The organism is Actinomadura sp. DC4, assembly GCF_030406325.1.
Lineage (GTDB): Bacteria > Actinomycetota > Actinomycetes > Streptosporangiales > Streptosporangiaceae > Actinoallomurus.
The window spans coordinates 57,672-173,014 of the sequence record NZ_JAUEQY010000001.1; the positions used below are offsets into that span (position 1 = coordinate 57,672).

Here is a 115,343-nt window from a genome sequence, read left to right on the forward strand (position 1 = left end):
ACCTCGCCCTCGACGTCCTCGCCCGTCTCGTACGGATGGGGCGGCTGGAGGCGGCGCCCCCGTTGCGCCGCTACGCCCGCGAGGGCTGGAACTGGTACGCGGCGCTGGCCGAGCTCGTCGAACTCGACGATCCGGCCCTCGCCGAGGGGCTGGACGAGGTGGCGGCGGCCCGCTGTGACGACCACGAGCTGGCCTGGCTGTGCGGCGTCGACGGCGTGGTCACCCGCTCCTGGGCCCAGCGCCACCCGCGCATCGCCGCCGCCCGCCGGCCCGACGTACGGCCGCACGAACCGAGGGCCGCGCTCGCCGGCCGAACCGACGACGACCTCGCCTCTCTCGCCCGCGGGCACGGCGAGGAGGTGACGGCGGCCATCCTCGAACTCGGCCGCCGCCGCAGCCCGGTCGTCCTCGACCTGGCCGAGGAGCTCCTGCCGGGAGGCGCCCACGACGGCCCGCTGTGCCGGGCCGTACGCGACCTGGGGGCCGGCGCGCTCGGCCGCGCCCGGGTGTGGACCGCCGAGCGGCGCTCGTACCACGACGTGGGCATCGACGTCCTGGCCGCGCACGGCACGGCCGAGGACACGCCGCCCCTGCTGGACGCCTTCGGCACGGCACTGGCCGAGGAGGACTGGGACCTGGCCGCCGTACCGGCCGGCGGCCTGGGCCGGCTGCGCTCCCGCCGGGCGATCCCCATGCTGCTGCACGCCTGGGAACAGAGCGCCAGCTCCCAGTTGCGCGTCAACCTGCTGGGCGCGCTCACCACGACCGACCGCCATGTGGCGGAGCCGTACCTCGTCGAAGCCCTGTGGGACTGCGAGGACGGCGCACGCCGGATCGCGGCCGGATCCGTGCCTCTCGAGGGCGAGGCGCGGACCCGGCTGCGACGGCTGAGACACGACCCCGCCGAGGACGCCGAGGTGCGCTCCGCCGCGGCCGAGTCCCTCCTCAACGGCCCCCACTGAGCCCGGTCCGGGATCAGCGGTCCACGCTGAGCTCGGACAGGCGCATGGCCACCTTGTGGCGGACCGCGGCGTTGTGGCCCGCGACCGCCAGGACCGCGTTGCGGACGGCCCGTGCCGCCGGGTTGCCGGTCGTCGCGGCGCGGGTCATCCGGTCGGTCATCGCGACCACGTCGACCGCGACCGGCCGGCGGACCGCCTCATAGCCGTCCTCGGTGCCAGCGAGGACGCGGCGGGCCAGCTCGGCGGCGTCCTGGATGCCCGTGTTCATGCCCTGCCCGCCGGCGGGGCTGTGCACGTGGGCGGCGTCGCCGGCGAGGAAGATCCGGCCCTCCCGGTAGCGGTCGGCGATCCGGTGGTGCACGCGGAACCGTGAGCTCCACAGCACCTCACGTACCTCCGCCGGCGTCCGTTCCGGGCCCCGCTCGGCGAGCAGGGCGCGGACGTCGGCCAGATCCGGGTGCTCGGGCGGGTCCTCGGCGGTCGCGACGACGCGGTGCCGCCCGCCGGGCAGCGGCGCGACGACGACCAGCCCGCCGGTGGCCAGGAAGAGCTGTACCTCGTCGGCGGGCAGTGACCAGTTTAGGCGGACGTCGGCCAGGACGAACGACTCGGCGTAGGTGTCGCCGGTGAAGCCGATCCCGGACCGCTCCCGTACGACGCTGTGCATCCCGTCGGCGCCCACGACGTACCGCGCCCGGATCTCCCCGCCGGCGGTCGTCACGGTCACCCCGTCGGTGTCCTGGGCCACGCCGGTCACCTCGCAGGGCCGGTGGACGTCGCCGCCGAGCGCGCGCAGCCGGGCGAGCAGCACCTGCTCGGTGACGTCCTGCGGGATCATCAGCGTGTACGGGTGGGGGGTGGGCAGGCCGCCGAACGGCACGGTCAGCAGCACGCGGTCCCGGTCGCGGACGGTGAAGGACGGCGTGACGATGCCGCGCCCGACCATCTCCTCGCCGACCCCGAGCCCGTCAAGGACCTCCAGCGTGCGGGCGTGCACGACGGCGGCACGCGAGGTGTTCGCGCCCTCGGCGGCCCGGTCGAGCAGGACCACGTCGGCGCCTCCGGCGGTGAGGAACGCGGCGAGCGTGAGACCCGTCGGACCGGCGCCGACGATCACGACATCCGCAGTGGTGGGCAAGTGGGACATCACGACCTCCTCGGCTGTGGCCAACATTTGATGGCCAACGTCTGTTGGCATCAAGTTACCTCCGTCCGGATGAAATGCCAACACGTGTTGGCCTACACTCGTGTCATGGCCTTCACCCACCGCTCGGAGGAGACGCGGAACGCGATCCTCGCCGCGGCCCGCCGCCGTTTCGCCGACGACGGGTACGAACGCGCCACGATCCGCGCGATCGCGGCCGACGCGGGCATCGACCCGTCGATGGTGATGCGCTACTACGGCTCGAAGGACGGCCTGTTCGCCGCGGCCGTCGACGTCGCGCTGCACCTGCCGGCCCTGGACGACCTGCCGCGTGAGGGCCGCGGGGAGATCCTCGTGGATCACTTCCTACGGCTCTGGGAGGGCGAGGGGGCGGACGACGTGCTGACCGTCCTGCTCCGCTCGGCCGTCACCAACGAGGCCGCGGCCGACCGCATGCGCACGATCTTCGCCACGCAGGTCGGCTCGGTGCTCTCCCGCTCGGCCGACGGCCCCGCGCGGGCCGCGCTCATCTCCACCCAGCTGCTGGGCCTCGCGCTGTGCCGCTACATCCTGCGCATCCCCGAGGCCGTCGCGCTGGACACCGAGACCCTCGTACGGTCCCTGGGGCCCACCGTGGAGCGGTACCTCAGCGACCCGCTCTGAGGCCCGCTACAGGCGCCAGCGGGCCTGGGAGAGCACGTTCACGGCCTCGGCCTCGCCGGTCAGCTCCACCCGGGCGGCGTCCTTGCGGCCCACCGCCCACAGGGTCAGCTCGCTGGGCAGGCCGTGCACGCGAGCCTGGCGGCCGCCCTTGGTGAGGCGCTGCGTACGCCCGTCGGGATCGGCCATGGTGACCTCCACAGGGAGCCGCCGCAGCGTGAAGCGGGCCGTCTTGAGCCGCCGCCAGAGATCGTCCTCCAGGGCCGACGGCAGCGAGCGCGGCGTCCAGCCCTCCTGCGCGCGGCGTACGTCCTCGTGGTGGACGAAGAACTCCACCGTGTTCGCGGCGCCCTCCACGCCCGGCCAGGCGAGTGGCGACCAGCCGGGCGGCCCCTGCCGCAGCAGCTCGATCTGGCGCGCGAACGGCGTCGCGGTCCCGAGCCGCCGCTGCACCCGCTCGGTGTAGCCGGCCAGCAGCGGCACCATGATGCCCGGCGCCGCGTCGAGGCGGCGCTCCCTGACCAGCAGGTGGGCGGTCAGATCACCGGTGGTCCAGCCCTGGCACAGCGTCGGGGCGTCCGGGCCGGTCTCGGCGAGCAGGTCGCACAGCGCGTGGCGCTCGGAGCGCGCCCAGTTCTGGTTCACCACCCTCATGATCGTAGGTCGCCGTCCCCGGCAGCGGAATAACCCGGTGGTTCTGTTTGATAAGGATTAGCGGCCCCTGAATCTGCCACGAAAGGGGACTTGATGCCGCCAAAGGTGACATCCGACATCCTGCGTAAGGGGATGCGGGTCCTGGGAGTCGCCGTCCGGGCCGAACCGCTGCTGTTCACCCTCGCCGTCGTCTTCAGCGGCCTGTACGCGGCCGCGACCGTGGGCAGCGCCTGGGTCCTCGGCCGCGTGACGCAGGACGTCGTGCTGCCCGCCTTCCGCGACGGGCACACCACCGCCGGCGCCCTCACGGCCGGCGGGCTGGTCATCGTCGGGGTGGCCGCGCTCAAGGCCCTGGGCGTGGCCGGACGCCGCCTGTACGCCGGGATGATGCAGTACAACATGCAGGCGACCTACCGCCGGGCCGTCACCCGGCAGTACCTCCGCCTGCCGCTCGCCTGGCACCACCGCCACCCCACCGGGCAGCTGCTGTCCAACGCCAACGCCGACGTCGAGGCCGCCTGGGCGCCGATCGCGCCGTTGCCGATGGCCACCGGCGTCGTCCTGATGCTCCTCATCGCCGCGGTCGAGATCCTCGCGACCGACGTCATGGTGGCCATCGTGGGCTTCCTCGTCTTCCCGGCGATCGCCGGGCTCAACGTCGTCTACCAGCGGCGTCTCGCGCCGATCGCGGCCCGCGCGCAGCAGCTGCGCGCCGAGGTCAGCGAGGTCGCGCACGAGAGCTTCGACGGCGCCCTGGTCGTCAAGACCCTCGGCAGAGAGGCCGCCGAGACCGAGCGCTTCGGCGTCGTCGCCGGGGAGCTGCGCGACGCCAACGTCGCCGTCGGCCGCGTGCGCGGGCTGTTCGACCCGGCCCTGGAGGCCCTGCCCAACCTCGGCGTGCTCGCCGTCCTGCTCGTCGGGTCGATACGCCTGCGGTCCGGGGCGATCTCCGCCGGCGACCTCGTCCACGTCGCGTACCTGTTCACGCTGCTCGCCTTCCCGATCCGCGCGCTCGGCTGGGTCCTCGCCGAGGTGCCGCGCAGCGTCGTGGGCTGGGACCGCGTCCGCGGTGTCCTGGACGCCAAGGGTTCCCTCCCGTACGGGGAGGAGTCTCTCACCGGCGAGGGCCCGGCCCGGCTGGAGGTGCGCGGCGTCCGGTTCGGCTACACCGAGGGCGACGTGCTGCACGACATCGCCTTCGGCGTCCGGCCGGGCCACACCATCGCCCTCGTCGGCCCCACGGGTTCGGGCAAGTCGAGCCTGACGAACCTCCTCGTACGGCTGGTCGACCCCGCGACCGGCGACGTCCTCCTGGACGGCGTCGACGTACGCGACGTCGAACGCGGCGGCCTGGCCCGTACGACGGCCATGGTCCCGCAGCAGACCTACCTGTTCGACGACACCGTGCGCGGCAACGTGACCCTCGGCCTGGACGCCCTCGACGAGGACGTGTGGGAGGCGCTGCGGCTGGCCCAGGCCGACGGCTTCGTCTCCGCCCTCGAGGAGGGGCTGGACACCCGGGTGGGGGAGCGCGGGGCGACTCTGTCCGGCGGCCAGCGCCAGCGCCTGGCCCTGGCCCGCGCCCTCGTACGGCGGCCGCGCCTGCTCATCCTCGACGACGCCACCTCCAGCGTGGACACGCAGGTGGAATCCCGGATCCTCAGCGGCCTGCGGAACTCCTCGGCGACCGTGGTCGTCGTGGCCTACCGCAAGGCCACGATCGAGCTGGCCGACGACGTGATCTACATCGAACGCGGCCGGGTGATCGGCCAGGGCCCGCACGAGGAACTCCTGGAGAAGTCCGTGGGCTACCGCAACCTCGTCACCGCCTACGAGCGGAACGAGGACGACGAGAACGAGGGAGTGCCGGCGTGACCGTCGCGGACCCAGACGTCGAACAGGCCGCGCCGGCGCGCCGCGAGGCCGACGCCGGTATCGGCTCCGGCCGGGCGACCGGCCTGGCCACACTCCGCACCGGCCTCCGGATGACGCCGGAGTTCCACCAGGGGCTGTGGGTGACCCTGCTGCTCGCGCTGGTCGCCACCGTCGGCCGCATCGTGGTGCCGGTGGCCGTCCAGCAGACCCTCGACCGCGGGCTCGACACGGCGGGCGGCCCGGACATCGGCTTCATCCGTACCGCCGTCCTGCTCTCGGCCGGCGCCGTGATCATCACCGCCGTCGCGGCGTACCGGATGAACGTGCGTCTCTACCGGACCAGCGAGAGCGGCCTCGCGGCCTTGCGCGTACGGGCGTTCCGGCACGTCCACGACCTGTCCATGCTCACCCAGAGCACGGAGCGGCGCGGTGGCCTGGTCTCGCGGGTCACCACGGACGTCGACCAGATCAGCCAGTTCATGCAGTACGGCGGCCTGATGATCCTCATCGCCGGCGGCCAGCTCGTGGTGGCCAGCGTGCTGATGCTGATCTACTCCTGGCCGCTGGCGCTGCTGGTGTGGGCGGTGTTCGCGCCCCTGGCGTTCGCGCTGCGCTACTTCCAGCGCTGGCTGTCGGGCGCGTACGGCGCGGCGCGCGAGCGGGTCGGCGACATGCTGTCCGCGGTCGGCGAGTCGGTCGTCGGCGCGGCGGTCATCCGCGCGTACGGCGCAGAGGAGCGCACCGCGCGCCGCATCGACGAGTCCGTCGACGCCTACCGCGACGCCCAGACCCGCGCCCAGAAGCTCGTCGCGGCGACCTTCCCCTCGACCGAGCTCGCCGCCGCCGTCGCGACGGCGGCCGTCGTCGTCGCGGGCACCGCGATGGGCATCGGCGGGCACCTGACCGCCGGGCGGCTCGTGGCGTTCCTGTTCCTGGTCACGCTGTTCGTGAGCCCGATGCAGGTGGCCACCGAGGTGCTCAACGACGCCCAGAACGCCATCGCGGGCTGGCGGCGCGTGCTCGGCGTCCTGGAGACCACGCCGGACGTCGCCGACCCGGGGCCGGAGGGCGTCGAACTGCCGCGCGGGGCGATCGAGGTGGCCTTCGAGGACGTGTCCTTCGCCTACCCGGGCGGCCCGACCGTGCTGCACGGCGTGTCCGCGGAGATCGCGCCGCGCGCCCGGGTGGCGATCGTCGGGGAGACCGGCTCGGGCAAGACGACCTTCGCCAAGCTGCTGACGCGCCTGATGGACCCGGTGTCGGGGAGGGTGCTCATCGACGGAGTGCCGCTGACCGACGTGCGGTTCTCCTCGCTGCGCGAGCGGATCGTGATGGTGCCGCAGGACGGGTATCTGTTCGACGCCACGCTCGGGGAGAACATCCGGTACGGCCGGCCGGGCGCGACGGATCAGGAGATCACGCTGGCGCTGACCGAGCTGGGCCTGGGCGACTGGCTGGAGGGCATGCCCGCGGGCCTTTCGAGCGCGGTCGGGCAGCGCGGCGAGTCGCTGTCGGCGGGCGAGCGCCAGCTCGTCGCGCTGGCCCGCGCGTACCTCGCGGCCCCCGACCTCCTGGTCCTCGACGAGGCCACCTCGGCCGTCGACCCGGCGACGGAGGTACGGATCGCGCGGGCGCTGGAGGGCATCACACGCGGCCGTACGGCCATCTCGATCGCACACCGCCTGTCCACCGCGGAGGCCGCCGACGAGGTGATCGTCTTCGACCAGGGGCGCATCGTGCAGCGGGGTCCGCACGCCGTTTTGGTGGAACAACCCGGTCGTTACGCGGATCTGTACGCCTCGTGGGCGGCTCAGCTTCGGGCTTGACCAGAGGCGTAAAACGTTTGCGTTGTATTGGCCGCCTCGTGGGAACGACCGGCCAGACAGAGGGGATCTGAAGGTCAAAAGCGATCTTTCGCTGGGGGGAGTGTGAGATAGCACTGATGTTGGTAAGCTCACAGCGGTTGTAGTCGTAGTTCCACGTTCGTTTGCCAGACGCCCGCGGACCGATGACTAGCGGGCGTGTTCTGCTTCTCCGGGACTTTGCACGCTTCGCAAGCAGCCGTTAATCGGCCCATGAAGTGTGGGTCTGTTTGTCCCGCAAGGAGTTAGGCATGGCCCAGGGCACCGTGAAGTGGTTCAACGCCGACAAGGGGTTCGGCTTCATCGCCATTGATGGCGGTGGTCCGGATGTCTTCGTACACTACTCGGCGATCGCCACCTCCGGCTTCCGTTCGCTCGAGGACAATCAGCGTGTGGAGTTCGAGGTCGTTCAAGGCGACCGCGGCCCGCAGGCGGACCAGGTCCGTCCGCTGTAGTTCGCCGACATCCACCCGTTGGGGTCCGTGCCGTTCTCGGTACGGGCCTCTTCATTTTGCCGAACGGATTGCTATTTGCCCGGAAAGTGGCGACTAGCGGTTTTCGTGAGGTGCCCGTGCCCGGCCGGCGTCGTGTTCCCGCACCCCATCGACGTTCTGCCCCGGTCAACCCGGCACAATGGATGCCATGTCCTTGGACCCTAAGATCGCCGATCGCCTCAAACGGAACTCCGACGGTCTCGTCGCCGCCATCGCGCAGCAGTACGACACCGGTGAGGTCCTCATGCTCGCCTGGATGGACGACGAGGCCCTCCACCGCACCCTGACCACCGGCCGCGCCACTTACTGGTCGCGCAGCCGCCAGGAATACTGGGTGAAGGGCGAGTCCTCCGGCCACCAGCAGTGGATCAAGGAGGTCGCGCTCGACTGCGACGGCGACGCCCTCCTGCTGAAGGTCGACCAGGTCGGCGCCGCGTGCCACACCGGCGACCGCACGTGCTGGGACGCCGACGTCCTCGAGCCGGTCGTGGGAGAGCGACCCCTGTGACGAACCGCCGCGAGCTCACCACGGCCGTGCTCCTGGGCGGCGTGGGCGCGGCGATGATCGCCGGCTTCGCCGGCCGCACGTGGGCGACGGTCACCGAACACGCCGGAGCGGGCCTGGAGACGCTGGACCAGCACCTGACCGGCCGGTCCCTGAGCGGTGTCATCGTCGCCCTGGGCTGGGCCGGCCTGGCGGCCATCGCCGCCCTGCTGGCCACCCGCGGCTGGGCACGCGTCCTCATCGGCGTGCTGCTGACGGCCTTCGGCGTGATCGTCGCCATCATGTCCCCGGTCGCCGTCGGTCATGCGCATGTGATCGCCGCGGCGGGGGAGAAGAGCAATCTGTCCCGGCTGGGCGGCGCCGCGAGCGTGGACGTTCACGCCTGGTGGGTCCTGTCGCTGGCCGGGGGAGTGCTGCTCGCCGCGGCGGGCGTGCTGACGGCGGTACGGGGCCGCCGCTGGCCGGGAATGTCGGCCCGCTACGACCGCCCGGGTGCCGCACGGCCGGTGGGGGATGATCCCGCGTCGGTGTGGAAGGCACTGGATCGGGGCGACGACCCGACCTGATCGGGTTCGCCTGGACCTCGGGTCGCCGGGCTGCGGTGTCGAGCACAGGCCGGGGGGTCGTTGGTGCCGACCGACTCGCGGAGCCCGGCGACCTCTCAGCCGGGGTGGAGCGACTGTTCGGCGGGGTCGGGGAACACGTGGCGAAGGCGGTCGCCGGCCCTGTCGTTCGGCATCCGTGCGTTGGTGACGGTCGTGCGTTAGGCGGCTGGCGGCCATCCCGACGTCGGCGAGTCGCGCCGCTGCCGCCTACGACCGCGACCCGGCCTTGCACCGAATCTCGCGGGCGGCGGATCCGTACCGGCCGCCACCCCGCGAGGCCGGCCGACGGTTACCGCCGAGCGTCGCTTGTGCCCTGGGTATTGAAGTTCGGTCGGGCATCGGCCGTTGGCTGTGGGCGGGAGCCGCGGGGCGTCGGCCGGCTGTCGGCGTCGCGGCGATTTCTGTGCCTCAGGCATCGTTCCCCTGCCGGCCGCCGACGGCGTTGAACTGCGGTGACGAGCGAGCCGAACCTCGTGGGGTGGGCGTTGGCCCGCATGGCCGCAGCGGCGCGTAGTCGGAGCCCAGCGCGTCGCGCGTCCAGAGCCCGCCTGGGGCGAGCTGGCTCCGCAGCGTCCTCCCCAGGCGAGGACGCCGGCTTCGGCAGGTTCCGCAGCCGCCGGTCAACCCTCCAGGGCTCGTGCTCGGTGGGGCGGCGGCGGGGTGACGGTGGCGGGCCGCCGCGGGCCGGAGGGGTGCCGGTCGCGGTGATGGGCCTTTTCCCGTTCGTGTGAACGTCGTTGACCGGGGATGTCGGACGGTACGATCGCGGCCGGGTATTCCGCTGTGGCCGGGCGATGATCCCGCGCCACCGGGTGTTCGCCCGGGGCGCACGATGGTCGGCATTCCCGGCGCCGTGGGTGCCCGGACGGGAGGGCCGGCATGGCTGCCGACGTGACTCAGGCATCGGAGACCGACCGCGACGGCACGGTGCTCGTCGTGGAGCACGACCCCGGCGTCGCCGACCTCGCCCGGCTCTACCTCGCACGCGAGGGCTTCGACGTCCAGCTGGTGACCGAACCCGAACGCGCGGCGTCCGCCGTACGGAGACTGAAACCCGACGTGGTCGTCCTCGACGTCTCCTCGGGCGTCCACCAGGCGGTCGCCGACGCGGCCGGCGCCATCCCGATCGTCTGTGTCGTCCCGGACGGCGCGCCCGGACCGGGCCCGTACACCGTCCCGAGGCCGTTCAGCCCACGCGTCCTCGTCTCGACGGTCGCCCGAGCGCTGCGCCGCCAGGAGCCCGAACCCCAGCCGGAAGGCCTCCTGCGCGCCGGCCAGGTCGTCCTGGACGCGGGCGCGCGTACCGTCGCCGCGGCCGGTACGGCGAAGTCCCTGACCGCCACGGAGTTCGACCTGCTCGCCTTCCTGATGGGGCGCCCGGGCCGTGTCTTCACCCGGGAACAACTGTTGTCCGCGGTCTGGGGCTCGGCCGAATCCGCCGGCACGCGTACGGTCGACGTCCACATCGCCCAGCTACGCGCCAAGCTCGGCGCCCTCAGCCCCCTCCGCACGGTCCGCGGCATCGGCTACGCCGCCGACCCGTGATCCACCTCCGCCCACACGAGCCCGGCGGCCAGACGAGGAACCGGAGACGGACCCATGGCGCGAGCCCGTGGTGTTGACGTGTCTCGGCGTCTTCAACTGCCGGTATGCGGCATCGGCCATGTCGTCGACCTGCGATCCGCCGCGGACCTGCAGGAGCGCGACGCCCGGACGATAGGCCCGCGGCGCGGAAGCGCTGGGCGAGCATGCCGCCTCGCGTGGTTCGGTGTCCTCGGGCTCGTTCACATCTGGCATCGGCCATGCGGCCGGACCGTCGTCCGCGGCCGGGCCTGCGGAGTGCGGTGGTCGGGCGCGTGGCCTGGCGTGTCTCGATCGCCTCAGCCTCCTCACGCGGTTCGCCGCCGCCCCGGTTGCCGGGGCGGCGGTCGGTGACGCGCCCGCGAACCGGCCGCGTCGCGCGAGCCTGGCCGACACCACCAGAAGGAGCGGCAAACCCACCAGGTGGGCCGGCCGCAGCCCCCGGATCCACCGAGAACGGCGTCTCGGTCCGATCGTTTCGCCCAGATCCGGCATGGCCGAAATGACGTCCCGTCGCCCCCGTCTCGCGCACGGTTTCAAGACGGCACGCGAGCCGGCACCCCCACCCCCCGAGCCCGACGCCGGAAGACGCCCCCGCTCCCGGTCTAACCTGAAGGCGTGACGACCGTACGGACCCGGCGAGGGACTCGTGGCCGATGGGCGCCGTACGCCGTGCTCGGGGTCGTCGCCGCCTCGGCCGGCTACGTCGCGCTCATCGATCCCAACGAGCCCGGCCACTATCCGACCTGCCCGTTCTACGCCATCACCGGCTATTACTGCCCCGGCTGCGGCTCGCTGCGCATGGTGCACGCCCTCACCCACGGGCACGTCGCCGAGGCGTTCGGGCGCAACGCGCTCGCCTTCCTCACACTGCCCGTCCTCGGCTACTTCTGGGTTCGCTGGGCGGTCGCCGCGAGGCGCGGGCGGCCACTGCAGGCCAATCTCGCGAAGCCGCGGGCGATCATCGTCTTCACCGTGGTCAGCATCGTTTTCTGGGTGGTCCGTAACCTCCCCATCGGGCACGCTCTCGCTCCCTGACCCCGCACCCGGCGCGGGGACATCGGTCCGACCGGGCTACGATCGGGAGACACGAACTCACGAGCACAGGGGGATCGATCACGTTGAGCGGAGCGGACCGAAGGGCCATTCGGGGTCGCTCATGGGCCGGCGAGGAGGACAGGTGACCGTTCTCGACGAGATCCTCGACGGGGTGCGTGCCGACCTCGAAGAGCGGCAGCAGGCGGTCTCCCTGGACGCCCTGAAGGAGATGGCGGTCCACGCCCCTTCTCCGAAGGACGGCTACGGCGCCCTCAAGAGCCAGGGTGTGTCCGTCATCGCCGAGGTGAAGCGCAGCAGCCCCTCCAAGGGCGCGCTCGCCGCGATCGCCGACCCCGCCGGGCTCGCCGAGGACTACGAGTCCGGCGGCGCCGCGGTGATCAGCGTGCTGACCGAAAAGCGCCGCTTCGGCGGTGACATCGACGACTTGGCCCAGGTGCGCAACCGGGTCGAGGTCCCCGTGCTCCGCAAGGACTTCATCGTCACCTCCTACCAGCTGTGGGAGGCACGCGCGTACGGTGCCGACCTCGCGCTGCTCATCGTGGCGGCGCTGGAGCAGCAGGCGCTGATCTCGCTGATCGAGCGGGCCGAGTCGATCGGCCTGACCCCTCTCGTCGAGGTGCACACCGAGGACGAGATGGCGCGGGCGCTCGACGCGGGCGCGCGGGTGATCGGCGTCAACGCGCGCGACCTGACCACGCTTCAGGTCGACCGCAACACCTTCGCGCGCATCGCGCCGAAGATCCCCTCGAACATCGTGAAGATCGCCGAGTCCGGGGTGCGCGGACCGCACGACCTGCTCGCCTACGCGTCCTCGGGCGCCGACGCCGTCCTCGTCGGGGAGAGCCTCGTGACGGGCAAGGACCCGCGGTCGGCGGTCGCCGACCTCGTCGCCGCCGGAACCCACCCGGCGTTGCGGCAGGGCAAGTAGGGTATGTCCATGAGCCTGCGCGAACGATGGTGCCGATCCGCATCACAACCGACCGGATAAGGCCCTTTTTTTCCTTAATACGCGACAGGACTTCTGATGACCACCGATGCCGTCAGCGGTGTTCCCGCTGCCATGCCCGACGCCCTGCCCGACCCTGATGGCCACTTCGGCCGCTTCGGCGGGCGGTTCGCCCCCGAGGCACTCATGGCCGCGCTCGACGAGCTGACCACCGCCCACGCCGAGGCCATGCGCGACGAAGGCTTCCGCGGCGAGCTCGACCACCTCCTCGCCACCTACGCCGGCCGGCCCAGCCTGCTCACTGAGGCCAAGCGGTTCGGCGAGAAGGCGGGCGTACGGGTCCTGCTCAAGCGCGAGGACCTCAACCACACCGGCTCGCACAAGATCAACAACGTGCTCGGGCAGGCGCTGCTCACCAAGCGGATGGGCAAGAGCCGGGTGATCGCCGAGACCGGCGCCGGCCAGCACGGCGTCGCGACCGCCACGGCCGCGGCCCTGCTCGGCCTCGAGTGCACGGTCTACATGGGCGAGGTCGACACCGTACGGCAGGCGCTCAACGTCGCCCGCATGCGCATGCTCGGCGCCGAGGTGATCCCGGTCAAGACCGGCAGCCGCACGCTCAAGGACGCCTGCAACGAGGCGTTCCGCGACTGGGTCGCCAGCGTCGACCACACCCACTACTGCATCGGCTCCACGATGGGCCCGCACCCGTTCCCGATGATGGTCCGCGACTTCCAGCGCGTCATCGGCGTGGAGGCGCGCCGTCAGACCATCGAGCTGATCGGCCGGCTGCCCGACGCGGTCATCGCGTGCGTGGGCGGCGGATCCAACGCCATCGGAGCGTTCCACGCGTTCGTGCCCGACGAGGGCGTACGCCTGTTCGGCTTCGAGGCGGGCGGCGACGGCCTGGACAGCGGGCGGCACGCCGCCACGCTCGCCGGCGGCTCCGTCGGTGTGATCCACGGCATGCGCACCTACCTGCTGCAGGACGAGGACGGGCAGACGCTCGACACGCACTCGGTCTCGGCCGGGCTCGACTACCCGGGTGTCGGCCCGGAGCACTCCTGGCTGCGCGACAGCGGCCGGGCCACCTATCAGGCCGTGACCGACGCCGAGGCCATGGAGGCGTTCGCGCTCCTGTGCCGTACGGAGGGCATCATCCCGGCCATCGAGTCCGCGCACGCCCTCGCCGGCGCGCTGCGGATCGGCCCGGAGCTGGCCGCCGGCGCGGGCGAGGAGATCCCCACCGTGGTGGTCTGCCTGTCGGGCCGCGGTGACAAGGACATGCACACGGCCGCCGAGTGGTTCGGGCTCGTCGACGAGGACGGAAGTGCCAAGTGAGCGCGGGAGACAGCGTCGCGACGGCGTTCGAGAAGGCGGCCTCGGAAGGGCGCGGCACCCTGGTCGGCTACCTGCCGGCCGGGTTCCCCACCCGTGAAGGCTCCATCGCGGCGGCCACGGCCATGGTCGAGGCCGGCTGCGACGTCATCGAGGTGGGCCTGCCCTACACCGACCCGCTCATGGACGGCCCGACCATCCAGGACGCCGTGCACCAGGCCCTGGTCGGGGGCGTCCGCGTCGCCGACGTGTTCCGCACCGTCGAGGCGATCGCCGCGACCGGCGTGCCCACGCTCGTGATGACCTACTGGAATCCCGTGGACCGGTACGGCGTGGACGCCTTCGCCCGCGACCTGGCCTCGGCCGGCGGCTCCGGGCTGATCACGCCGGACCTCACCCCGGAGGAGGGCGGCGACTGGCTCGCCGCCGCCGACGAGCACGACCTCGACAAGGTCTTCCTCGCCGCGCTCAGCTCCACCGACGAGCGCCTCGCCACGATCACCGAGGCCTGCCGCGGATTCGTGTACGCGGCCTCCCTGATGGGCGTCACCGGGGCGCGCTCGGCCATCGACACCGGCGCCGCCCGTCTCGTCGAGCGCACGCGCAAGGCGCTGCCGGCGGGCTCGCGCCTTCCGGTCGGCCTCGGGCTGGGCGTCGGCACCGGCGCCCAGGCCGCCGAGGTGGCCGCCTTCGCCGACGGAGTGATCGTCGGCTCGGCGTTCATCCGCCGGCTGCTCGACGCCCCCTCGCCCGAGGAGGGCCTGGCCTCTTTGCGCGAGCTCACCGCCGAACTCGCGGCCGGCGTACGACGTTAGGACCTGTCTGGTCCTGCCGCGGCTCATATCGGCCAAGACCCACGGACACCCCCCCTCGGTCACTCGCCGTGGGTGTGAATAGTGACAGGATGTGGCCGCGTGCTTCACGGCGGCCTTATGGCCCACCGCCTAAGCTGGCGCGCGCCGGATCGCGAGACCGTTAGGAAACGATTGTGGCTGGAGAGATGGCGGCCGCCAGAGGCGGAGACGGATTCCTGCGCGCCGTGTGGCGGCAGCAAGAATGGATCACCCTGGTCGTACGCGTCGCGCTCGCGACGATTCTGGCCACTGCGGGATACGCCAAATTCAGCGAGGCTGAGGGCCTGCAGAAGGTCGCCGTCTCGTCCTATCGAATCCTGCCGCAGGGAATGGTCACGCCGGTCGCGCTCGGCCTGCCGGTGCTGGAGATGGCGCTCGCCGCGCTGATCCTGCTCGGCTTCGCCACGCGGGTCATGGCGGTCTGCGTCGGTCTGTTGTTCATCGTGTTCATCGCCGGGATCATCTCGGTATGGGCGCGCGGACTGTCCATCGACTGCGGCTGCTTCGGGGGCGGTGGGGCGGTCACCAAGGGCCAGACCCACTACCTTAGGGAGATCTTCCGAGATCTCGGCTTCCTCGTCCTGGCGGCCTGGCTCATGGTGTTCCCGCGCGGCAAGCTCGCGCTCGATCGGTTGCTCGGGCTGTAGCCCGCCCGGGTGTTCAACGGAAAATGTCAGAGGAGACCAGATGAGTAAGGCCGCTCGACAGCGGTCGGCCCGCGAGCGGCTGGCGGAAGAACGCAGGCGTCAGGCGCAGAAGCAGCAGCGGACGCGGAGACTGATGATCAGCCTCAGCGGGCTCGTCGTCGTGGCGCTGGCCGTGGTCATCACGGTGTACTTCGTCAACAAGAAGGACCCGAGCGCCTACTCGGGGGCGCTCGCGCCCACGAGCCGTCAGTCCGACGGGGCGATCCTCGCCGCCAAGCCGGGCGTCAAGGCCCCCAAGCTGGAGCTCTTCGAGGACTTCCAGTGCCCGATCTGCCATGAGTTCGAGAACGCCAGCGGCAGCACGATCAAGCGCCTCGCGGCCGAGGGCAAGGTCAACGTGCTGTACTACCCGTTCTGGCTGTTCAAGCAGCAGCCCGAGCCGATCCGGGGCAACTCCCAGCGCGCCGCCAACGCCGCCCTGTGCGCCCCCGCGGACAAGTGGATCCAGTACCACGACGCGATCTACAAGCACCAGCCGGCGGAGGGTTCCAAGGGTTTCTCCAACAAGGACCTCATCGGCTGGGCCAAGGACCTCGGGTTCGCCACTCCGCAGTTCCAGCAGTGCGTGAACGGCAACCAGAAGCAGAGCCAGATCGACCAGATGACGAACTACGCCGAGCAGACCCGCAAGGTCACCGGCACCCCGACCGTCTTCTTGAACGGTCAGTCGCTGGACCTCAACAGCACCCTGCTCAACGCCAAGAACCTGGAGAAGGCGATCCTCGCCGCCACGCCGGCCGACGTCACGCCCAGCGCGTCGCCGACCGCCCCGGCGAGCCCGTCCGCCACACCCAAGAAGTGACGAGAAGGTGAAGGTGCCCGCGGCCCGCCGGGCGAACCGGCGGCCGCGGGCACTTCGCCACCTGATCGTCATCGACCCGTCTCTCACAGCCGGTAATGTCACTTCTCATGCAGCAGCCGCTCGCCTCAATACCCAGCCCCTCGCAAGGGGTCGTCCACCTCGGGCCCCTGCCCCTCCGCGGATACGCCCTGATGATCATCCTCGGGGTCATCGTCGCCGTCTGGCTCGGCGAGCGGCGCTGGACCGCACGGGGCGGCGCCGCCGGCACCGTCGTGGACGTCGCCGTCTGGGCGGTCCCGTTCGGCCTGGTGGGCGGCCGTCTCTACCACGTCATCACCGACTACCAGCTCTACTTCGGCAAGAACTGGCATCCCGTCGGCGCCCTCGAGGTCTGGAACGGCGGCCTCGGCATCTGGGGAGCGATCGCCGCCGGCGCGCTCGGCGCCTACATCGGCTGCGCACGCCGGGGCGTGTCCCTGCGCACCTTCGCCGACGCGGCGGCGCCCGGCATCGCGCTGGCGCAGGCGCTCGGCCGCTGGGGCAACTGGTTCAACCAGGAGCTGTACGGCCGCCCGACCAAGCTCCCGTGGGCGGTCAAGATCGATCCGGCGCACCGCCCGCCGAACACCCCCGACATCGGCACCTACCACCCGACGTTCCTGTACGAGTCGCTGTGGTGCGTGGGCGTGGCCCTGCTGGTCATCTGGGCGGAGAAGCGGTTCCGGCTCGCGTACGGCCGCACGTTCGCGCTGTACGTCGCGGCATACACCGTCGGCCGCGCCTGGATCGAGTGGCTGCGCGTCGACTCGGCCCACCACATCCTCGGCCTGCGCCTCAACGACTGGACCTCATTGATCGTCTTCCTCGGCGCGGTGGCCTACCTCTACGTCTACCGCGACCGTACGACCATCCCCGAGGGGGCGACGGGACCGGTCGCCGACACCGGTGACGCGCCCGCCGCCGAGACCGACGGAGACGAGACCCCCGGCACGGAGCCGGAGAAGGCCGCCGAGACGGCCCCCGCGGCCGGGGCGGACGACGCACAGGAGCCGCCCGGCGACGCGCCGGACGACGAGACCGACGGCGAGCCGGAGGAGAAGGCCGAGACCGAGCCGGAGACCGTGGCCGAGGACAAGGACGAGGACAAGGACGAGGAAGACGGCGATGGACGGGCGAAGGCCTCGACGGGTGTCGAGCCCGGCGAGGGAAAGTCCTGATCGCGTGAGCACGATCGAGGGCGCCGCCGCGAGCGGCCGCCCGGCGGAGATCCACCACGAGCACCGCGACGTGACCGGCGGGTGGCTGCGCCCGGCCGTGTTCGGCGCGATGGACGGACTGGTCTCCAACTTCGCGTTGATCGCAGGCGTGGCCGGCGGGCGCGTCCACCACCAGGTGGTCGTGCTCACCGGCCTCGCCGGGCTGGCGGCCGGGGCGTTCTCGATGGCGGCGGGGGAATACATCTCCGTCGCCTCCCAGTCGGAGCTCGCCCAGGCCGAGATCGAGGTCGAGCGGCGCGAGCTGGAGCGCCGGCCCGAGGCCGAGGAGCTCGAGCTCGCCCAGTTGTACGAGGCGCGCGGCCTGGAGCCCGCGCTGGCCCGCGAGGTCGCCCGGCAGCTGTCGCGCGACCCCGAGGAGGCGCTCGGCATCCACGCCCGCGAGGAGCTCGGCGTCGACCCGGGCGACCTGCCCTCGCCGGTCCTGGCCGCCGGATCCTCGTTCCTGTCCTTCGCTGTCGGCGCGTGCCTGCCCGTGCTCCCGTATCTCCTCGGCGCGACGAACATCTGGCCCGCGGCGGCGCTCGCGGCGGTCGGGCTGTTCACCGCCGGCGCCCTGGTGTCCCGGGTCACGGCGCGGTCGTGGTGGTACGGCGGGCTGCGGCAGCTCGCCCTCGGCGGTCTGGCCGCCGTCATCACTTTCGCGGTCGGATCACTGATCGGTACGAACAGCGTCTGACGTGCGTGAACGACACCGCCGTCCATCCGGTGCCCGCGGGCGGCATGGCGATATGGCCTTGCCAGGGTCGGACGTTCGCTAAGCTCACCGCTCGTGAGTGAGACTGGTTACGACGACGGTGCCGAGGAGCGGCCGACCTCGCGCAGGCGCCGCCCGACGCGACGCAAGTCCAACCGCGGTCTTCTGATCATCGCTGGTGCGGCGCTGGCCGTCGTTCTCGTGGTGGTCGTCGTCGCGGTGGTGGCCTTGGGCGGTGGCGACGGTAAGAAGAGCCAGGCGGCGGCCGCCGCACGAGTGTCGCCGAAGGTGTACGTCAACACCCCGGCCAACTCACTGGTCGACAAGCTCAACCAGCGCAGCAAGGACAAGCGCCCGCTCAACAAGAGCGAGGTCTTCGGCGGCGACGCCAAGGCCGTCAGCCACGGCGCCTACCACTTCACGCTGGTGGGCTCGGAGCTGTCGGACTGCGCCTCGGCCACCTGGGGCGAGGAGCTCCAGAACGACCTGCGCAAGTTCGGCTGCACCCAGGTCGCGCGCGGCGCGTACGTCACCCAGGACAAGAAGTACCTCGGCCAGTTCGTCGCGATGAACCTCGACCAGCTCCAGGGCGCCGAGCAGATCGTCCGCGACCTCGACCCGAACAGCAGCGCCGGCTTCGTCTCCCCGCTGAGCGCCGCGGGCACCGAGAACTTCGGCAGCGGCTTCAGCGCGGCCTACAGCCAGTCGTTCGGCCACTACGTGGTCATCAGCTGGGTCGAGCGTGCCGGCGGCGCGCCGCCGCAGACCATGAACGAGCTGCTGGACGCCAGCATCGCGATCGAGCGGGCCGACGACTTCGTCTGGGAGCGCCTCGTCCTCGTCGGAGGGTGACGTAGTGGCCGGCCGATCCAGGTCGCGCAGGCGCCGCGGCCCCACCGAGCATCCGGAGGCCGCCAGGGGACCGGAAGGTCCCCCGGGCTACGACGGCGGCTACGGAAACGGCTACGACAACGGGTACGGCTACAACGGCGGCCATGACGCCGGCTACAACGGCGGCTACCAGGTCCCTCAGGGGTACGAAGAGCCCCAGGGGTACGAAGAGCCGCAGAGGTATGAGGAGTACGAAGAGGCTCCCGGGCACGACGGCCCAGAAGGACCCCCACGCGGCCGGCGCGGTCGAAACCGGCGGCCCGGCCGTCAGCGTGACCGGCAGCCCGGCCGCGAGTCCAACGGCCCGCCCGACAGGCAGCCTGGCCGGCAGCCCAGCGGACGGCCTGGCCAACGAATGGGGTCACTCCCGCCGATCGCCTACTTCGCCGCCGCCGGCGTGCTCGTTCTCATCGCCGTCGTGGCCGCGGCGGCCGTGATGGTCCTCGGCAAGAGCGGCGGGGGCGGCGGGCACGCGTCGGCGCCGGACGTGAAGGACGTCCGCAGCGAAGGGCCGGGCGCGTCCGCGTACTCCCAGGCGGGCTCCACGGCCGCCTTCGCCCCGATCGCCGATCGTGCCAAGGACGCCAAGCCCCTGACGCCGGCGCAGGTGTTCGGTACCAAAAAGATCACAGATGCCGACGCCAAGGCGGCCCTGAGGCTGACCGCCTCCCGCCTCGACTCCCACTGCACGGAGGCCGTCTGGGGCACGCGGCTCGCCGGCCGGCTGGCGGAGGGCGGCTGCACCCAGGCCGCCCGTGCCGTCTACACCGACAAGCACTTCGCGGCCCTCGTGACGATCTTCAACCTGGCGAACGCCCAGGCGGCCGACCGGGTCGTCGCGGAGGCCGACCCCAGGTCAGGCAATGGTTTCCCCCTCGCCCCGCCCCGTTCACCGGCCTTCGGCCTGGCCTTCAGCACGGCGCGCGGCGTCGCGATGGGCCACTACGCGGTGATCACCTGGGTGCAGCGCACCGACGGCGGCGGCGACGAGAGCGACGCCGCTCTGCTGTCGCTTCTGGTGACGACGGGACGGCCGAACGCCGTTCTCGTACGGGCGACCGGATCGTCCTCGCACTGACGGCGCAGGGATCGTCCGCACGGATCCCGGCAAAGGTCGCGAACCTCGTTCTAAGCTTTACCTGTTCACCGATGAGCGGTGTCCCCCCGAGGAGATCGAGATGAGCTACCCGTACCCACCTATGCCCGGGCAGCCGCCCTCCGGAGGCCAGCCCGGTGGCTGGGGCGCCCCCCAGCCGGACGGGTACGGCCAGCCGGGAGGGTACGGCCAGCCGGACGCCTACGGACAGCCGGGCGCGTACGGCCAGCCCAGCCCCTACGGTCAGCCCGGCGCATACCCGCAGCCGCCCGCGCAGGCCTGGCAGCCGGAGATGCCGGGCGGCCCGATGGGACCGCCGCCGATGGGGCCGCCCCCGAAGAAGAGCAGCGCCGGGCTGATCATCGCCGTGATCATCGGTGCGCTGGTCCTGGTCGGCGGCTCGCTCGGCGGCGCGTACTTCCTGGCCGCGAGCGGGGGCAGCGACGACGATCCCTCGGCGAGCAGCACGCCCTCGTCCGGGTCCTCCTCGACGTCACGCCCGCCGGTCGCCTCCGGCGGCGGCCAGAACAAGCCGGTGACCTACAACTCGATGAAGTCCTGGTCGCTGTGGAACTCCCTGAACACCGCGAGCGGTGACAGCAAGCCGCTGACCCTGGATGAGGTCTTCGCCGACGACGAGGCCAAGGCGTACAAGGACACCTCGGACAGCACCGTCTTCAACGTCCAGGGCAACGGCCGGCTCGACTCCGACTGCGGAAGCACGGTCTCGGGCCCGGCGCTGAAGACCGCGCTGCAGGGCTACGGGTGCACCCAGGTCGTACGCGCCGCCTACGTCTCGGCCGACCAGCGCTGGGTCGGCCAGCTCGCGATCTTCAACCTCAGGGACGTGACCTCGGCGAACGCCTTCCTGGACGACCTGGACCCCAAGTCCGGCAAGGGCTTCTTCGTCCCGGTGACCGGGCCCGCGCCGGTCGAGAAGTTCGGCTCCGCGACGACCGGCGCCGAGAGCGGCGCGTACGGCCACTTCGTCGTCGTGGGCTGGGCCGGACGCGTCGACGGCGGCGAGACCAGCTCGTACGGGATCGACACGATCAGCCCGAGCAGCTCGGTCCAGCAGGCCGGCAAGCAGTTCCTGTTTCACCGGAATTAAAAGGGATAACTACGTATTGAGACTAGATGGGCACCGCTGGGTAAGTTTCGCGATCATGTCGCGTCGGGGATGAAACAGACAGTGCTGTAACCTCTAGTCACCGCAGCAGGGCCAACGTCGTCCCGGACTGCACTGATGAAGGAGCAGAACGAGACGACGGGAGGGTTGATGGTGACTGCTGCCATGACTCCGGGCCAGCGACGCGTCGAGCGTCAGGGCTTGTACGACCCCGCCAACGAGCACGATGCCTGTGGTGTGGGCATGGTCGCTGATCTAGCCGGGCGAAAGAGCCACGACATCGTGGTGAAGGCCTTGACCGTCCTGCGCAACCTCGATCACCGCGGCGCCAAGGGCGCCGAACCCGACGACGGTGACGGGGCGGGGATCCTCACGCAGATCCCCGACGAGCTCTTCCGCGAGGCCACGGGCTTCGCGCTTCCCGAGGCCGGCGCGTACGCCGCCGGGATCGCCTTCCTGCCGGCCGACCAGGCCGAGCGCGCCGAGACGGTCGCGACGATCGAGCGGATCGCCGCAGAGGAGGGCCTGAACGTCCTGGGCTGGCGGCACCTGCCCTATGACCCGGACTTCTGCGGGCCGACCGCACGCCGCGTCATGCCGCACTTCGCCCAGCTCTTCCTGAGCGCCGAGAGCGGCGCCCGCGAGCTCGAGCTGGACCGCATCGTGTTCTGCGCGCGCGAGCGCATCGAGCAGGACGCCAAGGTGTACTTCCCGAGCCTGTCCAGCCGCACGATCGTCTACAAGGGAATGCTGACGACGCCGCAGCTGGAGCCGTTCTTCCCCGACCTGTCCGACCGCCGCTTCACCAGCGCCATCGCGCTCGTGCACTCGCGGTTCTCCACCAACACGTTCCCGGCGTGGGAGCTGGCCCACCCGTACCGCTTCATCGCGCACAACGGCGAGATCAACACGGTCAAGGGCAACCGGAACTGGATGCGGGCCCGCGAGGCGCTGCTGAGCTCCGACGTGCTGCCCGGCGACCTGTCGCGGATCTTCCCGGTCATCGACATCGAGGCCAGCGACACCGCCTCGTTCGACGAGTGCCTGGAGCTGCTCCACCTCGGCGGCCGGTCGCTCGCCCACTCGGTGCTCATGATGATCCCCGAGGCGTGGGAGAACCACGCGGAGATGGACCCGGCACGTCGGGCGTTCTATGAGTTCCACTCCACGCTCATGGAGGCCTGGGACGGCCCGGCCAGCGTGACCTTCACCGACGGCACGATCGTCGGCGCCGTGCTCGACCGCAACGGGCTGCGCCCGGGGCGCTTCTGGGTCACCGACGACGGGTTCGTCGTACTGGCCAGCGAGGCCGGCGTGCTCGACATCGAGCCGTCCAAGGTCGTCCGCAAGGGCCGCCTGCAGCCGGGGAGGATCTTCCTCGTCGACACCGCGAAGGGCCGCATCGTCGAGGACGACGAGATCAAGGCCGAGCTGGCCGCCGAGCACCCGTACGCCGAGTGGCTGCACGCCGGGCTGATCCGTTTCGAGGAGCTCCCGCGGCGTGAGCTGCGGGCCGTCTCCGAGCTCGGCGACGGGCGGCGCCCGACCCACGAGACGCTCGTCAAGCGCCAGCAGGTCTTCGGCTACACCTCCGAAGAACTCAAGATCATCCTGTCGCCGATGGCCAGGAACGGCGCCGAGCCGATCGGATCGATGGGCACCGACACGCCCCCGGCCGTGCTCTCGGACCGCTCGCGGCAGCTCTTCGACTACTTCAAGCAGCTGTTCGCCCAGGTCACCAACCCGCCGCTGGACGCCATCCGCGAAGAGCTGGTGACGAGCCTGCAGTCGACTCTCGGCCCCGAGGCCAACCTGCTCGCACCCGGGCCGCACTCGTGCCGCCGGCTCGTGCTGCCCACGCCGATCCTCGACAACGAGGAGCTGGCCAAGGTCATCCACCTCAACGATGAGGGCGACCTGCCCGGGTTCGCCCCCCACGTCGTGTCCGGCCTGTACGACGTGACCGGCGGCGGAACCGCGCTGGCACACCGGCTGGAGGAGATCTGCGACGAGGTCTCGGCCGCGATCAAGAACGGCGCGCGCACCCTGATCCTGTCCGACCGGGGCGCGAACGCCTCGCGGGCACCGATCCCGTCGCTGCTGTTCACCGGCGCCGTCCACCACCACTTGATCCGGGAGAAGACCCGGACCCGCGTCGGCCTGGTGGTCGAGACCGCCGACGCCCGCGAGTGCCACCACATGGCGCTGCTCATCGGGTACGGCGCCTCGGCGGTCAACCCGTACCTCGCCATCGAGACGGTCGAGGACCTCGTCGAGGTCGGCGACCTGGCCCTGGACCGCGCGACCGCGGTGCGCAACCTGGTCAAGGCGTACGGCAAGGGCGTCTTGAAGATCATGTCCAAGATGGGCGTGTCCACGGTCGCCTCCTACACCGGCGCGCAGATCTTCGAGGCGATCGGCCTCGGCGCCGAGGTCATCGACGAGTGCTTCACCGGCACCACCTCCCGCCTGGGCGGCGTCGGCTTCGACGTGCTCGCCGAGGAGGTCGCCCAACGGCACCGGCGGGCGTACCCGCCGGGCGGCAACGCCGCCACCCACCGCGTCCTGGACGTCGGCGGGGAGTACCAGTGGCGCCGCGAGGGCGAACACCACCTGTTCAACCCCGAGACCGTCTTCAAGCTGCAGCACGCCACCAGGACCCGCCGCTACGAGGTCTTCAAGGACTACACGGCGCTGGTCGACGAGCAGGCGGCGCGGCTGATGACGCTGCGCGGCCTGTTCGAGCTGCGCGAGGGCGCCCGCCCGGCCGTCCCGCTCGACGAGGTCGAGCCGGTCGAGTCGATCATCAAGCGGTTCTCCACCGGGGCGATGTCCTACGGCTCGATCTCCGCCGAGGCGCACGAGAACCTCGCCATCGCGATGAACCGCATCGGCGGCAAGTCCAACACGGGCGAGGGCGGCGAGGACCCCGAGCGGTTCACCCCGGACGACAACGGCGACCTGCGCCGCTCGGCGATCAAGCAGGTGGCCTCGGGCCGGTTCGGCGTGACGTCGGAGTACCTCACCAACGCCGACGACCTGCAGATCAAGATGGCGCAGGGCGCCAAGCCCGGCGAGGGCGGCCAGCTCCCGGCGCACAAGGTGTACCCGTGGATCGCCAAGACCCGGCACTCCACGCCCGGCGTCGGCCTCATCTCGCCGCCGCCGCACCACGACATCTACTCGATCGAGGACCTCGCCCAGCTCATCCACGACCTGAAGAACGCCAACCCCGCGGCGCGCGTGCACGTCAAGCTCGTCGCCGAGGTCGGGGTCGGCACGGTCGCCGCGGGCGTGTCCAAGGCGCACGCCGACGTCGTGCTCATCTCCGGGCACGACGGAGGCACCGGCGCCTCGCCGCTGACCTCGATCAAGCACGCCGGCGCGCCCTGGGAGCTCGGCCTCGCCGAGACCCAGCAGACACTGCTGCTCAACGGCCTGCGCGACCGCATCGTCGTGCAGACCGACGGGCAGATGAAGACCGGCCGGGACGTCATCGTCGCGGCGCTGCTTGGTGCCGAGGAGTTCGGTTTCGCCACCGCGCCCCTCGTCGTGTCCGGCTGCGTCATGATGCGGGTCTGTCACCTCGACACCTGCCCGGTCGGCGTCGCCACCCAGAACCCCGAGCTGCGCAAGCGCTTCAGCGGCAAGCCGGAGTTCGTCGTCAACTTCTTCGAGTTCATCGCCGAGGAGGTACGTGAGCACCTGGCCGCGCTCGGCTTCCGCTCCCTGGAAGAGGCGATCGGCCACGTCGAGCTGATCGACGCCGCCAAGGCCGTCGACCACTGGAAGGCCGCCGGGCTCGACCTCGCGCCGATCCTGCACCGGCCCGACCTGCCCGAGGGCGCGCCGCTGCGCAACACCGCGACCCAGGACCACGGCCTGGAGAAGGCGCTGGACAACACCCTGATCCAGCTCGCCGAGGGCGCCATCGCGTACGGCACCCCGACGCGGCTGGACATGCCGGTGCGCAACGTCAACCGCACCGTCGGAACCATGCTCGGCCACGAGGTCACCCTCAAGTGGGGCGCCGACGGCCTGCCCGACGACACGATCGACATCACGCTCACCGGCTCGGCCGGGCAGTCGTTCGGTGCCTTCGTCCCGCGCGGCGTCACGCTCCGCCTGGTCGGTGACGCCAACGACTACGTCGGCAAGGGACTGTCCGGCGGGCGCATCACCGTACGGCCGCCCGCGGACTCGGCGTTCGCCGCCGAGGAGCAGATCATCGCCGGCAACGTCATCCTGTACGGCGCCACCTCCGGCGAGGCGTTCTTCCGCGGCGTCGTCGGCGAGCGCTTCTGCGTCCGCAATTCCGGCGCCACCGCGGTGGTGGAGGGCGTCGGTGACCACGGCTGTGAGTACATGACGGGCGGCCGGGCCGTCGTGCTCGGCCCGACCGGCCGCAACTTCGCGGCCGGCATGTCCGGCGGCGTCGCGTACGTGCTGGACCTCGACCGCGACCACATCAACATGGAGATGGTCGACCTCGAACCGCTGGAGGACGAGGACCGGGCCTACCTGCGCGACATCGTCGCGCGCCATCACACCGAGACCGGCTCGACGGTCGCCGCCGGGCTGCTCGCCGGCTGGGCCGAGGCCGCCGGGCGCTTCGGGAAGATCATGCCGCGCGACTACAAGCGCGTGCTGACCGCACGGGCCAAGGCCGAGGCCGAGGGCCGCGACATCGACGAGGCGGTCATGGCCGCCAGCAACGGGTGAAGGGGGAGACATGGCAGACCCGAAGGGTTTCATGACCCATCCGCGTGAGCTCCCGCAGCGTCGCCCGGTCGACGTACGGATCCGCGACTGGCGCGAGGTGTACGAGAAGTTCCCCGAGGACTCGCTCAACAAGCAGGCGGCACGCTGCATGGACTGCGGCATCCCGTTCTGCCACAACGGCTGCCCGCTGGGGAACCTCATCCCCGAGTGGAACGACCTCGTCCACCGCGGCACCTGGCGCGAGGCGATCGAGCGGCTGCACGCCACCAACAACTTCCCGGAGTTCACCGGGAGGCTGTGCCCGGCGCCGTGCGAGTCCGCCTGCGTCCTCGGCATCAACGCCGACCCCGTCGCGATCAAGCGCGTCGAGGTCGAGATCATCGACCGGGCCTTCGCCGAAGGCTGGGTCACCCCGCGGCCGCCGTCGGTCCGTACGGGCAAGAAGGTCGCGGTGATCGGCTCGGGCCCGGCCGGGCTCGCCGCCGCCCAGCAGCTCACCCGCGCCGGCCACGACGTCGTCGTGTACGAGCGGGCCGACCGGGCCGGCGGGCTGCTGCGCTACGGCATCCCCGAGTTCAAGATGGAGAAGCAGCACCTGGACCGCCGCATCGGCCAGATGCGCGCCGAGGGCACCGACTTCCGCACCTCGGTCAACGTCGGTGAGGACATCACCGCCGAGGACCTGCGGCGGACCTACGACGCGGTGGTGCTCGCCGGCGGCGCGACCGTCTGGCGAGACCTGCCGGTCCCCGGCCGCGAGCTCGACGGCGTCCACCAGGCGATGGAGTACCTCCCGCTGTCCAACCGGGTGCAGGAGGGCGACCTCGGCGACTCTCCGATCTCCGCGAAGGGCAAGCACGTCGTGGTCATCGGCGGCGGCGACACCGGCGCCGACTGCATCGGCACCGCCGTGCGCCAGGGCGCGAGCTCCATCACCCAGCTGGAGATCATGCCGCGCCCGCCCGAGGCGCGGCCGGACGGCCAGCCGTGGCCGACCTACCCGATGCTGTTCAAGATGGAGTCGGCCCACGAGGAGCTGCACGACCTCGGCGGCGAGCGGGCGTACGCGGTCAACACCCTGGAGTTCGTCGCCGGTGAGAACGGGCGCGTGAAGGCGCTGCGTCTCGTCGACGTCGAGGGTCCGGGGACGGGCTTCAAGCCGATCCCGGGCACGGAGCGTGAGATTCCCGCCGAGCTCGTCACCCTCGCCATGGGCTTCCTCGGCCCGCAGCGCGAGGGCCTGCTCGACCAGCTCGGCGTCGAACTGGACCAGCGCGGCAACGTCGTACGCGACCGGTCCTACGCCACCTCGGTCGAGGGCGTGTTCGCCGCCGGCGACATGGGCCGGGGGCAGTCGCTCATCGTCTGGGCGATCGCCGAGGGCCGGTCCGCGGCCGCCGGCGTGGACCAGTGGCTCATGGGCGGCAGCGCGCTGCCCACCGCGATCCCGCCGACGGCGCGACCGCTCGTCTGACAGGCCAGACCGACGCCCTGCCGCGCCCTCCGGGTACGGCAGGGCGTTCGGCGTTCGTGGACCCTCGCAGACCTCCGAAACGGCGCTTTCCCGGACAGACGACCGCGTACCGTCAGTGTCCTTTGATACGCGAATCGACGGTTGATGTGCGTTCTGGCTGCCGTTTCACTACATTGGTGCGCTCGACAGCGCGCTTCGGGAAGAGGACATGACGGAGACCATCACCGCACCGGGGATCGCCGCAGGCACCTGGCGGATCGACCCGGGACACTCGGAGATCACCTTCAGCGTCCGCCACATGATGACGACCGTACGCGGCGTCTTCACCGAGTTCGGCGGACGCATCGACATCGCCGAGGACCCCTTCGCCTCCACCGCGTACGCCGAGATCAGCATCGTCTCCATCGACACCAGGAACGCCGAGCGCGACGAGCTCATCCGCTCCGCGCAGATCCTGGACGCCGCGAACCACCCGCGGGTCACCTTCATCGCGACCGAGGTGTCCCCGGCACGCACCGGCCGCCGGGCCCGCCACCCGCGTTACAACGTCGCGGGCGACCTCACGGTCCGTGGTGTCACCCGCCCGGTCACCCTGCTCACGGAGTTCCACGGCGCGGGCGTCGACCAGTGGGGCGCCATCCGCGCCGGCTTCACCGCCTCCACGCGGATCCTGCGCTCGGACTACGGCATCGAGTTCAACATCCCGCTCCAGGGCGACCGGCTCGTCCTCGGTGACGAGATCGAGATCGGCCTGGAGATCCAGGCCGTACTCGCCGACTCCTGACGCCTCAGGGCGTCCGGCCGAACGCGATGCCCAGCGGCGCCGCGTTGATCGGCTTGGTGCCCACGCCGCCCACCACGGTCCCGACGACCGCACCGGAGGCGACGTCGATCACCGACACGCTCCCGGAGATCCCGTTGCCGACCCACACCTCGGTGCCGTCCGGGGTCACCGCGACGGACTCGGGCAGCTTGCCGACCGCGATCCGCGCGGTGACCTTGTGGGTCGCGGTGTCCACCACCGCCACGACGTTGCCGTTGATCTGCGTCACGTAGGCGCGCCTGCCGTCGGGCGTGAGGTCGACCGCCCACGGCTGGTCCGGCAGCGGGATCCGGGCCCGTACCCTCCCCGACGCAGCGTCGATCACCGAGACCCGCCCGGCGAGCGGCTCGGCCACGTACAGGGTCCGCCCGGCCGGGTCGACGGCGATGCCCTCCGGGCCGCCCTGGTCGCGGATCTCGCGGACCACGCTGCCGGCGGCGACGTCGATCACCGCGACACCCCCGTCGTGCGTGACGTACGCCCGCGCCCCGCCGCGGGCGAAGACGACCTTCCGGGGCGCGGTGCCGACGCGGATGTCGCGGACCACCTGGTCGGTCGCGGTGTCGATCACCGCGACCACGTCCGAGCCGCCCGCGCCGGTGTCGCCGCCGGTCACCGCCACGTACGCCGTGCCGCCGTCGGGGGAGACCGCGACGTCGCGCGGGTACGGGCCGACGCGCACCGGCCGCGCGGCACCGGTGACCGGGTCGGCGACCAGCACCTCGTACTGGCCCGTGTTGGCGATGTAGAGCTTCTTGCCGTCGGGCGTCACCGCGACCCCCTGACCGGCGTCGGTCGAGATGCCCTTGCCGACGAACGTCAGCGTCGCCAGGTCCACGATGGAGACGCCGTAGCCGCCGGCCAGCGCGACGTACGCGCGGTAGCCCTCGCCCGCCAGCCTGGACCGTGACGGCGGGGGCGGGCTCTGCGTCCACTTCGGGCCGCCGGGCGCGCTGTTCGCCGGCCGTACGGGCGGGGAGGGGGCGGCGCCCGTCGCCAGGAGCGGGTGCCTACGGGAGAGCTTCTTCCACACGTCGGTACTCCTTTCAGCCGCGCGGCCGTGGCCGCCGGCCCTTCTCCTGCCGCGGGGGCGTCTGCCCGGCCTCGGGGAACACCGGTGCCGGGAGCGTCGCCACGTCGCGTACGGCCTCCTCCAGCCGGGGCTTGGTCCCCGGCAGGCGCGGCGGCCGGGCCTTCGCGGCCAGGCCGAGGGCCGAGGTCAGATCGCCGAAGGCCGAACGCCGCCAGGCGCTGAGGTTCGGCACCCGTACGCCGGTCAGCCGTTCGAGGAGGCGCAGCGTCGAGGTGTGGTCGAACGGCTCGCGCGCCACCCAGCCGCCCTGCGTCCACGGGGAGACGAGCAGGCACGGCACCCGGAACCCGCCGCCGATCGGCAGCCCCTGGACGAACTCGTCCGCCGTCCCCGGCGGGGGCACCGGGGGAGGAACGTGGTCGAACAGGCCGTCGTTCTCGTCGTAGTTGAGGATGAACAGCGTCTTCTTCCACACGTCCGGGTTGGAGGCGATGGCGTCGATCTTGCTGGCGACGAAGTCGGCGCCGGCCGCGGGCGTGTAGTCCGGGTGCTCGGACTGGTAGCTCGTCGGGATGATCCACGAGACGGTCGGCAGCCGGTCGTGCGCGGCGTCGTACTCGAACTGGCCCGCCGGGTGGGTCCGCAGCCCGCCGCGGAACAGCGGGGAGGCCGCGGGGGCGTTCTGGAAGGCCGCGAAGTACTCCAGGACGTTGCAGCCGTAGTTGTCGACCTGCTGGTAGACCTTCCAGCCGACGCCCGCCTCGGTCAGCGCCTCCGGATAGGTCCGCCAGGCGTACGGGACCTTGTCCGCGTTGCCGGTCACCGGCCCGCCGGACGTGCCGCCCGGGTCGATCGTGCCGCTCATGAGGTAGAGGCGGTTGGGCCAGGTCGGCCCTAGAACCGAGCAGAAGTAGCGGTCGCAGACGGTGAACGACTCGGCCAGCGCGAACTGGAACGGGATGTCCTCGCGCGTGTGGAACCCCATCACGTACGGCGCGTTCACCCCGTCGGCGGCGCGGTGCGCGGGCAGCCAGTTGTCCATCTTCCCGCCGTTCCAGGCCCGGTGCTGCACCGACCACGCGTGGCTGGTCGAGGGGATCGCCTGCGCGTTCGTGGCACTCGTGTCGAGCCGGAACGGCAGGAGATGACCGGCGGGATTGACCGGGTCGGGCTGGTGGAAGACCGATTTCCCGGTGTCCAGGATGAGAGCGTCCGGGTCGGAGAAACCGCGTACGCCCGGAAGTGTGCCGAAGTAATGGTCGAATGAGCGATTTTCCTGCATCAGAACCACGACATGCTTGATATCGGCGAGACGTCCCCTGACACCGGCGGGCGTGCCCGCCATCGCCCGCCGGACGCTGGGAGGCAGGAACTCCGCGGCGAACGCCGTCGCGGCCGTCGAGCCCGCCGCACTGAACAGGCGACGACGGGTCAGTCCCGGCATCTGCACGCTCCCGTCTGGCATCGCGCTTGGAGAACACCCTCAGCAAAATGGCGCATCGAACGGGGCGTACGCAAATTCGGCCGCACAATGACGGCGTGATCGTACAGTAATTTGAAAAACATCCGACAAATCTGGTCATGGTGGTCTTCCGTGCGAAGTGAGGCGCGTCACGAATACACCGCGGCATCGAGGGCAGGGGCCAAGAAAGAGGATCGATATCAACAGGGGAGGTTCCATGAGCACGCAGCTTCAGGGGAAGACCATCGCCTTCCTCGTCGCCTCGGACGGGATCGAGCAGGTCGAACTGACCGAGCCGTGGAAGGCGGTCGAGCAGGCCGGCGGAACACCCCGGCTCGTCTCTGCCAAGCCCGGGCACGTCCAGGGCCGCGACCACCTGGAGAAGGCCGACACCTTCCCGGTCGACGCGACGCTGGATGAGGTCTCGGCCGATGACTTCGACGGGCTCGCACTGCCCGGCGGGGTCGCCAACCCCGACTTCCTCCGGACGCAGGAGAAGGCCGTCGCGTTCGTCCGCGGGTTCTTCGACGCGGCCAAGCCGGTGGCGGCGATCTGCCACGCGCCGTGGACGCTGGTCGAGGCCGATGCCGTACGCGGCCGCACGCTGACCTCGTGGCCCAGCCTCAGGACCGACATCCGCAACGCCGGCGGCACCTGGGTCGACGAGGAGGTCAAGGTCTGCACCTCCGGGCCGAACACGCTCGTGACCAGCCGCAAGCCGGACGACCTCAAGGCGTACTGCCAGGAGATGATCGAGGCCTTCGCCACCTGACCCCTCGTACGCGCCCGGGGAGTCAGGCGTCCCCGGGCGTCCGGTGAACTCCGGCGGGGCCGTCCGCCGGAGTTCACCGGTGCCCCGGCCCGATCCGGAGTCGTGTCCGTTTTGCTACCGGACGAGCCGGGCACACCGTTCGGTCTAGACCATTGCGTGAACAACGGGCAACGCCGACCTGCACGAATACGCGTACTGGCCAGTAACTACCTACAGTTGTACTCGTGAGTCGCCGAGCAAAGATCGTTAGCACCATAGGCCCCGCCTGCTCCAGCCCAGAGCGTGTCACCGCGTTGGTGGAAGCCGGCATCGATATCGCCCGGCTCAACATGAGCCACGGCACCCAGCAGCAGCACGAGGAGGTCTACGGCCTCCTGCGTGAGGCCGCCGCGGCCTCGGGCCGCGCCCTCGGCATCCTCGCCGACCTCCAGGGCCCGAAGATCCGGCTCGGCCGGTTCGCCGACGGCCCGGTGCGCCTGACCCTCGGCGACGAGTTCACCGTCACGACCGAGGACGTGCCCGGCGACCGCAACGAGGTCTCCACCACGTACGGGGGACTCCCCGGCGACGTCGGCCCGGGGGATTCGATCCTCATCGACGACGGTCGCGTGGTCCTCAACGTCACCGCCGTGGACGGCCCGCGCGTCCGCACCCGCGTCCTCGTCGGCGGCATGGTCTCCAACCACAAGGGCCTGAACCTCCCCGGCGTCGCGGTCAGCGTCCCCGCCCTCACCGAGAAGGACGAAGAGGACCTCCGCTTCGCCCTCCGCCTGGGCGCGGACATGATCGCGCTTTCTTTCGTCCGCAGCCCGGACGATGCCGAGCCGGTCCGCCGCATCATGGACGAGGAGGGCCGTACGGTCCCGCTCCTCGCCAAGATCGAAAAACCGCAGGCCGTCGAGTGTCTCGAGGAGATCGTCGACGCCTTCGACGGCATCATGGTCGCCCGCGGCGACCTCGGCGTCGAGCTCCCGCTGGAGCAGGTGCCGATCGTCCAGAAGCGCGCCATCGAGCTCACCCGCGAGAAGGCCCGCCCGGTCATCGTCGCCACCCAGATGCTCGAGTCCATGATCAGCGCCCCGCGCCCGACCCGCGCCGAGGTCTCGGACGTCGCCGGAGCGGTCTTCGAGGGCGCCGACGCGGTGATGCTCTCCGGTGAGACCAGTGTCGGCGACTATCCGATCGAGTCGGTCCAGACGATGAGCCGCATCGTGTGCGCGGCCGAGGAGACGACGCTCCGCGCCACCCACTCGCTGGACCGCGTGCCGGAGACCATCGGCGGCGCGATCGCGCGAGCGGCGGCCGAGGTGGGCGCCACGGTCAACGCGAAGGCCTTGGTGGCCTTCACGATGACCGGCGAGACGGCGCGGCGGCTGTCGCGCTATCGGTCGCCGATCCCGCTGCTGGCCTTCACGGCGCTGCCGGAGACCCGCAGCCAGCTGGCGCTGGTGTGGGGGACCGAGACGTTCACGGTGCCGGAGGTCTTCCACACCGACGAGATGGTCCGGCAGGTCGAGTCGGCCCTGCTGGAGATCGGCCGCTGCCAGAAGGGCGACCGGGTCGTCATCGTGGCGGGCTCCCCTCCGGGCACGGCGGGCTCCACCAACGCCCTGCGCGTCCACCGCATCGGCGACGCCATCGCCCAGTCCCCGCCGGTCTGACCCGGCGCCCCGCCCGCGTACGACCGCGACGACGGGTCTCACGACGCGTGCTGAGGGGCAGGCCCAGGCCTGCCCCTCCGACCGCCGGCCGGACGCGGCGCCCGTGTGACGACAGCACTGGAGCGACGGCCCTGCCATCGACCGTTCCGGCACGGTACGGCCCGACTCCAGGCCTGCCCGGCTCCGGCGTTTCCCAGCCCTGGCTTTGACCGGCACCGCCGACGGTGCCCCGGAGCGAGGCGTGGCCACGCCGTCTGCGGCCACACAGGCCGGCCGGCGGGCCAGCCGCCATCCGTTTCGGTGTAACCGGGCTGCGGCCCACCTGAGTTGTACGTAGGCGGACTCCGCCGTCAGTACTTCGGGCCCACGAATTCGTCCAGCCGCGCCACCGCCTCCCTCTTGGCGATCGAAATGTTGCGTTCGTTGGCCTGCTTCCAGTCGATCTTGAGACTGTCGAGGGCGTCGGTGAAGAGGCGGCGAATATCCGCGGAGGTATTAGTGGAGAAGTAGCGCGGATATTCGTACCATCGGTCACCGTCCTTGCATGGTCGGCGCACGCGATTCGTCGATCTGCTGCCATCAGGGTGGATCAGTCCCCGGACAAATTCCCTGGTGAACTCGGAGACGATTTCTTCCTGCCACGCTTCGAGCGCGATCTTCCGTGTGTGCTTCATCCCCGGGCCGTGCTGGGGGAACAGGCACGCCCAGTGCTTGGAGTAACTGTTCACGATGGTGCAGCCGGTCCGCTGCAGGCGGCCGACGGAGGACGTGGGCATGACCACGGAGATCGCCTTGGCCGCCTCCTCGATGAGTCCCGGCCATCCGTCGCAGCAGGCGATCGTCAGGCGAAGGACTCGACGCCTGTGATGGGCGATATGACCATCGCCGAGGTAGAGGCCCAATAAGTAGCTGTAGGTGCTGTGGTCGAGTGGACGGCCACTGCAGCGAGGGCAGGTGCGCCGGGGATCGACCAGAATGTCGGAACGGCGGCCTTGACGTCGCCAATGGCGGACAGAGCCTTCGTAAACGCCGCAGATCCTGGCTACTTCATCGTGGGGGATGCCTTGAGCTGAAAGGGCCAGCGCCCGCTCGACGGTCTCATCGTCGTACATAGAGAAACCGTGACACGCGGGTACGACAAAACCGCGCTCTGTGACTGGCTGCGGTCTTTGGAAGTGCCCCGAGTGGGACTCGAACCCACACTGTGCAGGTTTTGAATCTGCTGCCTCATGCCAATTGGGCTATCGGGGCCTTTATGTAGACATCTACTTGATGCCTAGTTTGGTCGCTGGTCATACTTCTGCGGTGACCGCGGTACGTACGAGGATAGCGGGTCCGGGTACGCTCGTGCGCGTGACCGAGACCCCGCGCCGCGTTGTGATCGCAGAGGATGAGGGCCTGATCAGGCTTGACCTCAAGGAGATGCTCGAAGAAGACGGCTATGAGGTCGTCGGTGAGGCCGGCGACGGTGAGACGGCCGTCCATCTCACCGCCGAGCATGCCCCCGATCTCGTCATCCTCGACGTCAAGATGCCCATCCTCGACGGTATCTCGGCGGCCGAGCGGATCGCCGCGGACCGGATCGCCCCCGTCGTCATCCTGACCGCCTTCTCCCAGCGTGAGCTGGTCGAACGCGCACGTGAGGCCGGCGCCATGGCCTACCTCGTCAAGCCCTTCACCAAGGCCGACCTCGTGCCGGCGATCGAGATGGCCGTCAGCCGGTTCCAGGAGATCAAGAGTCTCGAGGCCGAGGTCAGCACGCTCGAGGACCGGCTCGAGACCCGTAAGGCCGTCGACCGGGCCAAGGGCCTGCTGCAGACGGCGCGCGGATGGTCCGAGCCGGAGGCGTTCCGGTTCATCCAGAAGACCTCGATGGACCGCCGGATGACGATGCGCGCGGTGGCCGAGGCGGTCATCGCGGGCGGCCTCGGGCAGGGCCCCGCGAGCGACGCGGGATAGCCGGGCCGCGCGCCCGCCGCTCCGGCGGGCGTCATCGGTTGACCTCGACCTGTCACGCTGAGTGATCTCCTGGTGCGTTTGCGCCGGTTATGCCACGGACCAGTAACGAAGCAGTAACACCATGGTTGGGCCTCTACTCCTGGTGACCGGCACATCGGTGTACTACTCCCGAGCCTCAGGAAGCGTGAGAAAGCGCCGTAATGCCGCAAGATCGTCCTGGGGCGCATTGGCGTTACCCCGTGTAGATGGTTATGGAAGGAAGAGCGGCCTTGCGGAGCAAGATAATGAAGCTCACCGGCTTGGTTGCCGTGAGCACGGTGCTGGCGCTCGGCGCGTCCGCCTGCGGTAGTGATGACAAGTCCGGCGGCGGCGGCGGTGGCGACACCGTCACGATCGGCTTCATGGGTGACCTGACCGGTGAGAACTCCGGCATCGTCATTCCGCCGAAGCAGGCTGCCCAGCTGGCGATCGACGAGTACAACGCGACCAACCCGAAGGTCAAGATCACCCTCAAGACCTACGACAGCCAGGGCAAGGGCGAGCAGGCCGTGCCGCTGGCCAAGCAGGCGATCACCAAGGACAAGATCGCGGGCATGATCGGCCCGGCGTTCTCCGGTGAGTCCGCACAGGTGGACCCGGTCCTTGAAGAGGGCAAGCTGCCGAGCATCTCGGCGTCCGCGACCAACGCGGCGCTCGCCACGCACGGCTGGAAGTACTGGCACCGCCTCATCGCCAACGACAACGTGCAGGGCGCCGGCATCGGTGGCTTCATCGCCACCCAGCTGAAGGCCAAGAAGGTCTTCATCATCCACGACGCCTCCGAGTACGGTAAGCCGTTCGCGGAGACGGTGAAGTCGACCGTTGAGAAGGCCGGGGCCACGACCTCCGAGGACGCGATCGACGTCCAGGGCTCGGACTACTCCTCGACGGTCAACAAGGCCAAGGCGTTCTCGCCGGACGCGATCTTCTTCGGCGGTTACTACGCGCAGGCCGGCAAGCTGATCAAGCAGCTCCGTGAGGGCGGCGTCAAGGCGCGGTTCCTCTCGGGTGACGGTTCGCTGGACAAGGGCCTCGCGGCCGGCGCCGGCGGCACGACCGCCGACGGCTCGATCATCGGTTGCCCCTGCCTGATCGACCCGTCCGGTACGGCGGGTGCGGCGAGCAAGAAGTTCGCGGACGCGTACAAGGCGAAGTTCGGTGCCGACACCGCGATCTACTCGGCTGAGGGTTACGACGCGGCGACCGCGTTCATCGCGGCCGTCAAGGCCGGCAACACCACGCCGGAGAAGATCAACACCTTCCTGTCGACGATCAACATCCCGGGCGTCTCGAAGCAGATCAAGTTCAGCGCTGCCGGTGAGCCGACCGCGACGGACGTCTACGTGTATCAGGTCAAGGGAGACCAGCTGCCCCTGCTGGGCAACTCCAAGACCGCGACGGTCAAGTAATCCGTCCGCCGTCAGGCGGCCTTACGTAGCGCGCAGGAGCGGGAGCCACGGTCGGCTCCCGCTCCTGCGGCGAAGGCGACCAATTTTGAGCAACCTCTTCAACCAGTTCTGGCCGTACACCGTCGACGGGCTGTCGCTGGGCGCGATCTACGCGCTGATGGCGCTCGGCTACACGATGGTCTACGGCGTTCTGCGTCTCATCAACTTCGCGCACTCCGAGATCTTCATGATCGGCACCTTCGCCGCCCTCGGAATGCTCCACCTCTTCGGCATGCCGTCCAACGTGAGCGGTTTCGCCCTGATCGGGCTCCTCATCGTGCTCGCCCTCACCGGTGCGGTGGCATCCGGTGGCAGTGCCGTGATCTTGGAATACGTCGCCTACCGGCCGCTACGACGCAAGGGTGCCTCCCGGCTCGCGGCGCTCATCTCGGCGATCGGCGCGTCCCTGTTCCTGCAGCAGCTCTTCGCGCGGCTCGTCATACCCGCGGCGTTCGGCCTCCCCAAGGAGAAGGGCGCGCTGCCCGTCCAGGGACACTTCGTGCAGAAGTCGAACGTGATCCACATCGGGAGTTTCGAGCTCTCCAACGACCGGCTCATAGTGATCGTCGGCGCGGTCCTCATGATGATCCTGCTCGACGTCTTCGTGGAGCGGACCAAACTCGGCCGCGGTATCCGGGCGACCGCGCAGGATCCCGAGACGGCGGTCCTGATGGGTGTCAACATCGACCGGATCGTCACCGCGACGTTCGCGATCGGTGGCGCGATGGCCGGTGTGGCGGCGGCGCTCTACCTGCTCCGTTTCGAGGAGACCAGGTACGACGTCGGGTTCCTCCTGGGTATCAAGGCGTTCACGGCCGCGGTGCTCGGCGGTATCGGCAACCTCCGGGGCGCGCTGGTCGGCGGCCTCGTGCTCGGACTCTTCGAGATGTACGGTTCAGCCATCTTCGGCTCGGAATGGCAGAATGTCGTGGCATTCAGCGTTCTCGTGCTTGTCCTTATGTTCCGTCCCACCGGCATCCTCGGTGAGTCCCTCCAGCAGGCGCGCGCATGAACAACTCTTCCAACGGAAACCCGCTCACCCGAGTACGCGGCGCGTACTCCTCGGCGTCGGACTCGGTCCGTGACCGCTGGTCGGGCGCTCCGAGCTGGACGCGCTGGCTCATCTACCTGATCCTGATCGTCGTCGCGCTGGTGCTGCCCGCGGACGGCATCGGCAGCTTCATGTCCCCCTACACCGACTGGCCGACGCTGCTGTTCTTCCCGATCGGCGGCTACATCCTGCTCGCGATCGGCCTGAACGTCGTCGTGGGCCAGGCGGGCCTGCTCGACCTGGGGTACGTGGCGTTCTTCGCCATCGGCGGCTACACGATGGCCGTCTTCGGGGTGAAGTTCGGCTGGAGCTTCTGGGAGATCCTGTTCGCCGGCATCATCCTGTCGGCGCTGTCGGGGATCATCCTGGGCGCTCCGACGCTGCGGCTGCGCGGTGACTACCTGGCGATCGTGACCCTCGGCTTCGGGGAGATCGTCCGGATCACGGCGAACAACACCGACTACATCGGCGGCCCGAACGGCATCGGCGGCATCCCGCACCCGCCGACGCTCACCGAATGGACCATTCCCGACAACGGGTTCTTCGACGCGCTGGGGTTCGGCGGCGTCCAGCCGTTCAAGTACGGCGCGCTGGACGGCAAGCCGTACTACTACCTGATGCTGCTCGTCATCATCATCGCGATCATCTTCGTGAAACGGCTGGAGAACAGCCGGGTGGGCAGGGCCTGGGCCTCGATCCGCGAGGACGAGGACGCCGCCGAGCTGATGGGCGTCCCGACGTTCAAGTTCAAGCTGGCCGCGTTCGCGATCGGTGCGGCGATCGGCGGTGCGACCGGCGTCGTGTACGCCTCTCAGGCCGTGTCGATCATCCCGACGAACTTCCCGTTCATCCTGTCGGCGACGATCCTCGCGGCGGTCGTGCTCGGTGGCTCTGGAAACCTTCCCGGGGTCATCCTCGGGGCCTTCCTGGTGGCCTGGATCCCCGAGCGGATCCGTGGTCTGGCGGAGTACCGGATCCTGGTCTTCGGCGGGGTTCTCGTACTCCTGATGGTGTTCCGGCCGGAGGGCCTGTTGCCGTCCCGGCGCCGGAAGGCGGAGCTCGCCGAAGGCTCGGGAGGCATGGGCACGATGGGTGCCGAGGTCGGCGGTCCGGCTACCGTCGCCGCCGGTGAGGTGGGCGAATGAGTGACACGGCGGAGAACGGCGGAGCGCCGGTGCTCCAGCTGCAGGGCCTGACGATGCGCTTCGGCGGCGTGGTCGCGATCAACGATCTCGAGCTGACGGTCGCGCAGGGCGAGATCTTCGCGCTGATCGGCCCGAACGGCGCGGGAAAGACGACCGTGTTCAATGTCGTCACCGGGGTCTACCGGCCGACCGAGGGCCAGGTGGTCTTCGACGGTTCGAGGATCGATGGCAACAAGCGGTTCAAGGTGACCAAGCTCGGCGTCGCGCGGACGTTCCAGAACGTCCGGCTGTTCCACAACATGTCGGCGCTGGAGAACGTCCTCGTCGGTGCGGACGCGCATCATCGCACCGGGCTCGCCGGCGCGGCGCTGGGGCTGCCCTGGCACCGCAAGGAGGAGCGTGACGGCCGGGCCAAGGCCATCGAGCTGATGGAGTTCGTCGGCATCGGGCAGCGGATCCACGAGACGGCCAAGAACCTGCCGTACGGCGACCAGCGGCGTCTCGAGATCGCCCGCGCGCTGGCCACGGATCCGAAGCTGTTGTTGCTCGACGAGCCGGCGGCGGGGATGAACCCCACCGAGAAGGAGGCTCTCCAGCAGCTCATCAAGAAGATCCGTGACTCCGGGCGCACCGTGCTGCTCATCGAGCACGACATGAGCCTGGTCATGGGCATCAGCGACCGGATCGCCGTGCTCGACTTCGGCCAGAAGATCGCGGAAGGCCTGCCAGCCGAGATCCAGAACAATCCGCGGGTCATCGAGGCGTACCTGGGGGCTCCTGCCGATGCTTCTTGAGATCAAGGACATCCACGTCCACTACGGGAAGATCGCGGCGCTCAAGGGCGTGTCGGTGGACGTCGACGAGGGTGAGATCGTCACGCTGATCGGCGCCAACGGCGCCGGGAAGTCGACCACGCTGAAGACGATCTCAGGGCTTCGCCCGCTGTCGGCAGGCAAGATCGTGTTCGGCGGCCGGGACATCAGCAAGGTGGCCGGGCACAAGCGCGTGCTCATGGGCATCGGCCAGGCGCCGGAGGGCCGTGGCATCTTCCCGGGCATGACGGTCACCGAGAACCTGTACATGGGCGCGTACGCCCGCAAGGGGAACGTCGAGAAGGACCTCAAGGAGGTCTTCGACCTGTTCCCCCGGCTGGCGGAGCGCAAGGACCAGGCCGGCGGCACGATGTCCGGCGGCGAGCAGCAGATGCTCGCCATCGGGCGCGCCCTGATGACCCAGCCGAAGGTGCTGCTGCTGGACGAGCCGTCGATGGGACTGGCGCCGAAGCTCATCCAGCAGATCTTCTCGATCATCGAGGAGATCAACCGGCGGGGCACCACGGTGCTCCTGGTCGAGCAGAACGCCCAGCAGGCGCTGCAGATCGCGCACCGCGCGTACGTCCTGGAGACCGGGTCGGTGGTCAAGTCCGCCGAGGCCGGCGCGCTCCTGGACGATCCGCAGGTACGGGCCGCCTACCTCGGTGGCGGAGCGGAGTCACCGATCTGACGTCCCGTCCGGGTGGCGGCCGCGCCTCGCGGCCGCCACCCGGGCTCACTTCAGGGGAAGATCGATCGGATTCTTGGCACCGGCCACCTTGGCACCCTTCAGCTGGTCGGCCAGCTTGGACGACGAGGCGTCGCCATAGACCCGTATCGCCTGGAGCTTGGCGTTCTTCGGGACGTCGAACCACAGGTCGAAGGCGCACATCTCCTGGGAGGCGAGGGTCTGCGTGCCGGACACCCCACGGGAGATCTGCATCGCGTCGGTGCTCGGGCCGTAAGTCTTCCCGTCCGACGTGACGATGAGCTGCCGGCCGGGGTCGAAGTCGTGGCGCTCCCGGCCGTGGTTGACCATCAGGAGCCGGACCCTGACGTACTGGCCGTGCGGAACCCAGCTTCCGTGTGAGCCGATGACCTCGCCCAGCTGCGTACGGAGCCCGATCGCGGTGTAGGTGACCTCGCCGATCGGGGCGCTTTTTCCCGCGAGGGGGGTCTCACCGCTGGGCGCGGGCTGCGGCGGGAACTTGTAGTCGTGGGAGGACGAGCCGCATCCCGCGACCGTCAGCGCGAGCAGAAGGCCGGTCACCGTGGCCCTTAACGGGGCGCTTCTCTTCGCCGCGTGCGCGCCGAGGCGCGGGATGGATCGTTGCACAGCGCGACGTTAACCGAGCGAAAGCGGTCTGAGAAGCGGTCGTCGCCGAATCGGGATCAAGCCGCGATGTGCCGGGAACGCCGTCGCGCAGGGGCGGCGTACGGGCCGTCCGGGGGCTCGGTCTCGCTTTCGCGCGGGACCCCTGAGACGTGAATGAGCCCGGAGCGCCTTTGGTGCCGTGCCGTCGTGGTCCTATGCAGGCCTTCCCCGGCCCTGCACAGGCCCGGCGGTACGTTTTCTACTCGGCGCTCCGGGCTCGTACGGTGCAACGGTAGCGAGACTGGTGTGATGCGTGCAAAGCCTGTGGCATACCCGTTGCGCCTCGATCGGAAACGATTCGGACACTTCCCGGCGAACTCCCAGGTCACAGGCTGACACGCCCGGCGAAGAAATCTAGGGCCGGTCCCGGAGCGCACAGGTGAGGCGCGCGGTGCATATCCGGCGATCCCGGTCGTCGGTGATGATGATCTCGTAACTGGTCAGCGTGCGCCCGCCGTGCAGCTGCGTGGCGACGGCGGTGACGTGCCCCTCGGTGGCCGAGCGGTGGTGGCTCGCGTTGATCTCGATGCCCATCGTGATGCGGCCGGGGCCCGCGTGCAGGGCCGAGCCGACGGAGCCGATGGTCTCGGCGAGCACGCAGGACGCCCCGCCGTGCAGGATGCCGTACGGCTGGGTGTTGCCCTCGACCGGCATGCGCGCCACCACGCGCTCGGCGCTCGCCTCGAGGATCTCGATGCCCAGTGTGGCGGCCAGGCCCTTGGCCCCCTCCGTCGCGATGTCGCCGATGAGTGCCGATGTGGGGCTGTCGAGGGTGCTCTCGCCCGCGTCGTCCACGAAACCTCCTCGTGCATAACCTGAGGCTGCTCAGATTTGTCCTAGGCGAAGGCTAGGCTGCCTGCGTGGTTACGACGGAAGCGACCCCTGAAACTCCCCGCCTGCTCCTCATGGACGGGCACTCGCTCGCCTACCGGGCGTTCTTCGCGCTGCCCATCGAGAACTTCTCGACGACGACGGGCCAGCCGACCAACGCGGTGTACGGCTTCACGTCGATGCTGATCAACGTCCTGCGCGACGAGCAGCCCACGCACGTGGCGGTGTGCTTCGACCGGAGCGAGCCGACGTTCCGCCACGAGACCTACGTCGAGTACAAGGCGAACCGGCGCGAGACGCCGGACGACTTCCGCAGCCAGATCAGCCTGATCTTCGAGGTGCTCGACGCGCTGCGCATCCCGCGGCTGTCGGTGGCCGGTTTCGAGGCCGATGACCTCATCGCGACGCTCGCCACCCGGGCCGTCGAGCAGGACATGGACGTCGCGATCGTCAGCGGCGACCGCGACGCGTTCCAGCTCGTCGGCGAGCACTGCACGGTGCTCTACCCCCGTAAGGGCGTGTCCGACCTGGCCCGCATGACGCCGGCCGCGGTGGAGGAGAAGTACGGCGTGCCGCCGGAGCGCCACCGCGAGCTGGCGGCGCTGGTGGGGGAGACCAGCGACAACCTGCCGGGCGTGCCGGGGGTCGGCCCGAAGACCGCGGCCAAGTGGCTGACCAAGTACGGCGGCCTGGACGAGCTCATCGCGCACGTCGACGAGATCACCGGCAAGGCCGGCGACAACCTTCGCGAGCACCTCGGCGACGTGCTGCGCAACCAGCAGATCAACAAGCTCGACTGCGACGTGCCGCTCGACCGTGTGCCCGCCGAGCTCGTGGTGGGCCAGTGGGACCGCGACGAGATCCACACGCTGTTCGACACACTGCAGTTCCGCGTGCTGCGCGAGCGGCTCTACGCGACGCTGTCGGCGGTCGAGCCGGAGGCCGAGGAGGGCTTCGAGGTCGAGATGGCCCGCCCGGGCCCGGGAGAGGTCGCGGCGTGGCTGGCCGAGCACGCGAGCGGCGTGGGCCGCGTCGGCCTGGCCGTGACCGGCACGTGGGGACGCGGCATCGGCGACATCACGGGCATCGCGCTGGCCACCCAGGCGGGCGTGGGGGCGTTCCTCGACCCGGTGGAGCTGCCGGAGGAGGACGAGCGCGCGTTCGCCACGTGGCTCTCCGACCCCAAGCAGCCGAAGGCCGTGCACGACGCGAAGGGCCCGATGCTGGCCTTCGCGGCGCGCGGCCTGAGGCTCGACGGCCTGACCAGCGACACGGCCCTGGCGGCCTACCTCGCGCTGCCCGGCCAGCGTTCGTTCGACCTCGGCGACCTCGCCCTGCGCTACCTCCACCGCGAGCTCCGCAAGGAGGCCGACGAGAGCGGCCAGCTGACGCTGGACGGTTCCGGTGAGCAGGAGGCGGCGTTCGACCTGGCCGTACGGGCCCGTGCCGTCGTGGACCTCGCTGAGGCGCTCGACAAGGACCTGGAGCGGCGGGGCGCGGTGACGTTGCTGCGTGACGTGGAGATGCCGCTGGTGGACGTCCTGGCGGAGATGGAGCGGCTGGGCATCGGCCTGGACATCGACTACCTGGCGAACCTCTCGGCGACGTTCGGCGCGGAGGTCAAGGCGGTCGAGGAGGCGGCGTGGACCGCGATCGGCCGTGAGTTCAACCTGGGGTCGCCCAAGCAGATCCAGCAGATCCTCTTCGACGAGCTGGAGCTGCCCAAGACCCGGCGCACCAAGACCGGCTACACGACCGACTCCGAGGCGCTGACCGGCCTGTTCGCCCAGACGGCCCACCCGGTGCTGGAGGCCCTGCTGCGCCACCGCGAGGTGGCCAAGCTCAAGAGCATGGTCGACTCGCTGATCCCGATGGCCGACGAGGACCGCCGCATCCACACGACGTTCGGCCAGATGGTCGCCGCGACCGGCCGCCTGTCCTCCTCCGACCCCAACCTCCAGAACATCCCGATCCGTACGGCGGAGGGCCGCCAGATCCGCGAGGGATTCGTGGTCGGCGAGGGCTTCGAGTGCCTGCTGACCGCCGACTACAGCCAGATCGAGCTGCGGATCATGGCCCACCTGTCCGAGGACGCGGCGCTGATCGAGGCGTTCGGCTCGGGCATCGACTTCCACACGGTCACCGCGTCCCGCGTCTTCGACCTGCCGGCCGAGCAGATCGACGGCGAGCTGCGGTCCCGGATCAAGGCGATGAACTACGGCCTGGCCTACGGCCTGTCGGCGTTCGGCCTGTCCCAGCAGCTGCGCATCACGCCGGACGAGGCCCGCGCGCTGATGGAGGAATACTTCGAGCAGTTCGGCGGCGTCCGCGACTATCTGCGCGACATCGTCGCCCAGGCCCGTCAGGACGGCTACACCGAGACCATCTTGGGTCGCCGCCGCTATCTGCCGGACCTGACGTCGGACAACCGCCAGCGCCGCGAGATGGCCGAGCGGATGGCACTGAACGCCCCGATCCAGGGGTCGGCCGCCGACATCATCAAGGTCGCGATGCTGATGGTGGACCGCGCGATGCACGAGACGGGCCTCCGGTCCCGGATGTTGCTCCAGGTCCACGACGAGCTCATCTTCGAGGTCGCCCCGGGCGAGCTCGCGTCGTTGCAGGACCTGGTGCGGACCCAGATGGGCGCGGCGTACGACCTCCGCGTGCCGCTGGAGGTCTCCATGGGCACCGGCCGCACCTGGCACGAGGCCGGCCACTAGCCCGGCGGGCTCGCCTGCGGTCAGGTCACCGACGACCGATTCGATGACCGCGTCGGTCGGCGCACCTGGTCGAAATGCCAGCCGCTGACGGAGAGGGCGTTCGCCGTCCTCTACGGTCCGCCGACGGGAACTGACCAGAGTCGGCCGAGATCGCGGAACTCGCGCTCCGATCGGTGATCGATCACCGACTAACGGCTACCCGCAGGCCGGACTTGCGATCGCTTCCCGTGCCGCCGGCGGTCGATCGCGCCGTTCGGGGCCGTTGCGTCGCCGTCGTCCTGCGCGATGCCCCCCGGTGGCTGGCGTGGTCACCGAACGCCGGCTTGTCGCCGCCGTGCGGTTCCCCCAGGGGCCGGGGGGTGAACGGTTTCCGCTGTTCCATGCCGCTGCGGACGGATGATCGGGCTGTTCGGGGTCGTCGTGGGCCTCCTCGGGGGGCTGGTAACCACATGCCGGGCTTGTCGCCGCGGTGCCGTTTCCTCAGGGGCCGGGTGGTGGGCGAGTGCGTTTCCGCCGTTCCGCGCCGTCCGCGGCGGTCGATCGGGCTGTTCGGGGCCCGTTGTGGGCTTCCTTGGGGGCGGGCGGGCGTGGCACCGCACGCCGGGTTCGTCGCCGTCGCGCCGTTCCCCCACGAACGCGTTTCCGCTGTTCCACGGTGCCGCCATCATGCGGTGTCGGCGGACGGCAGCCTGAGAGCCGCGGTACTGATCTGGCCGCGCCCGTCCAGCACGGCTGGCCGAGCGGGAGGATCGCCCGCGTGCGGGTCGGCGGCAGGTCGGGTTGTCCGTTACGAGGAATGCCGCGATTTGCGAGATACACGCTGGCGCGCATCGAAGCCGCATCGCCCGCTCGCCCTGTCCGGCCCGCGCGACATCCCCGACATACCGATCGGCTCGCCGACCGTCGCGTGATCCGGCACCCCACCGACCCGACCGGCGAGCGCCGCAAGCCGTCCCACGCCCCGACCTCGCACCCCCCGCACACACCGCCACATAAGGCGCGAAAGACTATCAACCATCAAACCAAAACGACGTCGCGTCACGCCATGACCGAACATTTACCATCGCCTGACAAGCGCCCCGGCGCACACCCTCGCGCGATTACATGATCGCCATAACGGGAAGTAACAACCAGCTGGATTTCGTGCGCACCGCGTGCAGAAACGCTGGGGGACATACCGTGCCGCACCTTGACAAATTCGCTGCCGCATTGATCGTCGTAGCCGTAGTCGTAGGCTTCCTGGCCCCGCGAGACCGGCGCTCCGAAAGTCCTCCGCGTGCCAATCCGGCCGCCGTCGGCGGAGCGCGGTCGGTGCCCACCAAGGCCGCGGCGCCCAAGCCCAAAGCGCGGCCCAAGGGGCCGCCGTTCAACCTCGCCAAGGCGGCCGCCGCCGCGCGCGCCGTCAGCGCGAACGAGCTCGGCCAGGTTCCGGTCTTGATGATCCACCGGGTCATGGCCAAGCCGCAGTACCCGCTGGACCGCTCGACCAAGGAGCTGTACGACGAGTTCACCGGCATGGCCAAGCAGGGCTACGTGCCGGTGACCGCCGCGGAGTTCGTCGCCGGGAAGATCAATATTCCGGCCGGCAGGCACCCGGTCGTGCTGACCTTCGACGACGGGTCGATCACGCACGCCGACTTCGACGGCGCGGGGAATCCCAAGCCGGACACGGCGGTCGCGGTCATCCAGCGGGTGGCGAAGGAGAATCCCGGCTTCCGTCCCGTGGCGACGTTCTTCGTGAACCGCGACCCGTTCTACGGCGGCTCCAAGCCGGGCGTGGAGACGATGCGCTGGCTCACCCGCAACGGGTTCGAGGTCGCCAACCACACGACGAACCACAAGGACCTGAGCAAGATGAGCAGGGCCGAGGTCGTCAAGGAGATCGGCTCCGACGAGAAGATGATCGAGGACGCCACAGGCAAGCCCTCGACGACGTTCGCCTTCCCGTTCGGGTCGCTCTCGCGGGCGCATCTCGACTGGGCCCAGCGGGGCACCAAGCTCGCGAAGTGGGACTTCCAGGGCATGTTCCTCGCCGGCTGGAAGCCCTCCGACTCGCCGTACGCGGGCAGCTTCGACCCGCGGCAGATCCCGCGGATCAGGGACAAGGAAAAAATCAAGGAAGATGACTGCAAGCGGTACTGCTCCACAGCATGGCTCGAGTGGCTGGCTCAGAATCCCGACAAGCGGTACACCTCCGACGGGAACCCGGCCACGATCGCCTTCCCGCAGGATAAGATGATCTACCTCTACACGCGTTACAAGGAGTGGGCCTGCCCTTACTGACCACTCTTGAGATTGACCGTTGCCCCTGACCTCCCATATTCTGATCGCTGCGCTGTGGGCCTGCGCGCGCCTCGGACAGAGCAGGCTCGCGCTCGGTCAAGTCGACATCGGTCTGGTCACACGGCCGGTTCATCGGCAGGGACGATAACTGGCCCTCCGCGCTGCACAGGCAACTACGCATGTCCGTATCCGGAGCCATCCCACACATGACGAGCAGCACCGAGGCCACCTCGAGTACCCCGCAGGTAGCGGTCAACGACATCGGGTCCGAGGAAGCCTTCCTCGCAGCGATCGACGAGACCATCAAGTACTTCAACGACGGCGACATTGTCGAAGGGACTGTCGTCAAGGTCGACCGAGACGAGGTCTTGCTCGACATCGGCTACAAGACCGAGGGCGTCATTCCCTCGCGTGAGCTGTCCATCAAGCACGATGTCGACCCGAACGAGGTCGTCAAGGTCGGTGATCACGTCGAGGCCCTTGTCCTCCAGAAGGAGGACAAGGAGGGACGCCTGATCCTGTCCAAGAAGCGCGCGCAGTACGAGCGCGCCTGGGGCACGATCGAGAAGATCAAGGACGAGGACGGCATCGTCACCGGTACCGTCATCGAGGTCGTCAAGGGCGGCCTGATCCTCGACATCGGTCTTCGTGGCTTCCTGCCCGCCTCCCTTGTGGAGATGCGCCGGGTGCGCGATCTGCAGCCGTACGTCGGGCGCGAGCTCGAGGCGAAGATCATCGAGCTGGACAAGAACCGCAACAACGTGGTGCTGTCCCGTCGCGCATGGCTGGAGCAGACCCAGAGTGAGGTCCGCCAGACCTTCCTCAACACCCTGCAGAAGGGCCAGGTCCGCAAGGGCGTCGTCTCCAGCATCGTCAACTTCGGTGCCTTCGTCGATCTCGGCGGAGTGGACGGCCTCGTGCACGTGTCCGAGCTCTCCTGGAAGCACATCGATCACCCGTCCGAGGTGGTCGAGGTCGGCCAGGAGGTCACCGTCGAGGTTCTCGACGTGGACATGGAGCGCGAGCGGGTCTCCCTGTCGCTCAAGGCGACGCAGGAGGACCCCTGGCAGCAGTTCGCCCGCACCCACCAGATCGGCCAGGTCGTGCCGGGTCGCGTCACCAAGCTGGTGCCGTTCGGCGCGTTCGTCCGGGTCGAGGAGGGCATCGAGGGCCTGGTGCACATCTCCGAGCTGGCCGAGCGCCACGTGGAGATCCCGGAGCAGGTCGTCCAGGTCGGCGACGAGATCTTCGTGAAGATCATCGACATCGACCTCGACCGGCGCCGCATCAGCCTCTCGCTGAAGCAGGCCAACGAGGGTGGCGGGACGTTCACCGACGAGGAGTTCGACCCGACGCTCTACGGCATGCCGGCCGAGTACGACACCGAGGGCAACTACAAGTACCCCGAGGGCTTCGACTCGGAGACCGGCGACTGGCTGGAGGGCTTCGACCAGCAGCGTGAGACGTGGGAGCGGCAGTACGCGGAGGCGCGTGCCCGTTTCGACGCTCACAAGAAGCAGGTCGAGGAGGCCCGCAAGGCCGAGGCCGAGGCGGCCGGACCGCAGTCCTACAACACCGAGGGCGAAGCGCCCAGCGGTGGCGGTGGCGACACCGGAGGCGGCGCGCTCGCCTCCGACGAGGCCCTCGCCGCGCTGCGCGAGAAGCTGTCCGGCAACCAGGAATAAGCAGGGCAAAAAACCGCATAATGGTCGATTCCGACTCACGTGCACGTCCAGGGGGTCCCGCCGCACCGGCGGGACCCCCGGTCGTTCCCCAGGAGTTCTCCCGCGTCTTCCTCATCGCGGTCACCATCGCCGTACTCTCCGAAGTACTGCGGGCCGCGTTCCCCCCATTCGGACATTTCGCCGAGACCACCAACGCCCTGGGGGCCTCCGCCGCGATCATCGTGGTCTGCCTCGCCGGCTTCCTGGCGCCCGTGGCACGCGCCGTGGCCGGGGCCCGCGGACTGCTGCTGGCCGGCGTCGGCGGCCTGCTCGCCGTACGCCTCGGCATGCAGGCCCTGTCCCCGACGGTATGGCTGGCCTTCGCCGGCGCCGCGTTCGCGATGCTCGCCCTCACCGCGCTGTACGAGACGGCCCGTGGCCTCTCGGGCACCGGTTTCGCCGTGGCGGTGGTCGGCGGGCTGACCGCCGACACGGCGCTGCGGCTGGCCTTCGGCACCTGGGACCCGGCCGTACGCGGCGGTGTCCTGGCCTGGCTCGCGTGCCTGATCCTCGTCGGCGCCGGCGTGACCGCCCTCGTGCGGCAGCTACGCGCCGCCGCGGTGGAGGCGCCGGCGATCGGCTGGCGCGACGCCCTCGGCGCCGCCGCGCTGGGGCCCTTCCTGGCGCTGCAGATCCTCGTCCTGGCCAGCCCGGCGTTCGCGGCCTCCAGCGGCTGGCTGTCACTGCCGGCCGCCGGCGCGGTCGTGCTCGGCGCGCAGGCCCTCACCCTGGCGTTCCTGTCCTCCGGCCTCGCCGTCGCCTCCGTCCCCGGGGGCGTCTGCGTGTTCGGCGGCACGCTGCTGGGCATCGGCGCGGCGGCGGTCACCGGCCGGTACGGCCTGACCGGCTGGGTCACGGTCGTCGTGATCGTCGCCGGTCAGCTGCTGTCGGCGTGGCTGCTCGCGGTCGCGTGCCGGGTGCCGCTGCGGCGCGGCGGCTACCGCGGGCGGCGCGGGGACGTCCCGGTCGAACCCCGGCGCGCCGACGCCGCCGGATGGGCGTGGCGCGTCGACCTCGGCGCGGCGCTCGGCGGGTTGCTGACCGCGCTCGTCCTGCTGCCGTACCAGTCGCACTACGCCGCGCCGCTCCCGCTGCCGAACAAGGTCCTGCCCGGCGCCGCCGGCATCGCCCTGGGCCTGCTCTCGGCGATCGCCGCGGCCCGAGGCGGCCCGCTGCCCGGCCGGTCCTGGGCCCGTGCCCTGGGCGCGGGAGGCGGCGCCCTGCTGCTGCTCGCGGTGCCGGCCGCGTACGCCGTCACCGCCCCGGCGGTCACCCGCGCGGCGGCGCAGCCGGGCACGTTCCGGCTGATGACCTACGACATCGCCCAGGCGGTCGACGGCGACGGCCGGCTCGACCCCGAGGCGGTCGCCCGTACGATCCAGGCCCAGCACCCCGATGTCGTCGCCCTGCAGGCCGTCGGCCGGGGCTGGCCGCTGTCCGGCACCGCCGACGTGGGCTCCTGGCTCGCCCGGCGGCTCGGGATGCGGCTCGTGTGGGGCCCGGCGGCCGACCACCAGTTCGGCAACGCCGTGCTCAGCCGCCTGCCGGTCAGGGCCACCGGCACCGGGCGGCTGCCCGTCGGCGCCGGACCGCAGGCCCGCGGCTACGTGTGGGCGCGGGTCGACACCGGCGGCGGCCGTACGGCGGACGTGTGGTCGGTGGACGTGCAGCACGGCGCGGACCGTACGCAGACACGGCTCGCCGAGATCGTCAAGCTGCTGCAGATCTGGAGCGGCGCCCCGCACACCGTGATCGCCGGAGACCTCGGCGCCCACGACGGCGGCCCGGAGGCGACCCGCCTGACCGGGCAGGGCACCCTGCGGGAGGCGGGCGGAGCCCAGACCGGCCCCGACCCGGTCGTGTCGATCTTCGGCAGCGACGACCTGGGCATCGACGACACCGTGGCCGGCGGGCCGCGGAGGTTCGCGCTGGCCGCCACCGTACGGGTCGTAGGCTGAGCGACCATGGACCAGGTCCCCGAAGGTGTACGCATCGAGCGCGCGGACGTCGCGGACGCCGGAGAGATCCTCACGCTGCAGCGCGCCGCGTACGTCAGCGAGGCGCAGCTGCACGGCGACCCGTTCCTGCCGCCGCTGGTCGAGTCGATCGAGCAGGTCCGTAAGACGATCACCGGCTCGATCGTGCTGAAGGCCACCGTCGGCACACGCCTGGCCGGGGCCGTACGCGGCCGGATCAACGACCGTACGTGCCTGGTCGGGCGGCTCTCGGTCGCCCCTGACCTGCAGGGTCAGGGCATCGGCCGGGCGTTGATGCAGGCGCTGGAGGCTGAGGCGGCCGGCCGGGCGGACGCGTGCGTGCTCTTCACCGGTCACCTCAGCGAGACCAACCTGCGGTTGTACCGGCGGCTCGGCTACGGCGAGACGCACCGCGAGCGGGTCGCCGACCACCTCATGCTCGTGCACATGCGCAAGGCCCTCGTAGCCGCCGAACCGGCCGAGTGAGTACTCTTCGCGTCGTGCGGAAAGTGGGATTGACCGGCGGTATCGGTTCGGGCAAGAGCGAGGTCTCGCGGCGGCTGGTCTCGCTGGGCGCGGTCCTGGTCGACGCGGACGCGGTCGCGCGGGAGGTCGTCGAGCCCGGCACGCCGGGCCTGGCCGCGGTCGTGGCGGAGTTCGGCGAGGACATCCTGCGCCCGGACGGCACGCTGGACCGCGACCGGCTGGGCTTGATCGTCTTCGCCGACGACGGGCGGCGTAAGCGGCTCAACGCGATCGTGCACCCGCTGGTCGGCGAGCGGATGCAGGCGCTGGTCGAGGAGGCGCCAGGCGGTGCCGTCGTGGTCTACGACGTGCCGCTCCTGGCCGAGAACGGCCTGGCCGGGTTGTACGACCTGGTGGTGGTCGTGGACACGCCGGTCGAGGAGCAGGTGCGGCGGCTGACCGAGCTGCGCGGCATGACCGAGGAGGCGGCGCGCGCCCGCATCGCCGCCCAGGCCACGCGCGAGGACCGCCGGGCCGTCGCCGACCGGGTGATAGACAACTCCGGCACGCTGGAGAGCCTGCACGCGCAGGTCGACAAGCTGTGGACCGAGCTGGCCTGATCATCGGGGCACCATCTCGGGCCGGTCGGCGATGATGCCGTCCACCCGGTCGCCGACCAGGCGTCTCATGACGGCCTCGCTGCCGGCGTCCCAAGCGTAGACCTTCATGTGGTGCGCGTGCACCCGCCGTACGTAGGCGGCCGTGACCGTGGCCGAGCGCGGGTTGACGTATCCGGCGTACCGGGCGACGGCGGGCAGCTGTGCCGCGGTGGGCGTGCCCAGCACGGCGGTCTGCACCGCCGGCATCAAACGGTGGAACTCCTGGACCGCGCCCCAGTCGAAGCTCTGCACGATCAGCCGGTCGGGGAGCAGCCAGTCGGGCCCGGCGCGCAGGTGGTCGACGACCCGGCCGGTCAGGCCGGGGTACAGCGAGGGGTTCTTGAGCTCCAGGAGCAGCTTCAGGTCGCTGCCCTCCATCGCGCGCAGCGTCGTCGCGAGCGTGGGCACGCGCTCGCCGCGGAACCGGGCGGAGAACCACGAGCCCGCGTCCAGGCGCTCGACCTGGGCGAGGGTGAAGTCGCGGACCCGCCACGGGGACCGGTGCGGGTAGACGGACTCGGCGTCGGTCGTACGGCTCAGCGTCGTGTCGTGGATCACGATCGGCACGCCGTCCTTGGTCTGCTGCACGTCGAGCTCGAAGTAGTCGGCGTTCTTCGTACGGGCGGCGCGGAAGGAGGCGAGGGTGTTCTCCGGCGCGTACGCGGAGGCCCCCCGGTGGCCGACGTCGGCCACGGCCGCACCGGACTGCTGGCGGGCCGGCGGCGCGAAGGCCATGCCGGCATAGGTGAGCGGAAGGGCCGAGACGAGGGCGGCGAGGCGGTGGGCCATGGCGATCCTCCGGCGGCAGGGGCCGCCACCGGGGGTCGCGACCGTTCAACGCAGAGTAACGCACTCTTTACGCTCCGCTGGCAATCCCGGCCTCAGGGGGTTGCGCGCGAGGGCCACCGGAATGTCACTGGCAGGACGTACGGTTGAGATACACGGGCCGCCTCCGCGCGGTCCGCTTCCCCGCCACCCGCTGTCACGGGCGGCGATCACATTCCGACGGAGGAGCAGCGTGCGGCCTGTCACCGATCTTCAGCGCAAGGTGGCGCCCTTCGAGGTCGTCACCGAGATGACCCCGTCCGGCGACCAGCCGCAGGCGATCGGCGAGCTCGAGCAGCGGGTCAAGCGCGGCGTCAAGGACTCGGTCCTGCTGGGCGCCACCGGCACCGGCAAGACGGCGAGCATCGCGTGGCTGATCGAAAAGGTCCAGCGCCCGACGCTCGTCATGCAGCCCAACAAGACGCTCGCCGCCCAGTTCGCCAACGAGCTGCGGGAGATGCTGCCCAACAACGCCATCGAATACTTCGTCTCCTACTACGACTACTACCAGCCGGAGGCGTACGTCCCGCAGACCGACACCTACATCGAGAAGGACTCCTCGATCAACGACGAGGTGGAGCGGCTGCGGCACTCGGCGACCAACTCGCTGCTGACCCGCCGCGACACGATCGTGGTGGCCTCGGTGTCGTGCATCTACGGCCTGGGCACCCCGCAGGAGTACGTCGACCGCATGGTGCGGCTGCGCGTCGGCGACGAGATCGAGCGTGACGACCTGCTGCGGCGCCTGGTCGGCATGCAGTACGCGCGCAACGACCTGGCGTTCACCCGCGGCACCTTCCGGGTGCGCGGCGACACGGTCGAGATCATCCCGCAGTACGAAGAGCTCGCCATCCGCATCGAGATGTTCGGCGACGAGATCGAGAAGCTCGCCACGCTGCACCCGCTGACCGGCGAGGTGGTCACCGAGGACCAGGAGCTCTACATCTTCCCGGCCTCGCACTACGTCGCGGGCCCGGAGCGCATGGAGCGGGCGATCGGCGGCATCGAGAAGGAGCTGGAGGGGCGCCTCGCGGAGATGGAGCGCACCGGCAAGCTCCTGGAGGCCCAGCGGCTGCGGATGCGCACGACGTACGACATCGAGATGATGCGGCAGGTCGGCACCTGCTCCGGCATCGAGAACTACTCGCGCCACATCGACGGCCGCGGTCCCGGCACGCCGCCGAACACGCTGCTCGACTACTTCCCCGAGGACTTCCTCCTCGTCGTGGACGAGTCGCACCAGACGACACCGCAGATCGGCGCGATGTACGAGGGCGACATGTCCCGCAAGCGCACCCTGGTGGAGCACGGGTTCCGCCTGCCCAGCGCGCAGGACAACCGGCCGCTCAAGTGGGAGGAGTTCCTGGAGCGCATCGGCCAGACGATCTACCTGTCGGCGACGCCGGGCCCGTACGAGCTGGGCCGGGTCAAGGGCGACGTGGTGGAGCAGGTCATCCGTCCGACCGGCCTGATCGATCCCGAGGTGGTCATCAAGCCGACCAAGGGCCAGATCGACGACCTGGTCCACGAGATCCGCGAGCGCGCCGAACGCGACGAGCGGGTGCTGGTCACGACGCTGACCAAGAAGATGTCCGAGGACCTGACCGACTATCTCCTGGAGCTCGGCATCCGGGTGCGCTACCTCCACAGCGAGGTCGACACGCTGCGCCGGGTGGAGCTGCTGCGCGAGCTGCGCCTGGGCGAGTTCGACGTATTGGTCGGCATCAACCTGCTCCGCGAGGGCCTCGACCTGCCCGAGGTGTCCCTCGTGTCCATCCTGGACGCCGACAAGGAGGGCTTCCTTCGGTCGGAGACCTCGTTGATCCAGACCATCGGCCGCGCGGCGCGCAACGTCTCCGGCCAGGTGCACATGTACGCGGACAAGGTGACCCCGTCGATGGAACGCGCGATCGACGAGACCAGCCGCCGCCGCGCCAAGCAGGTCGCCTACAACGAGGCCAACGGCATCGAGCCCACCGCCCTCCGCAAGAAGATCGCCGACATTCTCGACATGCTGGCCCGCGAGGACGCCGACACAGAAGAGCTCATCGGCGGCGCCGGCCGCCAGCAGAGCCGGGGCAAGGCCCCGGTCCCGGGCCTGTCCTCCAAGCAGCGGGCCGGCCGCCACGCGGCCGACCTGGTCGGCGAACGCCCGCGCGAGGAGATGGAGACCCTCATCGACCAGATGACCCAGCAGATGCACCACGCGGCGGAAGAACTCCAGTTCGAGGTGGCGGCCCGCCTCCGCGACGAGATTAAGGAACTGAAGCGCGAACTCCGCGACATGAAGGAGGCCGGCGTCCACTAACGAGCCCGGTGGCGTACGGCAGGGACCGCGAGTGTCCCCTGCTGCTCGGCTCGGTCAAGTCCAACATCGGGGACAGCGCTGCCGCCGCCGGCGTCGCGGTCCCGGACGCGCTCGCCGCGCTGGACGCCGCGACGATCCGCTCATCCTCACCTGCCGCGCCGCCGAATACGAGGCGGCCGCCACCGGCGGGGCCGTCCTCACCGGCGGGGCGTCCTCACGGGCGGGGCCGTCATCGAACCCGACCCCCTGCGGCTCGCCGCGCCGCGCCGGAGGGCGCGTCAGGCTCCACTCGCCGCTTCGAGCGGCCTGCCCTCAGCGGAGCGAGGGACCCTCATGGCCATCGAGCCGACGCAGGAGCAGCAGGCCGCCCGGCGGCCTCGGCCGCCGCGTACGCGGCGGTGAAGCTCGCCGGCGCGGCCTACCTCGCCCATCTCGGCGTACGCCTGCTGATCTCGGTCACGACGTATTCGCCACGGGCCGGGACCTGGCCCTGGTCGCCGCCGCGGGGACCGGGAAGACCACGGCCTGGTGCTGATGGGCGCCGGCACCCGCAGCCGAGGCATGTACGTGGTGTTGAACGGCGATCGCGGCCGAGGCGGGGGAGCGGTTCGGGCCCAACGTGCGGTGCCGTACCGCTCACTCGCTCGGTTTCGCCGCTCCGCCCGTGGACGACGCCGGTCTGCAGCGGGAGCCGCGCCCGGCCGAGGGGGGAAGGTAATGCCAGACCTCTGGCTGGTCGAGACCGGGCCGGGCGTCGTGGTGTTCTGCGCGGGGCCGCTGGGCGATCTCGCCGCGCAGGCGCGGCTCGCCGACGAGTCCTGGCTCCCTTTCGCGCGCTGCCGCCCCGGCGCAGAGTGTCCGGCCCGGAGTTCGCCGGCAGCGCCGACATCGGGGGAGCCGACGCCGACGTCCTCGACGGGCTGAATGTAAGGCCGCCCGGGATCCCCGGCGGCCGGGCCGCGAGGAGACCTGCCAGCTCGCCGACCAGCCTCGGCTGGACGACGACCATCGTTTGGGCATCGATCGCGTCGGCCTGTATCTCTCCCGGCAAGGCCTGATCGTCTGGGACGCCGGGGACTTCCCGCGAAGGCTCGGCGACGAGGGCGCCCGGCTCGGCTCTCTGGGCGGCGGCAGGCGGCGTCCGGGGGACACCGTGTTTTGGGCTCCTTGCGATGCGCCGGCGGGCCCGTCCGGCGGCGAGAAAAGGCGCCGTGGGCTCTGTGCGCGGCCGTCGCGCGTTTCTGTGGCGGTGTCCGGCACACGGGTGGCTGCGCCTGACAACGTGTGCCCAGGGCGTGGCTTCTGTGAATGGCGACGGCACGCGGCTCAGCGCGGATGCGACGGTCACGCGCTTTCGCGGCGGCGTCCGAGTACGGACGGGCACGACTACGGCGCGCCGACCGAACTGCCGGTGGGCCTGTCGGGTGCCGACGACTCCAGAACCACCGGCTGAGCCGGACCATACGGGCGAAGTCCGGCGAAAAGGGCATAAGGAAACAGCACAGCCCGCACCGATGGCTCGGTGCGGGCCGTACGCGTGTATTCCTAAGCCTAGATCGGCGTGACCTGCTCCGCCTGCGGGCCCTTCGGGCCCTGGGTCGTCTCGAAGCTCACGCGCTGGTTCTCCTCCAGCGTACGGAAACCACTGGAGGTGATCGCCGAGTAGTGCACGAACACGTCCGGGCCACCGCCGTCAGGTGCGATGAATCCGAAGCCCTTGTCGGCGTTGAACCACTTGACGGTGCCTTCTGCCACTTTCTCTCCTTCTTGGGAGCCTCACCGGGGCGCCGGTTGGCGGACCGGGGCTGCATGACGGACTTTGGCTTACGTCCGACGAAGACTATCCCCGGAGAAGCGAAAACGCCCGCCGTCACTTCCGCGGGCGTTCAAGAGCGAACTCAATACGTACGAGGAAACTACGACTGCAACGCTTTCCATGTTATCGGCTCTCCGTATTACCGGCAACCGACCTCACCTGCGGGTGTTCCCGGACTACGGGCAAGGCCGGCGGCCCCCGCGCCGTTCAGCGCACGCCGGCCGGCGAGTGAAGCCGCCGGGCCTTCCGACCGCGGCGGCCCCGGCGGCACCGGACCCGGCGTGACCACCCGGGTTCAGGCGGGCCACTCCGGGGCGCGCTTGTCCAGGAACGCGCGCATGCCCTCCTGCGCCTCGGGGGTCTGGCTGGCGGCGGCCATGACCTCGATCGCGTAGGTGTAGGCGTCGTTCTCCGGACGGTCGAGCTGGGCGTACATCGCCTGCTTCCCGAGGGCCTTGCTGCGGCGGCTGCCGCGGGTGGCGCGTTCGAGGAGCTCGCGGGTGGCCTTCTCCAGCTCCTCGTTGGGCACCGAGCGATTGACCAGCCCCCATTCGAGAGCGGTGGCGGCGTCGATGACGTCGCCGGTCAGGGCCAGCTCCATCGCGCGTTTGCGGCCGACGTTGCGGGCGACCGGGACCATCGGCGTGTGGCAGAACCAGCCGCCCTTGCCGCCGGGCGCGGCGAAGCCGGCGCTCCACGCGGCGACGGCCAGGTCGCAGGTGGCCACGAGCTGGCAGCCGGCCGCGGTGGCCAGCCCGTGCACGCGGGCGATCACCACCTGGGGCACGGACTGGATGGTCTCCATCAGCTCACGGCAGGTGAGCAGCAGCCCGCGCGCCGCCGCCAGGTCCGCGCCGGCCATGTCGGCGAAGTCGTGCCCGGCCGAGAAGACCGGGCCGTTGCCCGCCAGGATGATCCCGGTCGCGTCCGTCTCGCCGACCTGGCGGAACGCCTCGGTCAATGAGCGCATGTGCGACAGCGACAGCGCGTTGCGCCGCCCGGGGCGGTTCATGGTGATGACCGCGAACGGGCCGTCCGTCTCGACCAGTACCTCGTCAGAGCTCATGTCCGCACGGTACGTCGCCGGTCGGCCGGATCGCCATGCCCCGCCGAGGGCCGGCCGCCGAACCCGGACAGGATCGACTCCAGCAGCGGCAGCCCGCGCCCGACCCGCTTGGCCCGGATGGCCAGGTCCCACATGGGCTCGAACTTCTTCCAGCCGCCCGCGTACGCCACATGGCGCATCTTGTCCCGTATCGTCGCCTGGGCGCCGGCGCCGCGCAGGATCGAGCCCCATCGGTAGAAGTCGCGGTACGCCCGCCGGTACCCCTCCGACAGCTCAGAGGCGGTCATCCGGGCGGGCTCGAAGACGACCTGCCGGGTGTCGTAGCGGTCCCAGTCGTGGTGGAGCAGCCGGCCCGCGTCGCTCATCCGCTCGTACAGGCGGGTGCCGGGGTACGGGGTGAGGATGTGGAAGGTCGCGGTCTCCACGCCCCGCCCGACCGCCCACTCGACCGTACGGTCGAAGACGCTCGCGTCGTCGTCGTCCATGCCGAACACGAAGCTGCCGTTGACCATGATGCCGAGGTCGTGCAGGCGGCGGATCACCGCCGCGTAGTCGCGGTCGACGTTCTGCCACTTGCGCTGTTCGAGGAGGTTGGCGCCGTTGACGGTCTCGAAGCCGACGAACAGGCTGCGCAGGCCGGAGTCGACCGCCTTCTCCAGCAGGCCGGGGCGCAGGACGGCCTGCACGGTGCCGGCCGCCTGCCACAGGCGCCCCATCCCGCGCATGCCCTCGAAGAGCGCGGTGGCGAAGCGGGCGTTGCCGAGCAGGTGGTCGTCGAGGAAGTACAGGTGGCGGCCCGGGAGGCGGTCGATCTCGGCGAGTGCCGCGTCCACGGTCTGGGTGTAGAAGGACTTGCCGCCCTCGAAGAACGCCTCCTTGTAGCAGAAGTCGCACACGTGCGGGCAGCCGCGCGAGACGACGATGGAGTTCGGGACCAGGTAGAGGTGGCGGGCGATGAGGTCGCGGCGGATCGGCGGGAGCCCGTCCAGGGTCCGCTCGGTGGAGTCGTACCGTGCCCGCGGCCGTCCCCGCCGCAGGTGGCTGAGGAAGACCGGCCAGGTGCTCTCCCCGGGACCGCAGAAGATCGTGTCGGCGTGCCGCGCGGCCTCCTCCGGCAGCGAGGTGACGTGCAGCCCGCCCAGGCACACGTGCACGCCCCTGGCGCGGTAGAGGTCGGCGAGCTCGTACGCCCGCCGCGCCGAGGTGATGTAGACCTGGATGACCACGAGGTCCGGCTCGTCGGAGGTGTCGACCTCCTGGACGTGCTCGTCGGTGATCGTCACCTCGTCGCCGGGGTCGAGGTAGCCGGCCAGGGTGGCGAGGCCGAGCGGCGGGAACAGGGAGTACTTGATCGGGCGGAAGAACGGCGAGGTCGCCTCGGTCAGGGCGGGCAGGATCATCTTCACGCGCACGGCTGCTCCAGTGAGGGGTCGGGTGTCCGTCCTCTAGATGGGACGGACCCGGCGTGGAGCCCGGTGGCGCGGGAGGTGTGGGGGTGTTGTGGAGATTCTGTGGTGATCAGCCCGGGATGAGGACCCGGATCCGGCAGCCCGGCCCCTCGTCGGCCACCTCGATATGGCCTCCGTGCAGCTCGACGGCCCAGCGGGCGATCGCCAGCCCGAGGCCGGTGCCGCCGTCGCGCGCCCGGCCGCCCCGGTGGAAGCGCTCGAACACGCGCGCCCGGTCGGCGGGGGCGATGCCGGGCCCCTCGTCGGCGACCTCCAGCGCGAGCCCGCCGGACCGGCCGCGCGGGCGGGCCGTGACGGTGACCGTGCCCTCGGCCGGGCCGTGCGCCGCCGCGTTGTCGACGAGGTTGGCCACGACCTGGTGGAGGCGGTCGCGGTCGGCGAGCACGACCAGGCCGGCGGGCGCGTCGATCACGACGCGGGCCGCCGCGGGGCTCTCGGCGGCCACGCCGCACAGGAACGGCGCGACGGCGAACTCCGTACGGTCCAGCGCGTCCCTGGCCTCCTCGGCGCGGGACAGGTCCAGGAGCTGGCCGACGAGCCGGCCGAGGCGCTCGGTCTGGTCGAGCGCGGGGCGCAGCGTTCCGGGGGTCGCGGCGGTGACGCCGTCGGCGATGTTCTCCAGCTGCGCGTGCAGGGCGCTGATCGGCGTCCGCAGCTCGTGGGAGACGTTCGCGACGAACTCCCGGCGCTGCCGGTCCGCCTCGGCCAGGTCGCTCGCCATGCGGTTGAACGCCCGCGCCAGCTCGCCCACCTCGTCGCGGGAGCTGGCGCGTACGCGGGTGTCGTAGCGGCCGCCGGCCATCTTCCGCGCGGCGGCGGTCATCTCACGCAGCGGCGAGGTCATGCCGTGCGCGAGGACCTGGGTGACCACGAGCGCGGCCAGCACGGCGACGGGCAGCGCGTAGCGGCCGCGGATGCCGTGCTCCAGCGCCTCCTTGAGCGCCAGCGCCGTGGCGCACGAGCTCACCGCGACGAGCACCCCGAGCTTGATCTTGATCGTACGGAGCCGGTCGAGCGGGCGGGGGATCACGCCGGCACCTCCAGGGAGTAGCCGACGCCGTGCACGGTCCTGATCAGGCCGGGGCCGAGCTTGCGGCGCAGCGCCTTCACGTGGCTGTCCACCGCGCGCGTACGGGACGCGTCGGTCCAGTCCCAGACGCGTTCGAGGAGCTGCGCGCGGGTGAAGACCGAGCCCGGCGCGCCCGCGAGGCAGTGCAGCAGGTCGAACTCGGTCGGCGTGAGGTGCACCTCCGCGTCCCGGCAGCGCACCCGGCGCGCGGCCGGGTCCACCTCGATCGGCCCCGCCCGTACGACGGCGGGTGCCGAGGCGCGCCCGGCCCGGCGGAGCAGGGCGCGGACGCGTGCCACCAGCACCCGCATGCTGAACGGTTTGGTGAGGTAGTCGTCCGCGCCGACCCCGAGCCCGACGAGCTGGTCGGTCTCGCCGTCGCGCGCGGTCAGCATCAGCACCGGCACCGGGCTGATCGCCTGGACACGGCGGCAGACCTCCAGGCCGTCGAAGCCGGGCAGCATGAGATCCAGGACCACAAGGTCCGGACGGGACTCGCGGACGGCCGCGACGGCGGCCGGGCCGTCGCCCGCCACCCGGACCGCGAACCGCTCGGCCCGCAGCCGCGCGGCCACCGCCTCGGCGAGCGTGGGTTCGTCCTCGACGACGAGGATCAGTTGTTCGGCCACGTCGCCAATACTGCTCAGTCCTCGGTGATGGCCGCCAGGCGTTCGAGCGCGCCGGTGAACTCCTCGATCATGTCGTACACGACCTGGCGTGCGGGTTTGACCGCGTTCATCTGGCCCACGACCTGACCGACGAAGTAGTTGGCCAGCCGCCGGGCGCCCTCGTTGCCGTTCTCGGCGGCCTTGCCGATCGGCTGCATCGCGCCCTCGGCGACGATCATCTGCAGCGGCATCGGCAGCGCGCCGGGGCTGTCGGGGGACTCGTCCCACTCCTCGGTCCAGGAGGAGCGCAGCTGCCGCGCGGGCTTGCCCGTACGGGACCGGGAGCGGACCGTGTCGGATGAGGTGGCGGCGAGCATCTTGGCCTTGACCGCCGGGAGCGTCTCGGCCTCCTCGGTGGTCAGCCAGACCGACCCGCACCACACGCCCTGGGCGCCCAGCGCCATCGCCGCGGCCATCTGGCGGCCGCCGGCGATGCCGCCCGCCGCGAGGACGGGCAGCGGCGCCACGGCGTCGACGACCTCCGGGACGAGGACCATCGTGGAGATCTCCCCGGTGTGGCCGCCGGCCTCGGAGCCCTGCGCGACGATCAGGTCCGCGCCCGCCGCGACCTGGCGGAGCGCGTGGTCGACCGTGCCCACGAGCGCGGCGACCGGCACGCCCGCGGCCCGCGCCCGCTCGACCATGACGGGCGGCGGGGGGCCGAGCGCGCTCGCGATGAGCCGGATCGGGTGGTTCAGCGCGACGTCGATCAGCTCGGTGGCGCCCTCCTTGGTGACCTGGCGGCCGGCGCCCCGCCCGCGGGCGGGGTCCAGGTCGGGCACCGGCACGCCGTACCGCTCGAAGATCCCGGCGAGGAACTCCCAGTGCCGCGCCGGGATCGCCGACAGCAGGTCGCCGGTGCCCTCCGCCTCCTTGGCGATCTTGCCGGGGACCAGGACGTCGACGCCGTACGGGCGGCCGCCCACGTGGTCGTCGATCCAGCGCAGCTCCTCGTCGAGGTGCTCGGGGGAGAAGGCGACCGCGCCGAGCACGCCGAGACCGCCCGCGTTCGTGACCGCGGCCACGACGTCACGGCAGTGGCTGAAGGCGAACAGCGGGAACTCGATCCCGAACGTCTTGCACACATCTGTCCTCATCCGCGGCGCTCCTCGAAGACCGGATGGCTCTCGCCCTCATCAGGATGGACGAATCTGACGCGCAGGGGCAGGCCCTCGCGCGGCCCGGCCACCGAGGCGAGCCGCGCGTACATCCAGGGTCCCTCCGCGAGCTCGACCAGGGCCAGCGGCGCCGGCGGGCCCGTACGGGAGCGGGCGACCGCCCAGGAGACCAGGACGGCCTCCCCGCTCGCCTCGGCCCAGGCGAGGTCGCCGGCGCCGCAGCCCGCGCAGCCGGTCGCGTCCGGGGCGTACCAGCGCCCGCACGCCTCGCAGCGCCGCGTCATCAGCCGGTCCTCGGCCGCGCCGTCGAAGAACGGGTCGGTACGGCCGTCGCGGCGGATCACGCCGATCGCGTCTTCGGTCATCGTCGTCCCTTCGTGTGCGGGCTGAGGACCAGCGTCGCGTGGTGGTCGAGGATGCCGCCGTTGCCGCTGACGAGGATCACCTCGTTGCGCGGGGCCTGGCGGTCGCCGCCGTCGCCGCGCGCCTGGATCACCGCCTCCGAGAGCGGGGTCATGCCCCACATGTAGTACGACGAGAGCTGCCCGCCGCCGGTGTTGACCGGCAGCGCGCCGCCGGGGCCCAGCGCGCCGCTCGCCGCGAACGGGCCGCCCTCGCCCTTGGCGCAGAAGCCGTAGTCCTCCAGCGTCACCAGGACGGTGAAGGTGTAGCAGTCATAGAGCTGGCAGAGGTCGACGTCGGCCGTGGTGATCCCGGCCATCTTCATCGCGGCCGGGCCGGACAGGGCTGCGCCGGTGGTCAGCCCGAAGTCGCTGCCGCGCGCCATGGCCCGCCCCGGGTGGCCCTGGGCCCAGCCCCAGACGTGCACGGGCGGCCGGGCCAGGTCGCGGGCGCGCTCGGCGCTCGTGACGATCACCGCGACGCCGCCGTTGGAGACGAGGCAGCAGTCGAGCAGGTGCAGCGGCTCGACGACCCAGCGGGACTCCTGGTGGTCGCGCAGGGAGATCGGGTCGCGCATCTGGGCGAGGGGGTTGCCGGCCGCCCAGGCGCGGGTGGCGACCGCGATCGCGCCGAGCTGCTCGCTGGTGGTGCCGTACCGCTCCATGTGCCGGCGCGCGGCGAGCGCGTAGAACGCGTTGACGCTGCGGAACCCCAGCGCCGCCTGCAGACCGCCGTACCCGTGCCACTCGGCGGCGTCGCGGTGGTAGGCGGAGCCGGAGGAGCGTTCCGGGCGCAGCGGCGCGTCGGAGAACACGCAGGCGACGGCCGAGGCCGCGCCGTTCTGGACCGCGGCGGCGGCGTAGGAGACCATCGCGACGGCGGTGGCGCCGAAGGAGTTCATCTGGGTGAGCAGCCGCAGGTCGCGCAGACCGAGCGCGCCGGCCAGCTCGATGCCGGGCGAGCCGGACAGGCCAGTGCTGACGATCAGCCCGTCAAGGTCGGCGAGGGGGAGGCCGGCGTCGTCGGCTGCGGCGCGTACGGCGTCGGCGGCCAGCCGGCGGGGGCTGCGGCCGTAGACCTTGCCGAGTTCGGTCATGCCCAGTCCGGCGATCGCCGTGTCTGCCGTCACGCGCCCTCCCTCGTTGCCTCCTCCACGTTACCGAATCGGATTCGGGTTCGACCAGGCGGTCATCGGGCGTTCTCCGCCACGTTCAGGGCCATCGCCATGCGCCCCCGGGCCCGGCAGGGCCCACGGGATACACGGATACACGGTCAGGAGCGGGCGAAGCGGTCGGTGGCCTCGATGAGGTGGTGCAGGATGCCCGGCTCGGTGTACGCGTGGCCGGCGTCGTCGACCAGGTGGAACTCCGCCTCCGGCCAGGACCGGTGCAGGTCCCAGGCGGTCGCGGCCGGGGTGCACACGTCGTACCGGCCCTGGACGATGACGCACGGAATGTGCCGGATCTTGTCCACGTCGCGGATGAGCTGGTCGTCCTCGAAGAAGCCGCCGTTGACGAAGTAGTGGTTCTCGATGCGGGAGAACGTCACCGCGTAGTCGTCGTCGGAGTGCTCTTCGATGACCCCCGCGCTCGGCCGGAGGGTGATCGTCGAGCCCTCCCAGACGCTCCACGCCAGCGCCGCCGGGATCCGCAGTGACGGGTCGGAGTCGTTGAGCCGGGCGTGGAACGCGGTGATCAGGTCGTCGCGCTCGTCCTCGGGGATCGGCGCGATGTACTTCTCCCACAGGTCGGGGAAGAGCAGCGACGCGCCCTCCTGGTAGAACCAGTACAGCTCGAACGGCCGCAGCGTGAAGATGCCGCGCAGCACCATCTCCGTCACCCGCTCCGGGTGCGTCTGCGCGTACGCGAGCGCCAGCGCGCTGCCCCACGAACCGCCGAAGACCTGCCAGCGGTCGATGTCGAGGTGTTCGCGCAGCCGCTCCATGTCGGCCACCAGATGCCAGGTGGTGTTGTCCTCCAGCGAGACCGACGGGTCGCTCGCCGGCGGCAGGCTGCGCCCGCAGTTGCGCTGGTCGAACAGGACGATGCGGTACGCCGCGGGATCGAACTGCCGCCGATGGTCCGGGGTGCAGCCGCCGCCCGGCCCGCCGTGGAGCATCACGACGGGCTTGCCGGCGGGGTCGCCGCAGACCTCCCAGTGGATTCGGTTTCCGTCCCCGGTGTCGAGCAGGCCGGAGTCGTACGGCTCGATCGGCGGATACAAGGTCCTCATGCTCGATATTCTTTCACCGGAGATATGACGGCTCCGCACAGTGACACCGGATGGGCCGTCCGTTCGACCGCGCAGCTCAGCGCTACCAGACGCGATCCGTCATGACCCGGTTAAATTGCGAGTGATACGCCACACGTTCCCTGACATGGCAGACAGCCTGGCGAGACGCCCTTAGAGTTCCCTATGTGAGCGATCTCAATGGTTCGGGCGGTTCCTACGCCGGGGAAGGCGGCAGCTCATCATGGTTGCCCAAAAACGGGGCCCGGCCGTCCCATGGAGGAAACGTGGATCAACCGGGTGAGGTCGTCGACCGGCTGCGCCAGATGGCGGACATGCTCGCCGGCGCGCTGGCGCAGGGGGAGCAGAAGGTCGCCGAGGCCAAGCAGGAGTCCGCGGTCCAGATCGCTGCGGTCCAGGCGGAGCACGAGAAGACCAAGCAGGAGGCGTCCTCGGCCTGGCAGGAGGTCGACCGCCACCGCACGCAGGCCCAGCAGGCGCAGGCCACCGCGCGCCAGATGCTGGCCGAGCGTGAGAGCGCCAAGCAGGACGCCGCCGCCGCGCTGCAGGAGCTCGAGCGCGCCCGCGCGCAGCACGACCAGCTGGACCACCGTGCCGAGCAGGCCGAGGCCGCCGTACGCCAGCTGATGACCGAGCGCGAGTCCGCCCAGCGCGACGCCGCCGCGATGCGCCAGGAGGCGCAGGCCGTACGGCAGCAGAAGGAGCAGGCCGAGGCGACCGCGCGTCAGCTCATGGCCGAGCGTGAGAGCGCCAAGCAGGACGCCGCCGCCATGCAGCAGGAGCTCGAGCGCGTGCGCGCCCAGCTCGAGGAGATGAACCAGCGCGTCGAGCACTCCGAGGCCGCCGTACGCCAGGCGATCTCCGAGCGCGAGGCGGCCAAGCAGGAGGCCAACACCGGCTGGCAGGAGGGCCTGCGGGCCCGCGCGCAGGCCGAGCAGTCCGAGGCCGCGATGCGGCAGGCGATCTCCGAGCGCGACAACGCCCAGCGTGAGGCGGTCGGGGCCCGGCAGGAGACCGACCAGGCCCTCGCCCAGGCCCGTACGGCCGAGCAGCGCGCCGAGCAGTCCGAGGCCGCCGTGCGCCAGATGATGTCCGAGCGGGAGAACGCCCAGCGCGAGGCCGCGGCCGCGTGGCAGGACGCCGAGCGGCTGCGCACCCAGGCCGAGCAGTCCGAGAACGCCATGCGGCAGGCCATGGTCGAGCGCGACCAGTCGCGGTCGCAGGCCGAGCAGTTCGAGGCCGCCGCGCGGCAGGCGATGGCCGAGCGCGACCAGATGCGCGAGGACCGCGACGAGGCGCACCGCTCCGCGGGCGAGGCCCAGACGGGTCGCAAGGCGCTCGAGGGCGAGCGCGACCGCATCTCCAAGCACGCCGCCGAGGTCGCGCAGGCGCTGGAGACCGCGCACGCCGAGCTGAACACCCTGCGCGCCAAGGCCGCCGACCTCGAGGTCGTGGCCAAGGACGCCGAAGACTCCCGGCGCCGCGCCCAGGACCTCGACAACGAACGCCGGCGGATACTCGAGCAGGCCAAGCAGGCCGAGAACCACCGTGACTCGGCCGAACTGGCGCAGGCGCGGCTCTCCTCGGAGCTGGCCCAGACCCAGCAGCGGGTCGAGAGCGCCACCCGCGAGCGCGACCAGGCGCTCTCCCAGGCGCGCCAGGCGAGCAGCGAGCGCGACTCGATCGCCGGCAAGCTCAAGGAGCGCGAGGAGTGGGTGGACCAGCTCGCCGAGGCGGTCACCCAGCAGCGCGAGGCGCTGTCCGCGCTGTCGTCCGAGCGCGACCAGGCGCGGAGCTCGGCTGACCAGGCCAGGAAGCTCATCGACGAGCTGACAGGTCAGCTGCGCACGATGCCGCCGGGCGCGGCGAGCGGAAGTTACGCCGGGGGCTACGGCTGATCTGCTCGGCCCGACGCTGATCAGGCGCATCGCCTGTTATTCTGGTGGCCCGTGGAGATTGGCCGTTCACCGATCAGGTGAAACGTCGCCGCGACAACTACCACGGGAGCGTCCCTCTTGGCTTCGGCAGTCATTGGTGGGTCCGGTCGGACCACCAAGCATCTCTTCGTCACCGGCGGCGTCGCCTCCAGCCTTGGTAAAGGGCTGACGGCGTCCAGCCTCGGGCGGCTTCTGAAATCGCGTGGCCTGCGGGTCACGATGCAGAAGCTCGACCCGTACCTCAACGTCGACCCCGGCACGATGAACCCCTTCCAGCACGGCGAGGTCTTCGTCACCGACGACGGCGCCGAGACCGACCTCGACGTCGGTCACTATGAGCGTTTCCTCGACACCGAGCTGCACGGCTCGGCGAACGTCACCACCGGCCAGATCTACTCCAACGTGATCGCCAAGGAGCGGCGCGGGGAGTACCTCGGCGACACCGTGCAGGTCATCCCGCACATCACCAACGAGATCAAGGACCGGATCCGCAGCATGGCCGGTCCGGACGTCGACGTCGTCATCACCGAGGTCGGCGGCACCGTCGGCGACATCGAGTCGTTGCCTTTCCTGGAGTCCGTACGCCAGATCCGGCACGAGATCGGCCGCGACAACTGCTTCTTCCTGCACGTGTCGCTGCTGCCCTACATCGGGCCCTCGGGCGAGCTGAAGACCAAGCCGACCCAGCACTCGGTCGCCGCGCTGCGCAGCATCGGCATCCAGCCCGACGCGATCGTGTGCCGTTCGGACCGGCCCATCACCCAGGGCCTGAAGAACAAGATCAGCCTGATGTGCGACGTCGACGCCGAGGCGGTGGTCTCCGCGGTCGACGCGCCCAGCATCTACGACATCCCCAAGGTGCTGCACAGCGAGGGCCTCGACGCGTACGTCGTGCGCCGCCTGGGCCTGCCGTTCCGCGACGTGGACTGGAAGGAGTGGGACGACCTGCTCCACCGGGTCCACCACCCCTCCCGCGAGGTGACGATCGCGCTCGTCGGCAAGTACATCGACCTGCCCGACGCCTACCTGTCGGTCACCGAGGCGCTGCGCCACGGCGGTTTCGCCCACGACACCCGCGTCAACATCCGCTGGGTCAAGAGCGACCGCTGCGCGACGCCTGAGTCGGCCGCGCGCGAGCTGAGGGGCGTCGACGGGGTCCTGATCCCCGGCGGCTTCGGCGTACGCGGCATCGAGGGCAAGGTCGGCGCCGCCCGCCACGCCCGCGAGAACGGCCTGCCCACTCTCGGCCTCTGCCTCGGCCTGCAGTGCATGGTCATCGAGGCGGCGCGCTCCCTCGCGGGCCTGACCGAGGCCAACAGCGCCGAGTTCGACGAGAAGGCCGCCGACCCGGTCATCGCGACGATGGCCGACCAGATCGACGTCGTCGCGGGCGAACGCGACATGGGAGGCACGATGCGCCTCGGGCTCTACCCCGCCAACCTCGCCGAGGACTCCCTCGTACGCGAGCTGTACAGCGGCGCCGAGAAGGTGGAAGAACGCCACCGGCACCGCTACGAGGTCAACAACGCCTACCGCGACGACCTCACCGCGGCCGGCGTCGTCTTCTCCGGCCTGTCGCCCGACGGGCGCCTCGTCGAGTACGTCGAGCTGCCGCGCGCGAGCCACCCGTTCTACGTCGCGACGCAGGCGCACCCGGAGTTCCGGTCCCGGCCGACCCGGCCGCACCCGCTGTTCGCCGGCCTGGTCGCCGCCGCCCTGGACCACGCCAAGTGAGCGCGGAGCTGGCCGACGTCCCGGAGACGTGGGCCGCCGAGAGCAGCGAATACCGGTTCAAGGGCCGCGTCGTGCAGGTGCGCACCGACCGGGTGCGCATGCCGAACGGCGACGCCACCGAGGTCGTCGAGCGCGACATCGTCGTGCACCCCGGATCGGTGGCCGTGCTCGGGCTGGACGAGCAGGAGCGCGTGCTGCTCATCCAGCAGTACCGCCATCCGGTCGGCCACCGGCTGTGGGAGGCGCCGGCCGGGCTCCGCGACGTCGACGGCGAGCCCACATGGCGTACGGCCGCCCGCGAGCTGGGCGAGGAGGCGGGCTACCGCGCGAGCGAGTGGCACACGCTGGTGGACATCTTCACCTCGCCCGGGATGACCGACGAGCGCGTCCGCATCTTCCTCGCCCGGGGGCTCACCGAGATCCCTCCGGAGGAGTCGGACTTCGAGCGCATCCACGAGGAGGCCGGCATGCCGGTCGTCTGGGTGCCGCTCGACGAGGCGGTCGCGGCGATCCAGCGCGGGCACCTCCACAATCCCCTTGCGGTCATGGGTATCTTGGCGGTCTACGCCGCCCGGGCCACGGGCTATCGCGACCTTCGCGCGCCCGACGCTCCGGAAGGGTGACCCGCGTACCGCCACGACTCGCTGGATGAGGTGCCGCGCTGATATCCGCCGCCGGTGAAGAGCTCGGACGAGCGCTGCGGGACGAGGTCCGCACCTACCTCGACCATCTCGCGGTCGAGCGTGGACTGGCCGCGAACACGCTCAGCTCCTACCGGCGCGACCTGCGGCGCTACGTCGACGTGCTGGTCGAACGGGGACGTACGGCGATCGGGCAGGTCGGCGAGGACGACGTGGTGTCGTTCCTGACCGGCCTGCGCGAGGGCGACGAGCTGCATCCGCCGCTCGCCGCCGGATCGGCGGCCCGCGCCGTCGTCGCCGTGCGCGGCCTGCACCGCTTCGCCGTACGCGAGGGGCTGTCGGCCGCCGACCCGGCGCGCGGCGTACGGCCGCTCGCGCCGCCGCGCCGGCTGCCCAAGGCGATCGCGATCGAGGACGTCGAGCGTCTCCTGGCCGCGGCCGGGCCGGGCGACACGGCGCGCGACCTGCGCGACCGCGCGCTGCTGGAGGTGCTGTACGGCACCGGCGCGCGGATCTCCGAGGCGGTGGGCCTCGAGGTCGGCGACGTCGAGCTCACCGACGCCGTCGTACGGCTGCGGGGAGCCAGGGACCGCGTCGTCCCCGTGGGCCGGTACGCCCGCGAGGCCCTTGAGGCCTACCTGGCGCGCGCACGGCCCGACCTGAACGTCCGCGGCCAGGGCGGCACGGCGCTGTTCCTGAACGCGCGGGGAGGGCGGCTGTCGCGCCAGAGCGCCTGGTCGACCCTGCGGTCGGCGGCCGGCCGCGCGGAGCTGGCCGACGTCTCGCCGCACACTCTGCGGCACTCTTTCGCGACCCACCTCCTTGACGGCGGCGCCGACGTTAGGGTGGTCCAGGAGTTGCTGGGCCACGCGTCCGTGACGACGACCCAGATCTACACGCTGGTCACCGTCGATCGGCTGCGTGAGGTCTACGCCTCGGCACATCCACGGGCCAATGTCTGAATCAATTCCGCGGCGGCCGGTGTGCCGCCTTGCCGCTCCTCTTGACAGGCCATAGAGTCGCCAACTTGACGGCATTCCGAGGGCGCCGGGGAGGTTCGAGTAGCTGGTGACTGAATCCAGCGCGCAGCAGGAGAGAGCACGATCCGAGAGTGTGCTCTCGACCGCGATCGCGACCGATCCGCGAGACGCCGCGCCGCTAGGCCCGACGCAGCGTCCCAAACCGTCGTTTCCCGATCCCTCCCCGCTGACCGAGCACGGGCCCGCCCGGATCGTGTCGGTCTGTAACCAAAAGGGGGGCGTCGGTAAGACGACGACGACCATAAACCTCGGCGCGGCACTTGCCGAGCAGGGCAGACGCGTGCTGCTCGTCGACTTCGACCCCCAGGGCGCCCTGTCGGTGGGCCTGGGCAAGGGCGACCCCCGCCAGCTCGACCTCACGATCTACAACCTGCTCATGGAGCGGGGCGTGGAGACCGAAGAGGTCATCCTGGAGACCAGCGTCGAGGGCATGGACCTGCTGCCCAGCAACATCGACCTGTCCGGCGCGGAGGTCCAGCTCGTCCACGAGGTCGGCCGGGAGTACATCCTGGGCGGGCTGCTCAAGCCCGTCGTGGCCGACTACGACTACATCATGATCGACTGCCAGCCCTCGCTGGGTCTGCTGACGGTCAACGCGCTGACGGCGAGCCAGGGCGTTCTCGTCCCCCTTGAGTGCGAATACTTCGCCATGCGCGGGGTCGCGCTGCTCATGGAGACGATCGAGAAGGTCCAGGGCCGGCTCAACCAGGAGCTGACCATCGACGGCTTCCTCGCGACGATGTACGACTCCCGTACCCTCCACACCCGTGAGGTGCTCGGCCGCATCGTGGACGCCTTCGGCGAGCAGGTGTTCCACACGGTCATCAACCGCACCGTACGGTTCCCGGACGCGACGGTCGTGGGCGAGCCCATCACCCGGTTCGACCCGTCGTCCATGGGCGCCAACGCCTACCGGGAACTCGCCAAGGAGGTACTCCAGAGGTGGCATCTCCTCACGTGAGCGGCTCCGGTGCGCACCTGATCGCACCGGAGGGCGGCAGGGGAGTGCGTGACCTCCACTACCGTTGACCAGGTGAGCGAGCCGGCCGCGGAGGAGCACAAGCGCGGATTCGAAGTGCACCTCGACAACTTCGAGGGTCCCTTCGACCTGCTCCTGGGCCTCATCGCCAAGCACAAGCTCGACATCACCGAGGTCTCCCTCCACAAGGTCACCGACGAGTTCATCTCCTTCATCCGCTCGTACGGCCGCGAGTGGGACCTGGACCAGGCGAGCTACTTCCTCCTGGTCGCGGCCACCCTGCTCGATCTGAAGGCCGCACGGCTGCTGCCGTCCGGCGAGGTCGAGGACGAGGAGGACCTCGCCCTGCTGGAGGCCCGCGACCTGCTGTTCGCGCGGCTCCTGCAGTACCGCGCCTACAAGGAGGTCGCCGCGGTCTTCTCCGGCCGCATCGCCCGCGAGTCGCGCCGCTTCGCCCGTACGGTGCCGATGGAGCCGCGGTTCGCCAACCTTCTGCCGGAGGTGCTGCTCGGCCTCGGCCCGGCGGAGTTCGCGCGCCTGGCCGCCAAGACGCTGGCGCCCAAGCCCGTGCCCGCCGTGTCCGTGGAGCACATCTACGCGCCGCAGGCGAGCGTACGGGACCAGGCGAAGCTCCTGGTGGAGCGGCTGCGGCGCATGGAGCGCGCGACGTTCCGCGCCCTGACCGCCGACTGCGCCGGCACGTTCGAGATCGTCGCCCGGTTCCTCGCCGTACTGGAGCTCTATCGCGAGCAGGTGGTCGCGCTGGAGCAGCTCGAACCCCTCGGCGAGCTGTACATCACCTGGACCGGCACCGACGACGGCGAGATCATCGTCGGCGACGACTACTCCGGACGCCCCGTGGAGACGAACAACGATGAGTGAGCCCGACCAGCCCCCCGCCGAGAACGGCGGGCCGGCGCCGGCGTCCAGGGCGCTGTTCGACGCACCGGAGACCACGTCCGCCGAGCCGCCCCTGCGGGCCGGGCTGGAGGCGATCCTGCTGGTCGTGGACGAGCCGGTGCCCGAGGTGACCCTCGCCCAGATCCTCGAACGGCCGCGGGACGAGGTCGCCGCGACTCTGCGGGAGCTGGCGGCGGAATACACCGCGCAGGCGCGGGGGTTCGACCTGAGGGAGATCGCCGGTGGCTGGCGGTTCTACACTCGAGATGTGTGCGCCCCTCTCGTGGAGCGTTTCGTACGGGACGGGCAGCAGGCGCGGCTGACCCAGGCCGCGCTCGAGACGCTCGCCGTGATCGCTTATCGCCAGCCGGTCAGCCGGGCACGGGTGTCGGCGATCCGCGGCGTCAACAGCGACGGCGTGATCCGCACGCTGACGATGCGCGGGCTGATCGAGGAGGCGGGGCAGGATCCGGAGCACCAGGCGCTGCTCTACCGGACGACCACCTTCTTCCTCGAACGACTCGGCCTGAACAGCGTCGACGAGCTGCCCGAACTCGCGCCCTACCTGCCCGACGATCTTGAAGGTATCGAGGAAATCCAGCAGTGAACCAGACCAATGAGGGCGTGCGGCTCCAGAAGGTGCTCGCCGAGGCGGGCGTCGCCAGCCGGCGCGCCTGCGAGGACCTGATCGCGGCCGGGCGGGTGACCGTCGACGGCGAGAAGGTGACCTGGTTCGGCGCCCGCGTCGACCCCGAGCAGGCCGTCATCCACGTCGACGGCAAGCGCATCCCCACCCGTACCGAGCTGCGCTACTACATGCTCAACAAGCCCCCCGGCGTGGTCAGCACCATGTCCGACCCGCGCGGGCGCAAGTCGCTGATGGCCTACGTCGGCGATGTCCCCGAGCGGCTCTTCCACGTCGGGCGTCTCGACACCGACACCGAGGGCCTGCTCCTGCTCACCAACGACGGTGAGCTGGCGAACCGCCTCATGCACCCCCGTTACGGGGTCTCCAAGACCTACCTCGCCGAGGTCCACGGCCCGATCGGCCGCGACCTCGGCCGGAAGCTCAAGCACGGCGTCAAGCTCGCGGACGGGTTCGCCAAGGCGGACGAGTTCCGCATCTTCGACCAGGTCGGCAGGCGGGTCCTCGTCGAGGTGACCCTGCACGAGGGGCGCAAGCACATCGTGCGCCGCCTGCTCGCGGAGGTCGGTCACCCGGTGCAGCAGCTCGCCCGCACCGAGTTCGGACCGCTCAAGCTGGGTCGGCTCAAGTCGGGCACGATCCGGGCCCTCACCACCAAGGAGATCGGCGAGCTGTACGCGGCGGTCGAGCTCTGACCGGCCGCGACCCTAGGGAGGTTCTGTGGCGGTACTAGCGGTACGCGGGGCGATCCAGGTCGACGCCGACGACCGGGACCAGATCCTGGAGCGCACGGCCGAGCTCGTCACCGAGGTGATGACCCGCAACGCCATCACCACCGACGACGTCATCAGCGTCATCTTCACCGCGACCCCGGACCTGACCGCGGAGTTCCCGGCTCTGGCGGCGCGCAAGCTGGGCTTCCACGAGGTCCCGCTGCTGTGCACGACCGAGATCGGCGTGCCGCACGCGCTGCCCCGGGTGATCCGGCTGATGGCCCACATCGAGTCCGACCGCCCCCGCTCGGACATCCAGCACGTCTACCTGCGCGGCGCGGCCGCACTGAGGGTCGACATCGCCCAGTGACCTGAGACCCGCAGCGGGCGCCGGCGTCAGCGGCCGAGGCTCGTCCGGAGGGGGACGCCACCGGCCACTGCGGTGGCGGCCCCGGCCGGTCCATGACTGGGGGCGAGAAACCCCTCATCGCCTGCGGCGGGGGTGATCGGAGTGATCGCCGCCCGAACCGGCCACGGTCCCGCACCGCCGCTCAGGCTCCGATGAATCGGGTACCTCCTGCGCGACGTTCTACCGGAAGATCTGCGTCAGAGCGTGAACTGTATAGGACCGGCCGAAGAACGCCCATTTCACCCGAAGTGCTCGGCCGAGGGCCTTGTATGCGTCAGGCCGACGGTTACCGATCGCGATCCGCGATATAACTTCGAGTTGATCGTCCCTTCGCCTCGCTCGCTTACTGAGCTGCTGTCAGAGTTCGAGCACGGTCGTGAAGGTTCGCAGGCAAGGATTAAACGTGGAGGAGGTGGATCATGGACGATCGGCTGATCGAGCTTGAGGTGGAGAACTTCCGCAGTTTGCGCAAGGTTCGCCTTCCATTGGGGCCACTGAACGTGCTGGTCGGGCCGAATGGGGCAGGCAAGAGCAACGTGCTAGAGGTCTTCCGGTTCTTGGCTGATGTGATCCGCACGGACCTTGAGCCCGCGCTCAACGACCGAGGCGGCTTCGACGAGGTCGTCTTCTGGGGAGGTGATCAGCCTCCAAGCTCGATCCAGATCAAGCTCATGGCGACCTGGACCAGGTACAGCAGCCCTAGCGCGCCTGACGAGTACGATCTGCGGATCGCGCGACGGCGGAACCAGAGATCCAAGGAGATGTCCCTTTCCCGGCGAGAGACCTTTCAATTCAAACGGACCAAGGGCCGGGGTCGCAGAATCACCATCACCGGTCAGAAGGTCGAGGTTGTGGGAATCGGCCGTGATGACGACACGTCCTCGGAGCGTTCCATCGGCATTCGGCGGCTGAGCAGTGGACTTTCGACGTTGCCGCGACTGGCTGATGAAGAGGGCGGCACCGAGGTCACCACCATGGCCGGTCACCTGCAGTCGTTCAGAGTCTTTGACGTGAACGTTGGAGCAGCGCGGAGACCGGCGAAAATCTACTCGCCGGGGGCTCACCCTCGACTCGACGATGCTGCGGGAAACCTGGCCGAGTTCCTCCTTGCTCTCGCCGATACGAATCGTGACCGCTTGGCGGCGTTGATCGCCGATGCCACCCAGGTGCTGCCACAGCTCAAAGGCATCGGCTTTGAGTTTCCCTCCGGGCCCGCGCGAGAGGCCGTCGTCGTCCTGCACGAGTGGGGCCTGCGACGTTCCACCCCCCTCGCGGACGCGTCGTACGGAACCATCCGACTGCTCGGGCTGCTCGCCTTGCTGTACGACCCGGATCCGCCGGCGCTTACATGCGTGGAGGAGATCGATCACGGGTTGCACCCGCAAGCCTTGGAACTGCTCATCGAGCGGTTGCGAGAAGCCAGCGAACGCACGCAGTTCCTCATCGCGACGCACTCACCGGCGTTCGCGGACCGTCTCAAGCCGGAAGAACTGATCATCTGCGAGCGACGGAGTGACGGTTCCTCGGTCATTCCGGCGCTGTCCACTCGGCAGATCAAGGAGACGGTGGCCAAGAGCGAGGGACTTCCCCTCGGCGATCTGTGGTTCTCGGGGGCGCTCGGAGGAGATCTGTGAGCCCTCATGCCGGCACAGGCTGCCGCGCTCAGAAGAAGCCGGTGGTCGTTCTCGCGGGCGAAGACAGGAATGATCGTAGGAGCCTCCGCATTATCCTCGAAGAGTTGCGTCCGGACATGCGGGGCCGACTCGTCGAGATCAGCCCTCCGGTGCGGCTCCGGGAGGCATCTCCGGCGAATCTCGCCCACAGGGTTGGCAAACTGGCGAATCTGGCCCGGGCCCGCGCTGTTCGTGAAAACGCGGAGTTGGCGTGCGTCTTCGTCCATGAGGATCTCGATGCCGCCGACAGCGAGGCGTATGTCCAAACCAGAGAGCGCGTGCAGAAGGCGTTAGAGGCAGAGCTCGGCAACGTCCACTACGTGCTCGCCGTGTGGGAGATGGAGGCGTGGCTCCTGCTCTTCCCCGAGGCGCTGACGGCTCTCGTCTCCACGTGGAAGATCCCGGCCAAGTACCGAGCTAGGGACACAGGGCGGTTACAGGACCCGAAACGCATAATGATGCGTGAAGTCACGAAGGCGCCACGTCGCTATCGCGAGTCCGATGCCCCGGACGTACTCGCGACGGCGGTGGCGTTGGGGTGTCACGAGCGCCCAGCCGGCGGCAACCGGTCCTGGGATCGGCTACGCGAGGACATCGCCCAGTGTTGTGGGCGCCATCTCCAACAGCGTTAGACGGCGGCATCCGGCATGTTCCCGTGCGCGACGGTCCACGGGAAGGTCCGCGTCTTCGGTCTCAAGAGCGGCTCGCCGTCCTGATCGGACAGCGCACTCCGTGAGGTCCGGGTCGTCCGCAGGCCACGTAATGTGACAGAGCAGGGCCCGCGTCCGGGTTCCGGGCGGCCGGAAGGCGGGTTCTCGATACGCTGAGGGCTCACGTGGAGGTGACAATCATCGGCGAAGCGCGGCGGGTCGTCGTCATCGGTACCGGCATGGTCGGGACCTCGGTGGCTCTCGCCCTGCGTGAGCGTGGCGACGAGGTCCGGCTCGCCGACCGTGACCCCTTCGCCGTGCGCCTCGCGGTCGAGCTCGGGGCCGGTGAGCCCCTCCGTGACGCCGACGGCGACGGGCCCGCGGACATCGCCGTGCTGGCCGTGCCGCCGGCCGCGGTCGCCGCGACCCTCCTCGACGCGCAGAAGCGCGACCTCGCCCGCGTCTACACCGACGTCGCCAGTGTCAAGGCGCGGCCGCTCCGCGAGGCCGCCGAGCTGGGCTGTGACCTCGGCTCCTTCGTCGCCGGGCACCCCCTGGCGGGCAGTGAGCGCTCCGGCCCGGCCGCGGCGCGCGGTGACCTCTTCCTGGGGCGGCCCTGGGCGCTGTGCCCGACCCCGGAGACCTCACAGTCGGCCGTGGCCGCCGCCGCCGCGCTGGCGGAGGCGTGCGGGGCGCAGATCGCCGTGCTCGACGCCGAAGAGCACGACAAGGCGGTCGCCCTGGTCTCCCACGGGCCCCATGTGGCCGCCGCGGCGGTCGCCGCGCGGCTCCAGTCCGCGCCCGAGGCCGCGCTCGGCCTGGCCGGGCAGGGCGTGCGCGACGTCACCCGCATCGCCGACGGCGACCCCGAGCTGTGGATCGGCATCCTCAGCTCCAACGCCGCGCCGGTGGCCGACGTGATCGACGCCGTCGCGGCCGATCTCGCCGCGACCGCCGCGGCGCTCCGCGCGGGGCTGGAGACCGCGGTCACCGCGCTCCTGGAGCGCGGCGGGGCCGGCCGCGACCGGCTGCCGGGCAAGCACGGCGACCGGGGCGGCGCCTACGCGGTCGTGTCGGTGGTCATCCCCGACCGGCCCGGTGAGCTGGCGCTGCTCTTCCAGACGGCCGGCGTCGCGGGCGTCAACATCGAGGACGTGATGATCGAGCACTCGCCCGGCCGCCCGGTCGGTGTCGTCGAGCTGAGCGTGAAGCCCGACGCGGCGCAACGTCTCGCAGACGAGCTACGGGCGCGTGGCTGGTCGGTTCCCGGCTGAGGTCACCGCCCGAGCCGGCCCGCCAGGGCCGCAGGAGCAGCGCCAGCCGTACGGTGCCCACGACGATCATGCAGGTGATCGGGATGAAGGCGACCTGGAACGACGGCGCGTCGTACCCGCCGCCGGTGGCGTCCAGCAGCGCGCCGGCGCCGAGCGAGGCGGTCATCGCGGCGGAGAACCCCCCGATGTTGACCAGGCCGGACGTCACGCCGCCGCGGCTCGGCGGGTTCGCGTCGCGGGCGAGGTCGAAGGCGAGCATCGAGGCCGCGCTTCCGGTGGCGCTGACGAAGACGAGGACCACCGCGAACGCCACCGGCAGCCGCCCGCCGGGCCAGGTGACCGCGAGCACCCAGACGGCGGCGAGCACCGCGGCGACCACCACGATCAGCCGGCCGCGCAGGCCGGGCCGGTGGCCGGCCACCCAGCCCATGGCGGGCGCGACGGCCAGCGGCGCCGCCGCGGTCAGCGTGAGGGTCAGCCGGGCCGGGCCCGGCGCCATGCCGAGCCCCTTGACGAGGTACGGGTAGCCCCACAGGGTCGCCAGCACCATGAACGAGGACATCAGCGTGAAGTGCGCCCACAGCGCGGTGCGCGTGCCGCGCTGGGCCAGCGCGGCACGCAGGTCGACGAGAGCCGGCGTGGTCGTGCTGGACCGTTCCACGGGTCCCTCGGGATGATCTCTCACCCAGCGCCGTACGACGGCGGCGAGCGCGACGCTGAGGACCGCCGTGCCGAGGAAGGTCGGCCGCCAGCCGTACTCACGCAGTGAGTACGACAGCGGTACGGTGCCGCCGACCTGGCCGAGCGTGCCCGTCATCGCGGTGAGCGCGGTCAGCAGCGCGAACCGCCGCCGGGGGAACCACGAGGAGGCCAGCCGGATCACGCTGATGAAGGTGAAGGCGTCGCCCAGGCCGACGAGCCCGCGGCCGAGCACCGCGAGCGGCATCGCGTGGGCGAAGGCGAAGAGCGTCTCGCCCGCGGCCATCGACAGCAGTGCGGCGGCGAGCATCCGGCGCGGGCCGAACCGGTCGGCCATGATCCCGCCCGGCACCTGCATCACGAGGTAGACGCCGAGCTGCAGGATGGCGAAGGTGGACAGCGCGGTCGCCCCGACGCCGAAGCGTTCCTGGGCGGCCAGGGCGGCGACGCCGAGGCTGGTCCGGTGGAAGAAGGCCATCAGGTAGGCCAGCGCTCCGACGCCCCACACGCCCCAGGCTCGGCGGCCGCCGAGCGGGTGGGACAGGATCGTACGGCCGGGCGGCGGCAGGACCGCGGAATTCACGAAAGACCTTTCGGGGCAGGGGTGTTCAGGAGCGGGCGTGCAGCGCCGCGCCGGCGGTCTGCAGGTGCCGATGGATCGCGGCGCGGACGCGCCGCCGGTCGCCCGAGCGCACGGCGTCGAGGATCTCGGCGTGGTCGCTGATCGCGTCGGCCGTGCGTACCGGGTCGTCGGCGGTCAGCCGGGCCATGCGCAGCTGCCGGTCGCGCAGCGCGTCGTAGAGCTGGGTGAGGATGTCGTTGCCGGCGGCGGCGACGAGCGCGCGGTGGAAGCACCGGTCGGCGCGGGCGAACTCCCGCCCGTCGCCGCCGGCGGAGTGCTCCCGCATCGCCGCCAGGAGGGTCTCCAGCTCCTCGACCAGAGCGGGACCGAGGGTCGCCCGGCCGGCGGTGAAGGTCTCCACCAGCTCACGGGTCTCCAGCACGTCGGAGATCTCCTGGGAGGAGACCGGCAGCACGAGAGCGCCGCGCTTGGGATAGAGGCGTACGAGGCCCTCGGTCTCCAGCCTCAGGAGCGCCTCGCGTACGGGGGTGCGTGAGACGCCCACCTCGGCCGCGACCTCGCCCTCGCTGAGGAGCGCGCCACCCGGGTAGGCGCGGTCGAGGATGGCCTGCTTCAGGTGGTCATAGGCCCGGGAGGTCGCTGTCGTCATCTTGTATCTATGTTACATACGAGACGTATGCCTCATCCGCCGGGGCGATGCCACGGGTCCCCCGGTTCGGATCAACCCGGCCCGGCGGACCGGTAGCCTCGTACGTTGCTGACAGGTACGGGAGAGGATGCACACGTGACGCTCGTCATCGCCATGGACGGCCCATCCGGTTCGGGCAAGTCCAGCGTCTCCAAGGGCGTGGCCCGTGCCCTGGGCCTGCGTTACCTCGACACGGGGGCGATGTACCGCGCCGTGACGTGGTGGATGCTGCGCGAGGGCGTCAAGGTGGAGGACCCGGCCGCCGTGGCGGCCCGCGCGGGCGAGCCCGACCTGCGCTGCGGCACCGACCCGGACGACCCGGCGATCTCCGTGGGCGACACGGACGTCTCCCGGCCGATCCGCACACCCGAGGTCACCGGAGCGGTCAGCGCCGTCGCCGCGGTCCCGGAGGTGCGCGAGCGTCTCGTCGCACTCCAACGAGAGATCATCGGTATCGGCGGTATTGTTGTGGAGGGCCGGGACATCGGCACGGTCGTCGCGCCGGATGCCCCGGTCAAGATCTACCTCACCGCGAGCCCGGAAGTACGCGCGCGGCGGCGCAGCAAAGAGCTGAGCGGCGCCACCGTCTCCGCGACGCAGGCCGACATGGCCCGCCGCGACCGTCTGGACTCCACCCGCAAGGCCGACCCCCTCACCCGGGCGGCCGACGCGGTCGAGGTCGACACCACCAGCCTTGCCCTACCCGAGGTCATCAGCGAGATCGTGCAGATCGCCAAGGGCGCCGACGCCGGCGCCAGTGTGCGTGAGGCGCTGTCCAGCGAGGAGCGCCCATGAGCGAGAGTCAGCATGCCGACGTCATCGACATCGGGGACGAGGTCGAGCACGACGTCGCGCCACCCCCCGTCGTCGCGGTCGTCGGCCGGCCCAACGTCGGCAAGTCCACCCTGGTCAACCGCATCCTCGGCCGCCGTGAGGCGGTCGTGGAGGATGTGCCGGGTGTGACCCGCGACCGGGTCGCCTACGACGCCGCCTGGGGCGGGCGCCGCTTCACCGTCCTCGACACCGGCGGCTGGGAGCCGAACGCCGAGGGCCTGGCCGCGGCCGTCGCCGACCAGGCGCGCCTGGCGGTCGACGCCGCCGACGTCGTCCTGTTCGTGGTCGACGCCACGGTCGGCTCGACCGACACCGACGAGGCCGTGGGCGATGTCCTGCGGCGGTCCAAGAAGCCGGTCGTGCTGGCCGCCAACAAGGTCGACGACGCCCGCGCCGAGGCCGACGCCAGCATGCTGTGGTCCCTCGGCCTCGGCGAGCCGCTCACCGTCTCGGCCCTGCACGGCCGGGGCAGCGGCGACCTGCTCGACGCCGTGCTGCGGGCCCTGCCCGAGGAGGCGCCGCCGGAGACGTTCGGCATCGCCGGCGGCCCGCGCCGCATCGCCCTGCTCGGCCGGCCCAACGTCGGCAAGTCCAGCCTGCTCAACAAGCTGGCGGGGGAGAACCGCGTGGTCGTCGACTCGGTCGCCGGCACCACCCGCGACCCGGTGGACGAGCTGATCGAGCTGGGCGGCCAGACCTGGAAGTTCGTCGACACGGCCGGCATCCGCCGCCGGGCCCGCGAGAACCAGGGCGCCGACTTCTACGCCACGCTGCGCACCCAGTCCGCGCTCGACCGCTCCGAGGTCGCGGTCGTCCTCGTGGACGCGAGCGAGCCGCTCGCCGAGCAGGACCTGCGGATCATCACCATGGTGATCGAGTCCGGCCGCGCGCTGGTGCTGGCGTTCAACAAGTGGGACCTGGTCGACGAGGAGCGCCGCCACTTCATCGACCGTGAGATCGACCGTCAGCTCCACCACGCCCGCTGGGCGCCCCGGGTCAACATCTCGGCCCGTACGGGCCGGCACGTGGAGAAGCTGGTGCCGGCGATCGAGGCGGCGCTGGCCGGCTGGGGCGAGCGTGTGCCGACCGCGCGTCTCAACACCTTCATGACCGAGCTCGTGGCCGCCAAGCCGCACCCCGTACGCGGCGGAAAGCAGCCGCGCGTCATGTTCGCCACGCAGGCGGGCGTGCAGCCGCCGCGGTTCGTGCTGTTCACCAGCGGGTTCCTGGAGGCGGGCTACCGGCGCTTCATCGAGCGCCGGCTCCGCGAGGACTTCGGTTTCGAGGGCACGCCGATCGAGATCAGCATGAAGATCCGGGAGAAGCGCTCCCGCAAGTGACGGAGCGGCCGCCGGCCTCAGGCCGGCGGCCGGTCGCCGTCATGCGGGCGCGGACTGCTTCTTGCGGGTCTCCATCGCGTGCTGGACCAGGGCGATCAGCACCTTCTTGCCCGACTCCCTGGCCCGGGCGTCGCAGAGCAGCACCGGGATGCCCGAGCCGAGGTTCAGCGCGGCCTGGACCTCCTCCAGGTCGTACTGCCGGGCGCCCTCGAAGCAGTTCACCGCCACGATGAACGGAATGTGGCGCCGCTCGAAGTAGTCGACCGCGGGGAAGCAGTCCGCGAGCCGCCGCGTGTCGGCCAGCACGACCGCGCCGAGGGAGCCGATCGCGACCTCGTCCCACATGAACCAGAACCTCTCCTGTCCGGGCGTGCCGAACAGGTAGAGCATGAACTCGTCCTTGATCGTGATGCGGCCGAAGTCCATCGCGACCGTGGTGGTCGTCTTCTCCTCGACGCCGGAGACGTCGTCGACGGGGACGCTCCGGTCGGTGAGGATCTCCTCGGTCCGGAGCGGCTTGGTCTCCGAGACCGCCCCGACCAGTGTGGTCTTTCCGGCGCCGAATCCGCCGGCGATCATAATCTTGATCGCCTTGGGCAGTCTCCGGCCCTGTCGGTCAAAGCGCATGGAGTCCATCGATCACTGCCCTGTACATCTGCTCGTCGTTCATGAAATCGGTGTCGGTCTGGGGGTCCTGGGCCGTGATGAGCCCCTTGTCGAGTAGGTCACCGAGCAGCACGCGTACGGTGACGGTCGGGAGTTTCAGATGCCCGGCGATCTCCGCGACGGACATCACCTGCTCGCAGAGGTTCACCGCCGCCTGGTGCTCCGGGCCCAGGCCCAGCTCGGGCGTCACCGGAAGGCCCGTCGCCTCGACCATGGTGACCAGGTCGAACGTGCCGCGTACGGGCTGCATCCGGCCGCTGGTCATGACGTACGGGCGGACCAGCGGCCCCGCCTGGTCGTCGAGCCAGCGCTCTTCGTTGTCTTCCTGGGCGCCGTACGGCGCCCCGCCTGTGTCCTGCCCCGGGTTCTCCTCTGCCGAAGGGTCGCCGGGGGAGGTCACGACGCCTGCTCCGCAGTCCGCGACGAGGCGCTCAGGTGGTGGCCGAGTCCGGTGACGAGCATCGCCATCTCGTACGCGATGAGCCCGATGTCGGCCTCCTCGGTGCTGAGCACCGCGAGGCAGGCACCCTGGCCGGCGACGGTCACCAGCAGGTACGCGGAACGCATCTCGACGACGGTCTGACGGATGGGACCGCCGCCGAAGCGTTCGCCGACGCCCTTGGCGAGCGACTGGATCCCGGCCGCCACCGCCGCGAGATGCTCGGCGTCCTCGTGTTCGAACTCCCGCGAGGCGGCCATGAGCAGGCCGTCCGCGGACAGCACGATCGCGTGCTGGGCTTCGTGTACGCGCTTGATCAGGTCGTCGAGCAACCAGGCCAGATCGGCGGAGGGGTCTGTCTTTTGCGTCACTGGTTGTCCTCTTCGGCAAGTTCGTCGGGTGCGGGGGTGGGCTCGGCCGCAGGAGGCTGCGACCGCGCCGCGTCGGTTCTGCCTCGCCGGGTACCGGCCTGCAGGCCGCCGAACGACCTGCGGATCTGCTCCGGCGAGGGAACGTCGTCCTCCTCGGCGGCCGGGGCGGTCGCGGCGGGCGTGCCCTCGGTGAGCAGTGCGGGCGTGATGCTGGCCTGCGGGACCCGTACCGGCAGTCCGGAGGGCGTGGTCTGCGCTCCGGCCGGCTCGGCGGGCGGTACGGGCTCCGGCGGTCGTGTCGCCGTCCGCTGCGGGAGCGGCGGCAGGCCGCCGTTCGCGTCGGCGGCGAGCGCGAGCGCCTCGGCCGGCGCGACCGGGACGTCCGCCGGAGGCGGGGTGACCTCGGGCGGCGCCGGAGGCTCGACGGTGGGCAGCGCCGGGGGTTCGAGAACCGACGCCTCCGTCGCCACGCGGATGTCTCCGTAGGAGGTGGCGGTCATCCCGCCCGCGCCGACGGTGACCGGTACGCCACGCGCCTCGAGCCCCGGCTCGGCCCCCTCCTCGGCGCCCCGCGCGATCAGCTCGCGGGGGATGAGGACGACGGCCGTCGTCCCGCCGTAGGAGGAGTGCTTGAGCGACACCCGGACCTCGTAGCGCATGGCCAGCCGGCCGACGACGTACAGGCCGAGGTGCGCCGAGCTCGACAGGTTGAACTCGGGCGGGTCGGTGACCCGCTCGTTGATTTCGGCCAGGATCTCGTCGGTCATGCCGAGACCGCGGTCCTCGATCTCCACGACGTAGCCGTGGGCCACCTGGTGGCCGCTGACCTGAGCCTGGGTGTACGGCGGGGAGAAGGAGACGGCGTTCTCGATCAGCTCGGCGAGGAGGTGGACGATGTCACCGACCGCGCGGCCGGCCAGCGCCACGTCGCCCATCGGCATCACGGTGACCCGGGTGTAGTCCTCGACCTCGGCGACCGAGGAGCGCACCACGTCGATCATCGGCACCGGGCGGCGCCAGCCACGGGCGGGCGTGGCGCCGGACAAGACGATGAGGTTCTCGGCGTTGCGCCGCATCCGGGTGGCGAGGTGGTCGACGCGGAACAGGTCCTCGAGCTCCGTGCTGTCGTCCTCGCGGCGTTCCATGGTGTCCAGCAGCGTGAGCTGGCGGTGGACGAGCGCCTGCGAGCGGCGGGCCAGGCTGAGCAGGATGTCGCGGATGCCGCGGCGCAGCTCGGCCTGCTCGACGGCGGTGCGGATCGCGGTCTCCTGCACGGAGTTGAACGCGTGCCCCACCTGGCCGACCTCGTCGTTGCCGAACTCCAGCGGCGGCGCCTCGGCCGAGACGTCCACCTTCTCACCGCGGCCGAGCCGTTCCACGATGCCGGGCAGCCGCCTGTCGGCCAGCTCGTGGGCGGCCACGCGGAGCCGTTCGAGCTGCCGCATGAGGGCTCGCGTCGTGGTGATGGACACGATGATCGAGGTGATGAGCGCGACGAGCCCGAGGCCGCCGGCCAGCACCAGGCGGACGACGACGCCGATGCCGATGGGCTTGGCACGGTTGACGAGGCGGTCACCGCCACCGAACACGGCCTTGGAGAGGTCGGACAGGGCCGGGTCCGCCGCGGCGCGCCATTGGACGGAGTTGATCGGCGGCCTCCTGCCGGGCCTGCCCTGGCTCAGCATGGCCGTCTCGAGGCTGTGGAGGCGGGCCATCGCCGTGCTCTTGGTCACCAGGTCGTACGACACGCGGTCGGTCGCCTGCAGCTCTTCCTCCACCTTGCGGATGGCGTACCGCTGGGCGCCCACGGCCTGCACGTACTGCAGGTAGTCGGCGCCGGTGACCCGCCGGGCCGCGAGGATGCCGGACACGAGCGCGTCCTCCTGGGAGACGAGCTCACGTGCGCGGTTGAGCTCGACCATGGTCCGGACGTCTTTCGCGAAGCCCTTGTCGTCCAGGGTGGCCAGCGAGTCGTCGACCTGGAAGATCGCGTCGATGGCGTCGTCGTAGACCGCCGCCGTACGGGAACGGTCCGTCAGCCCGGAGTCGATCGCGTTCCGGTTGGTGCCCAGGTTGCCGAACTGCCGCAGGGCGTCCTCCACGGCGGCCTTGAGCGTGGAGCTCTCGGCCAGTTTGACGTTGCCGCTGCTCGACAGGCGGGCGAAGTTCGCCACGGCCGTGTCCGTGCGGAGCCGCTGGGCGTCGAGTGCGCCACGCTGTCCCGATCCTGGGTTGCCCAGCCGGATCATGGACAACTGGCGCTCGCGCTGCAGCTCGGGCTGCAGGTCATCGATCGGCTGGGCGATCCCGCTGTTGACCACTGAGACCCAGACGAGGTTCACGCCTTCGCGCAGGGTGACCCAGGCGGCGAACGCCCAAAGGGCGGCGAGGGACAACAGAAGAGCGGTGATCTTAGTTCGTAGGCGCGCGTTTTGAAAGCGCATTGCACCAGCCCCAGCAAAGATTGACGGAGATTGACACTTTTTTCACACTAAAAACACAACGACGGAAATGGAGCGTGGATGACCTGCTATCCGTTAGCGCGCCGAGGCTGTGCGCGCTGTGATCGGTCGGACACTTGCGACGAGGGACTCTAGCAACGAGCGCATAACGGTTCAAGATTGGTCCCTTCCCGCATGTGGTACAAAATGGACAGTCGGTCTGATTTGGGAAGAATCTATGGACGCCATGCGATCCACTGATCCAGCCCGAATCGGGGACGATCGCCGAGGTGACGGTGGCCCAGATGGAGGGCCGCGAGCGTCGCCGCGCGGACGACGGCGATCGGCTGATAAAGATCCTTGTCGTGCCACAGCGCCGGGTCCTCCGGGTGGGCCGGGAACCGCGCGAGATGGTCGCAGCCGCGTTCGGCGGCCCGGCGGTGCGGGCCGTCCGGAAGCTCCTCGCCGGCCGCCGGATCGGGCCGCGTCAGCAGCAGGAGCTGTACGGCGTAGGCGGTCTCCTCGGCGGTCCCCGTCCAGTGCCCCCAGGATCCGTCCGGGCGCTGCGTCTCGAGCACCCACCGAACGGCGCGGTCGACGGCCGCGGCCGACGCCGGGCCGTCGAACTCGTGCAGCGCCAGGGCCGCGCACGCGGTGGCGTAGTAGGGCGAGGCGTGCCACCGGTCGTGCCAGTTGCCGTCATCCGACTGCTGGTCGCGCAGCCAGGCCGCGACCTTCGCGACCGTCGCCGTACGGCGGGCCGCCTCGGCCGTGCCGTCCTCCCGTACCTCGCGCCGGTACTGGCCGAACGCCTCCAGGACGTGCGCGTTCGTGCTGACCGAGACGCCCTCCTCACCGGGCCAGGTGGAGAAGTGCGTGTCGTTCTCGAACGCCCAGAGGGCGTCGGGCGAGTGCGGCGCGCCGGCCAGTGCCAGCGCGTAGAGCGCCACCGCCGTGGTGTCGGCGTCCTTCGGCAGCCCGGCCGCGGCGGCCGTGCCGCCGGGGCCGAGCGAGGCCACCAGGCTCGTCACGATCTCGGCGGGCGGGGCGACGCCGAGCCCGGCGCGGGCCAGCCAGCTCAGCACCCAGCCCCGCTCGAACACCGTGATCGGCAGGCCGCACGGCACCGGCCCGCCGTACCGGCGCACGGCCCTCTCAAGGAACGCGCGCGCGGGTTCGTCCGGCGCGGCCCCGTCGCCGAGCCAGGCGGCGGTGGCGGCCGGCGACGCGCCGACCGTGCCGGTCGTCTCGGGCCGGATCGCGGGATGGCGGCGGGCGACGTCGCCGGCGATCTCCAGGGCGTGCAGCAGCTTCTGCGGCAGGCCGCCGCCGGAGGCCAGCCGGTCCCGGATCATCGTGAGCGGCGCCTCGCTGATCCCGGCGGGCGTGCGCAGGCGTTCGCCGCCCGGCCACCAGCCGCCGCTCGGCGGCGTCTCGTCCAGGCGCCGGTTGATCGACTGGATCAGGGACGGGACGATCAGCTCGATCGCCGGCAGGTCCGGCAGCTCAGGGCCGGTCAGGGCGCCGGGCCCGCGCAGCCACCGGAAGAGCACCCGCAGGCCGGCGGAGGCGCCCTCGGCCCGGGGGCCTCTGCCGGGCAGCGTCGCCAGGAGCGCGTCGGTCGCGCTCAGCGTCGGGACGAGGGCGTACCCGGGTTCCGGCGAGCCCCATCCGCCGTACGGCTGCTGCGTCCGCAGGAGGTGGGCGACGCGCTGGTCGTGCCCGGTCAGCCCCGGGCTCAGGGCCACGAGCCGCCCGGTCTCGTACACCGAGGGGGAGACCTGGCCCCACGGCTCCGCGACGAGCCTCGCGACGAGCGCCTCCGCGTCGGCGAACAGGTCCGCGACCGCGAGCGTCGCCGAGTGGGTGCCGGCGCTCACAGAGCGCCCCAGTAGTCGGTCATCCCGTAGTAGCCGGCGCTGTGCCCGATCTGCCGCCGGAGGTAGTCGGCCTCGCCGGGGAAGTCGGCGGCCAGCGGCGCGATCAGCTTCTCGCAGCCGTCGGCGAGCTCGCCGATCCGCCGGTCGACGTCGTCGCGGGTGGCGCCGAGCATCAGGCTGTTCAGGTCGCCCCAGGCGAGGTCCCGCTCGTACGTGGCGAGGTCGTTGAGCAGGCGCAGCGTGCGCTGGACCTCCGCACTCGCGGCGGCCAGGAGCCGCAGCTCGCTCGGGGTCGAGGCCGCGCCGTTGTAGATCCAGTGCCCGACGTTGACCAGCGACGAGCCGAAGTTGTCGGCGTTGGCGAGATAGTCCTCCAGCGTCGGGGGCGCCGCGTCGCCGTCGGTCTTCCAGCTCCACTCGCGCGCGTTGGCGAGCAGGTACCGCTGGAGGTGGTCCCGCCAGACCGGCCGCTGCGCCGCCCAGGCCGGCCGGGTGGCCAGCTCGTCGCGCAGGCTCGCCAGGAGCCCCTGGACCGGGGCGCCGGGGTCGGGCTCGGCGCCGTCGCCGACGGCCGCGCAGCCTCCTACGATCGCGTCGATCTCCTCCCGCGAGGTAGCGACGTAGTCCATGAGCCAGTCGGCGGCGAAGGCCCACAGCGAGGTGCGCGCCGCGACGCGGATCCCGGCCGCCGTGGACCGCGGGGAGCCGAACGCGTTGGCGAGGGCGACGCCGCTGAAGACCGTCGGGCCGAAGGGCTTCGCGGCGAACAGACCGGGGTACTCGGCCGCGCATTCCTGCAGGTCGCGCAGGCACTCCATGGCAAGCGCGCAGGCTCGTCCCCGCTCCGCCGCGGTGTCGAGCACATCGCCGGGGTCGTCCTGCCGGGCGACGGAATACGCCATTCCATCTCTCCTGTGCTGATCGGTGATCTGGTGGACCAGCGACCGAACGCCCCCGCGTACGGCCGTCACGAGCGCCCGCGCCGTACGCGGGCGGCGGTCGTCAGACGGCTTGCAGGGATATCTCGACCTCCCGGCGAGGGCGCAGCGTCGCGCCGATCCGCGGTCGTTCGGGGACCTGGCCGAGCAGGACCGGCCGGAAGCGGCTCAGGAGGCCGGCGATGATGAGCTCCGCCTCGATGTTGAAGATGTGCATCCCGATGCACTGGTGCGGCCCGCCGCCGAACGGGAAGTAGGAGTAGCGGTGCCGGCGTCCGGAGGCGGGCGTCGCCCGGCTCGTGTCGAAGCGGTCCGGGTCGAACTCCAGCGGGCGCGGCCAGTACTCCCCGAGCCGGTGGGTCAGGAACGGGCTGAGCAGAACGGTGTCGCCCGATTTGACCGAGACCCCGCCCAGCTCGACCGGCCGTACGGCCCGGCGGGGGAACAACCAGCCCACCGGGTAGAGCCGCAGCAGCTCCTGGACGACCTGCTTGGTGTAGGTGAGCCGCGGCAGGTGCACAGGGCCGACGGGCTCACCCCCGACGACGCGGTCGATCTCCTCGTACAGCCGGGCGGCCACCTCGGGATGGGAGTCGAGGAGCGGCCACAGCCAGGTCAGCGCGCCGACGGTCGTCTCTGTGGCGGTGGCGAACATGGCGACGAGGTTGTCGCGGACCCACCGGTCGGTGACCTCGCCGCCCTCGGCCGTACGGGCCTGGCACAGCGCGGAGAAGAAGTCGGCGCCGTCGTCCGGCCGCCGGCGGTAGTCGCCGATGACGGAGAACAGCACGCTGTCCATCTCCTCCACGCCCTTCTTGAAGGCGCGGTCGCCGGGCACGGGCACCGACTCGGGCAGGAACGGCAGCAGGAAGCGGAACGCGATCGCGGTCGCGATGTTGTCGAACGCGGGGGCGAGCCGGTCGTTGTCCGCGTCGGAGATCTTGTCCCCGAAGAAGACCTTCAGCACGGCGCGGTTGACGACACCGCCGATCTCCGCGCGGGCGTCGATCGAGGCGCCCGGCTCGAGGGCCGCGATCGACTCGTTGATCGAGGCGGCGATCCGGTCGGCCACCGCGTTCACGTGACGCGTGGTGAGGACGGGCTGCAGGCTCCGGCGGGACAGGTCCCAGTCCGGGCCCTCGCCGAGGATGCTGTCGCCGAACAGGCGGTGCAGCGGCCTCCAGAACGTTCCGTCGCGGAGGAAGTTGGCCGCGTCGTCGCGGAGGATGTGCTGGACGTGGTCGGGGTGACTCGCCACGTGGGCACGGAAGACGCCGAAGTCGACCCGTACGAGCTCGCCGGAGGACAGCCGGCCGATCTGCTCGATCTCCTTGAGAGGGTCTTTGAGTAGGCGGGGGAGTGTGCGGTACAGCCGGAAGGTACGAGCCTTTTGTGACGGACGCGTGTCAACGGCAGCAGTCACTACTGACGTCCCCTACTCCAGATCAGACGCGGCGTGCCGGTACCCACGACCAATGCCCGAAACGCCGTTTAACGGGGTCAGGTCGTACGGGCGGAACGAGGGCTCGACAACGGTTCATGCGGCGGTGACTACGGACGGCAAGCACTATGTCTACAAACTGTGCTTACCGGGCAGTATTGCATGATCGATCCCTATGGGCGAGGCCCCGGGAGGGGGAATTTCCGGCCAATCGGTGTCGACTGCAGGGGATCGAAACAAGTGGACCTGACTGTCAGTCCGATACGTGGTTTTGGCCGCTGGGCAGGCGGAATGCTTACGCCGCGCCCAGGATCAGGTCCGCCGCGCGCCACGCCGCGGCCATCGTCGGCGCGTTGAGATTGCCCGACACCATCACCGGCAGGACCGAGGAGTCGGCGACCCGCAGGCCCTCCACCCCTCGTACGCGGAGCCGCGAGTCGACCACGTCGTCATCGTCCGGGCCCATCGCGCACGTGCCCATGGCGTGGTAGCCGCAGTAGCCGTGGTCGAGCGCGGCGTCCAGGATCGCCCGCTCGTCCCGTACGCCGGTCCCGGGAAGGGTCTCCGCCTTGACCCGGCGCGCGAGCGGGGCGGTCGAGAAGAGCTCCCGCATCCGTTCGACGAGGCCGACCCCGATCCGGCGGTCGTGCTCGGTGGCGAAGTAGTTGGGGGTGATCTCCGGAGGGGCCTCGGGGTCGTCGGAGGTGATGAGGACGCTGCCCTCGCTGTCGGGCCGCAGGATCGTGCCGAGGCACATCGCGCCCGGCTCGCGTTCGAGCTCCAGCTGCCGCCCGGGGATCTGCGGCCCGGCGGAGAACGGCGCGAGCAGCAGCTGCGCGTCGGGCCGGTCCAGCTCGGGCCGGGTCTTGAGGAAGGCGATGAGGTCGAACGCCGGGGCGGCGAGCGGGCCGCCGCGCGTGAGGAGGTACCGCAGCCCCTCCTTCGCCTGCCGGGGCGCGGTGTTGAGCAGCCGGTTGTAGCCGAGATCCTCGTTGAGCCGGAACTGCATCTTGAAGACACGGTGCTCCCGCATCCGCGCGCCGACGTTGGGCCGGTCGACGACGACGTCGACCCCGATCTCCTTGAGCGCGTCGGCCGGCCCGACCCCGGAGAGCTGCAAGAGCTTGGGCGTGGCGATGCTGCCCGCCGACAGGATCACCTCGGCGTCGGCGAAGTGCTCGACGATCCGCCCGCGCTGCCGTACGCGGACACCGACGGCCCGGCTCCGCTGCAGGATCAGCTTGAGGACGAGGGCCTCGGTGACGACGGTGAGATTGGACCGGTGCGCGACCGGATGCAGGAACGCCCGCGCGGCGCTGAACCGCCGGCCGTCCTTGATCGTCGCCATGGCGTACCCGATGCGCTCCCGGTCGGAGGCGTTGACGTCCCGTTCCCTGCTCCAGCCGAGCCCTTCGCCGGCCGCGATCATCTGCTCGCAGAGGCCTTCGGTCTCCGGCGCGGTGGAGACGTTCAGCGGCCCGCCCCAGCCTCGTACGTCGGAGGCGCCGAGCTCGTTGTTCTCGATCTTCTTGAAGATCGGCAACATGGTGCCCCAGCCCCAGCCGGGATTCCCCAGACGCTCGATCGCGTCGTAGTCGGCCCGCTGCCCTCGGTTGTAGATCATCCCGTTGACCGAACTGGACCCCCCGAGCGTCCGCCCGAACGGCCAGTGCTCGACGCGGTTCGAGGGCCCGATCGGCCGTACGGGGTAGTCCCAGGTGTAGCGGCGGCTGTCGTAGAGCTTGGCGAACCCCTTGGGCACCCCGATGAGGGGACTCCGATCCCGCCCGCCGGCCTCGATGAGCAGAACCCGCGTACCGGGATCCGCGGAGAGCCGGTTGGCCAGCACGCACCCCGCGGAACCCGCCCCGACGATGATGTAGTCGAAAGCCCCCACCGAAAATCCCGTCCTCTCGACCGCCCCCGGCATGCGGCCGCGGAGCAAGATCACGACATTAGCGGCTGCAATTGCATCGGCGTGACCTCATCCGATGACCGATGCGTTGACTGAGTCAGGACGCTCGGCAGCCGCGTCCGGTGGACACGGAGAGCGCCGGAAATCGACCCGAAGCCCTTATGCGGCCGGGGACCAGGGGCGGAGCCATGGGACCGAGCCCAGGTGGAGGGGCCGCCGGCGTGAGCTCTGAGGTCATGGACTCAAGCGAGCACTTGGCTGATGGTTGCAATTGCCGGGGATCGTGACATAAGTCTCATTCCGCCCCGGCTGTCCGCGGAGGCCTCGGCGACGGAGAGTCCACCTCGCGAGAGGGCCGGGGGAGGCACGCCTGTCGGTGGCTGGCTTTTGGCGATTACACCGCCCGCCATCGCAGGCCACCGAATAGGCAGACCCTCCTGAAACGAGAAACCCCCGGGCGGAAGGCGAGGACGAAGTCTCGGGCTCCGGGGGTACCCCGACCGGGAAAACGCGGCCCTCGGCGAAGCCGTGTTCGCCGAGTCGGTGCGCGGTGCTGGAGGCGGGCCGGTCGCCGATGTCGGCTGCGGGCCGGGCCGTGTCACCGGCCACCTCCAGGACCTGGGAGTGGACGCGTTCGGCATCGACATCTCGCTCGGCCCAGATGAGGACGTCCCGGGAGCCGTCATCTTCGCGCGCAGCCACGCCTGACCCCGCCCCATGACACGGACGGCACCCGCACCGCGCCCAGTACGCAGAAGGGCCACCGAAAGCTCGGTGACCCTCCTGCGAAGCAAAACCGACCCCCGGAAGGCGGAGACGAAGTCTCCGCACCGGAGGGCTCCGGGGGGTCGCCCCCCGGGAAACATCGCGGACCCCCGGCGAAGCCGCTTAAAAAGCGGCGAGCAGAGTAATCCGTCTCGTCGGGACGGCGGGATTCGAACCCACGACCCTTTGACCCCCAGTCAAATGCGCTACCAAGCTGCGCTACGTCCCGAGAACGCACCAAAGATTAGCACAGGGTGATCGATGATCCGCCACGCTTGGCAGTCGGTCAGACCAGGTCCCACAGGCGTACCGCGGCGTCGTCGCCCGCCGTCGCCAGTGTGCGGCCGTCCGGGCTGAAGGCGATGGACTCGACCGTGCGTGTCCGGGCGTCGAGTCTTGTCGCCAGGGCGCCGGTGGTGGTGTTCCAGAGCAGGACCGCCGCGCCGCTCGCGCAGGCCAAGGTGCGGCCGTCGGGGCTGAAGGCGATGGCGTTCACCTGGCCGCCGAAGCGGGGGGCGGTGGGGCGGAAGCGGTGACCGGCGACGTCCCACAGGCGGACGCCCCGGCCACCGGTGGCCAGCAGGCTGCCGTCCGGGCTGAAGGCCATCTCGCCGACCGTCGAGGTCAGTCCCGTCACGACGGCGGGGCGGGCGTTGCCTCTGGTGTCCCAGAGGCGTACGGCGCGGGTGCCCGCGGTGGCCAGGGTGCGGCCGCGCGGGCCGAAGGCCGCGGTCAGGAGAAGCTCCCCCTCGGTCGGCAGGGATCTCAGGCCGCGGTGGCCGGCGACGTTCCACAGCCGTACGTCGTCGCCGGCGGTCGCGAGGACGGCGCCGTCCGCGCTGAACGTCACCGCCCCGACGCCACGGCCGTGCGTGTCAAGTGTGGCGAGGGCCCGGCGGCCGGACGCGCTCCAGAGGATCACCTTCCCGTCGTACGCGCCGGTGGCGAGGGTCTTGCCGTCGGGGCTGAACGCGGCGGCGTCGACCGTGTGCCGGTGCCCGGCGAGTGTGCCGGCGGGGCGGTGGCCCGCGACGTTCCAGAGCCGTACGGTCCGGTCCTGCCCGCCCGTGGCGATCGTCCGGCCGTCCGGGCTGAACGCCACGCTGAGTACCTGGCCTCGCCCCGCCGGCAGGGTCGCGGCCAGCCGGGGACGGGCCACGGGCGCGGCGGCGAGGCGCTCGTGCACCGTCGCCGCGTTGCCGAACGGTACGAGGGCGAGCGCGGCCAGGCAGACGACGGCCACCGTCGACCGCGCCCGCCGCCCCGGAGGACGCGCGCCGGACGCCGGCCGGCCAGCCGCCCGCCGCCGCGAGCGCCGCCCCGGAGACTCGCCCCGCCGGCCCCGTACGCCCGGCACCCCGCGAGGTCCTGGAACGACGGCCGCAGACCGCCGGGCCGGGGGAGACACGCCGGACGCCGGGCCGACCGGCGTCCGCGGCTCGTCCCGGGCACCTGGCGCCCGCACGGGAGGGTCCGCGACGGAGGCCGCCGCAGACCGCGACCGCGCGTCCGGGCGGGCCGACTCCTGCGATTCGTCCGGAAGTCCCGGTGCGTCCGGCCCCCACCCGCCACGGCGCCGAGCTCGCCGGCCCGGAGGACGCGAGCCGATCGCCGGCCGGGTCGGCGTCCGTGGTTCGTCCTGGGGATCCGGCGCGCGCACGGAAAGGTCTGCGGCCGGCGCAGACCGTGACCGCCGGTCCGGGCGGCCCGCGTCGGTCGTGAGGCGGGTCGGGTCCGGTGGGTCGGCCCGCCGGTCAAGGACGTCCGGCACCCGCGCGCCACGGCGCCGGGACCGCCGGCCCGGCGGACGCGAGCCGGGCGCCGGGCCGGCGGTACCGGCGCGAGGGTCCCCGGCCGGCGGACGCGTGAGGCGGGCGCAGGCGGTGAGGAGGGCGGCGGCCTCCTCCGGGCTCATCCGGGACTCCACGTCCTTGCGCAGCAGGCCCTCGATGACAGGGGCCAGCGCGCCGGCGCGGCAGAGCGGGTGCGGCTCCTTCGTCAGGATCGCGTGGAACGTCGCGTTCGCGTTCGGGCCGCGGTACGCCCGCCGGCCCTCGACCGCGTAGAACAGCGTCGCGCCCAGGGACCACAGGTCCGACTCCGGGACGGCCGGTTCGCCCCGGGCGCGTTCGGGTGCCGTGTAGGACGGCGCGCCCATCACGATGCCCGACTCCGTCAGCTCGTCGTCGCCCTCGATCCGGGCGATTCCGAAGTCGCCCAGCACCACCCGGTCCTCGCCGACGATCACGTTGCTCGGCTTGACGTCCCGGTGGAGCACCCCGGCGGCGTGCGCGGCGCGCAGGGCGTCGAGCAGGGACAGGCCGATCTCGGCCGTACGGGCCGGTGTCAGCGGGCCGTCCGCACGCACGATCTGGCTCAGCGTGCGGCCCTGGACGAACTCCATGATGATCCACGGGACGCCCTCGTGCTCGACGATGTCATAGACGGTGACGACGCAGGGATGGCAGAGCCGGGCGGCCGACCTCGCCTCGCGCAGCGTGCGGGCGCGGTGCTCGTGGAGCTGTTCGGCGGTGTAGTGCGGCGGGAGGAAGAGCTGCTTGGCCGCCACGTCACGGTGGAGCCGTTGGTCGCGGGCCCGCCACACCACCGCGAACCCGCCCCTGCCGACCTGCTCGGTGAGGAGGTACTGCCCGGCGATCAGGCTCTCCCGCATGCCACGGACGATAACCACGACGGGGCCTCCGGCGGCGGATACTGCCGGACTCGGCATCGAAGAGTAACCGAACGGTCACCATGAAGCCGATCGGCGATGATCTCTATGTTTCCAATTGACTTAGTAGGCAATGTGCTCCAAGCTGGGGGAATGCTTCTCGGCGCCTCCCTTCACGCGCGCCTGCACGTCGACTTGCGGCGGCAGGCCAGCGCGCTGTGTCGGTGATCGGTTTTCCTCGCCGTTCGCCCGTGCACACCATCAGGAGAGACCGAGAATGACCGCCGTCACCCTTACTTCCACCACGCCTCGCCTCGCCGAGATCGCCCGGTCGCTGGCCGAGCGGCCGGACGAGTGGCTGCACCGCGTCCGGCTGAGCGCCGACGGCCGCTGGTACGAGCGCCTGCACCACGACGACGACCACGAGGTGTGGCTCATCAGCTGGCTGCCCGGCCAGGCCACCGGCTTCCATGACCACGGAGAGTCCGAGGGCGCCTTCACCGTCGTCCTGGGCAGCCTCGAGGAGCGCGAGCCCGGCAGCGAGCGTACGGTCGGCGTCGGCGAGTCCTGCGCCTTCGGGCGCGACTACATCCACGACGTGCGCAACACCTCGGCCGCCCCGGCGGTCAGCGTGCACGTCTACTCCCCGCCGCTCAGCACGATGCGGCGCTACGAGGAGACCGCCGACGGCCTCGTGGAGGTCGCCGTGGAGCAGACCGAGGATTGGTGACGGCGCGTCATCGGCCGGTGCCGGACGCGGCAGCGATTTTCGGTTTTCCGATAAGGGTCCGATTCGTATGAGTTGCCACCAGGGTGACTAATGTGGTGCCATTTACCTTCTCGGGAAGATCTTGCTCCAGGTAGTGCCTCAGTGCACGCGTGAAAAACCGAAAAGGCTGTCATGGCTTCCAACAGGCACTCGGCAAGGCGGTCGCTGCGGCTGAGATTGTTGGTGCTCCTTCTGGTCCCGCTGCTGTCCCTCGCCGCGGTCTGGGCCTTCGCCGCCTACCTCGCCAGTCGTGACGCGCTCAGCAAGTACGAGGCTTCGACCACGTACGACAGGGTCGGGTTGCCCGGCACCGCACTGATCGCCGCGTTGGAACAAGAGCGTTCCGCGGCGGCCGTGTCGGTGGCCACGGTCGGCCAGAATCACGGCGAGGTCGCCGCCGCGCGGACGACCACGGACGCGGCGCAGGCCGCGTTCCGCCGGTCGGCGCTGTCGGACTCGGCGCGGCGGACGATGAGCGGCACCACGAAGCAGCGCCTCGACGAGCTTCTGCGCAAGCTCGACGGGCTGACCGACGTGCGCTCGCGCATCGACGGCGGCGCCGTGGACACGCTGGGCGCGGTCAATGAGTACAACGCCGTCGCGGATGCACTTTTGCGCCTTTTCGGAAGTGTTGTCCTAATTAATGATCCGCTGATCTACCAGCAGGGCACCGCGATCGTCGACGTGAGCACCGCGTATGAGTTCATGTTGCGGGACAACGCGCTCGTCACGGCGGCGCTGGCCGGCCGCGTGCACAGACTCTCCAACCCGGAGTTCATCCAGTTCAGGCAGAACGCGGACAACGGCCGCCTGCTGTTCGACACCGGGCTTGCCGTCATGAAGCCGAGCCTGCGCGGCGCCCTGGACGAGCTCGCCGCCTCCACGGAGTTCCGCGACTTCCGCACCCTGGAGGAGACGATCGCCGAGGGCGGCGCGCGGGCGTCGCTGGCGCCCAGGGCGGAGCGCTGGCGCTCCAGCGTCACGCCGCTGGCGACGACCTGGTCCCAGGCGACCAACCAGGCCGGCGCCGTCCTCACCGCCGAGGCCAAGCCGATCGGCGACCGGATCATGTACACGCTCTACGCCGCGGCCGGATTCGGCCTGCTGGCCGTCGCGCTGTCGATCGCGGTCTCGATCCTGTTCGGCCGCACCCTGGCGCGCGAGCTCATCGGCCTGCAGCGGGCCGCCCTCGTCGTGGCCGGCGAGCGGCTCCCGAACGTGATCAGGCGGCTCAGGGCCGGCGAGAAGGTCAACGTCGACGCCGAGGTACCACCGGTCACGGCCGGGAAGAGCAGCGAGGTGACACGGGTCGCCGAGGCCCTGACCACGCTGCAGCGCACCGCGATCGAGTCGGCCGTCGGCGAGGCGAAGCTGCGGCAGGGCATCAACCAGGTCTTCCTCAACCTCGCCTGGCGGAGCCAGTCGTTGCTGCACCGGCAGCTCAGCATGCTCGACACGATGGAGAAGGAGGCGTCCGACCCGGACGCCCTCGAAGACCTGTTCGCCCTCGACCACCTCACCACCCGCATGCGCCGCCACGCCGAGGGCCTGGTGATCCTGTCCGGCGCCGCGCCGGCCCGCGGGTGGCACAACCCGGTCGCCGTCCGCGACATCCTCCGCGGCGCGATCGCCGAGGTCGAGGAGTACACGCGCGTCATCGTCGACTCGGCCGCGCCCGCCGCGCTGGACGGCAGCGTCGTCGCCGACATCACCCACCTCGTGGCCGAGCTCATCGAGAACGCCACGACCTTCTCGCCCCCGCCGACCCACGTGCACGTCCGCGGCGAGCTCGCCGCGAACGGCTACGGGATCGAGATCGAGGACCGCGGCATCGGGATGAACGACGAGGAGCTCGCCGACGCCAACCGGCGGCTGGAGCATCCTCCGGAGTTCGACTCGGCCGACGGTGACCGGCTCGGCCTGTTCATCGTCGGGCGGCTCGCCGAGCGGCACGGCATCGACGTGCACATCCTGACCTCGCCGTACGGTGGCGTCCGCGCGACCATACTGATCCCGCTCGACTACATCGCCAAGGACGACGGCGCCGAGTACGAGCAGACCTGGGTCGATGAGCCCGGCCCGCCGCCGTGGCAGGCGTGGGAGTCCAACCCGGTCCGGCCGGGATCGATCCCCGGTCCGGTGGAGCCCGGCCCGGCGTACATCACCGGACCGACGCGGATGCCCGGTCCGGAGCTCGAACCCGTGTCCGAGTCCGAGGACTATCCGGACGACGCGTCGGCGCCCGAGCTGCCCCAGCGCATTCGCCAGGCGAGCCTGGCCCCGCAACTGCGCGCCGCGACGCCGGCACGCACACCGTCGGGTACGAGCCCGGCGACCACCCGGCCGCCGGAGGAGACCCGTTCGCTGATGTCCTCGCTTCAGCAGGGCTGGCAACGCGGGCGCGAAGAAGAGGATCCCGACGAGTGAGTTCCTTTCAGGGCAGAGAGCCGACGCTCGACACGACCGGTGAGCTGAGCTGGTTGCTGGACGACCTCGTCACCCGTGTCGCGCTGGTGCGGCAGGCGATGATCCTGTCCGGCGACGGCATAGCGATGGGCATGTCCCGGGGGATCACCTCCGCGGACTCCGAGCACCTGGCCGCGCTCGCGGCCGGCTTCCACAGCCTGGCGCGCAGCGTCAGCGATACGTTCGGCGGCGGGGGAATCCGCCAGACGGTCGTCGAGCTGGAGTCGGCGTTCTTGTTCGTGATGACGGCGGGGGACGGCTCCTGCCTCGCCGTGCTCGCGGGAGGCGAGGCCAACATCGGTGTCATCGCGTACGAGATGACCAGGCTGGTCAAGCGGGTGCGCCGGCATCTCGCCACCGCGCCGAGGTCGGCGGGTGGGACACCGGGCAGGGGATGATCATCGGTGCACGAGCCCAGACGGCGGTGGTTCGACGACGCCGCGGGGCCGTTCGTACGGCCCTATGCCGTCACGCGGGGGCGGACGCGCTCGGAGGGGGAGCCGCTGGATCTGATCGCCACGGTCATGGGGTCCCCGCCGTCGACGGCGGACCGCATGTGGCTGGAACCAGAACATCTGCGGCTGCTGGCACGATGCCGGCAGCCGATCACGGTCGCCGATCTGGCCTCGGACATGGACCTGCCTCTCGGGGTCGTCCGCGTCCTGCTCGGCGACCTGAGGGAACGCGAGCTCATCAGGGTGAGCTCGCCGACCCCGTCCGAATACGATCGCGACGAAGCGGTACTCCGCATGGTGCTGGATGAGCTCAACTCTCTTTGACAGGACGCCCGACGCCCAGCCCATGGCGATCAAGATTTTGATCGCCGGGGGTTTCGGTGCGGGCAAGACGACTCTCGTCGGCACTGCCAGCGAGATCCGGCCGTTGCGCACGGAAACCTCGTTCAGCGAGGCCGGGCGTGCCGTCGACGACACCTCCGGAATGGCCTCCAAGGAGTCCACGACGGTGGCGATGGACTTCGGCCGCATCACGTTCCAGAGCAACATCGTGCTCTATCTGTTCGGCACGCCCGGGCAGAAGCGCTTCTGGTTCATGTGGGACGGCCTGGCCCGCGGCGCGGTCGGCGCGATCGTGCTCGCCGACACACGGCGGCTGACGGACTGCTTCGGCGCGATCGACTTCTTCGAGCAGCGCGGCACGCCGTTCGTCGTGGCGGTCAACTGCTTCGACGACGCCCCGAGATACGGCCCGGCGCGCATCCGCGTGGCGCTCGACCTCGACCCGGGTGTGCCGATCGTGCTGTGCGACGTGCGCCAGCGGGAGTCCGCCATCCAGGTGCTCATCTCGATCGTCGAGCACGCGATGCGCATGAAGGCCAGCGGCTCCGCGGCGCGCTGACCCCCGCACGTGGGCCCCGGCGCGGGCGACCGATATCCCGTACGGCGGCGGACCGGATCCGGCTCCTGCCGGTCTAATTCGATCTTGAGTGCTTACATGATCGGGATTACCGCCGTTTCTATGAACGATCACCAAATTGTCTGATCGATTTCCTAGGCAACGAGGGATTCGATACTGTTCATACCTCTTTGCAACAGCCCACGTGCGTGTGGACCAGGGTCCTTGTGATCTTTCTCCCCCAGCTGTGACTCACGAAAGGACGCCACCGTGGGAACAGTGCCCCCTGCCGCATTGCCGCGACGATGCGTCGACGACGATTCGCCTACGACCATGGGCGCGGACTCATGATCGTCTCGATCGTGATCCTCCCGCTGGCCCTTCTCACCCTCGTCCCGGTCATGGCGATCCGCCGCCGCGACGGCGCCTCAGGGGGCGCCGCCTGGCGATATCCGGAGTCGATGACGGTCAACCTGGCCGCCGAGGCCGAGGAGTATCTCGCCTGGCTGGCCGACCATCACTGGCCCGACGACGAGTACCTCGATCTCGAGCGCGACTGGCGGTCCGACCTCGATCCGTTCGAGGACCACCCCGTGTGCCCCGGCTGCCACCAGCCCGGGAACGACGTTTGGCCCTGCCACGAGTGCGGCCTGACGATGCACTCGAGTTGCGGCTACGGAATGCGGCGGAAAAAGATCTCCAAGCCCTACCGGACGCGTGACATGGGAGCCGAGTCGGTCATCGCCGAATGGCTGTGCAATCGCTGCGCCTCCATCGTCGGGCTCGATGTCGATCGAGGCGACGAGAAGGGTCGCGCCCAGTAACAACGCCGGATTCCGGACATCAGCCGGGCTCCTGGGAGAACGCCGCGAGAGCGTGGGCCGCGTCGCGTGTGGCGGGGTAGAGGCCGCGGTAGATCCCGTACAGCTCGTCGTAGGTCCGGCCGGCGCCGGGATCGGGTTCGACCGTGGCCGCCGGAGGGTTCCAGTCCGCGCCGTCCGACAGGCCGGCGGCGCGCGCGGCGAGCAGCGCGTCGCCGTAACAGGCGCCGATCGTGACCGACGGCACGACCTGCTCCCGGCCGAGGACGTCGGAGACGATCTGGGTCCACAGGCCGCCCTTGGTGCCGCCGCCCACTGCGACCAGCCGCCGCGCCGCGCCGCCGGCCGACCGCATCGCCTCCAGGTTGTGCCGTACACCGAAGGCCGTGCCCTCCAGCGCCGCCCGGTACAGGTGCCCGCGCCCGTGGTGCAGCGTCAGCCCGAGCACGAGGCCGCGGGCGTCCGGGTCGAACAGCGGCGTCCGCTCCCCGGCGAAGTAGGGCAGCATGACCAGCCCCCCGGCTCCGCGACCGGCCGCGCGGGCCTCCTCGACCAGTTCCTCGTAGGCCGCGCCGGTGAGCCCGCGCAGCCAGTCGGTGACCGCGCCGGAGGTCGCCATGCCCGCGGCCAGGTCGTACGTGCCGGGCGTGATGCCGACCGTGCCCCATAGACCCGGCCAGGTACGTCGTTCCGACAGCACCTCGAGCAGGAACATCGTCGTGCCGTACATCACCATGACGTCGCCGGGGTCGTTCACCCCGACGCTCACCGACTCGGCCCAGGCGTCGATGGTCCCGGCGATCACGGGTGTGCCCTCGGCGAGTCCCGTACGGGCCGAGGCCGCCGCGGTGACCGTGCCCGCGACCTCGCCGGGCCACAGGAGCGGCGGCAGCTCCAGGCCCGGGGCGATCTCGGCGGCCCAGTCGCCGACCCAGGCGTGCTCGCGGCTGTCGTACAGCGGTGAGCTCTGGCTCGCGGAGTGGTGGTCGAGGACGTACTCCCCGGTCAGCTCGTGCACGAGGTAGGAACTGGCCATGAACAGCCGCCGGGTGCGATCCCAGACCTCCGGCTCGTGGCGGACCAGCCAGGCCAGCTTGGGCCCGACCGCCTGCGTGGTCAGCGGCGAACCGCCGCGCTCGACGATCGCCTCGGCGCCGTACCGGCCGGTCAGCTCCTCGATCTCGGCGACCGTGCGGGTGTCCACGCCGTACAGGATCGCCGGGCGCAGGGGCTCGCCGGCGGCGGTCGCGGGCAGCGCGCACGGGCCGATCCCGCTGACGCCGACGGCGGCGACCGGCCGCCCGCCGGCCCGGGGCAGCAGCTCGCGGGTGACCGTGGCGAACCCCTCCCACCACACCGCGCGGGCGTCGTGCTCGGCCCAGCCCGGGTGCGGCCGTGACACCGTGTGCTCGCGCACCGCCGTAGCGACCACCGAACCGTCCGGGGTGGTCAGCACGCCCTTCGAGCTCGACGTGCCGATGTCGACTCCGAGCAGCAGGCTCATCCGCGCACCTTTCCGCGAGTAACGGCGCCCCAGGCCCCCAGGCCGACTGCCGATTTTGCCCGACATCGCGCATCGCGTGTAGAGCGAGCGGCGACCCCGCCGCGCCGCGTCCGGCGCCGACCTGAGAGTGTGCGATGGCTCACGGCGGCGTTGACTTCGTCGCGCCGCCCTGCCTATCGTGCGCCATACCGACTAGTCGGTATGTTGCTGGACCGCGCCTGGGGAGACGGCAATGGACTTCGCCCACGACTCGACCACCACGGACTACCAGGAGCGGCTGCTGGAGTTCATGGACGCCCACGTCTATCCGGCCGAACCCGTCTACGCCGCGCAGGCGGCCGAGCGGACCGACCCCTGGGCCACGCCTCCGGTCATCGAGGAGCTCAAGGCCGAGGCGCGCAAGCGCGGCCTGTGGAACCTCTTCATGCCCCACGAGCCTTACGGGGCCGGGCTGACGAACACGCAGTACGCCCCGCTCGCCGAGATCATGGGCCGCTCGCCGAAGATCGGGCCGGTCGCCCTCAACTGCGCCGCCCCGGACACCGGCAACATGGAGATCCTCGCCATGTTCGGCACGCCGGAGCAGCGGCAGCGGTGGCTGGAGCCGCTGCTCGACGGCGCGATCCGGTCGGCGTTCTGCATGACCGAGCCCGCCGTGGCCTCCTCCGACGCCTCCAACATCTCCCTGCGCATCGAGCGCGACGGCGACGAATACGTCCTCAACGGGCGCAAGTGGTGGAGCTCGGGCGCGCTCAGCCCCGACTGTGAGATCTTCATCGTGATGGGCGTGACCGACCCCGACGGCCCCACGTACCGGCGGCAGAGCATGGTGCTCGTGCCCAAGGACACGCCGGGCGTCACGGTCGAGCGCGGGCTGTCGGTGTTCGGCTACGACGACGGCACGCACGGCGGCCACGCCGAGGTCGGCTTCGACGGCGTACGCGTTCCGGCGGCCAACATCCTGCTGGGGGAGGGCGAGGGCTTCCGGATCGCCCAGGAACGCCTCGGCCCCGGCCGCATCCACCACTGCATGCGCGCCATCGGCATGGCCGAGCGCGCGCTGGAGCTCATGTGCGAGCGGGTCACCTCCCGCGTCGCCTTCGGGGTGCCCATCGCCGACCAGGGCGTCGTCCAGGAGTGGATCGCCGAGTCGCGCATCCGGATCGAGCAGGCCCGGCTGCTGGTGCTCAAGACCGCGTGGCTGATGGACACCGTCGGCAACAAGGGCGCGCGCGTCGAGGTCTCGGCCATCAAGGCGGCGGTGCCGGAGATGGCCAACTGGGTCATCGACCGGGCCATCCAGGCGCACGGCGGCGGGGGAGTCTCGCAGGACTTCCCGCTCGCGGAGCTGTGGGCCGGGGTGCGGACGCTCCACCTCGCCGACGGCCCGGACGAGGTGCACAAGCGCTCGATCGCCCGGCGCGAGCTGGCGCCGTACCGGAATCGCTGAGCAGGTGACCCAGGGAACGGCGGAGTCTCCCGGCGAGGTCCGCCCGCTGCCGGAGCGGCTGCTCGCGGCGGCGACGCGCCTGTTCGCCGAGAACGGCTACGAGAACACCTCGGTTCAGGAGATCGTCACCGCGGCGGGCGTGACGAAGGGGGCGATGTACCACTACTTCGCCGCCAAGGACGACCTGCTCTATGAGATCTACCACCGGCTCCTCGCCCTGCAGACCGAGCGCCTGGAACACCTCGCGGGCGGCGACGGCATGCCGAGGGAACGGCTGCACGCGGCGGTCGTCGACGTGATCGAGACGAGCTGCGCCCACCTGGACGGGCTGACCGTCTTCTTCCGGTCGATGCACCTGCTGCCCGAGAACAAGCGCCGGGCCGTACGGGCGGAGCGGCGCCGCTACCACGAGCGGTTCCGTGCCCTGGTCGAGGAGGGACAGCGGGAGGGGACCTTCCGCACGGACGTGCCCGCCGACCTGGCGGTCAACTTCCTGTTCGGCGCGGTCCACCAGATCAGCACCTGGTGGCGTCCGGACGGGCCGATGGACGCCAGTGAGTTCGGCGAGTACTACGTCGGCCTGTTCCTCGACGGCCTGCGCCGTACGGGGGAGGCGTTTCCCGGCACGCCCGAGGGGCGCTGACGCCGGATCCGGGCCGCCGCTGTCAGACTGGCGGCATGCAGAGGAAGATGTCGCTGGACGCTCTGGCGCGCGAGCACGCGAACCGCGCCGGAGCCGACACCACGGGACGCAGCTCCGCCACGGTCTTCGGGGGACACGAGCGGGTGCTGCGGCAGACGCTGATCGCGCTCGCCGCCGGCCGGTCGATGTCCGAACACGAGAACCCCGGCGAGGCGACCCTGTTCGTGCTCCGGGGCCGGGTACGCCTGATCGCCGACGACGACGTGTGGGACGGGCGGTCGGGCGACCTGATCGTCATCCCGGACGCCCGGCACAGCCTGGAGGCCGTCGAGGACTCCGTCGTGCTGCTGACCGTCGCCAAGATCTGAGCGGGCGGCCCCGCCGGTGCGGGATGCTGGACGATCACCAGACGCCAGGAGGTGCGCGTGACCGTCCAGGTCTTCTGCTATCCCGAAGACGCCCTGCTCACCGGCGCCGGCCCGCTCTGTGAGCTCGCCGCGGGGCTCGGGGCCGGCGCGATCGCGGTGGCGGTCCGCTACCACCCGGCTCGCCGCTGGTTCGCCCGCCACGGCGTCGTACGGCACTCGCCGGCCGGGATCACCTACCTGCGGCCGTCCGCCGAGCGGTACGGCCGGCTGCGGCCGCTGGAGATCGCCGGCGACGCGGAGATCGCCGCGCTGCGGGACCTGCGGGAGGAGGCACGGCGGCACGGGCTCGCCTTCCACGCCTGGACGGTGATGCTGCACGACGACCCGGTGGTGGCCGCGTTCCCCGACCTGGCCGCGCGCGCCCTCGACGACACGCCGACGATCCACGCGCTGTGCCCGAGCCATCCGGACGTCGTGGAGTACGCCGCCGCGCTGGTCTCCGACGTGTGCGAGCAGCTCGGCCCGGACGTCGTTGAGCTGGAGTCCGCGCTGTACGCCGCGTGGGACCCCTCCTACGTCGTGTCGCTGGAGCTGGCGCCGCTGACCGGCGCGGCGCGCGCGCTCGCCGGGCAGTGCTTCTGCGCCGCCTGCATCCGCCACATCGAGAGTCTCGGCCATGACCCGGCGCGGCTGCGTGACCTCGCGCGGGCGGGGGAGGGCGTCGTGGCGCTGCGGTCCGTACGGGCCGCGGGCGTCCGCCCGGTGATCGAGGCCACCGCCGCGGCGGCGCACGAGCACGGCACGGCCGTACGCCCGCTGGTCTTCGACGACCCGCTGATGGCGGCGCTGCAGGGCGCGGGCCCGGACGCGTTCGGCGCCGCGGACGCCGTCGGCCTCGGCTGCGGCGTGCTCGCGGGCGACGCGCTGACCGAGCGGTTCGGCGGGCTGGCCGCACTGGCCGGCGACCGTCCGCTGCTCGCCTCGCTCAACTGGTCACCGGCCCGTACGGGAGAGGAGTTCGCCGCCGACGTCCGCGCGGTGATCGAGGCCGGCGCCTCCGACATCGCCCTGTACAACCTGTCCCTCGTCCCGGAGACCGCCCTGCCCGACCTGGCCGCCGCGGCCCACGCCGTCCCCTAGACGAGTGGTTCCGATGTGGTCGGTGATCGTAGGCGGTCAGTGATCGGGTGGGAACCGCGAACCGCAGCCATCGGGCCTCGGGCGTGCGGCCCAGTAGCGCCTGAGCGACCGCCGGCCACAACGGCTCGGAGTCGGTCAGCCTCGGCCGCTCGGGAGCGGTTGTTGGGGGACTGAGTCGGATTCGGCCGGTTCGGGGTCGGGCGCGGGGTGGCGGGGCAGGAGCAGCGGGCTGGTGAGGATGAGCAGTCCCGCGACCGTGAGGGCCGTGCGCGGCCCCGTGACGCCGGCGAGCAGCCCGCCGAGCGCGGTGAAGACGGCGATGGCGGCCTGCTGGCCGATCGACCAGGCGGACAGGGTGCGGGCGATGAGGTCCCGGGGCGTGTGTTCAAGTCGGTAGGTGGCGAGGACCGGGGTGTACAGGCTCATGTTGATGATGATCGCCAGCTCGACGGCCATCACGGTGAGGAGGCCGACGACGCCGGGGCGGACGAAGACCAGGCCGATCAGCCAGATGGCGCGCAGGGTGCCGACGACCCGGAAGACCTTCTCCCGGCCGTGGCGGGCCACGACGCGGCGGGCCAGCCGGGAGCCGATGAGCCCGCCGACGCAGGGGGTGGCGAAGGCCAGGCCGTACTGCCAGGGCGAGAAGCCGAGCTGGCGGAGCAGGAGCACGGCCAGCAGCGGCTCGGTGGCCATGATCAGGCCGCCGACGAGCATGTTGTTGAGGTAGAGCGCCCGCAGGACGGGGTGGCCCAGGATGTGCCGCCAGCCGTCGAGCACCGCGCCCGCCCGTACCGGGCTCCTGCCGGTCGTCCGCGGGGCCTCCTCCCGGCCGCGGATCGCGGTGACGCCCAGCGCGGAGAGCAGGTAGCTGAGCGCGTCGGCCACGACGGTGGTGACCGGCCCGAACAGGCCGATCGCGGCGCCGCCCAGCGGTGGCCCGATCGCGATGGAGCTCCAGTTCGTCGACTCGAACCGGGCGTTGGCCACGAGCAGGTCCTCGGGGGGTACGAGGGCCTTGAGGTAGGCGCCGCTGGCCGCGTTGAACGCGATCTTGGCCGCGGCGACCACGGCCGAGATGACGAGCAGCTGGACGAAACCGAGCAGGCCGAAGGCGTACGCGACCGGGACGGTCGCCATGACCGCGAACCGGGTCAGGTCCATCGCGATCATGACCGGCCGCTTGCGGCGGAACTCCACCCACGGCGCGAGCGGTACCGCGATCAGCGCGCCCACGGCCGGCCCCACGGCGGACAGCGCGGACACCTCGGCGGGGCCGGCGTGCAACGCCAGCACGGCGATCAGCGGGAACGCGCCGAACCCCAGCCCGGACCCGTAGGCGCTGATCGCGTACGCCGCCCACAGCCAGCCGAACTGCCGCCCCAGAGGTCTTCTCAAGCTCCGCACCTCACTTCCCCGTGGCCCAGCCCGCCGCTGGACCACGACGAATCACATCAAGGGTGAGGAGGGGGATCAAACAACCGGCCTCACGGCGAGCCACAACCGTTCGTTGTCCACTCGCCGGGTCAGGGGCGCAGGACGACGGTGAGGCGCCTGGCCGCGCCGACGTTCCCGGCGGCGTCGACGGAGCGGTACTCGATGGTGTGGCGGCCGTGGCCCGGCGGCACGACGTCCCACGGCGAGGTACGGGCGGGCCGGCCCAGCCGGCCGTACACCAGATGGTCGATCTCGGTGCCGAGCGGCGTGAACACGAACGGTCCTTTCGGGTCGTCCGGCCAGCCGAAATAGCGGAACCAGCCGTCCCCGTCGACCTGGAACTCCGCCACCGCCGGGCCGCCGGAGTCTCTCGGCTCCAGCCGCATCGTGAACCGCCCGTCGAACACGTACGCGCCGCCGGTGACACTCGCCGGGCGGGACAGCTCGACGCGGGTCCGCGGGCGCTGCGCGTCGACCGTCCAGGCCAGCGTGCGGTCCCCGGTCCGGGCGGTCACCCTGTGGGTGCCCGAGCGCAGGTGGAACCGCGCCAGGCGCAGGTCGCGGTCCGGGCCGCCCGTGGTGACCCGGCGGCCGTCGAGCGTCCAGCGCACGGCCGGCGCCGAGCGTACGGGGTGGGTCGTCTCCGCGTAGATCACGTCGTCGGCGCCCACGTCGGTGTGCTCGGGCGTCGCGGCGGTGAAGGCCACCGGTATGGCGGCCGCCGGCGTGCGGATCCCGGTGTCGACCGTCCACGTACGGGTCCGGGTGAGGGCGGGCGAGGCGCGGATCGCCGGGTCGCGGACGAAGCGGGTCGGGTCGGTCACCTCGGCGGTCAGCGTGTGCCGCCCGGGCGCCGGGCGCAGCCGGGCCAGGTCGAGGTCGTGCCGGCCGGAGCGTACGACCCGGCCGTCCAGCCGCCAGGTGACGCGCAGCAGGTGACCGACCGGGTGGAGCGTCTCCAGCCAGACGACGCGGTCGGCGCCGATGGGGGCGGCCGAAGGGGTCGCGGCCTGGATCAGGTCCACCTTCGCCGCGATCGCCTGCGTCATGCGCTCGCGCGCCACCTGGTCGTAGGCGTACCCGAGGGTCTTCATCATCGAGTGCTCGCTCGGCCGCCAGACGCCCGTCCTGGCGTACATCCCGCCCTCGTACCGGCCGATCACCCCGCCGGACGCGCTCGGTGCGCCGAGCCAGCGCCACCACTTGAGGCGCCGCGCGCGCATCTCCCGCGCGGTGAGGACGGTGTGCTGGACCGAGCGGGGCTCGCCGCCGGTGTACGCGCCGCCGGGCTCGCCCCGGCGGTAGTAGTCGTACTCGTCCTGCAGGCCGCCCAGGGTGTGGCCCAGCTCGTGCGGCATGATCAGCGCCGACATCGTGTTGCCGCCCGAGGCGGTGGCGTACGTGCCGCCGGTGCCGCCGTAGGTGGTGCTGTGGGCGAGCGCGACGATCTGCCGGTTCGCCACGCCGGTCCCGCGGACCAGGTCGGCGTACGCCTCGGCGGCGCGGGCGTTCACGGCCAGCCGCCGCTGCATGTCATCGCGGTGGCAGCCGTTCCAGAAGGCCATGCCGAGCGGCGTACGGCGGACGGGCGCGTCCGGGCCGGGGTCGCAGCTCACGCCGGACTCCGGCGAGGCGATCTCGACGCGGTAGACGTTGAGGTAGCTGCGGTAGGACTTCCAGGGCTCGAAGGCGAACAGCATGCCGAGCTGGCGCGCGACGTCCTGCCGGAACCCCGGCAGGTCGGCGGCGGTGTAGCCGTCGCCGAGCAGGATGAGGTTGAAGCGATTGGCCGGATCGCCGGTGACCTGCAGCGGAACGACCCGCGCGGCCTCGGCGGAGCGCGCCGGCGCGGCGGGCAGGGGCAGTGCGGAGAACACCGCGACCGCGGCGGCCGTGCGCACCCGTGGTCGGGGCGCCACTACTTGGCGAAGAGCTGCGACTCGTCGCGGAACGCCTTGAACTCCAGCGCGTTGCCGGCCGGGTCGTGCAGGAACATCGTCCACTGCTCACCCGGCTCGCCGGCGAACCGGAGGTAGGGCTCGATGACGAAGGCGACGCCCGCGCCCCGGAGCCGGTCCGCGAGGGCGTGGAAGCCGTCGGTGGACAGCACGAGCCCGAAGTGCGGCACGGGCACGTCGTGCCCGTCGACCGGGTTGGTCCGCGCGGATCCGGGAGCGGCGGGCACCTGGTGGGTCACGACCTGGTGGCCGTAGAAGTTCCAGTCGACCCAGACGCCGGAGGACCGCCCCTCGTCCAGGCCGAGCACGCCACCGTAGAACGCGCGGGCCCGGTCGAGGTCGTCGACCGGGATCGCGAGGTGGAAACCGGGCCGTATCGTCATCGAGGTCGTCATCGAGGTGGTCATCGGGGTCGTCATCGGGCGCTCCTCCGTCACCAGGGCCGACGCCTCACATTCACCCATCCGCGCCCCGATGTCGAGCCGACCGGCCGCAGCCGTGACGTCTCACCGTCGTCCCGTGTCCGTGTGCGGCGGGGGGTGAGTCGGCCCGCTCATCATCGGCACCGTCGAGACCTCGCCGGAGCCGCGCTTTCCGCGTACGGCCGGATGTGGTTTGATGTAACCGATCACTTACGGCGAGGTGATGGCGGTATGACGACCGACTCCGCTCCGGTCGAGCGGCTCGACCTGTCCGCGCTGGAGTTCTGGGAGCGGCCTCTCGGCGAGCGCACGGCCGCGTTCGCGGCGCTGCGCGCCCTGGAGCATCCGGAGTTCTTTCCCGAGATGCGGGTGCCCTTCGTCCCCATGGGCAAAGGCTACTGGGCCCTCGTCCGCCACGCCGACGTCACCGAGGCCAGCCGCCACCAGGACATCTTCAGCAGCGAGCCCAGCGCCACCACGATCCCGAACCTCCCGGCGTACATGAGCCGGTTCTTCGGCTCGCTGATCAACATGGACGACCCGCGGCACGCCAAGATCCGCCGCATCGTGTCCCGCGCGTTCACGCCGAAGATGCTGGCCAAGACCGAGGACGACGTACGCCGGCGGGCGGCGCGCATCGTCGACGAGCTGCTCGCCTCCGGGCCGGGCGACTTCGTGGAGAAGGTCGCGGTACGCCTGCCGGTCGAGGTCATCTGCGACATGCTCGGCATCCCCGAGCGTGACTACGCGCGGGTCATCGCGCGGACCAACGTCATCCTCGGCAACACCGACGCCGAGTACACCGGCGTCAGCCCGGGGAAGATCGACCGCCTCAGCATGGGCCGCGCCCTCCTGAAGATCATCTGGGCGGCGCGCGACCTGCACCGGCTCGCGGCGGGGCTCGGCCGCGAGCGCGTGAAGAACCCGACCGGCGACCTGACCTCCGCGCTGGTCAACGCCAACGTCGACGGTGAGCGGCTGACGACGCGCGAGCTCGGGTCGTTCTTCCTGCTGCTCGTGGTGGCGGGCAACGAGACGACGCGTACGTCCCTCAGCCACGCGCTCAAGCTGTTCACCGACTTCCCCGACCAGCGCCGCCTGCTGCTGGAGGACTTCGACACCCGCATCGGCGGCGCGGTCGAGGAGATCGTCCGCTACTCCACGCCGGTCATCTTCATGCGCCGCAACGTGACCCGCGACCACGAGATGAACGGGCACACCTACAAGGCCGGCGACAAGGTGCTGCTGTTCTACAACTCGGCCAACCGCGACGACGCGGTCTTCGCCGACCCGGACACCTTCGACATCACCCGCAGCCCGAACCCGCACGTCGGCTTCGGCGGGCCGGGCCCGCACTTCTGCCTCGGCGCCAACCTCGCCCGCCGGGAGATCACGATCATGCTGGAGGAGCTGTTCACCCGGGTCCCGGACATTCGCGCGGCCGGCGAACCCGACCGCCTGCTGTCCGGGTTCATCAACGGCTACAAGCGCCTGCCCTGCACGTTCACCACGTCCTGACGCCGAGCGTCTCGGCGAGCCAGCCGAGGCGCTGGATCGCCGGGCCGATCCGCCCGGGGTCCAGGCGGCCCTGCTCGACGATCATCAGTTCGCCGCCCTGGATGCTCCACTGCGGCGCCTGGCCGCGCAGGTGGGCGTCGACGAGCGCGGGGGAGAGCAGGGCGTACGCCGCGCGCGGGTCGGCGGTCTCCACCCGGAACTTCTGGTCGAACTGGGCGTGGCCGATCTCGACGGCCGACTGGTGGCCCAGCGCGCGCAGGAACCGCGAGCCCAGGCCGCGGCCCCGTACGTCGATGTCGGGCCACCGGCCGGGCAGTCGTGCGACGAGGACGATCAGGTTCACGGTGTGCGTCTGGGAGTGCCCCTGCGCGTCGGTCGAGTGCGTCACGTAGTGGCAGTCGGCGGCGGTCATCGGCAGCCCGTGCACGACACCGTCGGCCAGCCGCCGGATCTGGAACCGCGACAGGTGGGCGAACCGGTGCCGCCAGGAGGTGGCGGCGTCGCCCTCGTACAGCTGCCAGCCGCTGGTCATGGTCCACGCGTAGAGGGCGTCCCGCAAGCGGCGTTCGGCGCGGGCGGCGGCGCGCCGGACCGCGACGGCGAGGACGGTCACGGCGGCAATACCGCCGATCGCCAGGACGAGCAGGAACAGCACGGCTTCCACCCTCGCCATGATCGCGCAATGCGGGCCTCTCCGGTCAGGGGAGAGTGACGTATTTGCGGAGGAACGTACGCGCGGCGGGGCTGTCGAGCCGGTAGTCCAGGTTCGTCGCCTTGCAGGCGTCGTCGTCCCCGCTGATCGTCGTGGCCACGAGCAGGTCCGAGGCCGGCCCGCCCAGGAAGTTCGGCCCGCCCGAGTCGCCGAAGCACGTGCCGCCCTCGTTCTTGGCCGTGTCCACCGACAGGTTCAGCCAGTTGGTGCTGAGACGGTCGTAGGAGATGGTCGTACGGCGGCGCGTGTCGGAGTAGTGCATGGTCTGCGCGTGCGCGCCGGTCGGCAGCGCCGAGCCGTACCCGACCGGGGTGAAGATCGAGGACTCCAGGGTGCCGTTCGCCTTGAGCCGGTCGAGCAGGCCGGCGGCCGGCAGCCGGGCGGGCTTGATGCCCGGGATCGGGGTCGTGAAGACGACGACCGCGATGTCATGGAGCTCGGCCTTCTCGCGGTACGCCGGGTCGATCACGTAGCGGCCGACGTAGACGCCGGCGCCGAGCTGGTAGCGGCTCGAGAAGGAGACCAGGGCGGTCTTCTGACCGGCCTCGCCGCAGTGCGCGGCGGTCAGGAAGACGGTCGGCGAGATGAGCGTGCCGGTGCAGTAGGACCACGTGCCGTCCGGGAAGGCCTTGGTGCCGACCAGCGCGCCCACGGCCGGATGACTCTCCCCGTCGGGAGTGCCGTTCGTGATCGCCGACGCGGGGGAGGAGGGGACGCCCACCAGCAATGCGGCAATAACCATGACAAGGGGGACAAAACGCATGCCAGGCACCCTAGCTGGGCAAACGCCGATTGTGTAGAGAATTTACCGCTCAGATGTTTAATGCGTAAAAGATCTACCAACGACGCTTGAGTGGCCGTACGGGAGGCTTCCCGGCATCCGGTGGGGCGCGCGGGAATAGCGTGGCGCGCATGGAATACCGGAAACTCGGCGACGGCGGCCTGACCGTCAGCGCGATCACGTACGGCAACTGGCTCACCCACTCCCGTGAGTCCGCCGAGGCCGCCCACGCGTGCGTGGCCGCCGCGCTCGACGAGGGCGTCACGACGTTCGACACGGCGGACGTGTACGGCAACCCGGACTTCGGCGCGGCCGAGCGGGTGCTCGGTGACGCGCTGGCGGGCGTACGCCGGAGCTCGGTGGAGATCTGCACCAAGGTCTGTATGCCGTCGGGCCCCGGCGCCAACGACCGCGGGCTGTCCCGCAAGCACGTGATGGAGAGCTGCCATGCCTCCCTGCGCCGCCTCCGTACGGACCACATCGACCTCTACCAGGCGCATCGCTACGACGAGGAGACGCCGCTGGAGGAGACGATGACCGCCTTCGCGGACCTGGTCCGGCAGGGCAAGATCCTCTACCTCGGCGTCTCGGAGTGGCGCCCGGACCAGATCGAGGCCGCCGCCGCGCTCGCGGCCGAGCTGGGCGTCCGGCTGATCTCGAACCAGCCGCAGTACTCCATCCTCTGGCGGGTCATCGAGGAGGAGGTCCTGCCGGCCTGTGAGCGCCTCGGCCTCGGGCAGATCGTCTTCTCCCCGGTGGCGCAGGGCACGCTGACCGGCAAGTACCTCCCGCAGGGCCGGGCGCCCGAGTCGAGCCGGGCCGCGGACGACCGGGGGGCGCGCTTCGTCGGCCGCTACCTCGGCGACCCGGTCCTGGCGGCGGTCCAGCGCCTGCGCCCGGTCGCCGACGGGCTCGGCCTCACGCTCGCCCAGCTCGCCGTCGCCTGGGTCCTGCAGAACCCGGGCGTCTCCAGCGCCATCATCGGGGCCTCCCGTCCGGAGCAACTGCGCGAGAACACGGCCGCCGCGGGCGTCGGGCTGGACGAGGAGACGATGGCGGCCATCGACGCCGCGTTCGTCGACGAGACCCACGGCGACCTCGTCGAACGCGACCCGGCCAAGATCGCCTCCCCGTTCGACGTCATGGCCGCCTGGAGGGCCTAGTAACTGCCTCGAAGTCCCGCTGTCCCGCTCGCGGCGGACGGGGACTTCGAGACAGGCCCCAGCCGTACGACGTCGGCCGACGTGGCGGCGACGAGACCGCCTGGGGCCACGCCGCCGTCCGCGTCGGCCTGCCGCGGGCGGAACCTAGGCCGTGCGCTCGCCGGTGCCGATGCGGGGGAACGGGGTCGTGGAGAAGACGACCTCGACCGGCACCTCGAAGTGTCCGGCGATGCGCAGCGCGAGGTGGAGGCTCGGGCTGTACTCACCGCGTTCGAGGTAGCCGATCGTCTGGTAGTGCACCCCCAGCGCCTCCGCCAGTTGACGGCGGGAGACGCCGCGCTCGGCGCGCAGCATCGCGATGCGGTTGTGGATGGTCTCACTCATGCCGCGCCCATCCTCTCAGCCGAGCCGCTGCTGCGCTCGCCGGCGCCGGGCGTCCATGGCCGAGCCGGACTCCCTGCGCGCCATGCGGCGCAGCACCGCCGGGGCGACCAGCAGGCCCACGACCGCCCACGCGGCCAGGACGCCGAGCGTCTCCAGGTGCCGCCACGATCCGCCGATCTCCACCGCCGCGGCCGAGCCCGGCAGGAACGCCGAGCGTAGGCCGAGGCCCAGCCAGTAGATCGGGAACACCTGTGCGACCGTCTGGAGCCACCCCGGCAGGGCGAAGATCGGGTAGAAGATGCCCGAGATCGCGGTCACCGTCATGACCGGCGCCATGACCAGGCCGAGGACCGACTGCGGGCTCTTGGCCAGCGAGCCGATGATCGCACCGTACGGGAGCGTGGCCAGCAGGCCCAGCGCGCTGACCCAGCCGAAGGTCAGCCACCCCGTCGCGGGAGTCGAGGCCAGATCCGGCAGCAGGAACAGCGCCGGTACGAGGATGAACAGCAGGCCGAGTAGCGCGCCGAGCGAGATCGACACGATGCGGCCGACGAGGTAGCCGGCGATCCCGTTGGGCACGGCCTTGGCGCGGAGGAGCGTCCCGTCCTCGCGCTCGGCCGCCAGCGAGCCCGCCGCGCCCTGCAGCCCGCCGAGCGCCGTCATCGCGCCCAGGATGCCCGGGAGCACGGAGAACGCCAGCGACACGTCCGTGCCCTTCACCGTCGAGTGCCGCTGGAAGACCAGCACGACGGTGAAGACGGCGGCGACGAAGACGTACCAGAGCAGGTCGGACGCCGATCGCAGCGTCTGGAGGAACTCCCTCCGGCCGCGTGAGACGCCCAGCCGCGCGGCGTACAGGATCATCGGACCGGCTCCTCGGCGCTCACGCCCGGTTCGTGCCGCCGCACCATCGCCATGTACGTCTCCTCCAGGCCCGCCCGGCGTACCTCCAGGTCGCCGATCGCCTCGCCGTACTGGGCGAACAAGGCGCGGACGAACCCCGTCGCGTCGTCCGTGGCGTGCACGTAGTGCTCGCCGTCGCGGCTCCAGCGCACCTGTGCCCGACCCCGTACGCGGCGGGAGAGCTGGTCGGCGCTGCCGCTCGCGATGATGCGCCCGCCCGCGAGGATCAGGATGCGGTCGGCGAGCTTTTCCGCCTCGTTCAGGTCGTGCGTCGTGAGCAGGATCGTCGTGTCCTCCAGATCGGACAGCCGGTGCACGACGTCGTGGAAGTCGCGCCGCGCCTCCGGGTCGAAACCGACCGTCGGCTCGTCCAGGAACAGCACCTCCGGGCGTCCGACGATGCCGATCGCCACGTCGAGCCGGCGGCGCTCGCCGCCCGACAGCGAGGCGATGCGCCGGTGCGCGTGCTCGCCGAGGCCGACCGTCGCCATGAGCTCGTCCGGGTCCAGCGGGCGGCGGCGCGACGGCGTGGAGTACGGCGCGTAGTAGCGGCCGAGGTCGGCCAGCAGCTCGCGCACTCTCCAGCGGCCGTGGTCGCGCCACGACTGCAGGACGACGCCGAGACGCGCCCGCCAGCGCTCGTCGCCGCGTGCCGGGTCGACGCCCAGCACGCTCACCTCGCCGGCCGACCGCGTACGGAAGCCCTCCAGGATCTCGATCG

At 71.0% G+C, this 115,343-nt stretch carries 101 protein-coding genes, 2 tRNA genes and 2 pseudogenes (2 of these 105 cut by a window edge); 66 read left to right on the plus strand and 39 right to left on the minus strand.

All coding sequences use genetic code 11. The features are described 5' to 3' along the window. Positions 1-962 carry the 3' portion of a hypothetical protein gene (locus QWU11_RS00270; RefSeq protein ID WP_290102885.1) on the plus strand. Its footprint begins 268 nt before the window's first position, so the window shows 962 of its 1,230 coding nt (coding positions 269-1,230); its start codon lies beyond the left edge, outside the window; the stop codon is at positions 960-962. A 13-nt stretch (positions 963-975) separates the two neighbouring features. Here the strand turns inward: QWU11_RS00270 and QWU11_RS00275 are convergent, their stop codons facing one another. Further along, a complete protein-coding gene (locus tag QWU11_RS00275) occupies positions 976-2,109 on the minus strand; it encodes an FAD-dependent monooxygenase (RefSeq protein ID WP_290102886.1) in 1,134 nt (377 codons plus the stop codon). Positions 2,110-2,214: 105 nt separating this feature from the next. Between QWU11_RS00275 and QWU11_RS00280 the strand changes: the two genes are divergently transcribed. Next, positions 2,215-2,769 carry a TetR family transcriptional regulator gene (locus tag QWU11_RS00280; RefSeq protein ID WP_290102887.1) on the plus strand — a complete coding sequence of 185 codons (555 nt, stop codon included), beginning with the start codon at positions 2,215-2,217 and terminating at the stop codon, positions 2,767-2,769. 6 nt (positions 2,770-2,775) lie between these two features. Here QWU11_RS00280 and QWU11_RS00285 read toward each other — a convergent pair whose 3' ends face one another. Continuing rightward, positions 2,776-3,414 (minus strand): TIGR03085 family metal-binding protein, encoded by a 639-nt coding sequence (locus QWU11_RS00285; RefSeq protein ID WP_290102888.1) that lies wholly within the window; start codon positions 3,412-3,414, stop codon positions 2,776-2,778. A 99-nt stretch (positions 3,415-3,513) separates the two neighbouring features. Here QWU11_RS00285 and QWU11_RS00290 point away from each other — a divergent pair, with 99 nt between their 5' ends. The 20 genes from QWU11_RS00290 to QWU11_RS00385 all read left to right on the plus strand — a co-directional run bounded on the left by QWU11_RS00290 (position 3,514) and on the right by QWU11_RS00385 (position 28,115). Continuing rightward, positions 3,514-5,295: an ABC transporter ATP-binding protein gene (locus tag QWU11_RS00290; RefSeq protein WP_290102889.1), complete on the plus strand. Its 1,782-nt coding sequence runs from the start codon at positions 3,514-3,516 to the stop codon at positions 5,293-5,295. A gap of 110 nt (positions 5,296-5,405) precedes the next feature. Continuing rightward, entirely contained in the window at positions 5,406-7,121 is a 1,716-nt protein-coding gene (locus tag QWU11_RS00295; protein WP_290103318.1) for an ABC transporter ATP-binding protein, read from the plus strand. Positions 7,122-7,408: 287 nt separating this feature from the next. Continuing rightward, positions 7,409-7,612 carry a cold-shock protein gene (locus QWU11_RS00300; protein WP_285566422.1) on the plus strand — a complete coding sequence of 68 codons (204 nt, stop codon included), beginning with the start codon at positions 7,409-7,411 and terminating at the stop codon, positions 7,610-7,612. Between the two features lie 178 nt (positions 7,613-7,790). Beyond that, complete coding sequence (gene hisI, locus QWU11_RS00305; RefSeq protein WP_290102890.1) at positions 7,791-8,159, plus strand: phosphoribosyl-AMP cyclohydrolase; 369 nt, start codon at positions 7,791-7,793, stop codon at positions 8,157-8,159. After that, positions 8,156-8,722: a Trp biosynthesis-associated membrane protein gene (locus QWU11_RS00310; RefSeq protein ID WP_290102891.1), complete on the plus strand. Its 567-nt coding sequence runs from the start codon at positions 8,156-8,158 to the stop codon at positions 8,720-8,722. Before hisI ends, QWU11_RS00310 begins: the two co-directional genes overlap by 4 nt. Positions 8,723-9,640: 918 nt before the next feature. Further along, complete coding sequence (locus QWU11_RS00315; RefSeq protein WP_290102892.1) at positions 9,641-10,306, plus strand: response regulator transcription factor; 666 nt, start codon at positions 9,641-9,643, stop codon at positions 10,304-10,306. Positions 10,307-10,960: 654 nt separating this feature from the next. Then, the gene (locus tag QWU11_RS00320) at positions 10,961-11,380 is read left to right on the plus strand and encodes a DUF2752 domain-containing protein (protein WP_290102893.1); all 420 of its coding nucleotides are present in this window, start codon (positions 10,961-10,963) and stop codon (positions 11,378-11,380) included. Between the two features lie 142 nt (positions 11,381-11,522). Next, on the plus strand, positions 11,523-12,329 hold the full coding sequence (trpC, locus tag QWU11_RS00325) for an indole-3-glycerol phosphate synthase TrpC (protein ID WP_290102895.1): 807 nt from the start codon (positions 11,523-11,525) through the stop codon (positions 12,327-12,329). Between the two features lie 96 nt (positions 12,330-12,425). After that, the gene (gene trpB / locus QWU11_RS00330) at positions 12,426-13,688 is read left to right on the plus strand and encodes a tryptophan synthase subunit beta (RefSeq protein ID WP_290102896.1); all 1,263 of its coding nucleotides are present in this window, start codon (positions 12,426-12,428) and stop codon (positions 13,686-13,688) included. Next, a complete protein-coding gene (trpA, locus tag QWU11_RS00335) occupies positions 13,685-14,500 on the plus strand; it encodes a tryptophan synthase subunit alpha (protein WP_290102897.1) in 816 nt (271 codons plus the stop codon). The genes trpB and trpA overlap by 4 nt, the downstream gene beginning before the upstream one ends. A gap of 173 nt (positions 14,501-14,673) precedes the next feature. Further along, positions 14,674-15,186 (plus strand): MauE/DoxX family redox-associated membrane protein, encoded by a 513-nt coding sequence (locus QWU11_RS00340; RefSeq protein ID WP_290102898.1) that lies wholly within the window; start codon positions 14,674-14,676, stop codon positions 15,184-15,186. A 40-nt stretch (positions 15,187-15,226) separates the two neighbouring features. Further along, the gene (locus tag QWU11_RS00345) at positions 15,227-16,048 is read left to right on the plus strand and encodes a thioredoxin domain-containing protein (RefSeq protein ID WP_290102899.1); all 822 of its coding nucleotides are present in this window, start codon (positions 15,227-15,229) and stop codon (positions 16,046-16,048) included. Between the two features lie 107 nt (positions 16,049-16,155). Further along, on the plus strand, positions 16,156-17,265 hold the full coding sequence (gene lgt / locus QWU11_RS00350; RefSeq protein WP_290102900.1) for a prolipoprotein diacylglyceryl transferase: 1,110 nt from the start codon (positions 16,156-16,158) through the stop codon (positions 17,263-17,265). Positions 17,266-17,269: 4 nt separating this feature from the next. Then, positions 17,270-18,001: a VIT1/CCC1 transporter family protein gene (locus QWU11_RS00355; RefSeq protein WP_290102901.1), complete on the plus strand. Its 732-nt coding sequence runs from the start codon at positions 17,270-17,272 to the stop codon at positions 17,999-18,001. A gap of 93 nt (positions 18,002-18,094) precedes the next feature. Beyond that, entirely contained in the window at positions 18,095-18,871 is a 777-nt protein-coding gene (locus QWU11_RS00360; protein ID WP_290102902.1) for a hypothetical protein, read from the plus strand. A gap of 4 nt (positions 18,872-18,875) precedes the next feature. Beyond that, complete coding sequence (locus tag QWU11_RS00365; RefSeq protein WP_290102903.1) at positions 18,876-19,988, plus strand: hypothetical protein; 1,113 nt, start codon at positions 18,876-18,878, stop codon at positions 19,986-19,988. A gap of 100 nt (positions 19,989-20,088) precedes the next feature. Then, positions 20,089-21,117 carry a hypothetical protein gene (locus QWU11_RS00370; RefSeq protein WP_290102905.1) on the plus strand — a complete coding sequence of 343 codons (1,029 nt, stop codon included), beginning with the start codon at positions 20,089-20,091 and terminating at the stop codon, positions 21,115-21,117. Positions 21,118-21,285: 168 nt separating this feature from the next. Further along, positions 21,286-25,857 carry a glutamate synthase large subunit gene (gltB, locus tag QWU11_RS00375; protein WP_290102906.1) on the plus strand — a complete coding sequence of 1,524 codons (4,572 nt, stop codon included), beginning with the start codon at positions 21,286-21,288 and terminating at the stop codon, positions 25,855-25,857. Between the two features lie 10 nt (positions 25,858-25,867). After that, on the plus strand, positions 25,868-27,331 hold the full coding sequence (locus QWU11_RS00380) for a glutamate synthase subunit beta (protein WP_290102907.1): 1,464 nt from the start codon (positions 25,868-25,870) through the stop codon (positions 27,329-27,331). A gap of 208 nt (positions 27,332-27,539) precedes the next feature. Next, positions 27,540-28,115, plus strand: a complete 576-nt coding sequence (locus tag QWU11_RS00385) for a YceI family protein (RefSeq protein ID WP_290102908.1) — start codon at positions 27,540-27,542, stop codon at positions 28,113-28,115. A gap of 4 nt (positions 28,116-28,119) precedes the next feature. Here the strand turns inward: QWU11_RS00385 and QWU11_RS00390 are convergent, their stop codons facing one another. Next, the gene (locus QWU11_RS00390) at positions 28,120-29,187 is read right to left on the minus strand and encodes a PQQ-binding-like beta-propeller repeat protein (RefSeq protein ID WP_290102909.1); all 1,068 of its coding nucleotides are present in this window, start codon (positions 29,185-29,187) and stop codon (positions 28,120-28,122) included. 13 nt (positions 29,188-29,200) lie between these two features. Beyond that, on the minus strand, positions 29,201-30,631 hold the full coding sequence (locus QWU11_RS00395) for an alkaline phosphatase family protein (protein WP_290102910.1): 1,431 nt from the start codon (positions 30,629-30,631) through the stop codon (positions 29,201-29,203). A 235-nt stretch (positions 30,632-30,866) separates the two neighbouring features. On the opposite strand from QWU11_RS00395, the gene QWU11_RS00400 reads away from it, so the two are divergent. Both QWU11_RS00400 and pyk read left to right on the plus strand, forming a co-directional pair. Further along, positions 30,867-31,421: a type 1 glutamine amidotransferase domain-containing protein gene (locus QWU11_RS00400; protein ID WP_290102911.1), complete on the plus strand. Its 555-nt coding sequence runs from the start codon at positions 30,867-30,869 to the stop codon at positions 31,419-31,421. 224 nt (positions 31,422-31,645) lie between these two features. Beyond that, complete coding sequence (gene pyk / locus QWU11_RS00405; RefSeq protein WP_290102912.1) at positions 31,646-33,082, plus strand: pyruvate kinase; 1,437 nt, start codon at positions 31,646-31,648, stop codon at positions 33,080-33,082. Positions 33,083-33,432: 350 nt separating this feature from the next. Here pyk and QWU11_RS00410 read toward each other — a convergent pair whose 3' ends face one another. Continuing rightward, on the minus strand, positions 33,433-34,194 hold the full coding sequence (locus tag QWU11_RS00410) for a helix-turn-helix domain-containing protein (protein ID WP_290102913.1): 762 nt from the start codon (positions 34,192-34,194) through the stop codon (positions 33,433-33,435). Between the two features lie 64 nt (positions 34,195-34,258). Further along, a tRNA-Leu gene (locus QWU11_RS00415) sits at positions 34,259-34,333 on the minus strand. 96 nt (positions 34,334-34,429) lie between these two features. Here QWU11_RS00415 and QWU11_RS00420 point away from each other — a divergent pair. From QWU11_RS00420 to QWU11_RS00445, 6 genes are all read left to right on the plus strand, one after another. Further along, on the plus strand, positions 34,430-35,041 hold the full coding sequence (locus QWU11_RS00420; protein ID WP_290103319.1) for a response regulator: 612 nt from the start codon (positions 34,430-34,432) through the stop codon (positions 35,039-35,041). 269 nt (positions 35,042-35,310) lie between these two features. Then, the gene (locus tag QWU11_RS00425; protein ID WP_290102914.1) at positions 35,311-36,489 is read left to right on the plus strand and encodes a branched-chain amino acid ABC transporter substrate-binding protein; all 1,179 of its coding nucleotides are present in this window, start codon (positions 35,311-35,313) and stop codon (positions 36,487-36,489) included. An 82-nt stretch (positions 36,490-36,571) separates the two neighbouring features. After that, entirely contained in the window at positions 36,572-37,540 is a 969-nt protein-coding gene (locus tag QWU11_RS00430) for a branched-chain amino acid ABC transporter permease (RefSeq protein WP_290103320.1), read from the plus strand. Beyond that, the gene (locus tag QWU11_RS00435; protein ID WP_290102915.1) at positions 37,537-38,724 is read left to right on the plus strand and encodes a branched-chain amino acid ABC transporter permease; all 1,188 of its coding nucleotides are present in this window, start codon (positions 37,537-37,539) and stop codon (positions 38,722-38,724) included. Before QWU11_RS00430 ends, QWU11_RS00435 begins: the two co-directional genes overlap by 4 nt. Beyond that, positions 38,721-39,518 (plus strand): ABC transporter ATP-binding protein, encoded by a 798-nt coding sequence (locus tag QWU11_RS00440; RefSeq protein WP_290102916.1) that lies wholly within the window; start codon positions 38,721-38,723, stop codon positions 39,516-39,518. The genes QWU11_RS00435 and QWU11_RS00440 overlap by 4 nt, the downstream gene beginning before the upstream one ends. After that, positions 39,508-40,227 (plus strand): ABC transporter ATP-binding protein, encoded by a 720-nt coding sequence (locus QWU11_RS00445; protein WP_290102917.1) that lies wholly within the window; start codon positions 39,508-39,510, stop codon positions 40,225-40,227. Before QWU11_RS00440 ends, QWU11_RS00445 begins: the two co-directional genes overlap by 11 nt. Before the next feature lie 45 nt (positions 40,228-40,272). Here QWU11_RS00445 and QWU11_RS00450 read toward each other — a convergent pair whose 3' ends face one another. Together QWU11_RS00450 and QWU11_RS00455 are read right to left on the minus strand one after the other, a co-directional pair. Further along, positions 40,273-40,872 carry a DUF4352 domain-containing protein gene (locus tag QWU11_RS00450; RefSeq protein WP_290102918.1) on the minus strand — a complete coding sequence of 200 codons (600 nt, stop codon included), beginning with the start codon at positions 40,870-40,872 and terminating at the stop codon, positions 40,273-40,275. 393 nt (positions 40,873-41,265) lie between these two features. Further along, entirely contained in the window at positions 41,266-41,658 is a 393-nt protein-coding gene (locus QWU11_RS00455; protein ID WP_290103321.1) for a hotdog fold thioesterase, read from the minus strand. Between the two features lie 113 nt (positions 41,659-41,771). On the opposite strand from QWU11_RS00455, the gene polA reads away from it, so the two are divergent. From polA to coaE, 6 genes are all read left to right on the plus strand, one after another. Next, the gene (polA, locus tag QWU11_RS00460) at positions 41,772-44,465 is read left to right on the plus strand and encodes a DNA polymerase I (RefSeq protein WP_290102919.1); all 2,694 of its coding nucleotides are present in this window, start codon (positions 41,772-41,774) and stop codon (positions 44,463-44,465) included. Positions 44,466-45,776: 1,311 nt separating this feature from the next. Further along, positions 45,777-46,748: a polysaccharide deacetylase family protein gene (locus QWU11_RS00465; RefSeq protein ID WP_290102920.1), complete on the plus strand. Its 972-nt coding sequence runs from the start codon at positions 45,777-45,779 to the stop codon at positions 46,746-46,748. 206 nt (positions 46,749-46,954) lie between these two features. Beyond that, complete coding sequence (gene rpsA, locus QWU11_RS00470; RefSeq protein WP_290102921.1) at positions 46,955-48,433, plus strand: 30S ribosomal protein S1; 1,479 nt, start codon at positions 46,955-46,957, stop codon at positions 48,431-48,433. 20 nt (positions 48,434-48,453) lie between these two features. Beyond that, the gene (locus tag QWU11_RS00475) at positions 48,454-50,430 is read left to right on the plus strand and encodes an endonuclease/exonuclease/phosphatase family protein (RefSeq protein ID WP_290102922.1); all 1,977 of its coding nucleotides are present in this window, start codon (positions 48,454-48,456) and stop codon (positions 50,428-50,430) included. A 6-nt stretch (positions 50,431-50,436) separates the two neighbouring features. Then, a complete protein-coding gene (locus tag QWU11_RS00480; protein ID WP_290102923.1) occupies positions 50,437-50,934 on the plus strand; it encodes a GNAT family N-acetyltransferase in 498 nt (165 codons plus the stop codon). A 14-nt stretch (positions 50,935-50,948) separates the two neighbouring features. Then, positions 50,949-51,533, plus strand: a complete 585-nt coding sequence (gene coaE / locus QWU11_RS00485; RefSeq protein WP_290102924.1) for a dephospho-CoA kinase — start codon at positions 50,949-50,951, stop codon at positions 51,531-51,533. On the opposite strand, the gene QWU11_RS00490 is transcribed toward coaE, so the two are convergent. Next, complete coding sequence (locus QWU11_RS00490) at positions 51,534-52,361, minus strand: glycerophosphodiester phosphodiesterase family protein (RefSeq protein ID WP_290102925.1); 828 nt, start codon at positions 52,359-52,361, stop codon at positions 51,534-51,536. It abuts the gene before it with no gap. A 229-nt stretch (positions 52,362-52,590) separates the two neighbouring features. On the opposite strand from QWU11_RS00490, the gene uvrB reads away from it, so the two are divergent. Together uvrB and QWU11_RS00500 are read left to right on the plus strand one after the other, a co-directional pair. Continuing rightward, on the plus strand, positions 52,591-54,705 hold the full coding sequence (gene uvrB / locus QWU11_RS00495) for an excinuclease ABC subunit UvrB (RefSeq protein ID WP_290102926.1): 2,115 nt from the start codon (positions 52,591-52,593) through the stop codon (positions 54,703-54,705). A 717-nt stretch (positions 54,706-55,422) separates the two neighbouring features. Further along, positions 55,423-55,629: a hypothetical protein gene (locus tag QWU11_RS00500; protein ID WP_290102927.1), complete on the plus strand. Its 207-nt coding sequence runs from the start codon at positions 55,423-55,425 to the stop codon at positions 55,627-55,629. Positions 55,630-56,256: 627 nt separating this feature from the next. Here QWU11_RS00500 and QWU11_RS00505 read toward each other — a convergent pair. The 9 genes from QWU11_RS00505 to pip form a co-directional block, all read right to left on the minus strand. Then, positions 56,257-56,460 (minus strand): cold-shock protein, encoded by a 204-nt coding sequence (locus QWU11_RS00505; protein WP_141962982.1) that lies wholly within the window; start codon positions 56,458-56,460, stop codon positions 56,257-56,259. Between the two features lie 356 nt (positions 56,461-56,816). Beyond that, a complete protein-coding gene (locus QWU11_RS00510; protein ID WP_290102928.1) occupies positions 56,817-57,587 on the minus strand; it encodes an enoyl-CoA hydratase-related protein in 771 nt (256 codons plus the stop codon). Then, positions 57,584-58,999 carry a radical SAM protein gene (locus QWU11_RS00515; RefSeq protein WP_290102929.1) on the minus strand — a complete coding sequence of 472 codons (1,416 nt, stop codon included), beginning with the start codon at positions 58,997-58,999 and terminating at the stop codon, positions 57,584-57,586. The genes QWU11_RS00510 and QWU11_RS00515 overlap by 4 nt, the downstream gene beginning before the upstream one ends. 106 nt (positions 59,000-59,105) lie before the next feature. Then, positions 59,106-60,086, minus strand: a complete 981-nt coding sequence (locus QWU11_RS00520) for an ATP-binding protein (protein WP_290102930.1) — start codon at positions 60,084-60,086, stop codon at positions 59,106-59,108. Continuing rightward, a complete protein-coding gene (locus QWU11_RS00525; protein WP_290102931.1) occupies positions 60,083-60,754 on the minus strand; it encodes a response regulator transcription factor in 672 nt (223 codons plus the stop codon). Before QWU11_RS00525 ends, QWU11_RS00520 begins: the two co-directional genes overlap by 4 nt. Positions 60,755-60,768: 14 nt before the next feature. After that, a complete protein-coding gene (locus tag QWU11_RS00530; protein ID WP_290102932.1) occupies positions 60,769-61,890 on the minus strand; it encodes a nitronate monooxygenase family protein in 1,122 nt (373 codons plus the stop codon). Then, on the minus strand, positions 61,887-62,276 hold the full coding sequence (locus tag QWU11_RS00535; protein WP_290102933.1) for an OB-fold domain-containing protein: 390 nt from the start codon (positions 62,274-62,276) through the stop codon (positions 61,887-61,889). Before QWU11_RS00535 ends, QWU11_RS00530 begins: the two co-directional genes overlap by 4 nt. After that, the gene (locus QWU11_RS00540; protein WP_290102934.1) at positions 62,273-63,442 is read right to left on the minus strand and encodes a thiolase family protein; all 1,170 of its coding nucleotides are present in this window, start codon (positions 63,440-63,442) and stop codon (positions 62,273-62,275) included. The genes QWU11_RS00535 and QWU11_RS00540 overlap by 4 nt, the downstream gene beginning before the upstream one ends. Positions 63,443-63,585: 143 nt before the next feature. After that, the gene (gene pip, locus QWU11_RS00545) at positions 63,586-64,545 is read right to left on the minus strand and encodes a prolyl aminopeptidase (protein WP_290102935.1); all 960 of its coding nucleotides are present in this window, start codon (positions 64,543-64,545) and stop codon (positions 63,586-63,588) included. Positions 64,546-64,829: 284 nt separating this feature from the next. Here pip and QWU11_RS00550 point away from each other — a divergent pair, with 284 nt between their 5' ends. From QWU11_RS00550 to QWU11_RS00605, 12 genes are all read left to right on the plus strand, one after another. After that, a complete protein-coding gene (locus tag QWU11_RS00550; protein WP_290102936.1) occupies positions 64,830-66,461 on the plus strand; it encodes a hypothetical protein in 1,632 nt (543 codons plus the stop codon). A gap of 132 nt (positions 66,462-66,593) precedes the next feature. Then, the gene (locus tag QWU11_RS00555; protein ID WP_290103322.1) at positions 66,594-68,234 is read left to right on the plus strand and encodes a CTP synthase; all 1,641 of its coding nucleotides are present in this window, start codon (positions 66,594-66,596) and stop codon (positions 68,232-68,234) included. After that, positions 68,231-68,857 (plus strand): NUDIX hydrolase, encoded by a 627-nt coding sequence (locus tag QWU11_RS00560; RefSeq protein WP_290102937.1) that lies wholly within the window; start codon positions 68,231-68,233, stop codon positions 68,855-68,857. Before QWU11_RS00555 ends, QWU11_RS00560 begins: the two co-directional genes overlap by 4 nt. Before the next feature lie 74 nt (positions 68,858-68,931). Further along, positions 68,932-69,837, plus strand: coding sequence for a site-specific tyrosine recombinase XerD (locus QWU11_RS00565; RefSeq protein WP_290103323.1), 906 nt, complete (start codon positions 68,932-68,934; stop codon positions 69,835-69,837). 151 nt (positions 69,838-69,988) lie between these two features. Next, a complete protein-coding gene (locus QWU11_RS00570) occupies positions 69,989-70,876 on the plus strand; it encodes a ParA family protein (protein WP_290102938.1) in 888 nt (295 codons plus the stop codon). Between the two features lie 72 nt (positions 70,877-70,948). Then, a complete protein-coding gene (locus tag QWU11_RS00575; protein ID WP_290102939.1) occupies positions 70,949-71,776 on the plus strand; it encodes a segregation/condensation protein A in 828 nt (275 codons plus the stop codon). Next, positions 71,769-72,401, plus strand: a complete 633-nt coding sequence (scpB, locus tag QWU11_RS00580) for an SMC-Scp complex subunit ScpB (RefSeq protein ID WP_290102940.1) — start codon at positions 71,769-71,771, stop codon at positions 72,399-72,401. Before QWU11_RS00575 ends, scpB begins: the two co-directional genes overlap by 8 nt. Next, entirely contained in the window at positions 72,398-73,135 is a 738-nt protein-coding gene (locus tag QWU11_RS00585) for a pseudouridine synthase (RefSeq protein ID WP_290102941.1), read from the plus strand. The genes scpB and QWU11_RS00585 overlap by 4 nt, the downstream gene beginning before the upstream one ends. 25 nt (positions 73,136-73,160) lie before the next feature. After that, complete coding sequence (gene aroH / locus QWU11_RS00590) at positions 73,161-73,523, plus strand: chorismate mutase (RefSeq protein ID WP_290102942.1); 363 nt, start codon at positions 73,161-73,163, stop codon at positions 73,521-73,523. A 458-nt stretch (positions 73,524-73,981) separates the two neighbouring features. Continuing rightward, positions 73,982-75,196 (plus strand): AAA family ATPase, encoded by a 1,215-nt coding sequence (locus tag QWU11_RS00595; protein ID WP_290102943.1) that lies wholly within the window; start codon positions 73,982-73,984, stop codon positions 75,194-75,196. 41 nt (positions 75,197-75,237) lie between these two features. After that, a complete protein-coding gene (locus QWU11_RS00600; RefSeq protein WP_290102944.1) occupies positions 75,238-75,867 on the plus strand; it encodes a hypothetical protein in 630 nt (209 codons plus the stop codon). Positions 75,868-76,070: 203 nt separating this feature from the next. Then, a complete protein-coding gene (locus QWU11_RS00605; protein ID WP_290102945.1) occupies positions 76,071-77,159 on the plus strand; it encodes a prephenate dehydrogenase in 1,089 nt (362 codons plus the stop codon). 172 nt (positions 77,160-77,331) lie between these two features. Here QWU11_RS00605 and QWU11_RS00610 read toward each other — a convergent pair. Further along, positions 77,332-78,441: pseudogene (locus tag QWU11_RS00610) on the minus strand (MFS transporter); the annotation flags it as partial. A gap of 25 nt (positions 78,442-78,466) precedes the next feature. Continuing rightward, the gene (locus tag QWU11_RS00615) at positions 78,467-79,090 is read right to left on the minus strand and encodes a GntR family transcriptional regulator (protein ID WP_290102946.1); all 624 of its coding nucleotides are present in this window, start codon (positions 79,088-79,090) and stop codon (positions 78,467-78,469) included. A 135-nt stretch (positions 79,091-79,225) separates the two neighbouring features. Here QWU11_RS00615 and cmk point away from each other — a divergent pair, with 135 nt between their 5' ends. Both cmk and der read left to right on the plus strand, forming a co-directional pair. Continuing rightward, positions 79,226-79,924, plus strand: a complete 699-nt coding sequence (gene cmk, locus QWU11_RS00620; protein WP_290102947.1) for a (d)CMP kinase — start codon at positions 79,226-79,228, stop codon at positions 79,922-79,924. Further along, on the plus strand, positions 79,921-81,303 hold the full coding sequence (gene der / locus QWU11_RS00625) for a ribosome biogenesis GTPase Der (protein WP_290102948.1): 1,383 nt from the start codon (positions 79,921-79,923) through the stop codon (positions 81,301-81,303). Before cmk ends, der begins: the two co-directional genes overlap by 4 nt. A gap of 39 nt (positions 81,304-81,342) precedes the next feature. Here der and QWU11_RS00630 read toward each other — a convergent pair whose 3' ends face one another. From QWU11_RS00630 to QWU11_RS00665, 8 genes are all read right to left on the minus strand, one after another. Then, complete coding sequence (locus QWU11_RS00630; RefSeq protein WP_290102949.1) at positions 81,343-81,939, minus strand: ATP/GTP-binding protein; 597 nt, start codon at positions 81,937-81,939, stop codon at positions 81,343-81,345. Continuing rightward, positions 81,920-82,369 (minus strand): DUF742 domain-containing protein, encoded by a 450-nt coding sequence (locus QWU11_RS00635; RefSeq protein WP_290102950.1) that lies wholly within the window; start codon positions 82,367-82,369, stop codon positions 81,920-81,922. The genes QWU11_RS00630 and QWU11_RS00635 overlap by 20 nt, the downstream gene beginning before the upstream one ends. Continuing rightward, on the minus strand, positions 82,366-82,779 hold the full coding sequence (locus tag QWU11_RS00640) for a roadblock/LC7 domain-containing protein (RefSeq protein WP_290102951.1): 414 nt from the start codon (positions 82,777-82,779) through the stop codon (positions 82,366-82,368). Before QWU11_RS00640 ends, QWU11_RS00635 begins: the two co-directional genes overlap by 4 nt. After that, positions 82,776-85,175, minus strand: coding sequence for a nitrate- and nitrite sensing domain-containing protein (locus QWU11_RS00645; RefSeq protein WP_290102952.1), 2,400 nt, complete (start codon positions 85,173-85,175; stop codon positions 82,776-82,778). Before QWU11_RS00645 ends, QWU11_RS00640 begins: the two co-directional genes overlap by 4 nt. A gap of 281 nt (positions 85,176-85,456) precedes the next feature. Next, entirely contained in the window at positions 85,457-87,100 is a 1,644-nt protein-coding gene (locus QWU11_RS00650; protein ID WP_290102953.1) for a prenyltransferase/squalene oxidase repeat-containing protein, read from the minus strand. Continuing rightward, positions 87,097-88,002: a terpene synthase family protein gene (locus tag QWU11_RS00655; protein ID WP_290102954.1), complete on the minus strand. Its 906-nt coding sequence runs from the start codon at positions 88,000-88,002 to the stop codon at positions 87,097-87,099. The genes QWU11_RS00650 and QWU11_RS00655 overlap by 4 nt, the downstream gene beginning before the upstream one ends. 100 nt (positions 88,003-88,102) lie before the next feature. After that, positions 88,103-89,461, minus strand: coding sequence for a cytochrome P450 (locus tag QWU11_RS00660; RefSeq protein ID WP_290102955.1), 1,359 nt, complete (start codon positions 89,459-89,461; stop codon positions 88,103-88,105). 313 nt (positions 89,462-89,774) lie between these two features. Then, positions 89,775-91,376 carry a GMC family oxidoreductase N-terminal domain-containing protein gene (locus QWU11_RS00665; RefSeq protein WP_290102956.1) on the minus strand — a complete coding sequence of 534 codons (1,602 nt, stop codon included), beginning with the start codon at positions 91,374-91,376 and terminating at the stop codon, positions 89,775-89,777. 543 nt (positions 91,377-91,919) lie between these two features. Here QWU11_RS00665 and QWU11_RS00670 point away from each other — a divergent pair. Beyond that, positions 91,920-92,045: pseudogene (locus QWU11_RS00670) on the plus strand (class I SAM-dependent methyltransferase); the annotation flags it as partial. Positions 92,046-92,314: 269 nt separating this feature from the next. Here the strand turns inward: QWU11_RS00670 and QWU11_RS00675 are convergent. Next, a tRNA-Pro gene (locus tag QWU11_RS00675) sits at positions 92,315-92,388 on the minus strand. 57 nt (positions 92,389-92,445) lie between these two features. After that, positions 92,446-94,833, minus strand: a complete 2,388-nt coding sequence (locus tag QWU11_RS00680; protein ID WP_290102957.1) for a protein kinase — start codon at positions 94,831-94,833, stop codon at positions 92,446-92,448. 150 nt (positions 94,834-94,983) lie between these two features. Here QWU11_RS00680 and QWU11_RS47155 point away from each other — a divergent pair, with 150 nt between their 5' ends. The 7 genes from QWU11_RS47155 to QWU11_RS00710 all read left to right on the plus strand — a co-directional run bounded on the left by QWU11_RS47155 (position 94,984) and on the right by QWU11_RS00710 (position 100,242). Continuing rightward, complete coding sequence (locus QWU11_RS47155) at positions 94,984-95,058, plus strand: putative leader peptide (RefSeq protein WP_354670795.1); 75 nt, start codon at positions 94,984-94,986, stop codon at positions 95,056-95,058. Between the two features lie 49 nt (positions 95,059-95,107). Continuing rightward, complete coding sequence (locus QWU11_RS00685) at positions 95,108-95,560, plus strand: cysteine dioxygenase family protein (RefSeq protein ID WP_290102958.1); 453 nt, start codon at positions 95,108-95,110, stop codon at positions 95,558-95,560. Between the two features lie 222 nt (positions 95,561-95,782). Further along, entirely contained in the window at positions 95,783-98,026 is a 2,244-nt protein-coding gene (locus tag QWU11_RS00690; RefSeq protein WP_290102959.1) for a nitrate- and nitrite sensing domain-containing protein, read from the plus strand. After that, positions 98,023-98,463, plus strand: coding sequence for a roadblock/LC7 domain-containing protein (locus QWU11_RS00695; RefSeq protein WP_290102960.1), 441 nt, complete (start codon positions 98,023-98,025; stop codon positions 98,461-98,463). Before QWU11_RS00690 ends, QWU11_RS00695 begins: the two co-directional genes overlap by 4 nt. Before the next feature lie 6 nt (positions 98,464-98,469). Then, positions 98,470-98,844, plus strand: a complete 375-nt coding sequence (locus QWU11_RS00700) for a DUF742 domain-containing protein (RefSeq protein WP_290102961.1) — start codon at positions 98,470-98,472, stop codon at positions 98,842-98,844. Continuing rightward, a complete protein-coding gene (locus QWU11_RS00705; RefSeq protein WP_290102962.1) occupies positions 98,825-99,421 on the plus strand; it encodes an ATP/GTP-binding protein in 597 nt (198 codons plus the stop codon). The genes QWU11_RS00700 and QWU11_RS00705 overlap by 20 nt, the downstream gene beginning before the upstream one ends. A 302-nt stretch (positions 99,422-99,723) precedes the next feature. Then, complete coding sequence (locus QWU11_RS00710; protein ID WP_290102963.1) at positions 99,724-100,242, plus strand: hypothetical protein; 519 nt, start codon at positions 99,724-99,726, stop codon at positions 100,240-100,242. Between the two features lie 19 nt (positions 100,243-100,261). Here QWU11_RS00710 and QWU11_RS00715 read toward each other — a convergent pair whose 3' ends face one another. Beyond that, complete coding sequence (locus tag QWU11_RS00715; protein ID WP_290102964.1) at positions 100,262-101,743, minus strand: FGGY-family carbohydrate kinase; 1,482 nt, start codon at positions 101,741-101,743, stop codon at positions 100,262-100,264. Positions 101,744-101,975: 232 nt separating this feature from the next. Between QWU11_RS00715 and QWU11_RS00720 the strand changes: the two genes are divergently transcribed. Genes QWU11_RS00720 through QWU11_RS00735 form a run of 4 tightly spaced genes read left to right on the plus strand, consistent with a single transcriptional unit; the run spans position 101,976 to position 105,344 of the window. Further along, positions 101,976-103,193 carry an acyl-CoA dehydrogenase family protein gene (locus QWU11_RS00720; protein WP_290102965.1) on the plus strand — a complete coding sequence of 406 codons (1,218 nt, stop codon included), beginning with the start codon at positions 101,976-101,978 and terminating at the stop codon, positions 103,191-103,193. Between the two features lie 4 nt (positions 103,194-103,197). Then, a complete protein-coding gene (locus QWU11_RS00725) occupies positions 103,198-103,836 on the plus strand; it encodes a TetR/AcrR family transcriptional regulator (RefSeq protein ID WP_290102966.1) in 639 nt (212 codons plus the stop codon). Positions 103,837-103,871: 35 nt separating this feature from the next. Then, positions 103,872-104,204 carry a cupin domain-containing protein gene (locus QWU11_RS00730; protein ID WP_290102967.1) on the plus strand — a complete coding sequence of 111 codons (333 nt, stop codon included), beginning with the start codon at positions 103,872-103,874 and terminating at the stop codon, positions 104,202-104,204. 57 nt (positions 104,205-104,261) lie between these two features. Continuing rightward, complete coding sequence (locus QWU11_RS00735; protein WP_290102968.1) at positions 104,262-105,344, plus strand: hypothetical protein; 1,083 nt, start codon at positions 104,262-104,264, stop codon at positions 105,342-105,344. A gap of 135 nt (positions 105,345-105,479) precedes the next feature. On the opposite strand, the gene QWU11_RS00740 is transcribed toward QWU11_RS00735, so the two are convergent. The 3 genes from QWU11_RS00740 to QWU11_RS00750 form a co-directional block, all read right to left on the minus strand. Further along, positions 105,480-106,751 (minus strand): MFS transporter, encoded by a 1,272-nt coding sequence (locus QWU11_RS00740; protein ID WP_290102969.1) that lies wholly within the window; start codon positions 106,749-106,751, stop codon positions 105,480-105,482. Positions 106,752-106,870: 119 nt separating this feature from the next. Further along, entirely contained in the window at positions 106,871-108,682 is a 1,812-nt protein-coding gene (locus QWU11_RS00745) for a M64 family metallopeptidase (protein ID WP_290102970.1), read from the minus strand. Positions 108,683-108,699: 17 nt separating this feature from the next. After that, a complete protein-coding gene (locus tag QWU11_RS00750) occupies positions 108,700-109,134 on the minus strand; it encodes a VOC family protein (RefSeq protein ID WP_290103324.1) in 435 nt (144 codons plus the stop codon). A 258-nt stretch (positions 109,135-109,392) separates the two neighbouring features. On the opposite strand from QWU11_RS00750, the gene QWU11_RS00755 reads away from it, so the two are divergent. Next, complete coding sequence (locus QWU11_RS00755; RefSeq protein WP_290102971.1) at positions 109,393-110,679, plus strand: cytochrome P450; 1,287 nt, start codon at positions 109,393-109,395, stop codon at positions 110,677-110,679. Here QWU11_RS00755 and QWU11_RS00760 read toward each other — a convergent pair. Beyond that, the gene (locus QWU11_RS00760; protein WP_290102972.1) at positions 110,666-111,352 is read right to left on the minus strand and encodes a hypothetical protein; all 687 of its coding nucleotides are present in this window, start codon (positions 111,350-111,352) and stop codon (positions 110,666-110,668) included. The genes QWU11_RS00755 and QWU11_RS00760 overlap by 14 nt on opposite strands. Positions 111,353-111,377: 25 nt before the next feature. After that, the gene (locus QWU11_RS00765; RefSeq protein WP_290102973.1) at positions 111,378-112,154 is read right to left on the minus strand and encodes a trypsin-like serine protease; all 777 of its coding nucleotides are present in this window, start codon (positions 112,152-112,154) and stop codon (positions 111,378-111,380) included. 149 nt (positions 112,155-112,303) lie between these two features. Between QWU11_RS00765 and QWU11_RS00770 the strand changes: the two genes are divergently transcribed. Continuing rightward, positions 112,304-113,335, plus strand: coding sequence for an aldo/keto reductase family protein (locus tag QWU11_RS00770; RefSeq protein WP_290102974.1), 1,032 nt, complete (start codon positions 112,304-112,306; stop codon positions 113,333-113,335). Positions 113,336-113,479: 144 nt separating this feature from the next. On the opposite strand, the gene QWU11_RS00775 is transcribed toward QWU11_RS00770, so the two are convergent. The 3 genes in view from QWU11_RS00775 to QWU11_RS00785 are tightly spaced (at most 15 nt apart) and all read right to left on the minus strand, a layout consistent with a single transcriptional unit that may run on beyond the window. Then, a complete protein-coding gene (locus QWU11_RS00775) occupies positions 113,480-113,719 on the minus strand; it encodes a helix-turn-helix transcriptional regulator (protein ID WP_290102975.1) in 240 nt (79 codons plus the stop codon). Between the two features lie 15 nt (positions 113,720-113,734). Beyond that, a complete protein-coding gene (locus QWU11_RS00780; RefSeq protein WP_290102976.1) occupies positions 113,735-114,583 on the minus strand; it encodes an ABC transporter permease in 849 nt (282 codons plus the stop codon). Beyond that, on the minus strand, positions 114,580-115,343 hold the 3' portion of the coding sequence (locus QWU11_RS00785; protein ID WP_290102977.1) for an ABC transporter ATP-binding protein. Its footprint extends 157 nt past the window's final position; the window shows 764 of its 921 coding nt (coding positions 158-921); its start codon lies beyond the right edge, outside the window — the gene reads right to left on this strand; its stop codon occupies positions 114,580-114,582. The genes QWU11_RS00780 and QWU11_RS00785 overlap by 4 nt, the downstream gene beginning before the upstream one ends.

Bases quoted from the DNA above. Each gene is read 5' to 3' on its own strand.
- QWU11_RS00275 (WP_290102886.1), bottom strand. From the start codon at position 2,109: ATGTCCCACTTGCCCACCACTGCGGATGTCGTGATCGTCGGCGCCGGT.
- QWU11_RS00280 (WP_290102887.1), top strand. From the start codon at position 2,215: ATGGCCTTCACCCACCGCTCGGAGGAGACGCGGAACGCGATCCTCGCC.
- QWU11_RS00290 (WP_290102889.1), top strand. From the start codon at position 3,514: ATGCCGCCAAAGGTGACATCCGACATCCTGCGTAAGGGGATGCGGGTC.
- QWU11_RS00295 (WP_290103318.1), top strand. From the start codon at position 5,406: ATGACGCCGGAGTTCCACCAGGGGCTGTGGGTGACCCTGCTGCTCGCG.
- QWU11_RS00300 (WP_285566422.1), top strand. From the start codon at position 7,409: ATGGCCCAGGGCACCGTGAAGTGGTTCAACGCCGACAAGGGGTTCGGC.
- hisI (WP_290102890.1), top strand. From the start codon at position 7,791: ATGGATGCCATGTCCTTGGACCCTAAGATCGCCGATCGCCTCAAACGG.
- QWU11_RS00315 (WP_290102892.1), top strand. From the start codon at position 9,641: ATGGCTGCCGACGTGACTCAGGCATCGGAGACCGACCGCGACGGCACG.
- trpB (WP_290102896.1), top strand. From the start codon at position 12,426: ATGACCACCGATGCCGTCAGCGGTGTTCCCGCTGCCATGCCCGACGCC.
- QWU11_RS00345 (WP_290102899.1), top strand. From the start codon at position 15,227: ATGAGTAAGGCCGCTCGACAGCGGTCGGCCCGCGAGCGGCTGGCGGAA.
- lgt (WP_290102900.1), top strand. From the start codon at position 16,156: ATGCAGCAGCCGCTCGCCTCAATACCCAGCCCCTCGCAAGGGGTCGTC.
- QWU11_RS00370 (WP_290102905.1), top strand. From the start codon at position 20,089: ATGAGCTACCCGTACCCACCTATGCCCGGGCAGCCGCCCTCCGGAGGC.
- gltB (WP_290102906.1), top strand. From the start codon at position 21,286: ATGGTGACTGCTGCCATGACTCCGGGCCAGCGACGCGTCGAGCGTCAG.
- QWU11_RS00380 (WP_290102907.1), top strand. From the start codon at position 25,868: ATGGCAGACCCGAAGGGTTTCATGACCCATCCGCGTGAGCTCCCGCAG.
- QWU11_RS00385 (WP_290102908.1), top strand. From the start codon at position 27,540: ATGACGGAGACCATCACCGCACCGGGGATCGCCGCAGGCACCTGGCGG.
- QWU11_RS00395 (WP_290102910.1), bottom strand. From the start codon at position 30,631: ATGCCGGGACTGACCCGTCGTCGCCTGTTCAGTGCGGCGGGCTCGACG.
- QWU11_RS00400 (WP_290102911.1), top strand. From the start codon at position 30,867: ATGAGCACGCAGCTTCAGGGGAAGACCATCGCCTTCCTCGTCGCCTCG.
- QWU11_RS00410 (WP_290102913.1), bottom strand. From the start codon at position 34,194: ATGTACGACGATGAGACCGTCGAGCGGGCGCTGGCCCTTTCAGCTCAA.
- QWU11_RS00435 (WP_290102915.1), top strand. From the start codon at position 37,537: ATGAACAACTCTTCCAACGGAAACCCGCTCACCCGAGTACGCGGCGCG.
- QWU11_RS00440 (WP_290102916.1), top strand. From the start codon at position 38,721: ATGAGTGACACGGCGGAGAACGGCGGAGCGCCGGTGCTCCAGCTGCAG.
- QWU11_RS00445 (WP_290102917.1), top strand. From the start codon at position 39,508: ATGCTTCTTGAGATCAAGGACATCCACGTCCACTACGGGAAGATCGCG.
- rpsA (WP_290102921.1), top strand. From the start codon at position 46,955: ATGACGAGCAGCACCGAGGCCACCTCGAGTACCCCGCAGGTAGCGGTC.
- QWU11_RS00475 (WP_290102922.1), top strand. From the start codon at position 48,454: ATGGTCGATTCCGACTCACGTGCACGTCCAGGGGGTCCCGCCGCACCG.
- QWU11_RS00480 (WP_290102923.1), top strand. From the start codon at position 50,437: ATGGACCAGGTCCCCGAAGGTGTACGCATCGAGCGCGCGGACGTCGCG.
- QWU11_RS00490 (WP_290102925.1), bottom strand. From the start codon at position 52,361: ATGGCCCACCGCCTCGCCGCCCTCGTCTCGGCCCTTCCGCTCACCTAT.
- QWU11_RS00500 (WP_290102927.1), top strand. From the start codon at position 55,423: ATGCCAGACCTCTGGCTGGTCGAGACCGGGCCGGGCGTCGTGGTGTTC.
- QWU11_RS00510 (WP_290102928.1), bottom strand. From the start codon at position 57,587: ATGAGCTCTGACGAGGTACTGGTCGAGACGGACGGCCCGTTCGCGGTC.
- QWU11_RS00530 (WP_290102932.1), bottom strand. From the start codon at position 61,890: ATGAGGACAGATGTGTGCAAGACGTTCGGGATCGAGTTCCCGCTGTTC.
- QWU11_RS00535 (WP_290102933.1), bottom strand. From the start codon at position 62,276: ATGACCGAAGACGCGATCGGCGTGATCCGCCGCGACGGCCGTACCGAC.
- pip (WP_290102935.1), bottom strand. From the start codon at position 64,545: ATGAGGACCTTGTATCCGCCGATCGAGCCGTACGACTCCGGCCTGCTC.
- scpB (WP_290102940.1), top strand. From the start codon at position 71,769: ATGAGTGAGCCCGACCAGCCCCCCGCCGAGAACGGCGGGCCGGCGCCG.
- QWU11_RS00595 (WP_290102943.1), top strand. From the start codon at position 73,982: ATGGACGATCGGCTGATCGAGCTTGAGGTGGAGAACTTCCGCAGTTTG.
- QWU11_RS00615 (WP_290102946.1), bottom strand. From the start codon at position 79,090: ATGACGACAGCGACCTCCCGGGCCTATGACCACCTGAAGCAGGCCATC.
- der (WP_290102948.1), top strand. From the start codon at position 79,921: ATGAGCGAGAGTCAGCATGCCGACGTCATCGACATCGGGGACGAGGTC.
- QWU11_RS00630 (WP_290102949.1), bottom strand. From the start codon at position 81,939: ATGGACTCCATGCGCTTTGACCGACAGGGCCGGAGACTGCCCAAGGCG.
- QWU11_RS00655 (WP_290102954.1), bottom strand. From the start codon at position 88,002: ATGGCGTATTCCGTCGCCCGGCAGGACGACCCCGGCGATGTGCTCGAC.
- QWU11_RS00680 (WP_290102957.1), bottom strand. From the start codon at position 94,833: ATGCGGGAGAGCCTGATCGCCGGGCAGTACCTCCTCACCGAGCAGGTC.
- QWU11_RS00685 (WP_290102958.1), top strand. From the start codon at position 95,108: ATGACCGCCGTCACCCTTACTTCCACCACGCCTCGCCTCGCCGAGATC.
- QWU11_RS00705 (WP_290102962.1), top strand. From the start codon at position 98,825: ATGAGCTCAACTCTCTTTGACAGGACGCCCGACGCCCAGCCCATGGCG.
- QWU11_RS00710 (WP_290102963.1), top strand. From the start codon at position 99,724: ATGCGTCGACGACGATTCGCCTACGACCATGGGCGCGGACTCATGATC.
- QWU11_RS00715 (WP_290102964.1), bottom strand. From the start codon at position 101,743: ATGAGCCTGCTGCTCGGAGTCGACATCGGCACGTCGAGCTCGAAGGGC.
- QWU11_RS00720 (WP_290102965.1), top strand. From the start codon at position 101,976: ATGGACTTCGCCCACGACTCGACCACCACGGACTACCAGGAGCGGCTG.
- QWU11_RS00730 (WP_290102967.1), top strand. From the start codon at position 103,872: ATGCAGAGGAAGATGTCGCTGGACGCTCTGGCGCGCGAGCACGCGAAC.
- QWU11_RS00750 (WP_290103324.1), bottom strand. From the start codon at position 109,134: ATGACGACCTCGATGACGATACGGCCCGGTTTCCACCTCGCGATCCCG.
- QWU11_RS00755 (WP_290102971.1), top strand. From the start codon at position 109,393: ATGACGACCGACTCCGCTCCGGTCGAGCGGCTCGACCTGTCCGCGCTG.
- QWU11_RS00760 (WP_290102972.1), bottom strand. From the start codon at position 111,352: ATGGCGAGGGTGGAAGCCGTGCTGTTCCTGCTCGTCCTGGCGATCGGC.
- QWU11_RS00765 (WP_290102973.1), bottom strand. From the start codon at position 112,154: ATGCGTTTTGTCCCCCTTGTCATGGTTATTGCCGCATTGCTGGTGGGC.
- QWU11_RS00770 (WP_290102974.1), top strand. From the start codon at position 112,304: ATGGAATACCGGAAACTCGGCGACGGCGGCCTGACCGTCAGCGCGATC.
- QWU11_RS00775 (WP_290102975.1), bottom strand. From the start codon at position 113,719: ATGAGTGAGACCATCCACAACCGCATCGCGATGCTGCGCGCCGAGCGC.
- QWU11_RS00780 (WP_290102976.1), bottom strand. From the start codon at position 114,583: ATGATCCTGTACGCCGCGCGGCTGGGCGTCTCACGCGGCCGGAGGGAG.